A 111,852-nucleotide genomic window follows, 5' to 3' on the forward strand; every position below is an offset into this window, starting at 1 on the left:
CCGAGAGAGTGTGGGAGAGTAGGACACCGCCGGACAACACTTAGCAACACAAAAAAGGGAAGGCCCCACACCACCAGGTGCGGGGCCTTCCCCCCATTTAACCCACACCACGAAAGCCACACCCACCCGTCCAACAGCACCCACCCAACAGCACCGAGCCGGCAGCCCGGAACCAGGCCAACCCCGACCCGCCCCCCCCGGCCCCGATTGCTGAGGCAGTCGAGCCGGCACGCGGGAGGCGGCGGCCGTGTGTGATCCCGCAACGACTCGCTCGCTCGTGCGGTAGCTCTTCGTGCTGACGGTAGGGTCGGACCATGAGTGGATTGTTCTCGCACCCTCCCGAAGCAGCCGGTGATTCGAGCCCGCGCCCCGAACTGCGGGTTACCGTGGTCGTCCCGGCCCCTGCCGGTCACGCCTGGGCGGGCCTGACCGAGCACCTGCACCTCTGGTGGCCGGCGGATGAGCTGAGCCGCTGGGGGGAGGGCAGCTTCTTCGACCTCGAAGACAAGGCGCTGGTGGAGACGTCCGCCCAGGATGACGAGAACGTGTGGGGCGAGGTGACGGACGGCCGGCCAGGGCAGTGGTTGGAGTTGCGTTGGACGCACGCCGGTTCGAGTGACACGACGCAGGTACGGCTGGAGCTGGCGGAAGGCCCTCGGGCATCAGACGTGCAGCCCCTGGCCGGGCCATCGGGGGAGCTCCCGCCGGGATCGGAGGGCCGCACCACCCTGACGCTTACCCATGGCGGCTGGACCACTGCTGATCCTCAGGACGTGTACGAGTTCTACCAAGCGTTCTGGCCCGGCGCCCTCGCCCGTTATCGGCGCTTCATGGGCGGTGCCTGATGGCGCGCGAAATCCTCGAGGAGTTGGCCGTCGCCCTGCCCGGATGCGTGTCCACGGCTGCTGAGGACCTCAGGCTGTACTCCCGGGACCAGGGCCCTGTCGTCCACCCGACCCTGCCGACCGCCGTCGTCCGCGTACGGACCGTCCCGGACGTGCAGACGCTCCTTCGCTGGGCCACACGCTATGGCGTTCCTGTTGTCAGCCGGGGTGCCGGATCCGGTGTTTCCGGAGGCGCCCACGCGACCGTCGGCAGTGTCATCCTGTCGCTCGAACTCATGAACACGATCCTCGCCATCAACGCCGATGACGAGACGGCCGTCGTCGAGCCCGGCGTCATCAATGCCGACCTGAACGCTGCTGTCGCCGAACACGGCCTGATGTACGCCCCGGATCCCGCGAGCTACCGTTGGTCGACGATCGGCGGGAACGTCGCCACCAACGCCGGCGGGCTACGCTGCGCGAAGTACGGTGTGACGCGCGATTCGGTGCTTGCCCTCGACGTCGTGCTCGCCGATGGCACCCTGGTCTCGACGGGCCATCGGACCTTCAAGGGCGTGGCCGGCTACGACCTGACGGCCCTGATGACCGGCTCGGAGGGGACGCTCGGTGTCATCGTGGGCATCACGGTTCGCCTCCGGTACCTCCCGCGCGCGGTGCACACCCTTGCGGCCTTCTTCGACGATTTCCCGCAGGCCGCCGCAGGCGTACTGGCCATCGGGCGTGCTCGTGTGCAGCCTGCGATCCTCGAACTGCTCGACGGTCAGACGCTCGAAGCGCTCGACGGCGCCCATGGTTCGGATCTGCGCCGCCGAGGCGGCTCGCTCCTGCTGGCACGGACCGACGGATACGGAGCCGCTGCGGAGGCGGACGCGATCCGGGCAGCGCTGGTGGAGCTCGGTGCGAGTGTCAGCGACGAGGGTTCGGAGGAGGCGGACCTGCTGGTGGACCTGAGGCGGCACAGCCGGGGCGACGAGGTGGATGATCTCTACCGGGTGGGTGAGGACGTTGCCGTACCGAAGTCGCAACTGGTGCACTACGTCGCCGCGCTCGAGTCGATGGCCGCCCGCCACCACGTCCGGTTGAAGGTCGTGGCCCACGCGGGTGACGGCAACCTCCACCCGACCTTCTGGGTCGAGCGTAGCGAGGGTATCGAGGCCCAGACGCGGCTGGAGGAGGCGCTGGACGAATCAGTGCGATGCGCCCTCGACCTGGGTGGCACGATCACGGGCGAGCACGGCGTGGGTCAGTACAAGCGCCGGTGGCTTGCCTGGGAGCAATCGCCGCAGATCCTGGAGCTGCAGGCGCGCATCAAGCAGGTCTTCGACCCGTTGGGCATACTCAATCCTGGCAAGGCGATCGTCTCCTGATCGTTGCGCCTCCGCTCCTGATACACGCAGGCGCCCAGTGATAATGTTCAGGAAATTGCCGGTATTCACCGTCACTTTCCATCACGTCCTTTGGGGGCAGCATGTCTGACAACAATCCGGGATCGCAGGGCAATTCGCCCTCCGGCGAGCAGAACCAGCCGCAGTACGGGCAGAACCTGCCCCAGTACGGGCAGAACCAGCCGCAGTACGGGCAGAACCTGCCCCAGTACGGGCAGAACCCGCCCCAGTACGGGCAGCAGAGCGCCTCGCCCTACGGTCAGCAGAGCGCCTCGCCCTACGGTCAGCAGGGCCAATACGGTTCGGGCGCCGGCAACTACCCGGGGCAGCAGGGCTACCAGGGCCAGCCGGCCGAGAACCCTGGCCGGACCCTCGGGATCGTCGGATTCATTCTTGCGATCGTGCTTCCCCCGGTCGGACTGATCATCAGTATCATCGCTTTCGTCAAATCCCGGAGAGCGAAGATGGGCAACGGATTTGCCCTCGCCGGCATCATCATCGGCGTTCTCTTCACGATCGGGCTGGCAATCCTCATCATCGGATTCATCGCCTTGATTCCCGCGTTCACCGAGTTGGCCGAACTCTGCCAAGGTGTGCCGAGTGGTACCGAGGTCGAATTCCAGGGCACGACGACGACCTGCCCTTGATCGAATTCCTGGAAAAAGGACCGGCAGCCCCCTGAACTGCTCCCCGGAAGTTGGACTGAGAAATTCAGTTTCGACTCCCGGGGAGCATTTTTATGCATGCACGTAGTTCGTTGTCGGTGGAGCAGCGTGAAGCGGCTGTAGCGTTGTTCGAGAAGGGCATCGCGGACACAGGCGCTGCGACCTTGCTGGGAGTGTCTCGTGGACCGGTGAGGCGTCTGCATCGGCGGTGGACGATCCGTGGTCGAGGAGCGCTGGTGGCTAAGCCGAAACAGGTGTATTCGTTCGAGGTCAAGCTCGCCTTGGTGGAGCGGTTCATCGCGGGTGAGACGTCACTGAACCTCGCGACGGAAGCCGGCCTGTCCTCGCCTCTGCTCCTTGAGAAGTGGGTGCGGGAGTATCGCCGCGACGGCGCCGACGGGTTACGGCCCAAGCCCAAGGGCAGACCCAGAAGCCCCAAGTCCTTACCGCCTGCGGAGGTGTCCGAGTTGGAGCGGTTGCGGCGGGAGAACGAACGGTTACGGGCGGAGGTCGCGTACCTGGGAAAATTACGGGCCTTGAGCGCGCAGGAACCACGACGGTGAAGGTTCAGGCCGTCATCGCCCTCAAGGCCGACTTCCCGCTCCCGGTGCTGCTCGAGGTCACCGGCCTGGCCCGGTCCACGTTCTTCTACCACCAGGCCCGGCTCCAGGCGCCGGATCCGCGTCAGGAGCTCAAGGACGCGATCGCGGAGATCTTCACGGCGAACCACGGACGGTACGGGCACCGCCGCATCCACACCGTCCTGGTCCGGCAGGGGTGGACGGTCGCGAGGAAGACCGTGCTGAAGCTGATGCGATCACTGCGCCTGGCCTGTCAGGTCCGCAGGAAAAAGCGCTTTACCTCTTACCGGGGTGAGCAGGGCAGGATCGCTGCGAATGTGCTGGACCGGGACTTCGCAGCGGACGCGCCGAACCAGAAGTGGGTCACGGATGTGACCGAGTTCAGTGTCGGCGACCGGAAGCTCTATCTCTCACCGGTCATGGATCTCTTCGACCGGCAAATCATCTCCTACTCGATCAGCTCATCACCGAATCTGGAGCTGACCAACACATCCCTCCGAGAAGCCCTGGCAACGCTCAAGGGCGGAGAAGAGCCGTTGGTCCACTCGGACCAGGGTTTCCAATACCAGCACGCCTCCTGGCGGCGTCTGCTCCAGGACGCCGGCGCACACCAGTCGATGTCCCGCAAGGGCAACTGCTACGACAACGCCGTCATGGAGAACTTCTTCGGTCACCTCAAGGAAGAACTGTTCCACCGGGTCCGCTTCATCAGCACCGACGCCTTCACTGAAGCCCTACACGAGTACATCCGCTGGTACAACACCGAGCGGATCTCCACAAAGCTCAAGGGCCTGAGTCCGGTGCGATACCGTGCTCAGACCCTCGCGGCCTAACCTACTTACTTAGCCAGTCCAACATCCGGGGACCAGTTCACCCTGGCTGCCGGTCCTTTTTCACGGGTTCCCCTAGTTGTCCCCGTACTCCGAGTCCTCGTCGAGGCCGATCGTCCGGGAATCTGCCGTGAGCATGATCTCCGCCTCGTCACGGCGGTGCCGGAGCTCGTCGTCGAGGTAGGACTGCACGGCTTCCGCCAGCGGGACGTTCCTGTCCTCGCGCTCTGACATGTACCACCGGTGCTCCAGCACCTCGTGGACCACCTCCGCGGGCTCGAGCTTGCCGCCGAGTTCACGTGGCACGGCGCGGACGATGGGCTCGAAGACCTCGTTGACCCAGAGGTGGGCGCTGAACTCCTCGTCGAGCGTCGGATTGTTGTCGGCGCGGTAGGCATCCATGTCGTTCAGGAGCCTCCGAGCCTGGTTCTCCTGGGCGTCGAGGCCGGTGAGACGGAGGAGGCGGCGGCTGTGGTGCCCCGCATCCACCACCTTGGGCTGCAGCTGGATCTGCGTGCCATTGGCGGCCGTCTTGATGGCGTACTCCTCGACGTCGAAGCCGAGTTCGTTGAGGCGGCGGATCCGTGCTCCCACCCGCCACCGTTCGCCGAGTTCGAAGGACTCCTTCTCGGTGAGCTCGCTCCAGAGACGGCGGTAGCTGTCCATGATCAGTTCACTTGTTGCGAGGGGGTCCACCTTCTCCTCGATGAGGCCGCCCTCTGCGAGGTCCATCAGCTCACCGGCGATGTTCACGCGGGCGATCTCGAGGTCGTACTCCCGCTGGCCCGTCGACAGCTCCGGGTACAGCTCGCCCGTCTCCGCGTCGACGAGGTACGCGGCGAAGGAACCCGCATCACGGCGGAACAGGGTGTTCGACAGCGAGACGTCACCCCAGTAGAAGCCGATGAGGTGGAGCCGCACGAGGAGGAGCGCCTGCGCGTCGATGAGGCGCGTCAGCGTGTCGCGGCGAAGGGTCTGGGAGAACAGGGCGCGGTACGGGAGCGAGAACTTGAGATGACGCGTGACGAGGACGGGGTCCAGTTCCTCGCCCTCCGGCGTGGTGCGGCCGGAGATGACGGCGACGGGCTCGACGCACGGCACGTCCAGCCGCTGGAGCTTCCGGAGCATGTGGTACTCGTGGCGGGCGATGTGCTCGCTCGTCTCCTTGACGGCGATGACGGACCCGCCGAGGTGCGCGAAGCGCACGATGTGCCGCGAGATGCCACGGGGGAGGGCGGCGAGGGCGCTGGCCGGCCACTGCTCGAGGGCGATGTGCCAGGGCAGGTCGAGCAGCTCCGGGTCCGTTGCGGCCGCGGTGATATTGAGCGATCCCAGCGTCTCCGGGCCCACGGCTGACGCCGGCCGCACTCGCGGCAGCTTGCCGGTCTGGTCGTAGTCCGTCGGCTCGTCATGCCACTGGGCGTTCGAGGTCTCTGTCATGGTGATGCCTTCGTGTCAGGGCGGGAGATTGGGCCTGCATCAAGCGTAGTGGCCGTTAAACGAAGCGGTGGCGTCCGCCGGGCACCCAGTGGGATGCCCGGCGGAGCCACCGCCGTCGTCGTACGTGGTGCGCAGCCTGTGAAGGTGCTAGACCGTCTCCGCCAGGCGGAGACCGCTCGTGGTGTCGAACAGGTGCACGTGGCCCTGCTCCGGCCGCACGTACACGCTGTCGCCCTTCATCGGCGGGCGGCGGCCGTCGACGCGGACCACCATGTCGTGGTTCTTGCCGTCGAGGGTGGTGTGGCCGTAGATGTAGGCGTCGGCGCCGAGCTCCTCGACGACGTCGACCTCCACCTGGAGGCCTTCACCGGTGGCCGAGAGGACCAGGTCCTCGGGCCGCACGCCCAGCGTGACCGTGTTGCCGGCGGCCGCGTCCAGGACGTTCCTCGGGACCGGGTAGACGATGCCGCCGAAGAGGACACCGCCGTCGGCGACGGGCAGCTCGAGGAGGTTCATCGCAGGGGAGCCGATGAAGCCCGCCACGAAGACGTTCTTGGGGCGCTCGTAGAGGTTACGCGGCGTGTCGACCTGCTGGAGGATGCCGTCCTTGAGGACCGCGACGCGGTCACCCATGGTCATGGCCTCGACCTGGTCGTGCGTGACGTAGACCGTGGTGACGCCGAGGCGGCGGGTCAGCGAAGCGATCTGCGTACGCGTCTGCACACGGAGCTTGGCATCGAGGTTCGAGAGGGGCTCGTCCATGAGGAAGACCTGGGGGTTACGCACGATGGCGCGTCCCATCGCGACGCGCTGGCGCTGGCCGCCGGAGAGTGCCTTCGGCTTGCGGTCCAGGTAGTCCTCGAGGTCGAGGAGCTTCGCTGCTTCTCGGACGCGCTCCGCCCGCTCTTCCTTGGACACGCCGGCGATCTTGAGCGCGAAGCCCATGTTGTCGGCGACCGACATGTGCGGGTAGAGGGCGTAGTTCTGGAAGACCATCGCGATGTCGCGATCCTTCGGGGGTACATCGGTGACGTCGCGGTCGCCGATGAGGATGCGTCCGGAGTTGACGTCTTCGAGGCCTGCGAGCATGCGCAGGGAGGTGGACTTTCCGCAACCGGAGGGTCCTACGAGGACGAGGAATTCGCCGTCGGCGATGTCGATGTTCAGCTTGTCGACGGCGGGCTTCTCGGTGCCCGGGTACAGGCGCGTGGCCTGGTCAAACGTTACCGTTGCCATGGTTTTGGTTCCTTTTCACGGGCAGGTACGTGCCCGACGATCCGTAGTGAATGGAAGAGATATTCAGTTGTGGGTGCGTGACCCGCCAGCAGTACCGGTGACGTTGGTCACGCTCCCGTAGTATGACACGTTCCTCGGCTGTGCGCACTTGCCGTGCGCAAGGCCACGAGTTCGTGCAGGACGGCCGCGAAATCCTCGGGCGTGGCGACGGTGAAGGGGGCGGCGGTCTCACCAGGGCCGATCCGGATCCCGACGTCGTCCGGTCCGAGGGTGCGCTGGGCGTCCTCGTCCGTGACGTCGTCGCCTGCGAACAGGACCGCCGTCGCTCCCGTCGCCTCCCTCAGCAACGCCAGTCCCTGCCCCTTGTCGGCCTTGACCACCGAGATCTCCAGCACGCGCTTGCCGTCGGTGACGCTCAGGTCCTCGAGGTGGGCCAGCTCCGCTCGCACGGCCGCCACGGCGGCGTCCGCGACGGAGTCGGCCGCCGACCTCGTGTGGAGCACGACGCCGGCGGGCTTGAATTCGGTCCACGTCCCCTCGTGCGCGTCGACGGTCCGCTCGACGACCTCGACGGCCCGTGCCAACAGGTCCGCCTGCCCGGGGGTCAGGGCGAGGGGGGCGCCGTCGGGCCCGGTCCAGGTCTCCGCGCCGTGGCTGCCGATGAGCATGGTGTCCGGGGCGGGGTCCGCGACGACGCGCAGGCTGGCGAGGGCGCGTCCCGAGATCAGCGCCGTCGTCGTGGCCGGTAGCGCGGCCAGCGCCCGGACCGCTCCGGCCGACGAGGGAAGGGCCCGCGCGTCCTCTGCCCGTTCGACGAGCGGCGCCAGCGTGCCGTCGAAGTCGAGCGCCACCAGCAGACGGGGCGTCGAGGCGAGGGCGGCCAGCGCGGCGTGGAGGTCCGGCTCAAGCACCATCGTCGGGGCTCCCGGTGTGCAGGGCGTTGAGGAAGGCCTGCGACCAGCGCTCGACGTCGTTGTGGACCACCTGCCGGCGCATGAGCCTCATGCGCCGCATGGCTTCCGTCCGGGGCATCGTGATGGCCGAGACGATGGCGCTCTTCAGGCCGTCGATGTCATGCGGGTTGACGAGGATTGCCTGGCGAAGCGTGTCCGCCGCTCCCGCGAACTCGCTGAGGACGAGCATTCCGGTGTTGGCCGTGCGGGCCGCGACGTACTCCTTGGCAACGAGGTTCATGCCGTCCCGGAGCGCCGTGACGAGCATGACGTCGGCGGCCAGGTAGAGCGCCACCATCTCCTCGACCGGGTAGCTGTGGTGGAGGTAGCGGATGGCCGTGTTCTTCATGGTGTCGTGCGTGCCGTTGATGCGGCCCACGGCGCCTTCGATGTCCTCGCGGAGCAAGCGGTACTGCTCCACGCGCTCGCGGCTCGGGCTGGCCACCTGGATGAGGGCGGCGTCCTCGACCGTGATGGCGCCGTCCTCGAGCAGTTCACCGTAGGCCTTGAGCCGGTGCCCGATGCCCTTGGTGTAGTCGAGCCGGTCCACGCCGAGGAGGATGTGCTGGGGGTCGCCGAGCTCGCGGCGGATCTCCCTCGACCGCTCGATGACGTCGGGCCGCTGTGCCAGCTCCGTGATCGACGCGGTGTCGATGGAGATGGGGAACGCCTCGGCGCGCGAGACGTAGGCCGGCGTTCCGTCGTCGCCCGCCGGGATCTGCACCTGCTGGGCCTTGATCGTGTAGCCCTTGAAGCGGCGCACGCAGCGCAGGAAGTTGCTGGCGTCACTCGGTCGCTGGAAGCCGATGAGGTCTGCGCCGAGCAGCCCCTCGATGACCTGCCGGCGCCAGGGGAGCTGCGCGTAGATCTCGAGCGGGGGGAAGGGGATGTGGTTGAAGAAGCCGATCTTCAGGTCGGGCCGTGCCTGCCGCAGCAGCTTCGGGACGAGCTGCAGCTGATAGTCCTGCACCCATACCGTGGCACCCTCGGCGGCCACCGACGCCGTCGCCTCCGCGAAGCGCTCGTTCACCCTGCGGTAGGAGTCCCACCAGGTGCGGTGGAACTCGGGGGAGGCGATGACGTCGTGATAGAGCGGCCAGAGGGTCGCATTGGAGAAGCCCTCGTAGTAGAGCTCCACCTCCTCCTCGCTGAGCGGCACGGGGACGAGGCGCATGTTCGCCTCGTCGAAGGGCTCGAGCGTCTCGTCCGGGGCGCCGTGCCAGCCGACCCAGGCGCCGTCGGCCTTGGCCATCACCGGCGCGAGCGCGGTGACGAGTCCGCCCGGGGAGCGTCGCCACGAGCTCTCACCGTGCTCGTCGACGACGCGGTCCACCGCCAACCGGTTGGAGACGACGATGAAATCGAAGTCACCGAACCTGCCGTCCGTGGAGTACGAGGCTGTGACGCCTGGCGTGGTCGAAGGTTGTGCTGCGCTCAAAACTGGCTCCATCGCAGTAGTTTGGTCTCGTCGACGACTCTATCGTCATGGACGTCCGCGGTTCGGCACCCGGTGCCACGGGGAGGCTCCGAGGAACGGTCGCTAAACTGGCCCCCGACCACCGACGAAGAGGACTGATGGCGCCCGCACCCGCACGCAAGCCGACCAAAGCCGAACGCACCGCCGCAGCCCGGGAGCGGGAGCGCCTGGCGCGCGAGGAGCAGCAGCGGAGGGAGCGCCGGAACGGCCTCCTGGCGAAGTGGGGCGTGGTGGTGGGCGCGCTCGTCATCGTCGTGATCATCGCCGTGGTCGTGGTCGGCACTGTGCGCAGCCGGATTCCCGATGCAGGACCGGCGCCCCGGGCGGGGAACGCGCAGGGCGGCATCACGCTCGTGTCCGCGACCGAGGTGGAACCGACGCAGACGCAGGACGTGGACGCCTCGACCCTGCCGTCCGAGCCCGAGGCGGAAGGCTCCGTCCCCGAAGGCATCGAGGCCTCCGCCGAGGGGCCGCTCCAGGTCGTCGCCTATGTGGACATCAACTGCGTCCACTGCGCGGACTTCGAGGCGCGGCACTCCGAGCAGATCCGATCCTGGCTCGACGGCGGGGACATCACCCTCGAATACCGCACCGTGGCCTACCTCGACCGGAACAGCAGGACGGACTACTCGTCACGGGGGGCGAATGCCGCGGCATGCGTCGCCGACGCCGCTCCGGCCGCCTACCTCGACTTCACCCGGCGCATCTTCAGCCGGTTCGAGGAGGGAGAGCTCGACGACGACGGCCTCGTGGCGCTCGCGGAGGAAGCCGGGGCCGGCGACATCTCGACCTGCGTCGAGGACGGCACGTTCAGGCCCTGGGTGAAGTACACGACCGAGGCGGCACAGGCAGCCGCCGTCGGCGGGACACCCACGGTGTACGTGAACGGCGATGTCGTTGCCAATGCGGTGTCCGATTTCGGGACGGCTGTTCAGGAGCAGCTGGACGGCAGGGGCTGATTTCCCGCGGTGCCGGGGCTGGGCTACCCTTATTGAGCGCTCGGCGTCTCCTTCCAGGAGGACGACGACGGCGCCGGCTGGCCTGGCCAGCACGCCTCCTTAGCTCAGTTGGCCAGAGCACCGCTCTTGTAAAGCGGGGGTCGTCGGTTCGAATCCGACAGGGGGCTCGCCTCCCGCCTCGACGCCAGGTGGACCGAGGCGAAGTAGGTCGGCTGCTGGTTCCCGCGCCGACGGGCAGCGGATGCACTCACTCCTCCATGAACCTGTTCCGGTAGTCCTTCGCCGTCGCGGCGCCACGGGCAGCCTGACGGAAAGATCTCGCGTGGCGCCGCTGGTCGGCGGCGCTCTGGCGGCGGTGGAGGCTCGCGAGTTCGCGCTCCATCTTGAGGTAGCTCAGCCAGCGGCGTTCGGCGAGAGCCCCCGATTCGATGGCCGCCTGTACCGCACAGCCCGGCTCGCTGTCGTGGGCACAATCGCGGAACCGGCAATCACCGAAGAGTTCCTCCACATCCGCGAAGACCTGCGACAGTCCGTCCTCGGCGTTCCACAGGGCGAAGCCCCGCAATCCCGGCGTGTCCATCACGACGGCACCGTCACCCAGCGGGACCAGTTCCCGGGCCGTCGTCGTGTGCCGGCCCCTTCCGTCCCCCGCACGCACCTGGCCCGTATCCTGCCGGTGCCTACCCACGAGGGCGTTGATCAGGCTCGATTTGCCGGCACCGGAGGGCCCGAGCAGGGCGAGCGTCCGGCCCGTCCCGATCCTTCCGCGCAGGGCCTCGAGTCCGTCCTGATCCTGTGCCGACGTCGTGAAGACCTCCACCCCGCGGGAGCGTTCGACCGTCTCGGCGACCACGTCGTCGAACCGCGTGCTGAGGTCGGCCTTCGTCAGGATGACGATCGGAAGGGCGCCGGAGTCCCGGGCGGCCACCAGGGTGCGTTCGAGCCGGTTGGCCGACAGCGGGCGGTCCAGGGGGACGACGACACCTACCAGGTCCATGTTGGCGCCCAGGACCTGTGCCTCGGACAGGGGATCGTGGGCCCGCTTGCGCTGCAGGAGGGATGAGCGGGGCAGGGATCCGACGACGGTGCGGTCGTCGTGGCCCTGCAGGGCGACCCAGTCACCGGTGACGAACCCGCCGCCGTCGTCGACGTGCAGCAGTCCGTGCCGTGAGGCGAGCAGGGCGCGGCCGCGGTCGGCGCGGACGACCCGCGCGGGTTCCGCGCCGATCGGGAAATGGAACGAGAAGAGACCGCTGATGCGGTCGGTGAAGCCGTACTGCGTCAGAGTGTTCAACGGGTTTCCTCCGTGGGAGGCCTCCCGAGGGGCGCAGTTAGTGCACCACAGCAGGGGAGGCGGGGTTCATGGGGTCGGCGGCGCGTTGCGCGGCGACAGGGACCTTCTTCATGACTCCACCTCCTCCTTCTTCCTACGGCTCGCTCACGGCTCGGACGACCCGCGGTCATACATGATAGGCACGACGATGCCGGTACGGACAGACCTGGTGGCGGTCCGTCATGCGACTCCATCCGTACTGCGGCAACCAGGGCAGCAGGATGCTGCGAACAGGCCACCGCGGACCGGTGGCCGCCGTCGGATCGTCGGTGGACCGGTCGTGCCGGGATCAGCTCCGCTGGTCCGGGCCCTGCGCTTCCACCTGCTCCGCCTCGCGCTCCTCCGTCTCGACGGCGGTCGACGTCGGGCCTGGTTCCATGCCGTCGCGTTCACGCCAGCCGCCCTTGCGATAGGCGGGTGTCGCGGTGGCGAGGACGAGCAGGGTGAGCGACACCGCGGCGAGCATCACGCACACCATGGCGACCGAGCCGCCCCCGAGGAAACCGACGAACGGGCTGACGAGCCCCGCGACACCGGACTGGAGGGAGCCGATGACCGCAGCCGCGGTGCCGGCCATGTGCCCGTAGTTGTGCAGCGCCAGCACCGAGGCGTTGGCGGGGATCATGCCCTGCGTCCCGAGCACGAGCCACAGGCCGGCGACGAGTCCGACGATCCCGCCGAAACCCGTGAGCACGATGGCGAGGAGGATGAGCGCGCAGCCCATCTGGACGATCACCGCGATCCGGAGCACGCGGATCGGCGCTGCGCGGCGCACGAGTGCCGCGTTGAGCTGCGCCGAACCGACGATCGCCGCGCCGTTCAGTGCGAACACCGCGGCGAACTGTCCCTGGCTGAGGCCGTACTCGTCCTGGAAGACGAACGGGGAGCCGACGACGTAGCTCATGATCACCGCGAGCCCGAGGCCGGGGATCACTGCGAGGGCCATGAAGTGCCGGTCGCGGAGCAAGGCGGCATAGCCGCCGGCAACCTGCCGCGGATTGCCCGGGCGCCGCTGTTCCTTGGGCAGCGATTCCGGCATGAAGCGCCACACGATGAGCACGAGGAAGAGCCCGATGAGCGCGAGGGCGTAGAACACGGCCCGCCACTGCCAGGCACCCGCGATGGCCTGGCCGACGGTCGGTGCGAAGAGCGGTGCAACCCCGATGACGAGCATCAGCCGCGACAGGAGCCTCGCAGCGTCCGAGCCGACGAAGCGGTCCCTGATGACGGCGATGGACACCACCGACGCGGCCGCGTTGAAGAAGCCCTGGCAGACGCGGAGCCCGATCAGCGTCTCGATGTCCGGTGTGATCGAGCAGAGGATCGAGGTCACGACATGGAGTGAGATGCCGATGAGCAGCGGTAGCCGCCTGCCGAACCGGTCCGAGAACGGTCCGATGACGAGCTGGCCCACTCCGGCGCCGATGAGCATGCCGGACATGGTGAACTGCGCTGCCGCCTGCGTCGTCTCGAGATCCTCCGCCACCACGGGGAGGGAGGGCAGGTACATGTCGGTGGTGATGGCCGGCAGCGCCGCGAGGGCACCGAGCATCAGGATCCACTTGATGCTCGAACGTCGGCTGGACGAGGCGGTGACGGCGGTCTTCGCGGTACTCACCCTGAAACCCTAGCCAGATCGTTGACCGACCGAACAGGTGCGGTGGGAAGAGGCGCCATCCACCGGTACTTGTGGACAGTCGGCAGATCCGGGGCTAGCTGTACTGGGCCGTCAGGTTGGTGACACTCGGGTGATGGGTGTGGTTCCGATGCCGGTGTGGATGCGTTCAGTGTTGTAGTGCTGGAGCCAGGGGGCAAGGGCGGCTTGGCGTTGTGCGCTGCTGGTGAAGACCTGGCGGTAGGCCCATTCTGTTTGGAGTGTGCGGTTGAAGCGTTCGGCTTTGCCGTTGGTCCAGGGGCAGTGGGGTTTGATGAAGCGTTGAACGGCTCCGAGGTCCGCCACTGCCCGGGCGAATGCGGCGGAGTTGCGGTAGGCGAGGGCGTTGTCGGTGATGACGCGTTCGATATGGTCGATGCCTTGTTCGGCGAAGTAGATGCCGGCGCGGACGAGGAACCCGGCGGCGGTTGCGCCTTTTTCATCGGGAAGGACTTCGGCGTACCCGACCCGGGTGTGATCATCGATGGCGACATGGACGTAGTCGTAGCCGATGCCGCGGCCCCTGACCTGCTCGGAACGCCCGTGCGCCCGCCAGCCACCACCGGCCGGTATCCGTCCGAGTTTCTTGACGTCCAGGTGGACCAGCTCTCCGGCGGTGGTGCGCTCGTACCGGTTCGAGCTCGCCCGCGACGCGCGAATTAGGCTCCCGGTGAGCGGATCGCAGTCCGCGAGCCGTGGAACCTGATGGCGGTGCAGGATCCGGGTCACGGTCCGTGCCGGGACACCCGTGGCTGCCGCGATCCGCACCGGCCCGAAGCGCAATGCCTGCCGGGCCTGCAGGACGGCCTCCTCCCGATCGGCGCTGGTACGCCTGGGCGATGATCGTGGTCGGCTCGAGCGGTCCCGCAGCCCCGCGGTTCCTTCGTCCCGGTACCGGCCGACCCACCGGTACGCGGTCTGCCGGGACACGCCCAACTCGGCAGCGATATGGGCGACCGGGCGACCTGCAGCCACCCGATCAACAATCAACTGTCTTCCATGCACCGTCAGACGAGCATTAGCGTGGGACACGAGGACCTCCGGTCGCGAAGTGTGGGAACTAGACAGCTCCACTAAGCCCGGAGGTCCTCCTCTTATGAAGCCCCAAGCGTCAACAACGTCCCAGCCCAGTACAGCTAGCGCGGTGGGAGCCGGTGCAGTTCGGCGGTGACCACGCCCGCGTCGATGATCGCCGTCATGTAGGTGCAGTGCGGCTGCCGGCGGCGGTCGGTGGGGGATCCCGGGTTGAGGAGCCGCAGCCCGGACCCGGCGCGAGTGTCCCACGGGATGTGGCTGTGCCCGAACACCAGGACGTCGGTGTCGGGGTAGAGCGCGGCCAGGCGCGCCTCCCTGCCCTGCTTCTGGCCTGTCTCATGAACGACGGCGAGGCGCACGCCGTCGAGCTCCGCCCTGCCCACCAGAGGCAGGCGGGCCCGGAGGTCTGCGCCGTCGTTGTTCCCGTAGCAGGCGACCAGCCGGGCGGCGCGGGCCTCCAACTCATCGAGCAGGAACGACTCGGTCCAGTCCCCGGCGTGCACGACGACGTCCGAGGATTCGACGGCGGCCCACACCTCGCCGGGCAGGTGCCTGGCGCGCTTCGGCAGGTGCGTGTCGGCCAGGAGCGTCAGGGTGAGGGGCATGGAGCAATTGTCCGCGAAACACCGGGGCCCGTGACAAGCGGGAGGCCCTGTGCCATGCTTTCCTAAGCTCACTTACTAATAGCGGATCGACATCAGAGGAGACAGCCATGCGGATCGACAAGTCGCAGATCATCGACCTGCTGAAGAGCCAGGGCAAGAACGATCACGCCGAGCAGGCCCAGTCCGAGCTTCCCGACCAGGTGGACCCGGAGCAGCACTCGGACCTGCTGGCCAAGTTCGGCATCAATCCCAAGGACCTGCTGGGCAAGATCCCCGGCCTGGGTGGCTTCGGAGGCTAGTCGGTTCCGGCAGGTCGTCGTCAGCACGTCGCCATCAACGAGTGAGGGAGTCAGCAATGGATACAAGTCAAGTGGTGTGGATCATCGTAGGGATTGTCGTCCTCCTGGCCATCATCGCGGTGGTGGCGCTCCTGGCCCGCAAGCGCGGTGCCGCGCACCGCAGGCGCCAGCAGGAACAGGACAGGCACCGTGCTGCCGAGATGCGCGAGAAGGCGCAGGTCACGGAACTCGAGGCGCGCGAGCGTGAAGCCAAGGCGTCGATGGCGGAGGCCGAGGCGCAGCGTGCGGAGGTCGAGGCCGAACGCCTCCGGCGGCAGGCACAGGAGCGGCAGGACGACGCCCACGGGTTGCGTGAGAAAGTGACGCACCACATCCAGGAGGCCGACAAGGTCGACCCGGACGTCACGCAGGACAAGGACGGGCGCCGGGGCACCTGACCGGCCCGGGCTCGGACTGCAGGAAGGGAGCCCTCCCCGGCGGGAGGGTTCCCTTCCTGCATGGGTTCCGGACGCGGCGGCCGCCCCGGCGGAGGCTCGGCACCAGGCAGGTTCAACGCCTCGACCGGCGGGGGTACGGGCCGCACGAGGAAGTGCGTGACAATGCCCGGGCGGCCCCGAAGACTCGGAGGGAAGCCTGCGCGGGCCCGTGCGGGACGTCGATCGGAGGGCAGGCGCATGGGTGAGGCGAGGACCGTGGTCATCACGGGAGCATCGAGCGGGATCGGGCGGGCGACGGCGCGCCTGTTCGCCGAGGACGGCGCACGGCTCGTCCTCGCAGGGCGGGACGCCGGAACACTCGAGGCCGTCGCCGCGGAATGCCGCGAGAGGGGAGCGGCGGTGATCACCGTGCCCACGGACGTCTCCTCCGAGGCGGAGGTCGGCCACCTCGCCGATGCCGCGGTGCAGCGCTTCGGCGGCATCGACGTGTGGGTGGGCAATGCCTCCCTGTACAGCTTCGGTACCTTCGAACAGACTCCGTCCGAAGTCTTCGACCAGCTGATCAAGGTGAACCTGCTCGGTCAGGTCTACCAGGCACGTGCTGCGCTTCGCGTCTTCCGCGGCCAGGGCCACGGCGTCCTGGTGCCCGTGGCCTCGGTCTACTCGCGGATCACCTCACCCCTCGTGGGCCCCTACGTGACCAGCAAGTTCGGCCTGCTCGGCTTCCTCGAGGTGCTGCGGATGGAGTTGCGCGAGGCACCCGGGATCCACGTCTGTGCTGTCCTCCCGGCGACCATCGACACTCCCATCCATCAGCACGCGGCCAATTACACCGGCAGGCCGGTCCGCCCGCTGCCACCGGTCACGGACCCCCTCCGGGTGGCGCGGGCCATCGTCCGCGTCTCCCGGAAGCCCGGCAGGCTGACGCAGGTCGGCAGGGTCCAGTCCCTGTTCGTCCACGCCCGGGCCTTTGCTCCGGCCGTGTACGAGCCGGTCGTGGCGCGCGCATACACGGCGCTGGCGCTCAAGGCAGGATCAGTGCCAGCGGCACCCGGCAATGTCTTCGAGGCGGACCGGGAGGTCACGGGCGTCACCGGGGGATGGCGGGTCCTGCCACGGCTGCGGCGGATGCCCTGGCGCCGAGCAGGGTGACGTGTCCCACCCAGCATCAGCCCGGGGCACTGTCAATGTGACGGACACGATAGCCGACGCCGGCAGCGCCCCTGGGGCGCCCGGCCATAGTTGAGGTATGGATCAATGGCAGGGCCTCCTCGCGCAGTGCGCCCGGAGTATGGGGTTCGATCGCGGGCGGAAGCGGGCCGCCTGTGCGCTCGCAGGTGTAGGGATCTTCTGGGCCGTGGGGCTGCTCGGCGGGCTGCGGATCCTGCACAGCGCCTCCTCGCCGATGACCACCCTGGTGCTGCTCTACGTGATGCTGGCCGTCGTCGCGCTCTCCCTCGTGATCGCAGCGGCCGCCGTGGCGGAGCTCGGACGGCAGGCGGCAGAGAGGCGCCGGCGCTAGGCGCCGACGCCCCCATCAGCGCTCCGCGTCCTACCGGGTGACGACGACGTGCTCGTTGGGCACGCAGTGCGTCATGGTCAGGCCCTGGACATCACGCGGCCCGTTGTTGCCCAGGTTCTTCAGGCGGGTCAGCTCCTCCTCCGAGAGGGTCTGGCTCGCGAGCGGCGGCAGGTCCTTCACGTCGGCGAGGCCGATGCCGAGCCCGTCGCCCACGCGTGCGCCCAGCTCGTCGTCGACCAGGTAGAAGTGCCACACCATGCGTTCCTGCACAGCGCGCGCGGCCTGCCCGATCAGCGTGACGAAGTTGCCCACGAGGTCGTCCTTCTCCCACTGCTCGAGCAACTGGTACCGCTGGCCCGCCTGCAGGTAGTCCTGGGTGAGCGGGATGCGCTTGCGGGTCAGGCGTCCCTGGATCTCCGGGCCCTGCTCGTCATGCGTGGGGTACTGGCCCTCGCGGAGCCCGCCCGTGATGGAGGGCTCGTAGTTGACGTGGGGGTTCTGCCCTGGCGCGAGGTCCGTCCCGAAGGACATCTGCCCGCCACGCTGGTTGGTGTGCACCGGGGCGTTCTTCGCGGAGTTCACGGGCAGCTGCAGGTAGTTCGGGCCCACGCGGTAGCGCTGCGCGTCGCTGTAGCTGAAGGTGCGGCCCACGAGCATCTTGTCGTCGGAGAAGTCGAGGCCGTCGACCAGGACGCCCGTGCCGAAGGAGATCTGCTCGTTCTCGTTGTGGTGGTCCGAGACATTCCGGTTGAGCGTCATGGTCCCGACGAGCTTCGGCTCGAAGTCCTGCTCGGGCCACGTCTTCGTATCATCGAGCGGGTCGAAGTCGAGTTCCGGGTGGTCGCCGTCGTCCATCAGCTGCACGTACAGGTCCCACTGCGGGAAGTCGCCGCGCTCGATGGCCTCGAACAGGTCCTTCGAGGCATGGCCGAGGTCGGTCGCCTGGATGTTCGCGGCGTCCTCCTCGGTCAGGCTCTTCACGCCCTGCCGCGGCTGCCACGTGTACTTGACCAGTTTCGTGTCACCGTCCGCATTGACCCACTTGTAGGTGTTGACGCCGAAGCCCTGCATGTGGCGGTAGTCGGCCGGGATGCCCCGTGGGCTGAAGAGGTTCACGAGCATGTGCATGGACTCGGGCGTCTGGGACATGAAGTCGAAGATGCGCGCCGGTTCCTGCCGGAAGGTGATGGGATCGGGCTTGAGGGAGTGGATGACGTCGGGGAACTTGATGGCGTCGCGGATGAAGAACACCGCGAGGTTGTTGCCCACGAGGTCCCAGTTGCCGTCCTCGGTGTAGAACTTCACCGCGAAGCCCCGGGGATCCCTGGCCGCTTCGGAGGAGTCCCGGCCACCGATGACGGACGAGAAGCGGATGGCCACGTCGGTCTTCTTGCCGGGCTCGGAGAACAGCTTCGCGCGGGTATAGGCCGCGATCGGTTCGTCGCCCCACTTGCCGGTCGCCTCGAAGTCGCCATAGGCGACGAAGCCGCGAGCATGCACGACGCGTTCCGGGATGCGCTCGCGGTCGAAGTGGCTGATCTTCTCGAGGAACTGGTAGTTCTCCAGGGTCGCCGGCCCGCGGGCACCGACGGTCCGCGAATTCTGGTTGTCGTAGACCTGGTGGCCCTGGCGGTTCGTCAGGACGGCGCGGTCGTCCCCTTCGGCGGGTGGCTGGCTGGCGACATCGGTCATGGAGTTCTCCTCACAGCGGGCTCTGGTGGTCGGGAGCAGCGGGGCAGAGCTCCCGCGTCCGCAATCGACGCTACCCAAGGCCGATGTGGACAGCAACCTTAGTATCGAGTGGACCGTACCGTTGCTCGCCGGCGGGTACTAGGACCGGGAGTCCGTCCCGTCCTCGATCTCCGCGTACCGCTCCAGCAGGCCGGAGGCACTGCTGCCGGGCTCCTCATCGAGGGCGGCGCGCATGGGCTCCAGCTTCGCCGCACCTGCCGGGAAGGGAGGCAGCAGCGGCACGTTCGGGTCCGTCACCACGTCGAGGACGAACGGCCGGTCAGCAGCGAACGCCCGCCGCCAGGCGTCGGCGAGGTCGTCCGGATCCTCCACCCGCACGCCGTCGAGCCCGAGCAGGCGGGCGTGGGCCGCGCAGTCGACGTCGGGCAGCGACTGGCTGTCCTCGAAGCGGGGCTCCCCCTCCATCTCGCGCTGTTCCCAGGACACTTCCGCGAGGTCGCGGTTCGAGAGGACGCACACCACGAAGCGGGGGTCCGCCCAGCTCCGCCACAGCTTGGCGACGGTGACGAGCTCGGCGAGCCCCGCCATCTGCATCGCTCCGTCACCTGCGAGGACGACGACGGGGCGGCCGGGGTGGGCGAGCTTGGCGGCGATGCCGTAGGGCACCCCCGCGCCCATGCAGCCCAGCGTGCTCGAGAGGTGGGCGGGCACTCCCCGTGGCAGGCGGAGCTGGCGGGCGTACCAGTAGACGCAACTCCCGACGTCGACGGCGACCTGCGCGTCGCGCGGCAGGACGGCATTGAGCTCATGCACCACCCGCTCCGGGTTGACGGGGTCCGCCGGGGTCATGGCCCGTTCGGCGGCGACGCGGTGCCACTGCCGCACCTGCGCCTCGACGTCCCGGCGCCATGACCGGTCCTGCTGCCCGTGCAGGAGGACCAGCAGTGCCGCGAGGGTCTCCGCGGCGTCCCCGTGCAGGGGCACCTCCACGGGGTACCGGTTCCCGATGGCCTTCGGGTCGATGTCGATCTGCACGGCGCGCGCCTGCCCCGGCGCCGGGTAGTACTCGCTCCAGGGGTCATTGGACCCGATGATGAGCAGGGTGTCGCACGTGTCCATCAGGTACGCGCTCGCCGTGGTGCCGAGGTGTCCCATGGTGCCGGTGGCATGGGGGAGCGATTCGTCGACGAAGGGCTTGCCCAGCAGGCTCGTGGTGATTCCCGCACCCAGTCGGTCCGCGATGGCGAGGACCTCCTGTTGCGCGTGCGCCGCGCCCTGCCCGACCAGCAGTGCGACCTTCCGGCCGGCGTTGAGGACGGCGGCGGCGTCGTGCAGGTCCGTCTCGCGCGGCGAGACGCACCCGAGGGACCACACGGGCGACGACGGCACCACGCCGTGCTCGTGGGGGGACTGCGGGGCCGGGGCCTGCTGCACGTCGTGCGGGAGGATCACGACGGCGGGTGACCTCGTGGCGAGCGCGGCCTTGAAGGCGCGGTCGAGGACCATCGGCAACTGCTCGGGGCTCGACACCTGCTGGCGGAACTCCGATGCCACGTCCTTGAACAGGCTGAGGAGGTCGATCTCCTGCTGGTAGGCCGAGCCGAGCACCGTCTGGCTCTGCTGGCCGATGACGGCGACCACGGGCACGCTGTCCATCCGCGCGTCGTACAGGCCGTTGAGCAGGTGGACGGCCCCGGGCCCCTGGGTCGCGGTGACCACGCCCACCCCGCCGGTGTACTTCGCGTGTGCCACGGCCATGAAGGCGGCGGCTTCCTCGTGGCGCGCCTGCACGAACGAAGGGGTCCCCGCCCGGCGCAGCGCGCCGAGCAGGGGGTTGATGCCGTCTCCGCTGTAGCCGAAGATCCGATCCACCCGCCACGCGGCGAGGTGCCGGACCACGAAGTCCGCGACGGTGTCCGCGTCCGCGTCCTCCGCCACGGGTCAGACCGCTGCCGGAACGTCAGGACCGGTGGGCCAGCGCAGCAGCGCCGCGATGGGCTTCTTCTCGAGCGCCCCCGACGGGTACATGGAGACCTGCGCGTCCGTGAGGGCCGCGGCGCGGAGCAGTGCCGCGACGGCAGGTACCTCGCCGAGCACGCCGGCACCGGCGGTGTCCGCGTCCGACGTCGCCACCCACGGTGCCGCATCGAGTGCGAGCAGCGTCTCGTCGTCCCATGCCGTGGTCTCGAGGAGGAGGGACTCGACCTGGGCCTGCTGCAGTGCGGTGATGACCGCGCCGCGACCGATCGCGGACGTGCGGGTGCCCTGGCCCTCCTTCTCGGCCAGGCGTTCCAGGAGTGCGTGCTGACGATCCGCCATGGTGCGCGCCACGAGTTGCTGGACCTCCTCGGCGAAGGTCTCCTCGTCGGCGCCGTCAGCGCGCGTGTTCGACTCGATGATGGCGAGCTTGCCACGCGATTCCTGGGACACCTCGTCATGGACCATCTGGCGGGCGCGGATGTCGCCGGCGACGACGATCAGCTGGGCCTCGTTCTCCGCCGAGAGACGGTCGATCTCGGATGCCACCTCCCGGGAGTTCATCTTCCAGACCTTCTCGGCGTGCTGTTGCATACGCTTGTGGGCCCAGCCACCGCTGCCGAGCTTGCGGGTGTGGTCGGTGTCTCCTTCGATCACGGAGTCGGCATCGCCCGACGTCACGTGCGCCTCGTCACCGTCGGCGAAGCGCAGGTAGACCTCCCCGCCGTGGTGTCCCACTTCCGCCACGAGGTAGGCGAAGTCCTCGGGGGTGTGCCGGACGAGGGGTGTGAGGTCCGGGATGGGGCCGGTCGCCGTCACCGCGAGGCCGACCAGGTTGCCGGGCAGGAACTCGTTCACGACGGCCTGCCCGTTGTTCACGAGCAGGTAGCGGGTCACGGGATCGGGCAGGCCCTTCGCCGTGGTGCCGAGCGCCGCGACCGCGGCTTCGATGTCCTGCTCAGGGGCTCCGGCCTCCTTCATCTCCTGCGCGACGCTGCGGGGAAGGATCTCGTCGTTCGCCAGGCCGTCCACCGTGCCGGTACTGCCCTCGACGTAGATGGTGGTCCATGGGCCGGGCAGCTCGAACAGATGGGCATGCTCTTTGAGTACGTGCGTCACGAAGATCCCCTGTCAGGTCAGTGGTGGTGATTCCCGGCAGGGAGGTCCCCGCCGGAAATACTAAGGACACTTATGGTCTATCACTCCGGGCAGGTGGGTGAGAAGGGCCGAATGGTCCGTCGTCGGGCTTGAAAAACGCTCGGCAGGGGTGGGCGGAGGCCGGTAGCGTGGGGGGGCATGCTCACAGTTCCCGAGAATTTCCCGCCCGCATACATCAGCTTCCTCAAGGCCCAGGACGAAGGCTTCGCCGAGACGGTGCTGATGGTCATGAAGCAGTCCGTCGCCGAGGGGAAGTACGGCGTGCTCGTCAGCAGCCACGCCCTGGATCGGCAGGCGGAGCTCTCGCAGGAGGTTCCGTTCGGCGAGGTCGTCGAAGGTACCCGCTGAGTCATGGCGGGTGGGCGGGGCCGCCAGGACGAACAGAAGCGCCGGCCCGTCGGGCCGGCGCTTCTTCGATCTCCGGGAGGCGCGTTCCGCCGTCCGCCGTCCGGTGCGCTACGAGCCGTCGCTGTACTGGTCCGCGGAGTCCGCGCCCTCGGCGGGATCCTCCGTATGCACCCTGATGTCCTCGGTGTCGGCGTCCGTGTCGCCCTCGGCGGGCGCCTCGTTGTGGATGCGGTCGTCGTCGCTCGGATTCTCTGACATGCACTCGTCCTTTCGGTTCGAGGGAAAGTAAGCTCCCTTATCGTCAGTCTACGGATCCGGCGTCGCGAACATAACCCGCAGGGCGCAAGGTGACGCGGACTCGTCAGCGTGCTTACCATCAGGTCATGGAAGACCGAGGGAAGTCAGCATCCGGGCCCGTCGATCGCCCGTGGGCGATCCTCCGGTCGGCCCTGGTGGGACTGGCGTCGCTCGCCCTCGGACTGGTCGCTCATGCCCTTTCCGGCGGCGATGTGCCGAGCGCGCCGGTACTCTGTGGCCTCGCGGCGCTCGCCGTCCTCGGCGCTACCCTCCTGGCGCAGGTCCGGCTGCCGGGCTGGGCCGTGATGCTGCTGCTCGGCGCCGCCCAGCAAGTGCTCCACTGGCTCCTCGGCGGGCTGGGAGGAGCGGCGTCGGCCACCGTGTCCGAAACGGGAGCGCATCACGGCGGCGAGGTGCCCGTGGGCGCGGGTGCGGCGCAGGGGCACTCCCCGGAAGTGATGCTGATGCTTCACTCGCACCTGGCCGTGGCGCTCCTGATCGGCTGGGCCGTGAGTCGGTATTCCAGCGTGGAACGATGGCTGTCCCGTCCTGACCGGCGCCGGCAACAGCCCGTGCGGACCGAAGAAGGCGCCCCCGTCGTGTGACGGGAGCGCCTTCCGGCCGTACTGCTGGTGTCGATGTCCTGGCTGGCGTCCTAGTTGGCGCTGGCCGAGCCGTCGTAGAACGGGTAGTCGGTGTAGCCTTCCGGACCCGTCGAGTAGAACGTCGAGGGGTTCGGTTCGTTCTCCGGCAGGTTCTCGCGCCACCGACGGGCGAGGTCGGGGTTCGCGATGGCCGGGCGGCCGACGACGACCGCATCGCCCACGCCGTCCTCGAGGATGGCGATGGCTTCCTCGCGGTTCGTGATGACGCCGAATCCGCTGTTGATGAGGAAGGGTCCGCCGAAGCGTTTCCGGAGGTCCTGGACGAGGTCCCCGGTCGGCTCGGCGTGCAGGACGCTGAGGTACGCGAGGTGCAGGGGTGCGATGCCGTCCACGAGTGTGGAGTAGGTGGCGTGGACGTCCGCGGCGTCCGTCTCCAGGGCGTCCTGGATGTTGTGCGCGGGAGAGATGCGGAGGCCCACCTTCTCGGCTCCGACTTCTGCGGCGACGGCGGTGACGAGCTCGATCACGAACTGCGCGCGCTTCTCGGCCGATCCGCCGTAGGCATCCTCGCGCTGGTTGGACTCGGGGGAGAGGAACTCGTGCAGCAGGTATCCGTTGGCGCCGTGGAGTTCGACGCCGTCGAAGCCCCCGATGTCGATCGCCTTCCGTGAGGCGGTGACGAATTCCTCGATGATGCCCGGAAGCTCGTCGGTGGTCAGGGCGTGGGGCACGGGGTAGGGCTGCTTCCCGGTGCTGGTCCTCGTGGTGCCGTCGATCGCGATGGCGCTCGGCGCCACGACCTCGTAGCCTCCGTTGGTGTCCGGGTGGGTCACGCGTCCCGCGTGCATCACCTGCGCGACGATCCGACCGCCGTCCGCGTGCACCGCGTCGGTGACGCGCCTCCAGCCGGCGAGCTGCTCGTCCTCCACCAGGCCGGGCTGGCCCGGGAAGCCCTGGCCGGCATGGCTGGGGTACGTCCCCTCGCTGACGATCAGCCCGAGGGAGGCGCGCTGGCGGTAGTGCTCGACGACGATGTCGCCCGGAATACCCGCGTTACCCGAGCGGACTCGCGTGAGGGGTGCCATCACCACACGGTTGGGGAGTTCGAGCGTGCCGAGGGTGAGGGGGGAGAACAGCTTCATGTGTTCCTACTTTCCGGGTCGGTGTCCTACCCGTCGGCAACAGGGGGGAACCGGGCGCTATTCCGGATGTGGCGGGCGTCACGCGGACCATTCCGGGCGCTGCCTTGCAGTACTTACGGGGCGGCGTCCTCGCCCGCCCAGGCCTTCTCGTAGAACGCCGGGGAGAGCGCGTCCAGCAGCTCGGCGTAGGAGTCCGGCTCCATCGCCTGCGCCGAATCGGCAGGGACCTGCGGCGCGAAGGCGGACACGCCGAGTCCGGCCTCGCGGTCCTGCAGGGCCAGGCCGGCGGCCTCCAGGATCGTGGGATACATGTTCAGCTGGTCCACGCCGGGGCGCAGCAGCGTGCTGTTGCCGCTCCCGCCCGGGATCCAGATCCGGTTGAAGATGGTGCGGTTGGCGTGATCGTCCAGCTGCTCGTGGAACGCATCGCCGGCGCTCATGTGCTTGAGGTGATCGCCCATGATCACCACGGAGGTGTCGTCGAGGTAGCCCCTCTCCTTCAGGTGGTCGACGAATCCTGCCACCAGGGCCATGGAGCAGGAATACACCGACGTGACCTCGCTCTGCGTGTCCACGGCGCAGTAGTCGAACACGTGCACCGGCTCGTGGGTGTCGAGCGTCAGCAGGGTGAGGTTGAACGGCCGGCCGGTCCTCTCCGCCTCGGCATGCAGCTCATCGATCTCGTCCCTGGCATGGGACATGAGCCGTTCGTCGCTCAGTCCCCAGTCGCTCCGGAAGTTCTCCTCCGGCTCGCCGGCGGCGCGCCAGTCGGCGAGGCCCTTCACCTCGGAGTAGCCGTGGCTGCCGAGGAAGGTGTCCTTCGCGGCGAAGGAGGAGTTGGCGCCGCCGAGGAAGACGTTGGTGTAGCCGTGCTCGCCCAGGACGTCGCCGAGGCAGGTGATCCCTCCGAGGTAGGTGTCGACGTCGTCGCTGGGCTCGCTCGAGCCGCTGCTGCCGGCGGTGGAGCCCGTGCCCTTGAGGGGGATGCCGCACTGCGTCGAGGTGAGGCCGGCCATGGTCCAGCCTCCGCCCCTGTACTGCTGGAGGTCGTCCACGCTCTGCCAGCCGTCCGAGGCGCTGGTCGCTTCCTTGAGGGGGACGAACGCGTCCTTCTCGAAGAGCTGGTCGTCCGCCAGGGTGGCCTCACCGGACTCGAGGTAGATCAGCACCAGGTTGCGCTTGTGCTCGTCCCCGGTGACGGTCGGCTCCACGTAGCGGGCGCCGAGGTCGTACTCGGATCGCGCCGATTCGATGTAGTCCCTCATGCCCACCGAACTGGCGAAGGCCGTGGTGCCGCCGACGACCACGGCCGCGACCAGGACGGTGGAGACGGTACGGAGGATCCACTGCGGGCGACGAGGATGCGGGCCGGCGCCGGTGCTGTGGCGCTTACGGCGCCGGAAGAACTGCCACGCGGCGATTCCGACGGTCACGAGCAGGGGAACGACGCCGATACCCAGAACGCCGACCCAGACGAGGCCGCCGCCGCCGTCGGTCTCCACGGAGACCAGGTTCAGGAGCATCTGACCCACCGAGATCTCGCCCCAGTAGTAGCGGATGCCGGCAGCGGCGATCAGCAGCGTGAGCCCCGCCCAGAGCAGGACGTAGACCAGGATGCGGCCCACGACGGAGCCGACCCGTCGGGTCACGTGCAGAATCCGGCCGTACATGGCAACACCTCGCGTTAGACGATGCCCGCGTGCTCGCCGAACACCCTTGACATCCAGCCCGGTCCCGGGCCACTAGAGCCTAGTACCGTTGCGCCACCTGTTCAACCGGGGTTCATCCGCCGTCCACGACGCGTCCACGGGAGCGGACGCCCGCGCGCACGACGAAGCCCCGGGCAGGAACCCGGGGCTTCGATTGCATCTCGTCAGGGCAGGACGCTATGTGACGTCCTGCTCGTCCATCGCGCTCAGGGGCGATCCGCCGCGGTTCGCGGGGTCGTCGCTCGCGTCGACCTCGTCGTCCTCCATCATGCCGAAGTCCACGTCCGCCGCGGCTTCGCCGAGCATGGGCTCCTCGGGCGGATACTGCTCGTCGCCGTGCTCGTAGCGGGCCTCGGCCGTCTCCTCACGGAGGGTCTGGTCGCTGAGGTAGCCCTCCTCCCCGATCGCGGAGACGCCGTTCTCGTCGTCCCCGCTCTCGGTCACGCCGGGCTCGTCCTGCAGGAGCGGATCCTCCTGCCAGCGGTCCGGGTTGTTCTCCGCCGCGCCCTCGTAGGCGTCGGGCTGGCCCTCGAGGACCGGGTCGAAGGCTTCGGGAGCAAGCGAGTCGTTCGGCACGTCGGGCTCCTCGCCCACGATGGTCAGTTCCTCGTCGGGAAGGTTCTCGGTCATCTTCTCTGCCTTTCGTCGGTGCTGTGCATCCTTCGATCATCAGCCTACTGATGAATCGGCCCGGGCGACAGTTTCCACTGCCGTCCGCGCCGGGACCGTCCCTGTCAGGCGGAGTCGCGCCAGCTGTGCCGGGGTTCGTAGCCCAGCACGCGGCGGGCCTTGTCGATCGAGAGTAGGGTCTCGTGCTTGCCCACCTCCCGCGTGATCTCGACGCCGGGGAACACCTCTGCGGCGAGGTCCGCACTCGCACGGCTCATGACGGTGTCCGCCGCCGCGATGATGAAGCGATCGAAACCCGGGGCCGCGTTCTCCAGGGCCTTCGCCACCGCCTGCGCTCCGTCGCGGCCGTCGATATACCCCCACAGGTTCCACTTGCGTGCCGTGGCATCCGCGTCGAAGGACGGGAACTCGGCGTAGTCCTCCGGATCCATGACGTTCGAGAACCGCAGCGCCGTGATGCTCAGTTGCGGATCCCAGCGCGTCAGCTCGATGGCCAGCTGCTCCTCGAGGTGCTTGACCAGGGAGTAGGTGCTCTCGGGGCGCGCCGGGTACTCCTCGTCCACCGGGATGTACGGGGGCGGGGTGTCGAAGGGCAGCCCGAGGACGGTCTCGCTGGACGCGTAGACGACGCGCCTGATCCCGGCCCTCCTGCACGCCTGGAAGACGTTGTAGGTGGCTGCCATGTTGTTGTGGAAGGTCGCCACGTCCGCCTGCAGCCCCGGGGCCGGAATGGCTCCGAGGTGCACGACGGCGTCGATCCCGCTGTGGCGGTCATCCACTCCCAGGAGGGCGTCGAGCACCTGCCCGTAGTCCCGCAGATCGACGCGGAGGAACGTGGGCGACCGCTCGCCGTGCTGGTCGAGTTCGAGGACGGTGTGGCCGGCCTCGCGCAGCCCCCGGACGACGCTGCGCCCCAGCTTGCCGCTCGATCCCGTGACCGCGACGTTCAGCGGTGTCGGCTCCGGCATCAGACCGGCCGCGTCTCGGGGGAGACGGTCCGCGCGACGTCGGTCTCGGCGAGGCCGCCGATCGCGTCGTCGATCGCCTTCAGGACGTCGTCCTCGAGCTTCACGCCGGCTGCTGCGGCGTTGGACTCCACCTGCTCGGGACGCGAGGCGCCGATGATCGCGGAGGCGACGTTCGGATTCTGCAGCACCCAGGCGATGGCCAGTTGCGCCATCGTGAGCCCCACGCCGTCGGCGATGGGTGCGAGCTTCTGGACGCCCGTGAGGACGTCGTCGTCCATCCAGCGCTTGATCATGTCCGCGCCGCCCTTGCTGTCCGAGGCGCGCGTGCCCTGCTCGGGCTGCTGGCCGGGCTTGTACTTACCGGTCAGCACGCCCTGGGCCACCGGGGACCAGACGATCTGGGACAGCCCGAGCTCCTCGGACGTGGGGACGACGTCGCCCTCGATGACGCGCCACAGCATCGAGTACTGGGGCTGGTTGGAGATCAGCTGGAAGCCGAGTTCCTTCGCGAGGGCGGAGCCGTCGCGGATCTGCTGTGCGGTCCACTCGCTGACTCCGATGTAGAGGGCCTTGCCCTGGCGCACGATGTCGGCGAACGCCTGCATCGTCTCCTCGAGGGGCGTCTCGTGGTCGTACCGGTGCGCCTGGTAGAGGTCGACGTAGTCCGTCTGCAACCGCTGGAGCGAGCCATCGATCGACTCCATGATGTGCTTCCGTGAGAGCCCGACGTCGTTGTGGCCCTTGGGACCGGTGGGCCAGTAGACCTTCGTGAAGATCTCGAGCGACTGGCGGCGCTCACTCTTCAGCGCCTCGCCCAGAACGGTCTCCGCCGCCGTGTTCGCGTAGGCGTCCGCCGTGTCGAAGGTGGTGATGCCGACGTCGAGCGCCGCACGCACACACTGCGTCGCGACGTCGTTCTCGACCTGGGAGCCGTGGGTCAGCCAGTTGCCGTAGGTGATTTCCGAAATCTTGAAGCCGCTGTTTCCGAGGTATCTGAAGTCCATATCGCGATGCTAGCCGTGACCGGTGCCGCAGCGACAGGTCCCCCAGGCAACTACCGGGGGGCTGGCGCTGCTGCTTTGGAGGGGATTCCTGGCCTGCCGTAGACTCGATCATCATGACTACCCGCTTCGCAACGCCCGACGAGATCGCCCGTTGGAACAGCATCATCAGCGAGAATCCGGACGGCGGGAACGTGATGCAGGGGCGGGAATTCGCCGAGCAGAAGCGGGCCACGGGGTGGACCCCGGTGTACCTCGTGGTCGACGGCGTCGCGCTCACGGTGCTGCAGAAGACCGTGCTCCCGCTGGGCCGCTACTGGTACGTCCCCAAGGGCCCGGGCGTGAAGGATGCCGCGGACCTCGTCGCGCTGGTGCCAGGATTGAAGGCCTTCGCCGCCGGACGGGGCGTCTTCGGCGTCAAGATCGATCCCGAGCTCCCCTCCGACCCGGCCGTGGCCGCGGCGCTCGAGGCGGCGGGGCTGGTCCGGGTGGCCAACGTCCAGCCCAACGTGTCGACGGTGATCCTCGACATCTCGGCCGAGCTGGAGGCCATCGAGGCGTCGTTCGGTTCGAAGACCCGCTACAACATCCGCGCGGCGCGCAAGGCCGGCGTCGAGACGCGGGTGGTGGCGGTCGACGACGAGAACTGCGCGATCTTCTACCGCCTCCTCGCCGAGACGGCGGAGGGCAGTTTCTCCATCCGCAGCGAGGAGTACTACACCGGCTTCTGGAAGCGGCATGCACGCGCCCAGGCCGGTGCCTTCCTGTTCGCGTACGTCGACGGCGACGTGGTGTCGGCGGACTTCATCATGGTCCTGGGCGCCAAGGCCAGCCGCAAGGACGCCGCGAGCACCCGCAAGCGCACGGTGCGCGGCGCCAGCGCACTGCTGGAGGTGGCCGCCATCGAATGGCTCAAGGCCCGGGGCGTCACGGAGTACGACCTCTGCGGAGCGCCGCCGTCCAGCGAGGCGAAGAACAAGGACCACGAGCACTACGGCATCGGCATGTTCAAGACGGGGTTCAACCCGACGATCACGGACTTCGTGGGCACGTTCGACCTCCCCGTCAGGCCGGTGCAGCACAGGGCATGGCTCCGGATCGGGGAGCGCGCCGTCCTGAAGGTCCACCGCATGCGTTCCCACGAGAGCTGGTACTGAGAATGGCGCCCTTCACGGCACGCGCGGCCACCGCCGACGAGGTGGGCCGTTGGGACGAGCTCGTCCCGGCCAATCCGCTCGGCGGCAACGTGCTCCAGTCCGGTCCCTTCAGCCGCGTGAAGCAGCGCCAGGGGTGGACGCCGATCCACCTCGCGGTCGAATCGGCCGAGTACACGAGCTACGTGATCGCCTACCAGCGCACCATCCCGGCGCTCGGCGCGCTGTGGTACCTGATCAAGGGACCCGACACCGCGACCCCCGAGGACGTGCCGCCCTTCGTCGAGGCCGTCGTCGCCTACGCCCGGCGCCGACCGGGCCGCGTCTTCGCCGTGAAGATCGAGCCGGACTTCCCCGATACCGAGGACCTGCGAGCCCTCTTCACCGGGGCGGGCCTCGTGAAGACCTTCAACATCCAGGCCAATGACAGCACGGCGATCCTCGATCTCACGCCGGACGAGGGCCAGCTCCTGAGGAACCTCTCCTCCCGTGGGCGCAACGCCGTACGGCGTGCCCTCCGCGACGGCGTCCAGGCGCAGCGTGTCGAGCCCGGCGAGGAGACCTACCGCACCATGTACGCCCTGATCGGTCAGGCGCAGCAGGGCCGGCTCTCCGCCGTACCCCGACCGTACGAGTACTACCGCGGGTTCTGGCAGGAGTTCGTCGACGCCGGGATGGGCCGCTTCTACTTCGTGTACGAGGACGGCAAGCCGTCCGTGGGCGCCTTCGTGATCCTGTACGGCCAGAAGGCGACGTACAAGGACGGCGGTTCCCTCCCGAAGCGCAACCAGTACGGCGATTCGCACCTGGTCCAGTGGGAGGCGATCCTGGACATGAAGCGCCTGGGCGCCCGCGAGTACGACTTCTGCGGCACGCCGCCGGCGGACCGCCTGAAGGACAAGGAGCACCCGCAGTACGGGCTCGGGATGTTCAAGACGAGCTTCACCAGGACTGTGACGGACTTCGCGGGCTGCTACGACGCCGTCGTCCGGCCGCGCACGTATCGTGTCTGGCATGCGCTGGGTGAGCGCGTGGCGCGCCAGATCCACTGGCGCCGTCACCGGCAGCCTTTCTACTAGGCCTTCTCCAGGCCGCCGGAACTTTCGAAGGGACGATTGCGAGGTGCTCGCATGACAGACGGCAACCGGGACGACGCCGTGGACGGCCGCTCGCCCACCACCAATCCATCGCCCGTCGCCGAAGCGCTCCCCGTCATCCAGAGGCCCTTCGATCCGAGTGACGACGAGAAGAGCAGGCTCGCTACCGGCAAGGGCGGCCGGAAGCCGCCGAGGGGTGGGGTGATGCCCGCCCGGCGACCCACGTCCGAGCCGAAGTCCCTGCGCCAGGGCCGCCAGCGGCAGTCCGCCACGAGACCGGGCACGAAGCCCGCCGACGCTCTGCCCACGACGCCGCAGAGCCTGCCGTCGTCGAGCCGTCCCAACGCAGCGGCACGGACCATGCTCCGTCGCCTCGTGCAGGGCGAGGCCCCGCCCACCCAGGCCATGAGCATCGTGGAGCGGCTCGCGGGCAGCCCCTACGCCAATCCGATGATCCAGGTCGGAGGACCTGATGCCAGCGCCCGGAAGGCCCTGGACTTCGCACTCAACCTTGCCGAGACCATGTTCCGGTACGGCGCGGGTGCCCTCGAGGTGGAGACCAGCATCATCGCGGTCACCGCGGCCTTCGGCCTCGACTCCATCGAGGTGGACATCACCAACCAGTCGGTGGTCATCAACTACTCCGCCAAGGACCAGACCCCGACGACGGTCCTGCGCGTGGTCCGGTCCTGGACGAACAACTACGCGGGACTCACGGCCATCCACCGCCTCGTGTCCGATATCGCGGACGGGGGCGTCTCGCGGACCGAGGCGGCCCACCGCCTGGACGAGATCACCCACCGGCCCAAGCCCTTCCCGCGCTGGATGGTCACGGCAGCCTTCGGCATCTTCTCGGCGGCCATCGTGGCCTTCGTCGGAGGCACCGCGCTGGGATCGCTCATCGGGTTCGTCAGCTGCATCCTGGTGGACCTGGTGGGCCGCAAGCTGGGCGAATGGCGTGTGCCCGAGTTCTTCTCCGTCGCCACGTCCTCGGCGCTCGTCACGCTGATCGCGATGCTGCTCTGGTGGCTCCAGGTCCCGATCGCCCCGGCACTCGTGGTGGTGGGAGGGATCCTCCTGCTCCTACCGACGGGGCGGCTCGTCTCCGCGACCCAGGACGCGATCAACGGCTTCCCGGTCACGGCGGCGGGACGGTTCCTCTCCGCGGTGCTCGTCTTCGCGGCCCTCGTCGCAGGAATCGCCGTCGCGCTCGTCGCCGGGACGGCCCTCGGGATTCCCGAGCTCCAGGTCCTCGAATCGGCGGGGAGCCAGTACCCGTGGCCGGCGGTCGCGGTGCTGGTGTTCATCGCCGTCGCCATGATCTGCATCGCAGAACAGACGGACGTGAAACTGGTGATCCCGACGTCACTCGTCGCCGTCGCCGGATACCTGCTGCTCATCAGCGCGATGGCGGCGGGCGTCGGCTACCGGCTCGCCCCGGCCCTGGCAGCCATCCTGATCGGAGCCCTCTCGCGCGTCGTCGCCCTCCGGCTCGGCGCCCCGCAGCTCGTCGTCGCGGTACCCGCCGTGCTGTTCCTCTATCCCGGACTCACCATCTTCCGGTCGATGTACATGCTCACCATCGACTCCGAGGTGGTGTCCGGCGGCGCGCTCGGCCTCTTCAACGCCCTGACCGTCGTGCTGGCGATCGCCGCGGGCGTCGTGCTCGGAGACAACCTGGCCAGGCCGTTCACGAGGAAGCTCAGCTCCAACGAGCGGCAACGGAACCGCCGGCGGTAGGCGCCTCAGCCGGCCCTGCCGCCGGTGTGCGACCAGTCGATCGGTTCGGCGCCCTGCTGCACCAGGAGTCCGTTCGCACGGCTGAAGGGCCGCGACCCGAAGAATCCGCGGGAGGCCGAGAGCGGACTGGGGTGGACGGATTCGACGGTGGGCGTCCGGCCGAGCAGCGGTTTGAGCCGGAGGGCGTCCTTGCCCCAGAGGATGGCTACGAGCGGACCGCCCCGTGCCACCAGCGCCCGGATGGCCGCGTCGGTGACCTGCTCCCACCCGAGCCCGCGGTGCGAGGCGGCTTCGCCGGCGCGGACCGTCAGGACCCGGTTGAGCAGGAGGACGCCCTGCTCGGCCCAGCCGGAGAGGTCTCCCGTCACGGGCGGCGCGACGCCGGTATCGGAGGCCAGCTCGCGGTAGATGTTCGCGAGGCTGCGCGGGATGGGCCGCGTGGAAGGATCGACGGCGAAGCTCAGGCCGACGGCGTGTCCGATCGTCGGGTACGGGTCCTGGCCCACGATGACCACCCGCACGCGCTCCAGCGGTGTGGTGAACGCCCGGAGGATGTGCGGCGCATCGGGCAGCACCCGCAGCCCCTGGTCGAGGTCCGCCGCAAGCGACGCGGCGAGCTGGTGGAGGACCGGCTGCACCGGCTTGAGCGCTGCTGCCCAGTCAGGGGGAACCAGGTCCTCGATGCCGGCAGGAGCTGCGAAGGGGAACACGGACTCGTTCGGGGACTGCCGCCCCGCCGGACGCGGTACCGCGGCGCCCGTCCTGCCCGTCCCGCCACTGCTGCTCGTGCTGTCGGGTAGGTCGAAGAGCGTGCCGTCGTCGTGCCTCATGCTTCCATTCTCGCGTGCGTCTCCACGGCGGTCGCCCGAATGACAGCGGTGTAATTCCCCACTACCATAGGGTGACAGTTGTGCCAGCTGAAGGAAGGCGGTAGCGGACATGGCCGAGCTCCAACGGCATGCGCAGGACGCTCCCTCCGGACAGGACGAGAAGCTGAGCCTGGGCGACCGCGAGCAGCGCATGCTCGCCCTCGAACGCGAGTGGTGGAAGTATTCCGGCGCGAAGGAGCAGGCGATCCGCGACCTGTTCAACATGTCCGCCACGCATTACTACCAGCTGCTCAACGCGCTCATCGACACGGAAGCCGCCCTGGCGCATGACCCCATGCTCGTCAAACGGCTGCGGCGCCTGAGGTCCACCCGCCAGAAGGCACGCTCCGCCCGCCGGCTCGGCGCGGATATCTAGCACTGCCCGCCAGACCCGACGAGCGAAGGACCATCCTCACCCATGACTGACTACGCGCGGGACGAATTCGACAAGGTCCCGGAGTCTTCCGCGCGCCAGGGAACCCACCGTGAGCGGCTCATCCCCGCACGGTCCAGTGGCCTCGGGCTCAAGATCACGGTGGGCGCACTCGCCCTCCTGATCGGCCTCGGCGCCTACTTCATCCTTCCCCGCCTGGGCATTGCCGGGGGAGGGGGCGAATCCGCTGCGGCGCCGTCGGACATCGCGTCGAGCGCCGGTCCGTCCCAGGACGAGGCGGAGTCACCGGCTCCGACGGCCACGTCCGAAGCAACAGGTGAGGCGGGCGACGACGAATCGGCGGACGCGGAGGCGACGTCGTCGACCGACCGGGCGGACGATCTCGACCGGACACAGACCGTCAACGTACTCAATGGCACCGGCGCCCCGGGCCTCGCGTCCGTGGCGGCAGGACGCCTGGCCTCGGCCGGATGGTCGTCCGCGCTTCCGGGCAACTGGGCCGGGACCCCACTGGACGCCTCCGTGGTCTTCTACAACGGCGAGGCACAGCGCGCCGCTGCCGAAGCCGTGGCCGAGGACCTCGGCATCACGAACCTCATCGACAGCCCCGACGTCTCACAGGACATCTCGGTGGTCCTCGGGCCGGAGTTCCAGTAACCGAGGCGGTGCGGCCCGAGGTGCGAAGCCTCCGCGTCCGGTCCGGGCGCCCTGCGGGCCTGCAGCACCATCGCGAGTGCTGTCCTCCCATCACGGGCACGGTCCGCGGGGCGGTGTGTGACGCCGTCGTTCGGCATCGCCCGCAGCGGGCGATGCCCAACGGCTCCACCCGCTGTGGACCTCAATCCTTGAGCGGGATGCCCTGCGCGTCCTTCCGGAACGGCTCGGAGCCCACCAGGATCATGATGCCCTCGATGAGGCCCCAGATCCCGGCCGCGACGGCGCTCAGCCCGAAGGTGAAAGCAGCTCCCACGGTGGACATCAGGATCTGGATGATTCCGATGGTGGTGAACCCGAGGTAGAACCTGTGGATCCCCAGGGAGCCGAGCAGGATTCCGAGGACGCCGGCGATCACCCGGGACTTCTGCGGTCCGTAGGGCCGTCTGAAAGGACCCTGGTTGTAGCCGGCCTGCTGGTACCCGGTCTGCTGGTACCCACCCTGCTGGTACCCGGCCTGCTGGTAGCCGGACTGCGGGTACCCGCCCTGCTGGTACCCGCCCTGCTGGTACCCGGCCTGCTGGTACCCGCCCTGCTGGTACCCGCCCTGCTGGTACCCGCCCTGCGGGGCGGGGGCCGATCCGGCAGGATCCTGGCCATACCCGCCCTGCATTCGCCCGGTGTGGGGATCCTGTCCCGGCACGTACGGGTCCTGGCCCGCCGGCGGCCGCTGCTCGTGCTGATCCGGCGCGTTCGGCAGGTCCGCGGCCGGACCCGCCGGAGCGGGTTCTCCGCCGAGACCCCGGGTGCCGGGAGTTCCTGGCCGGCCGCCGTCGGGGCCGTGATGCCCTGATGCGGAATCGCGCTCATGGAACGCGCCGCCGGAGGCACCCTCCCCGCCGCCCTGCTCGTCGTAGTCCCCGTTGCCAGGACCGGTTGCTGACGTCGACACTGTGCCTCCCTCGGCTCGTTGTCCGCCCAACCTATGCCCTCCGCGGAATCTGCGCTACGCGGGCCGGTGGCTCCCGCACGACCACGCGATGTACGAGCCCGGGGGAGCCCGAGCAGGTTGCACTCGCGGGGTGTGAGTGCTAATTATTGAGTTAGCACTCGCGCGCGCAGACTGCTAAAGCTGCGCGCGGTGGGTGAAGCAGGCAAACCTCTGTGGTGGGGGTGGAGCTCGGGACGTGAAAGAGATCGTCCAGGCCCTGCCCGGCCGTCGCGGGCACCACACGCAGGCAAGCATTAATGTGCTGAAATGCAACCGTCCCGAAAGGACCTAAGCCGTTATGGCCAAGATCATTTCTTTTGATGAAGAGGCCCGCCGCGGCCTCGAGCGGGGTCTCAATATCCTCGCTGACGCCGTCAAGGTAACGCTCGGCCCCCGTGGCCGCAACGTCGTGCTCGAGAAGAAGTGGGGCGCACCCACCATCACGAACGACGGCGTGTCCATCGCCAAGGAGATCGAACTCGACGACCCGTTCGAGAAGATCGGCGCCGAGCTCGTCAAGGAAGTTGCCAAGAAGACGGACGACGTCGCAGGCGACGGAACCACCACCGCCACCGTGCTCGCCCAGGCCCTCGTCAAGGAAGGCCTGCGCAACGTCGCGGCCGGTGCTGACCCCCTGAGCCTCAAGCGCGGCATCGAGAAGGCCGTCAAGGCCGTCACCGATGAACTGCTCGCATCGGCCAAGGAGATCGAGACCAAGGAGCAGATCGCTGCCACGGCTTCCATCTCCGCTGGTGACAAGCAGATCGGTGACCTGATCGCCGAGGCCCTCGACAAGGTGGGCAAGGAAGGCGTCATCACCGTCGAGGAGTCCAACACCTTCGGCCTCGAACTCGAGCTCACCGAGGGTATGCGCTTCGACAAGGGCTACATCTCGGGCTACTTCGTCACCGACGCCGAGCGCCAGGAGACGGTCCTCGAGGATCCCTACATCCTGATCGTCAACTCGAAGATCAGCAACGTGAAGGACCTCGTCGCCGTCCTCGAGAAGGTCATGCAGTCCGGCAAGCCGCTGCTGATCATCGCCGAAGACATCGAAGGCGAAGCCCTCGCGACCCTCGTGGTCAACAAGATCCGTGGCACCTTCAAGTCCGTCGCCGTCAAGGCTCCGGGCTTCGGTGACCGCCGCAAGGCCCAGCTCGCCGACATCGCCATCCTCACGGGTGGCCAGGTCATCGCCGAGGAAGTCGGCCTCAAGCTCGAGACCGCTACCCTCGACCTGCTCGGTACCGCGCGCAAGGTCGTCGTGACCAAGGACGAGACCACCATCGTCGAAGGAGCCGGCGACGCCGACGCCATCGCCGGTCGCGTGGCCCAGATCCGCGCCGAGATCGAGAACTCCGATTCGGACTACGACCGCGAGAAGCTGCAGGAGCGCCTGGCCAAGCTGGCCGGCGGTGTTGCAGTCATCAAGGCCGGTGCCGCCACGGAGGTCGAGCTCAAGGAGCGCAAGCACCGCATCGAGGACGCCGTCCGCAACGCGAAGGCTGCCGTCGAAGAGGGAATCGTCGCCGGTGGTGGCGTGGCCCTCATCCAGGCCGGCGCCAAGGCCTTCGCCAACCTCGAGCTCACGGGTGACGAGGCAACGGGCGCGAACATCGTCCGCGTCGCCATCGACGCACCGCTCAAGCAGATCGCGTTCAACGCCGGCCTCGAGCCCGGCGTCGTCGTCGACAAGGTCCGCGGCCTGCCCGCCGGCCACGGCCTGAACGCTGCTACCGGCGTGTACGAGGACCTCCTCGCCGCAGGCGTCAACGACCCCGTGAAGGTCACCCGTTCGGCTCTCCAGAACGCAGCGTCGATCGCCGGACTGTTCCTCACCACGGAGGCCGTCGTGGCCGACAAGCCGGAGAAGGCAGCTCCTGCCGGCGGCGGCGGCGACGACATGGGCGGCATGGGCGGCATGGGCGGCTTCTAGTCCCTCCACCGCTGACGCTCCACTGATCAGCCGGCACGAACTGCTCGGCCAGCATGAACTGATCGGCCGGCACGAGAAGGGCGGCACTCCCGAGGGGAGTGCCGCCCTTTCGTCGTCTACGGCACGGACGGATGCCGCGGACGGCTCTGGTGGCCCGGCGCCGGCCCGCTCGGCGCCGCTGCGTCAGCTCATGAACATGCGGGCGTTGCTCAGCTCGGCGTCTGCGTACTGCTGCGTGGCCACGTTGAGGGCCTCGTTGATGCCGGTGAGGGACTCCTCGACCTGCTGCTGCGTGGCGCGCCACTGCAGGATCAGCTGCTGGAAGTTGGTGGCGGCCTGACCGGTCCACAGGCCCTCGAGTTCACGCAGGCCGGCCTGCATGGAGTTCACCTCCGCCTGGAGCCTGCCGATGGTGCCCTGCACCTGGCTGCTCTTGGCGGCCAGGCTGTCGGTGTCTACGTGAAAGAATGCCATGCTGTGCTCCCGTGTGCTCGCGCTTTCTTGACGTTCCCGACGCTAGGGCAGGGCGGAGCGATGTCAGCGGTCGTCACGGCCTTTGTGGATAACCGGCTTCGACGAGGGGGCCTGTGGAGGAGTGATGCCGTTCGAGAAGGCGTGCTCCTGGTCCGGTCCGGGCTGTGGCGACGCAGCGCCGTCGCCGGCACCGTCGTCGTCAGCATGGTCGTCGTCAGCGCCGTCGTCCGAGACGTGCGGCAGCCGGATCGACAGGGTGGCCCCGCCGCCCGGGGTCTCCTCCAGCCGTACCGTGCCGTCGTGCTGGGCGACCAGCGCGGCCACGATGGCAAGGCCGAGACCCGTGCCGCCGGTCTCCCGATGCCGCGAGGTGTCCGCACGGTAGAAGCGCTCGAACACCTTTGCGGCGTCGTCCTCCGAGATTCCCGGACCGTGGTCGCGCACCTCGAGGACGGAATCGCTGTGGCCGTGCAGCACCGGTGCGACTCCGACGGCGATCTCGATCGGTGAGCCCTCGGGCGTGTAGCGCAGCGCGTTGGTGATGAGGTTGGCGACCACCTGGCGGAGGCGCGCCTCGTCGCCCCTCGTGGGGGCGGCACGCGGCGTGCCGCCGTCGAGGCCCATGACGGTGATGGGCCGGTCAGGGGCGGTCGCGCGGGCGTCGAAGGCGGCGTCGTGACCGAGCACCATGAGGTCCACGGGCTTCATCTCGAGGGGCCGTTGCTCGTCGATCCTCGCGAGGGTCAGCAGGTCCTCGACCAACTGGCCCATGCGGATGGCCTCGCTCTCGATCCTGCCCATCGCCGCGGCGACGTCCTCGTCCTTCTGGAGCGCTCCGTGCCGGTACAGCTCGGAGTACCCGCGGATGGTGACGAGGGGAGTCCTCAGCTCGTGGGAGGCGTCGGCCACGAAACGCCGCATCTTCGTCTCGGATGCCGTCCGCGCTGCGAACGCCCGCTCGATGTGCGCGAGCATGGCGTTGAGGGACCGCGACAGCCTGCCGATCTCCGTGGCGGGACGCTCGACGGCGACGCGGCGGGAGAGGTCACCGGCGGCGATGGCGGCCGCGGTCCGCTCGACCCGCGCCAGCGGCGCGAACTGGCGGGTCACCGTGACGAAGGCGATGAGCGAGGCGAGGGCCGTGGTCACGAGGCCCGAGGTGAAGATGACCTCGGAGGCTTCCTGCAGCGATTCGTTCACGGTGTCGAGCCGGGTGGCTATGACCAGGTAGCCGTCACCGCTCGCGAAGGTCAGCGTCTTCGCCCGCCAGTCCTCCGTGCTCGAATGCTCACCCGGGAGGTTGAAGCCGGCGCCGTCGAGCTCGTCGATCCGCTCGACCGTCAACCCCGAGAGATCCGGGACGTCGGTCGTGTCGGTGGCCTGGTTGGCGGCGTAGGGCCTGCCGCTCGTGTCGAGGACCGCGGCGTAGTAGCGCAGGGCGACACCCTCCGCTGCGGGCTCCTCCAGGAAGAGGGTCTTCGCCACGGCCTGTGCGTTGTTCTGGAGATCGGCGTCGACCCGGTCGATCAGCCCGTCGCGCAGGAGGGACACGGTGGCCAGCCCGGTGATGCCCACCGTGACGATCATGAGCAGCATGATGATCGCGACGAGCTGCGAGCGGAGCGACGCCGCGTTCCAACGCGTGACCAAGGGAGCGCGCTACCGCTTGTCGGCGGTCCGGAGCAGGTAACCGACGCCGCGTTTGGTCTGGATCAGGGCGACGGCGTCCGGGTTCCTGTCGATCTTCCGCCGCAGGTACGAGATGTAGGACTCCACGATGGACGCGTCCCCGTTGAAGTCGTATTCCCAGACGTGGTCGAGGATCTGCGCCTTCGAGAGGACACGGTTCGGGTTCATCATGAGGTAGCGCAGCAGCTTGAACTCCGTGGGGGAGAGGTCGATGACCTCTCCGCCGCGCCGGACCTCGTGCGCGTCGTCGTCGAGTTCGAGGTCGTCGACGCGGATCACGGCATCGTCGTCGTCCCCGAGGGGGTGGGTGCGGCGCAGGACAGCGCGGATGCGGGCCACCACCTCGTCCAGGCTGAACGGCTTCGTGACGTAGTCGTCGCCACCGACGGTCAGGCCGGTGACCTTGTCATCGGTGTCGTCGCGGGCGGTCAGGAAGACCACGGGGAAGTGCCGCCCGGCAGCACGCAGCCGGCGCGTGACGGTGAATCCGTCCATGTCCGGCAGCATGACGTCGAGCACGGCGAGATCGGGATTGTGCGTCTCGGCGGCCGCGAGGGCGTCGCGGCCGTTCCCGGCGGAGACGACGTCGAAGCCGGCGAACCGCAGCGAGGTCGAGAGGAGCTCGCGGATGTTCGGTTCGTCGTCGACGACCAGCAGTTTCGCTTCAGGGCCAGTTTTCTTCACTGCACCAGTATCCGCAGATTGTCTGTGAGCATGCTGAATGCTGGCTGTAGGATCGCTCGCTAGTCCCTGGGCTCCCTGTCCCCGATCCCCGAGGCGTCGAGGATGCGGTAGGCGTAGCCCTGCTCCGCGAGGAAGCGCTGGCGCTTGGCGGCGAAATCCTGATCCAGCGTGTCCCGGGCGACGACGGTGTAGAAGCGGGCAGCACGGCCGTCGGTCTTGGGGCGGAGCAGGCGGCCGAGGCGCTGGGCTTCCTCCTGGCGGGACCCGAACGAGCCGGAGACCTGGATCGCCACCGAGGCCTCCGGCAGGTCGATCGAGAAGTTCGCCACCTTGGAGACCACGAGCACCTGGATGTCACCGGCGCGGAAGGCGTCGAAGAGGCGCTGGCGTTCCTTCACCGACGTCTCGCCCTTGATCACGGGGGCGTCGAGCCGTGCCGCGAGGTCGTCGAGCTGATCGATGTACTGGCCGATCACCAGCAGCTGCTCGCCCTTGTGCTCGGCGACGAGCTTCTCCACCACGTCCGACTTCGTGTCCGACGTCGCGCACAGGCGGTACTTGTCGGCGTCGTCGGCCATCGCATACGCGACGCGCTCGTCGCGCGGCAGGTCCACCCGGACCTCCACGCAGTCGGCGGGAGCGATGTAGCCCTGCGCCTCGATGTCCTTCCACGGGGCGTCGTACCGTTTCGGGCCGATCAGCGAGAAGACCTCGCCCTCGCGGCCGTCCTCGCGCACGAGGGTCGCCGTGAGTCCGAGCCGGCGGCGCGCCTGGAGATCCGCGGTCATCTTGAAGATCGGCGCCGGGAGGAGGTGGACCTCGTCGTACACGATCAGGCCCCAGTCGTTGGCGTCGAGCAGTTCGAGGTGCGGGTACAGCCCGCCGCGCCTGGTGGTGAGGACCTGGTACGTCGCGATGGTCACGGGCCGCACCTCCTTCACGGCACCGGAGTACTCCCCGATCTCCTCCTCCGTCAGCGACGTGCGCTTGAGCAGCTCGTCCTTCCATTGCCGCGCCGAGACGGTGTTGGTGACGAGGATCAGCGTGGTGGTCTGGCTCGTGGCCATCGCCGCGGCCCCCACCAGGGTCTTCCCCGCTCCGCACGGGAGCACGACGACGCCCGACCCGCCGGACCAGAAGTTCTCGACCGCGAGCTGCTGGTAGGGCCGCAGCGTCCAGCCGTCCTCCTCGAGCGCGATCGGATGCGGCGTGCCGTCGACGTAGCCCGCGAAGTCCTCGGCCGGCCAGCCGAGCTTGAGCAGCAGCTGCTTGAGCTGCCCGCGCTGGGAGGAGTGGACGACGACGGTCTCGCCGTCGATCCTCGGCCCGAGCAGGGGCTGGATCTTCTTGGCGTGCAGGACTTCCTCGAGCACGGGGTAGTCGGTGGTGCGGAGCACGAGGCCGTGCTGGGGATCCTTCTCGAGGCGGAGGCGCCCGTACCGGGACATGGTGTCCTCGATGTCGATGAGCAGGGCGTGCGGCACCGGGAAGCGCGAGTACTTCAGGAGCGTGTCCAGGACGCGCTCGGCGTCCAGCCCCGCAGCCCTGGCGTTCCACAGCCCCAGCGGCGTGAGCCGGTAGCTGTGCACGTGCTCGGGAGCCCGCTCCAGCTCGGCGAAGGCGGCGATCGCATGGCGCGCCTCCGTGGCCTGCTCGTGGTCCACCTCGAGCAGGATGGTCTTGTCGCTCTGGACGATCAGTGGCCCGTCAACCATCTGCGGGGCTCCCTTCGAGGATCTCAACGTCCATGACACGGTGTACGGACACGACTTTCTCCACCTGCTGTTCGGGATCGAACACCCTCAGGCGGCCTCCCGACACCGAGAGTGGAACAAGCACCTGGCGCACGTGATTCCCCTCGCTGTCGGCGGTGCCGAGGCGGATCCGGCTGCGCGTCCGGATGGCGGCCCTCAGCGTCTCCAGACCGAGGAGCGTCTCGCTGTCCGAGCCCGTCGCGAGGTCCGCGGGACCCGGCCCCGCGGAACGGAGGGCGGCGAGCTGCGCGCTGATCTCCTCCTCGGCCACGGACCAGGGATTGAGGCGGGACCTGAGCTGCCCGGGCGGGACCCGGGCGGGTCCGGCCGGCTCCGGGCCGTCCGCGGCAGCGGTTCCGGTGGCACCGAGGGCGCCGACGGCATCCGACGCGGGGGAGAAGCCGAGGTCGCGCAGGAGCGCGGTCAGTTCCTGCGCCGAGGCCGGTGAGACCAGGACGGTCGGAGCCACCTGCACGATCCCGAGCGCCGGCGCCCGCGGGTCCGCGAGGACCGCGGCGGCGACGGCGTCGTCCTCCGTGCGCACATAACTGCCGGCCCGGCCCACCCGCAGCCTCCCATGGCGGGTTGCGGTGTCCTCGACGAGGTATTCCAGTGCCTGTGGGACCTCGGTCGCCGAGTGGGCCCGCAGGAAGGCGAGGATCGACGGGGCGTCCTCGCCGGCGTCGAGGGCGGCGCGGATCGAGTCCGCCGAGAACCGGTAGGTGGTGGCGGGGCCCTGTCCCTCGGGCGTGGACATGCGCAGGAGCCCGCGGGCCACCTCGGGTTGGAGGTACCCGGGCGCGACGGCGGTGAGGTCTGCCTGCAGGACGACGTGGGACACCGGATCCGGCAGGGCCCGCCGGACGGCGAGGGCAGCATCCTCGAAGCGCCCCTCCGCGACGAGGCGTCCGGCCTCCGTGAGCGCTCCGCCGCCCGTCAGCCCGAGGGATGCGGCCTCCGCCAGCATGCCCGGCAGGAGACGCGTGAAACGCCGGTTCAGGCGGGGCTGGTGCCAGGTCGCGAGCGCGAGGACCGACTGCTCGGTGAGGACCGGTACGGCAGCGGATCCGACGACGTCGCCGTCGGGCGAGCTGTCGCCAGCCGAGCCCGGGCCGGCGAGGTCCAGGGCGACGGCCAGCAGCCGCTGGCGCACCATCGGCGCATCAGGCCGCGACGCCTCCGCGGCAAGGGCGTTGATCGCGGTGCCGTCCGGGAGCCGGGAGCCGATCAGCGCCGGAGCGCGGTCCACCGCGAGCCACCCCTCGACGAGGAGGAGCCATTGGGCGTCCCGGTCCAGGGCCTCCCAGGCGTCGAGGCGCGAGACCTTCCAGCGGGAGTCGTCGGGATCGAGGGTCAGGAGCCCCACTGCGGCCGCGAGTTCCAGGAGCCAGGCGGTCTCGCCGTCGTTGCTGAGCAGCGACTCCCGGACACGCCTCAGTTCCCGCACGCCGACTCCGCCGGAGCGGAGGGTGGCGACAGGAGTGGTGGCGACGGACCCGAGCAGGGCGGTCATCAGCCGGAGGGTCTCCGCGATCGCGCCGAAGGCTGCGTTGTCCCGCAGTGCTGCGCGCGTGGTCCGGGCGGTCGCTGCGGGTGGATCCAGTTCGAGGGACGCGTACACGGCATGTCCACGGACGGCCAGCCCGACGCCGCGCGGCAGTTCGACGTGCAGGGCGTCCAGCGGTGCGAGCAGGCACCGGTCGAGCAGCCAGCGTACGGCGGGTGAGGCACCGCCGTCGTCACCCGTCGCCGTCGAACCGACCGGGGCGTCGCGCAGCCGCGAGAGCAGTGTCACCGCGTCCTCGGGCGCCCCGGCGATGAGCCGGTTCCAGGCCGACGGGTCCGCTGCCACGCCGTCCAGGACCTGCGCGGCGGATGCGGACGTCAGGGCGTTGACGTCGACCTCCGGGGCCACGAGGGGCACGGCGTGGATCAGGAACGGCCCGTAGCGGGGGATGGAGCGCGCCAGCGTGCGGAAGGGCCTTCCGAGGCCGGCGGGGTAGGGGCCGAGCGCCTCGGCCAGTGCACCGACCGGCAGGAGACCCTCCGCCGCGGTGCCGACGACGAGCGCCCGCTCGACGAGTCCCGCGACGATCAGGTCGAGTGCCTCGCCCTGCGTGGTCGAGACGGCAGCCGCCAGGCTCTCGGGTGGAACCGCGCCGCCGTGGTCCTCGGTGAGGACCACGATCGCCTCGAGGACCTGCAGCTGGGGGCGGGTGACATTGTCGAGGGCACGCTGCAGGCTGGCGCGCGTGGAGGCGCGTGCCGCGAGCGCGGCGAAGTCCGGCACCGGGGGAAGGATGAGGTCGGGCCGGACGGCGAGGAGGCGGCGCAGGTCGTCATCGCTCCGGAGTGCCAGCTGCTCGGCCAGTGCTCGGATTGCGGACATCGCTCCAAGGCTACCCGGCACCTCCGACACGGCGCCGGAGATGGACCCGTCGATCACGGGACGGCGCCGGGACGCTCAGGAGCGGCGGCGGGAGATGGCCGACCAGATGATGAGCGCGGCCATCAGCAAAAAGGCGATCGGCAGGCAGAAGTAGGTGGCGAGCACGAAGCCCGGCCAGACGGTTCCCTGGAGGAAAGCCGTGGCGAGGATGGCGGCCAGGGAGAGCAGCCCGACGGCCGCGAACGCCACGGCGAGCACCATCACGGCGGATCGGCCGGGGGAGGACCGCTCGGCTCCGGAGCCGGGCTCGGGCTGGTCGGTCGAGGGGCTCGCTGCCGGTTCGTCTGGGATCATAGCCGTCCCAGACTACAAGAACCACGGCGGGGCGGCCGCCCGAAAAGCGATATCCTAGGAGGCACAGACTTCCCCCTGCGGTGGCAGTGCGCCCAGGCACCCGGCGGTGCCGCGCGGCCGGGATCCAGACCGCAGGCGCCCGCCGCCCGGTACAGCTAAGAAGAGGTAGACGACGTGCCCATCGGCAAAGTTAAGTGGTTCGACACGGACAAGGGCTTCGGCTTCCTGACGACGGACGACGGCAAGGAAGTGTTCCTGCATGCCTCGGCACTTCCCGCCGGGGTGAGCGAGGTCAAGGTCGGGACCAAGCTCGAGTTCGGCGTGGCGGACGGGCGCCGCGGACTCCAGGCGCTGTCCGCCCGCATCCTCGAGCAGGCTCCCTCCGTGGTCAAGGCCACGCGCAAGAGCGCGGATGACATGGCCGTCATCACCGAGGACCTCATCAAGCTCCTCGACGCGGTGTCGAACGGCCTCCGCAAGGGGCGCTACCCGGAGAAGGCACACGCTACGAAGGTCGCGGCCGTCCTGAGGGCAGTTGCCGACGACCTCGACGCGTAGGCTTTCCGCTATGACCTCGAGCAACCTGGAGACAGCAGAAGGCACTGCCCCGACCGACGGAGACGCGCGTGCCGCGGACGACGCAGCCGTCCGCGCCGAGGCGCCGCGCAGACCACGCGCAGCGCGCCGCATCCCCAAGACGGACGCCGTGCTCGAAGCCGCCGTGGACCGCGCCCGCCTCGGCGTCCTCGAGATAGCACCCGAGGCGCAGGTCGGCCGGCACGTCTCCGCGGTCGTCGAGGGCGAGCGCCTCGTCACGCACCGGTTCGAAGCCTTCGTTCCCGGGTACGGAGGCTGGCAGTGGTATGCGAGCGTGGCCCGCGTGGCGCGCAGCAAGGACGTCACGGTCTGCGAGGTGGGACTGCTGCCGTCCGCGGCATCACTGCTGGCGCCCGAATGGCTCCCCTGGTCGGAGCGGGTGCGTCCCGAGGACTCGCAGACCGACGATGCTGCTCCCGCCGAGGATGCTGCTCCCATCGAGGATGCTGCTCCCGCCGAGGATGCTGCTCCCATCGAGGACGCTGCTCCCGCCGAGGATGCGCAGGCACAGCCGGCCGGAACCGAGGCGCCGTCGGGTGACGACGCAGCCGGGTCGATCGACGACGCGCTGGACCAGCCCGACGCCGAGTGAGGAACCAGTGGCGCCGGAACGGGAGGGGAGGGGCTTGACCACCTTCCGATCGCTCGGGATCCACAACTACAGGCTCTGGTTCATCGGGGCACTGATCTCCAACGTCGGCACCTGGATGCAGCGCACCGCGCAGGACTGGCTGGTGTACGACATCCTCACGCCGCAGAATGCCTCCGCCCTCGGTATCGTCATGGCCCTCCAGCTCGGCCCGCAGCTCGTGATCGCCCCGTGGGCCGGTCTCATCGCGGACACGGTGGACCGGCGGCGGCTCCTCGCCACCACGCAGGTCGCGATGGCGCTCCTGGGCGTGGGCCTCGGCCTGATGGTCCTCCTCGACATCGCCGTGCTGTGGCACGTCTACGCCTTCGCCCTCGCGCTCGGCGTCGTCTCGGCCTTCGACGCCCCCGCGCGGCAGGCCTTCGTGTCCGAGCTGGTCCGTGACGAGTACCTGCCGAACGCCGTGGCGCTCAACAGCGCATCCTTCAACGGCGCCCGCCTGATCGGCCCCGCGATCGCCGGACTGCTCACGGCGGGAGTCGGCCCGGGCTGGGTGTTCATGATCAACGCCCTCACCTTCGGCGCCATGGTGTACGTGCTGCTCGCGATGCGCAGCTCCGAACTCAACAGGCAGCCACGGCAGGCCCCGGGCAAGGGCCGGATCCGCGCCGGCTTCCGCTACGTGCGGCACCGGCCGGACCTCCTGGTGGTCATGCTCGCGATCTTCATCGTCGGCACCTTCGGGCTGAACTTCGCCGTCTTCATCGCCGCCATGGCCCGTACGGAGTTCGGCCAGGACGCCGGTGTGTTCGGGGTCCTGTCCTCGGTGATGGCCGTGGGGTCGGTGGCGGGCGCCCTGCTGTCCGCCCGACGGGACCGGCCGCGCCTGCGGTTCATCTTCGGGGCATCGGCCGCGTTCGGGCTCGCCTGCATCCTGGCCGCCCTGGCGCCGAACCTCTGGCTGTTCGGGCTGGCCCTCGTGCCGGTGGGGCTCTTCGCGCTGACGCTGATGACCAGCGCCAACGCCTACGTCCAGACGACGACCGATCCGGCGATGCGAGGACGCGTCATGGCCCTGTACTTCGCCATCTTCCTTGGGGGGACACCGCTGGGTGCGCCGGTCGTGGGCTGGGTCTCGGACATGTTCGGCCCGAGGTGGAGCCTCGGCGTCGCCGCCGCTTCAGGGCTGATCGCTGCCGCTGTCGGCATCTTCTGGGCCTGGCGGTACCACGAGGTGCGGCTGCGCTACGACCGCACGGCGCCCCGCCGCCTGCGGCTCGACCACGAAGCAGGCGCGGCCGAGGGGACGCCGTAGCGTCACGGGTGTCCCCTCGACGGCGGGTCCCGTTCCCTACAGGAGGTTCTCGACCACGTGGTCGATGCAGGCGATGAGGGCCGAGACGTCGTCGGGCTCGATCGCCACGAAGGTCGCGATGCGCAGCTGGTTGCGGCCGAGCTTGCGGTAGGGCTCGACGTCGACGATCCCGTTGGAGCGCAGGATGGCGGCGATGCGCGCGGCGTCGATGTCCTCATCGAAGTCCACCGTGACGATCACGTTCGAGCGGTCCTCGGGACGTGCCACGTACGGCCGTGCGATGGGCGAGGCCTCCGCCCACGAGTACAGCCGCCCGGCGGAGTCGGCCGTGCGGGCCGCGGCGAAGGGAAGCCCGCCCTGGGCGTTGAGCCACTGCACCTGCGCGTCGAGCGTCACGAGGGTGGACAGCGACGGCGTGTTGTACGTCTGGTTCAGGCGTGAGTTGTCGATCGCCGTCTGCAGGTCGAGGAAATCGGGGATCCAGCGCTCGCCCGCGGCGATCCGTCCCGCGCGTTCGAGCGCGGCGGGGGAGAAGAGACCGAGCCACAGCCCGCCGTCGGAGGCGAAGTTCTTCTGCGGCGCGAAATAGTAGACGTCGGCCTGCGACACGTCGACATCGAGGCCGCCCGCCGCGGACGTCGCATCCACGAGGACCAGCGCGCCGTCGTCCGCACCGTCGATCCTGCGGACGGGAGCCGCGACACCGGTCGAGGTCTCGTTCTGCGGCCAGGCGTACGTATCCACCCCGGCCTCCGCAACCGCCGAGGGGCGCGAGCCGGGCTCCGACGTGATGATGCTGGAGGCCTCGAGGAACGGCGCCCTGTCGGTGGCGGAGGCGAACTTGGAGCCGAATTCGCCGAACGAGAGGTGCTGCGCCTTCCGTTCCACGAGTCCGAACGTCGCGACGTCCCAGAATGCCGTGGAGCCGCCTACGCCGAGCACCACCTCATATCCCTCGGGTGCTCCGAAGAAGGTGCCGAGCCCTTCCCGCACGCGCCCCACCAGGCTGCGCACGGGTGCCTGGCGGTGGGATGTCCCAAGCAGGGACCGGCCGGCCGACACGAGGGCGTCGATCTGTGCGCTCCGGACCTTGGAGGGGCCCGCGCCGAACCGGCCGTCCGCGGGCAGCAGGTGTTCGGGGATGCGGGGCGTTTCGGTCATGGCTGCTCCAGCTGTTTCGGCGGCGGGTATCGCCCTCATTCTGCCCCAGCGGGAGCGGTGCCTCCATTTGTGAACGCTGCCGCGGACGGCGCCGTGGACCGCCGCCGCCGTGCTCCTCCCGGGATTGCCGGGCCTGTTGCACCATGCGTTAACCTTGGGAAGCGTGGGGCGGAACAGGCCGTGGCGGCTGTGGCCCCCCTCGCCGGCGTGAGGCATTCCAGCCGGGCACCCGCACCGCACCAAGGAGCTGAACCGCATGACGGACCTCATCGACACCACCGAGATGTACCTGCGGACCATCCTTGAGCTCGAGGAAGAGAACATCGTCGCGCTACGCGCGCGCATCGCCGAGAGGCTGCGCCACTCCGGGCCCACCGTGTCCCAGACCATCGGCCGCATGGAGCGCGACGGGCTCGTGGTGGTCTCCGGCGACAGGCACCTGGAACTGACCGAAGTGGGCCGCCGGCGCGCTACCGAGGTCATGAGGAAGCACCGCCTCGCCGAGCGCCTGCTGAGCGACGTCATCGGGCTCGACTGGGCGTACGTGCACGACGAGGCCTGCCGCTGGGAGCACGTCATGAGCGAGCGCGTCGAGCGCAGGCTCTACGAACTGCTCGGGAAGCCCTCGGAATCCCCCTACGGCAACCCCATCCCCGGCCTCGAGGCCATCGGCGGCGTCCAGTCGGAGCTGGTCACCGACGGCGTGGTGACCCTGCTCTCCGCGATGGGCACCTACTCGCCCGAGAAGCAGGTCACGCTGGTCCGCCTGGCCGAGCCGATCCAGGTGGATCCGGAACTCCTCACGCAGCTCGACGAGGGCGGCCTGCGCCCGGGTGCGCACCTCAACCTGGAGTCCGTGGGCGGTTACGTCTCCGTGCGCGTCCCCGGCGTCGAGGGTGCACTCGAACTGCCGCCCGAAGTCGCGTCGCACGTGTTCGTCTCCGTCGCGGCCTGAACGGCCACACACGGTGCACGGAGTGCCGTCGTCATCAAGAACACACCGTTTCGTGACCGGAATGTGACATAACGCGGATTCTGCTGTAGCCTTCATCTCGTGCCAAATTCGCTCTAGATCCGGCACCCTCCTGCAAATCGCCTAGCTCTGCCATTGCCGGAGGTCCGTCCGCACCATCGCATGGCAGAGGCGGGGGAACCAATTTTCGGGTTTCGTAACTGAAATCCTTGGGGTTAAGTCGCTGCTCACGCAGCGGCCGGGTGACTCCCATCCGAATCCGACAGCTCACCTCGCAGGCGTTGGGAGAGGCAATCCAACGTGTCCAATAACTTTTCGGGCCGCCACCGCGCGCCCCAGACCGTGAGCCCGCTGACGGCTCTTTCCGCCGCAGTCGCGTCCAACGCCGGATCTGTCGGCCGCCAGGCAGCCGTCATCGTCGCCGCTTCGGGCCTGGTGCTCACCGCAGGCCTGCCGGCCCAGGGAGCCACCACCGCCGAGCGCGAGGTCCAGTCCTCCGCGGCACTGGCCGTGAGCCGGGTCGTCTCGGCCGAGGTCACGGTTCCCGCCACCGCCGAGGTCTCCTTCGACCGCGTGGCCGTCGAGGTCACTCCCGCTCCGGAGCCCGTCGTCGAGGCGCCGGCACCCGTCGTCGAGGCCGCCCCCGTCGTCGAGGCCGCCCCCGCTCCAGCTGCCGTCGTGCAGGTCGCGGCTCCTGTCGCTCCCGCAGCGCCGGTTGCACCTGTCGCTCCCGCAGTGGCTGTCGCTCCCGCAGCGGCCGCCGTGCCTGCAGCGCCGGTTGCCAGGCCCGCCGCGCCCGTCGCTGCCGCGCCGGCTCCTGCCGCCGCGCCCGTGGTGCAGCAGGCTCCTGCTCCCGCCCCCGTCCAGTCCTCCGGCGTCGCTGCCGGCCTGGTCGGCTCGGCCTACGCCCAGATCGGCGTCGCCCAGGACTGCACCGCCATGGTCGAGAAGGCCTTGCGCTCGGTCGGCAAGTCCGTCGGAGACCTCGCTCCCGGCCAGTTCTACCAGTTCGGTGATGTCGTCGGCAGCCCCGCCCCGGGCGACCTCGTGATCACCGGCGGCCACGTCGCGATCTACGTCGGCAACGGCCAGGTCATCAGTGGCGGCCTGAACGGCATGAACACCGGCCTCCACAGCCTGTCAGACCTCCCCGGCGCCGGCTTCGTCCGCGTCCGCTAGAAACCACACACGGAGAAACCCCCCATGTCTTCACGCGCCACCATTGCACGCCACCGGGGAGAAGCGCAGAACGCTGCCAGCTTCTCGGCCCTCGCCAAAGCCGTCACCACCAACGCCGGCGGGATGGGCCGCCAGGCTGCCGTCATCGCCGCAGCGTCGGGCCTCGTCCTGACCAGCGGTGTCGCGGCCAATGCCGCGGACCTGCAGCCCCAGCGCGAGGTCGCCGCCTCCAACGTCACCGTGACCTCGGCCCGTGCGGTCGTCGTCGCGTCCACCGGCACCGCAGTGTCCTTCAACATGACGCCGGTGAAGGTCAACGCCAAGCCCGTCGTCGCCGAGAAGGCCCCGGTCGTGGAGGCCCCGGTCGTCGAGGCTCCCGCCCCCGTCGCTCCCGCTCCCGCTCCTGTTGCTGCGCCTGTCGCAGCGCCCGTCGTTGCTGCCCCCGTCGTTGCTGCCCCCGTCGCAGCTGCCCCTGCGCCTGTCGCAGCGCCCGTCGTTGCTGCCGCCGTCGCGGCCGCTCCGGCACCTGCCCGGGCTGTGGCTCCGGCACCGGCGCCTGCCCCGGCTCCCGCACCGGCTGCCGCTCCCGTGGTGTCCTCCGGTGTCGCCGCCACCATCGCGGCAGCGGCCCAGGGCCAGCTCGGCGTCATGCAGGACTGCACGCGCCTCGTCAGCAACTCGCTCGCGGCGGCAGGCATCAACTTCCACGGCTGGCCGGCAGGCTACCTCTCCCTCGGCCGCACGGTGAGCGCCGGTCAGGCCATCCCGGGCGACCTCATCTACTACGCCAACGGCGGCATGGGCATGGCCCACATCGCGGTCTACATCGGCGGCGGCAAGGCCGTCCACGGCGGATTCAACGGCAACACCACGGTGATCGCACCGGCCGAGCTCGGCTCGGGCGGCGTGTACATCCGCGTCGGCGGCTGATCCAGCACCGACGTCACTGCAGGAGGACCGGCACCCCGTGCCGGTCCTCCTGCAGTTAACCCGCACCGGAACCGGAAGCGGGCGGCACGTCAACCCGCTGTCGCACGGATTAGCGGCGGACGGGCCTCCGGCTTACCCTTGCAGTGTCCAATCCGAAGCACTTCTCCCGTACCCCGGGATGGCAACCGGTTGCGGGGAACAGGTCAGCAATGAGGCTTGCTCCATGCGCACTCTTGTTCTGAATGCAGGGTATGAACCACTGGCGGTCATCACGTTCCGCCGGGCACTGGTGCTTGTGCTCACGGGGAAGGCGAGTGTCGTCGCGGAGGACGACGAACCGATCGTCGGTCCCACGGAGATCCTCGGCAGACCGTCCGTGATCCTCCTCAACCGGTACGTGAAGGTCCCGTACCGGCACGACGTCACCGCCACGCGCCGGGGCGTGCTGCGGCGCGACAACCATCTGTGCGCCTACTGCGGGAAGACGGTCTCGACCATCGACCACGTTCTGCCTCGGTCGAGGGGAGGCGCGGACACCTGGGAGAATCTCGTCGCCTGCTGCCTGAAGTGCAACAACGCGAAGGGCGACAAGACGCTGAGCAGCCTCGGCTGGAAGCTGCGGATCGTGCCGCTTCCTCCCCGCGGCCGCCAGTGGCAGATCAGGGAACTCGAGAGGCCTGCCCCGCAGTGGAGCGCCTTCCTCGAGGAGAACGCCGCGTGATCCCGGACGTCCCCGCGTTCGACGCCGTCATCCTGGCCGGTGGCCGGTCCTCCCGCCTGGGCGGGGTGCCGAAGGCCGGCCTCGTGCTGGAGGGCCGGACGCTGCTGCAGCGCACGTGCGCGGCCCTGGCGCGCGCCGGGCAGCTGACGGTCGTGGGGCCGCAGCCCGACGACGGTCGGTCCTCCGCGCCCGCAGGAGCACGCTTCGTCCGGGAGGAACCCGCCTTCGCGGGACCGGCGGCCGCCGTCGTCGCCGGCTTCACCGCGCAGCCGGGACGCAGGGCGCCCTGGTGCGCGGTCCTGGCCTGCGACATGCCCCGCGTGGACGAACTCGTGACGGCACTGCTCGCCGAAGCGGCACGGGACGGGCAGGTCTCGCTGGTCGCTGTCGACGGCGGCCGGGACCAGCCGCTGGCGGCGCTCTACCGCAGCGCCGACCTCGCTGCTGCCATCGACGCCGTGCTGGCGCTCGGGCCGGCGGACAACCTGTCGATGCGCAGCCTCCTTGCTACTGTGAAGACCAGACCAGTCCCGGTTCCGCCGGGCACGACGCACGACGTCGACACCTGGGATGATGCGCGAACGCTCGGAGTCGTCGTCCCCTAGAACCGCCCGGAGGGCCCATGGACGATCGCCAGAAGCTGCTGCACGACTGGACCGAGAAGCTGCTCGCCGCCTTCGAGATCGACGGGACGGAGGTGGACATCGACGCCGTCCTCGGGCTCGCGGGCAAGGCCGCCCACGGCGTCGTCCGCCCGGCCGCGCCCCTCACGACCTTCGTCGTCGGGTACGCCGCGGGGCTCGCCGTCGGCAGCGGCCAGGCCGAGGAGCAGCTGGCCATGCGCTCCGCGATGGCGGTGGCCGATGCCCTCTGCGCAGGGGCCGCAGCGGAAGGTGCCTCCGAATGAGCGAGGCCACGGGAGCCCGCGACATCGACTGGGCGACCGCCCGCACGCTGGCGCATGACGCGGGACGCCCCCTCCCGTTCCAGACCGTCACCCTGGCGGACGCCCTCGGCCAGACCCTCGCGGAGCCGGTGCACGCCCTGCAGTCGATTCCGCACTACGCGTCCTCGGCGATGGACGGCTGGGCGGTCAACGGCGAGCCGCCGTGGACCCTGGTGAGCCATGCCGCGCCGGAGGAGCATCCCAGGGGGCGGCCGTCGCCGCACGCGGATTCCGGCGAGGTCTCCCTCGCTCCCGGGCAGGCGACCTTCATCCTGACCGGCGGAGTCGTCCCGCGGAACGCCGTCGGGATCCTTCGGACGGAGCACGGCGCCGTCCGCGGGGACGTCCTGGACCGCAACGAGTCTGCCCGGCCGGACGAACCGGCACCGCACGAGCACGTGAGGCCTGCGGGGGAGGAGGCGGAGGAGGGCTCGGAGGCGATCCCGGCCGGCGTCGTCCTGAACCCCGCGCAGATAGCCCTTGCCGCGGTGTGCGGACACGACACGCTCGCCGTCCTCAGGGCCCCCCGCGTGTCGCTGCTCATGACCGGCGACGAGGTGATCGACCACGGCCTGCCGCACCCTGGGCAGGTCCGCGACACCTTCGGCCCGCAGCTGCCCGGATTCGTCGCCATGCTGGGCGGGCATGTAGATGGTGCGGCCCGCGCGAAGGACGATCTCGACGACGTCGTGGCGGCGATCAGCGCGGAGCCGACCGACGAGTTCTCCCTCGCACGGGCGTCCGGCGACGTCCTCATCACCACGGGGGGAACGGGCAGCTCCTCCGCGGATCACATCCGGCGCGCGCTCACGGTGCTCGGCGCCGAGCTGATCATCGACGGGATCGCCATGCGCCCCGGGCATCCGACACTGCTGGCGCGGCTTCCCGACGGGCGGTTCCTGGTGGGGCTTCCCGGGAATCCGCTCGCGGCCATGATGGCCATGCTGACGGTGGCCGCCCCCCTGCTCGCAGGCTTGCGTGGATCGCCCCTCGAGGAGCCCGCCATGGTCGCAAGCGCTGATGCCTTCGAGCCACTGCGCGGCAGGAGCCGCCTGGTGCCCTACCGCACCGACTCCGGACGCGCCGTGCCGAGCACCCACCAGCGCTCCGGGATGCTGCGCGGGCTCGCTTCCGCCGATGGCGTTCTGGTCGTTCCGGCCGAAGGGTGTGCTGCCGGCGAGGACGTCCCGGCGCTGTCCCTGCCCTGGGTGACCGGCTGACAGGACAGCTCCTGCCCCGCACGCCGATGGGACGGGAGCGCCCGCTTAGAGCCGGCGCTCCCGCGTGTCAGAGGGCTTTCTCGAGGCGCACGATGACCGACTTGGACGTCGGGGTCCCGCTGATGTCCGCCGTCGAATCCAGCGGCACCAGCACGTTCGTCTCCGGGTAGTAGGCTGCCGCACACCCCTTCGGCGTGGAGTAGGCGACCACGCGGAAGTCCTCTGCGCGGCGTTCGACGCCGTCGGCCCATTCCGAGACAAGGTGCACCATGTCGCCGTCGTCGAGGCCCGCCTCCGCGATGTCCTGTGGGCTCAGGAAGACGACGCGGCGGCCGTCGGAGATGCCGCGGTAGCGGTCGTCCTTGCCGTAGATCGTGGTGTTGTACTGGTCGTGGGACCGCAGGGTCTGGAGGATCAGCCTGCCCGCCGGCACGTGCGGGTACTCGAGGGTGTTGGCGGTGAAGTTCGCCTTGCCCGTCGCGGTGGTGAAGGTCCGGCTGTCCCTCGGGCCGTTGGGCAGCACGAACCCGCCGGGCTTGTCGAGGCGGTCCTCGAAGTCGTCGAAGCCCGGCACCACGGCGCTGATGTGCTCGCGGACCACCCGGTAGTCCGCCTGCGCGGCCGTCCAGTCCAGCTGCGGGGCGTTCTCGCGGAAGGGGCTCCCGGAACGGGCGAAGAGCCGGTCGCCGAGCTCGCACACGATCGCGATCTCCGAGCGCATCTCGGTGCTCGAGGGCTGCAGCCGGCCGGTCGAGGCGTGCACGGCGCTCATCGAGTCCTCGACGGTGACGCGTTGGTCGCCGCCGGCCTGGGTGTCCCGGTCCGTCCGACCGAGCGCCGGGAGGATCAGCGCACGCGTGCCGGTCACGAGGTGCGAGCGGTTCAGCTTGGTGGAGACCTGCACGGTCAGGCGAGTGTTGCGCAGGGCCTGCTCGGTGACGTTGGTGTCCGGCGTCGCGCGGACGAAGTTGCCTCCCATGCCCATGAAGACCCGGGCCTTGCCGTCACGCATGGCGCGGATGGCCGCCACCGTGTCGAAGCCGTGCCTGCGCGGGGACTCGAAGCGGAAGCGCTCGTCGAGGGCGTCGTGGAACGCCGCCGGCATCCGCTCGAAGATGCCCATCGTGCGGTCGCCCTGGACGTTCGAGTGCCCGCGGACGGGGCAGACCCCAGCGCCGGGCTTGCCGACGTTGCCCTGCAGCAGGAGGACGTTGACGACGTCGCGCAGCGTGGCGACGGAGTGCTTGTGCTGCGTCAGCCCCATGGCCCAGCAGACGATCGTGCCGGGGGAGGCGATCATGCGGTCGCCCACCTTCGTGATCTCGGCCTTGGGGATGCCGCTCGCCGCCGTGATCTCCTCCCAGCTGGTCTCCCGGAGGCTAGCGAGGTAGTCCTCGAGTCCGAGGGTGTGCTCGGCGATGAACGCGTGGTCGAACACGGTGCCCGTGGCCTCCTCGCGCTCGAGCAGGTGCTTGCCGAGGCCGCGGAACAGGGCCTGATCCCCGCCGATGCGGATCTGCAGGAAGTCGTCGGCCAGGGCGGTGCCGCCGCCGAACCGGGTGCCGAGCAGTCCCATCGGGTTCTGCGGGTTCTCGAACCGCATCAGGCCCGCCTCGGGCAGCGGATTGATGGCCACGATCGCCCCGCCGTTCTTCTTCGCCTTCTCCAGCGAGGTCAGCATGCGGGGGTGGTTGGTGCCCGGGTTCTGCCCGGCGATGATGATCAGCGGCGCGGTATCGAGATCGAGCAGCGACACCGTGCCCTTGCCGACGCCGAGGGTCTCGTTGAGCGCGGATCCGGAGGATTCATGGCACATGTTGGAGCAGTCGGGCAGGTTGTTCGTCCCGATGCCGCGCACCATGAGCTGGTACAGGAAGGCGGCCTCGTTGGAGGTGCGTCCGGAGGTGTAGAAGACGGCCTCGTCCGGACTGTCGAGCGCGGCGAGTTCGTCGACGATCACCTGGTACGCCTCCTCCCAGGACACGGGCCGGTAGTGGGTACCGCCGTCGTCGAGCAGCATCGGGTGGGTGAGGCGTCCCTGCTGGCCGAGCCAGTAGTCGTCGCGGGTCAGGAGGTCCTCGACCGGGTGGTCGGCGAAGAACGACGGCGGGACGGTGCGGCGGGTGGCTTCCTCGGCGACGGCCTTCGCGCCGTTCTCGCAGAACTCGGCGGTGTGGCGCTTGTCGCCCTCCGGCCAGGCGCAGCCCATGCAGTCGAAGCCCTTGACCTGGTTGACGGCGAGGAGGGTCTGCGCGCTCCGGACGGGTCCCATCTGGTCGAGCGAGATCTTGAGCGAGTTCAGGACGGCCGGCAGGCCTACGGCCTTCGTCTTGCGGGCGCCTACCCTCAGCCGGGACTCGTCGATGTTGTCTTTCGGCGCCTTCGTTGCCACGCTATCCACATCCTCGTGTCGAAGTCGACACACCAAGTGGTGTCTGGGGTCAACTAACCTCATCATAGGGCCGAGGTAAGGAGTGCCGAATGAACAGGGTCACGCAGCGCCGCCGCATCACCAAATTCCGCATCGGAGCGCAGACAGGACGCCGTGAGGACGTCCTCGCGGGGGAGGAGCCGCTGGAGATCCGGCTCGGCGGCAGCGCGTTCACGGTGACCATGCGCACCCCGGGCGACGACTTCGACCTCGTGGCAGGCTTCCTCGTCTCGGAGGGTGTGGTCTGGGAACCCGGCCAGCTGCCGAGCCTGCGTTACTGCGCGGGCGTGGACGATAATGGCCAGCAGACCTTCAACGTGGTCGAGGCGCAACTCCGGCCGGGAGTCGAACTGCCGGACACCGCGATGGAGCGCCACGTGTACACCTCGAGTTCGTGCGGCATCTGCGGCACCGCCTCGATCGACGCGGTGCGGAAGTCCTCCCGTTTCGACCTGCACACCGATACGTCGCCGGTCGACCTCGGGGTCCTCGCGTCCCTGCCCGACCGCCTGCGCGAGAGCCAGAAGCTGTTCGACCGCACCGGCGGCGTCCATGCCGCAGGCCTCTTCACGGCCGAGGGGGAGCTCCTGTGCCTCCGGGAGGACGTCGGACGCCACAACGCCGTGGACAAGGTGGTCGGCTGGGCGCTGCGCGAGGGGATGCTGCCCCTCCGGGGAACCATCCTGCAGGTCTCCGGCAGGGCGTCCTTCGAACTGGTGCAGAAGGCGCAGCTCGCGGGCATCCCCGTCCTCGCCGCCGTCAGCGCGCCGTCCTCGCTGGCGGCGGACCTTGCGGACGACGCCGGGCTCACCCTCGTGGGCTTCAGCCGCGGGTCCTCCCTGAACTGCTACTCGCACCCCGACCGCATCGTGGCCTGAGCAGGCTCCCGCCCTGGCCGGCGTGCCGGCCCGGGCTGCCGGGATCGGAGCCGGTGGCGCGGACCGGCGCGGCTTCGTGCACGTGTCTCGGCGCGGACCGGCGCGGCTTCGTGCACGTGCTTCGGCGCGAAAGGGCGTGTCGTCGTGCAACACGCCGCCGTTCCGGGAGGTGTCGCCGCGAAAGCCGTGCACGAAGCCGCAGTGCCGGCGGCGCGAGGCCGGTCAGAAGGGAAGGCGGATCAGAAGGGAAGGCCGGTCAGAAGGGAAGGCCTGTCAGAAGGGAAGGCGGATCAGAAGAGAAGGCCGGACAGAAGAGAAGGCGGATCAGAAGGGGTTGAGTAGGCGCTGCACGAACCGGCGCGTGCGCTCCTCGCGGGGATTGCGCAGCACCTGGTCGGGGTGGCCGTGTTCGACGACGACCCCGCCGTCCATGAAGACCACCTCGTCCGCGACCTCGCGGGCGAAGGCCAGTTCGTGCGTCACGATCACCATGGTCCACTTCTCCTCGGCGAGCTCCTTGATGACGGTGAGCACCTCGCCCACCAGTTCGGGGTCGAGGGCCGACGTCGGCTCGTCGAAGAGGAGCAGGTCCGGCTGCAGGGCGAGGGCGCGGACGATCCCGACGCGTTGCTGCTGCCCGCCGGACAGGTTGAACGGGTAGTCGTCCCGCTTCTCCGCGAGCCCGACGCGCGCGAGGAGCCGCTCCGCGTCCGCGACCGCCTCCTTCCGGGGCCGCTTCTGGACCTGGACAGGACCCTCGATGATGTTCTCGAGCACCGTCATATGCGGGAACAGGTTGTAGTTCTGGAAGACCATGGCGCTGCGGTCGCGGAGCGACAGGGCTTCCTTCTTCGTCACCTTCGCGCCGAAGTCCACCGAGGGGCCACCGCGGAAGGCGACGGTGCCGGCGTCGGGCGTCTCCAGGCCGTTGAGGCAGCGCAGCACGGTGGTCTTGCCGGAGCCCGAAGGGCCCACGAGCGCGATCACCTGGCCGCTGTCGACGTGCAGGTCGATCGAGGAGAGCACCCGGTTGGTCCCGAAGGACTTCTGCAGGCCGGTGACCTCCAGCAGGGGGCCCTCGGTGGTGTGCGGTCGCAGGGGATCAACGGGCGACATAACGGTCCAACCTCTTCTCGAGCGCGGACTGGCCGCTGGACAACACCAGGCAGAACACCCAGTAGATCGCGGCGGCCTCGAGGTACAGCAGCATGAACTGCTGGGAGAAAGCCGCGATCTGCTGCGCCTCGCGGAACAGCTCCGTCACGAGGATCAGCGAGGCCAGGGACGTGTCCTTGACGAGGCTGATGAACGTGTTGGACAGCGGCGGCACGGAGACGCGCGCGGCCTGGGGGAGGATGACGCGGCGCAGGGTCAGGGTGCGGGACATCCCGATGGTGTGTCCCGCCTCCCACTGGCCCTTCGGGACGGACAGGATGGCGGCGCGCAGGATCTCGGCCGCGTAGCCTGCCACGTTGAGCGAGAAGGCGATGATCGCACTCGGCCAGGGATCGATGGTCAGCCCGACGGACGGCAGGCCGTAGAAGATGACGAACAGCTGGACCAGCAGCGGGGTGCCGCGGATGACCGACACATAGGCGCGCGCGATGGCCGCGAGCACCGGTTGCCCGCTGATGCGCATCAGGGCGACGACGAGGGCCAGTGCGAGGCCGAGCACGAAGGACGCGAGCGACAGCGGGATGGTGCCCGTCAGGCCGCCGGAGAGCATCGGCCAGAAGGAGGTGCGCAGCAACTCCCAGTCCATCAGTCAGCTCCTCCATCCATACGCGGCTGCTTCACCGCGTGCCGGCCCCGCACTGGTGCCGGCATCACTCGCTGACGTCGGAGCCGAAGTACTTCTCGGAGATCTCGGCGAGCGTGCCGTCGGCGCGCAGTTCCCCGAGGGCCGTGTTGATGGCGTCCACGAGTTCGGTGCTGCCCTTGCGGACGGCGACGGCGCTCTCGGAGGTCTCGTCGGTCGTCGCGGCGATCTTGATGCCGGCGTTGTTGTTCGTCTTCTGGTAGTCGAGGTACGTCAGCTCGTCGTTGATCGTGGCATCCACGCGGCCCTGCTCGAGGAGCGTGACGGACTGCGCCCAGCCCTCGACGGGCTCGACGTTCGCACCGGCCTCCGTGGCGAGCTCGTACCAGTTGCTGGTCAGCGACTGCGCGGTCGTCTTGCCGGACAGGTCCTCGAAGGAGGAGATGTCGTTGTTGTCCGCGGACGTCACGATCACGCCCGAGCTGACGGTGTAGGGATCGGAGAAGTCGTACGTCTCCTTGCGCTCGTCCGTGATGGAGACCTGGTTGGCGATGACGTCGAACCGGCCTGCTTCCAGTCCGGCGAAGATCGCGTCCCACTGCGTCTCCTGGAACTCGGCCTCGACGCCCATCTTCTCCGCCACGGCGGTGATGACCTCGACGTCGTACCCGGTGAGCTCGCCGCTGCCTTCCTCGTGATAGCTGAAGGGCTTGTACGTGCCTTCCGTGCCCACGGCCAGGACGCCGGCGTCCTGGATCTCCTGCAGGCCCGTCGGTGCCGCGGACTCGGAGCCGCCGCCCTCGGTGGCCGGGGTCGACGTCGCGCAGCCCGCGAGGGCGAGGGTGAGGGCTGCGGCTGCACCAAGGATGGACAAGCGGTGGGTCATGGAATTTCCTTCGGTCTCGGATGGGCGGGCACGGCGGGTGGGGGAAATAGAAGGAGCCGCGGACGGCTTGAATCCTAGGTACGTCCGCTCCACCCGATCGGGGCCGGAGTTGAACACTACTGAGGTGAACACCGGAGCATCCACTTATTGTTCCGAAGTGTTGCGGCGGGGGCCCAGGAACCGGGGACCTAAGCTGGATCCGGCGTCCATGGAAGGAAATCGCTATGAGCATGGAAGGCGCGGCCTGGAGCTCGCTCTACAAGATTTCGACGGCGAAGGACGGCAAGCACGGCTTCTCGAGGGAATCGGTCCGCCGCATCCTCACCTTCGCCGTGCCGTACCGGTCCAAGCTGGTGCTGTTCATCATCCTGTCGGTGGCGGGCGCTTTCCTCGCGGTGGCCACTCCGGTCCTCGCCGGGCAGGTGGTCGACGTGATCGTCGCCCGCGGGGAGGTGCGCACCGTCGTGTGGCTCGCCGTCGTGATCGCCCTGGTCGCCGTGGCGGATGCCGCCGTGTCCCTCGTGACGCGCTGGTACTCGGCCCGCATCGGGGAGGGCGTCATCCTCGATCTCCGCACCGCCGTCTTCAACCACGTGCAGAAGATGCCCATCGCCTTCTTCACGAGGACACGCACGGGGGCGCTGGTGAGCCGGCTGAACAACGACGTCATCGGTGCGCAGCAGGCGTTCAGCGGCACCCTCTCCGGGGTGGTCACGAACCTCGTGGCCCTGGTCCTCACGCTCGCTGTCATGCTGAGCACCTCCTGGCTGGTCACGGTGCTCGCCGTCGTCATGCTGCCGATCTTCCTGGTCCCTGCGCGCCGCATGGGCAGCCGCCTCGCTGCGCTCCGCCGGGAGGCAGCCGACCACAACTCGGCCATGAGCACGCAGATGACGGAGCGCTTCTCGGCCCCCGGCGCCACGCTGGTCAAGCTCTTCGGGCGGCCGGACGAGGAGGCCGAGGAGTTCCGTGTCCGTGCAGCGCGCGTGCGGGACATCGGCGTGCGGACGGCGATGCTGCAGTTCGTCTTCTTCACCGCGCTGATGCTCGTCTCAGCGCTGGCGCTGGCCCTGGTCTACGGGGTCGGCGGCTTCCTCGCGCTCGCCGGGCAGCTCGACACCGGCGAGGTGGTCACCCTCGCCCTCCTGCTCACGCGCCTCTACGCACCCCTGACGAGCCTCGCCAACGCCCGGGTGGAGATCATGAGCGCGATCGTCAGCTTCGAGCGCGTCTTCGAGGTGCTCGACCTGGAACCGCTCATCCAGGAGAAGCCCGACGCCGTCGCGATCCCCGCGGGTCCGGTCGCGGTCGAGTTCGACGACGTCCGCTTCGCGTACCCTTCGGCGGACAAGGTCTCGCTCGCATCGCTCGAGGAGGTCTCCACGCTGGACACCCGCGGAGGCGAGGAGGTGCTGCACGGGGTGTCCTTCCGGATCGAGCCCGGCCAGACGGTCGCCCTGGTGGGCACCTCGGGCGCCGGCAAGTCGACCATCGCCCAGCTCCTCGCGCGCCTGTACGACGTCGACAGCGGAGCCGTGCGCCTCGCCGGGACCGACGTCCGGGACGTCACCTTCGCCTCGATGCGGCACACCCTGGGCATGGTCACGCAGGACGGCCACCTGTTCCACGAGACGATCCTCTCCAATCTCCGGCTCGCGAGGCCGGCTGCCACGGAGGACGAGGTGTGGGACGCCGTCCGGCGCGCCCGGCTGGAGCCCCTCGTCCGGTCGCTGCCGGACCAGCTGGACACCATGGTCGGCGAGCGCGGCTACCGGCTCTCCGGCGGCGAGCGCCAGCGCATGACCATCGCGAGGCTCCTGCTCGCCCAGCCGCGCGTCGTCATCCTCGACGAGGCGACGGCGGCGCTCGACTCGACGTCGGAGGCGGCCGTGCAGGCCGCACTGAGTGAGGCGCTGGAGGGCCGGACGGCGATGGTCATCGCCCACCGCCTGTCCACGATCCGCAGCGCCGACATGATCCTCGTGGTCGAGGACGGCGCGATCGTGGAGCGGGGCACGCATGACGAACTGCTGTCCGTCGGCGGCCGCTACGAGGAACTGCACCGCACGCAGTTCGCGGTGCAGAAGAACGTGGCGGTGGACGAGGAGCCCGAGGCGCTCACGGGCGTCTAGCGTTCAGCCGCGCAGCGACAGCAGTGCGGGGACCACGTAGTCGGTCAGCAGCGGGGCGAGGTCCGAGCGGTGCCGCGCCCGGTCGAGGTCGAGCCAGTCGAACTCCTCGATCTCGGCCGCGGGGGATGGCTCGGCGGTCAGCGGGCACAGGAAGACGGTGGCCACCAGCTGCGTGTCGGCCTCGTTGGCGGCCGGCCCTTCCCAGACGCCGAGCAGGGTGAGGTCCTGCGCCCCGACCGCGAGGCCCAGTTCCTCGGACAGCTCCCGCACGCCGGTCTCGGCGGGCGTCTCGCCCGGGTCCGGTTTGCCGCCGGGCTGCATGAAGAGCGCCGTCCCGCGCTTGCGCACCAGGAGCAGGCGGCCGGTGCCGTCCAGCAGGCACAGGGCGGTGACCGTGATGGTCGCAGGGTCAGCCATCGGCCTCGGCGACGTCGTCGCGCAGGAACGTGATGGGGCTGCTGTCCCACCCGATGCCCTCCGGGTGGAGTGCGCGTGTGCCGTCCGCGGTCCGCACCGAGTAGTCGAGGGCGAAGGTGTCCATGTCGGCCGTCACATCGACGAAGACCGCGACGGACTCCCGGAGAATCTGCTCCAGCTCGGCAGAGTCGTTCGTGGCGGTCCTGACAGTGACGTCCGCCTGGTTCCCCGGACCGTACCTGCCGAACTCCACGTCCGCGGACGTCACCCCGGGGACGTCCTCGAGAGCCGTCGCCCACGCCTCAGGGTCCGCCGTCGCTGTGTCGGAGCACGCGGGGAGCACCAGCAGTACCGCTGCGACGACCCCTGCTGTCCGAACGTGCTTGATGCTCTGCTTGATCACTGCCTCCTACTGACGGGAACGACGACGCCCGTGACGGCGGCCGGGTCCGAGGAGAGGAACCGCCCGAAGGACGAGTCCTCACCATAGGCGTCGGCGGGGCCACCGGCCGGCTCTGCCGCTGCGATGGAAACGACATATCCGTTGTAGTCGTGGTTGCCCAGCGGATCGTACCAGGGCGACCCGTCCGGGTCGGGCAGGGTGATGACGTCCGCTCCGTTCGGCCTCTCGGGCAGGCTCCGGTCGACGCGCAGGCCACCGAGGTCGACGCGGGGCACGAGATCGGAGGAGTGCTGGAAGGCTACGACGTCGATGTGGTCGGGCACGGCGGCGATGTCGACGGGCGAGCCGAAGGTCATCACATTGGTGACCTCGAACCGGTCGCGGAACGCCGCATCCCCGGCCAACTCCATGGCGATCATCCCGCCCTGCGAGTGACCGGACAGCAGGACAGGCGCATCGGACGGGACACCGGCCCCGATCATGGCGAGCCTCACCGCTTCGGAGGCCGTCGACGACTGGCCCGAGGCGACCTCGAGGTTGCCGGTCAGGTCGGCGGGTGTATCGCCGCTCGGCGTCCACGCCTGCGTGCCCGGGATCGAGACGATATAGGCGGGGCCGCCAGGGCCGTCCACCGTCGTGATCCGCACGGCTCCATCCTCTGCGCCGGCCACCGCCGCGTCGCCGTACGCTGCAGCGGTGCCCTCGGCGATGGCTGACAGGGAACTCGGCATCACGACCGGCGAGAAGCCCCCGTCGTCCTCGTCGACGGCCATCTCCCGCGTGCCGTCCCGAAGTGGGATCGCGTCGCCGATCGTCGCCGCGCCGTCGTCGAGGAAGTGCGGATCCTCCGTGCCGACGGTGCCGATCCGGTAGGCGAGGTTCCCGGCACTTCCCGCGAGGAGCGCGCCCCCGGCCACGACCTCCGTGACCGAGGGTGGCTCGCTGCCCAGGAAGAGCCCGCCGAAGTGCAGCAGGTCCTCGGTGACGTCGGGTGTCGAGCCGGCCACCTCGCCGGGGAGCTCCCCCACGCCGGCGGCGATGAAGCCGCCCGCGTCCGACAGCAGGCCGATGCCCCAGTCGAGGCCGTCCTCCGCCCAGTCCCCGCCCCGGGTGACGCCATCGCCGATCGTGTCGATCACGCCGTCCACGCCGTCGACTGCGTCATCCCACAGATCCGTGAAGGGGTTGCCCGAGCCCTCGTCACCTCCGCGACGCGCCGATCCGCTGCCGGCACCGTCGGATCCGCCGCCTCCGGCCGTCGTCACGGAGCTCGCGTCCTCCTGCTGGTCCGCGTCGGCCAGGGCCGTGCGGGACGTCTCGTGCAGCGCGGCCCCGACCTGGCGCAGGACGGGCGCATGCCGGCTGAACCAGGCATGCCGGAACTGCTCGGCGTCGCCCCCGCCCCAGGACGTCCCCCGGACCGCGGTTCCGACGAGGGACGCCATGTCCTCGAGCGAGCGCGAGGACACCTCGAGCAGGCGGGCGAGGTCCCGGACCTGGCCCGGATTCATACCGACCAGGCCCGTCATGCCGCACCGCCCCGCACCCCGGCAGCAGCCAGCGCCCCGGTGAGCGCGAAACCGATCTCCCGCGCGATATGCCCGGCCTGCACGGGCACGACGACGGCGGCCGGTCGGTCGTCCACGCGCCGCGTCCTGATGGAGTAGAGCTGGTCGTCGCGCAGCGCCCACATGCCCGCCCACCCTCTCGGCGTCCCTCCGACGTTCCAGGCCAGTTCGGCCGTGACCTGGGAGGTGCACTTCCGGGCGACGTCGAGCGCCTCCGGGGCGTCGACCCCGGAATCCGCGTCCAGGACGGAGGTGGCCTCCGCTGCGCCGGCGCGGAGCTGGGGGAGGGGCGGGAGGATGCGCCGTACGCCATGCCAGAAGTCGTCCGTGGAGAAGAGACTGACCTCGACCGCCGGCTCGGTGCCCGTGATGCGGACGCCGCCGTCGGCCGTCGACTCGAATGCACGGCGTCGGTGCACGCAGACGACGCGCGCTCCGGCAAGGCTGAGGGTGCTCTGCCCCGAGATGCCGTTGTAGGTGGCGGTGAGGCGGACGACGATCTGCGGCTCGGCGACGACGGTCAGGGCCTGCTTCCAGGTGTCGGTCAGCCCGTCCTCGGAGGCGATGCCCGCGAAACCCAGTTCCTGCCGCGCAGCGCTGCCGGCATCGGGGTGGCCACCGCCTGCCCCGTGCCCGTCGTCCCCGGGCTGTCCTGCCATGGCCTGCGCCGACTGCCAGGCGGCAACCGATATCCTGACGAGCCGCGCCGGCCCCTCCATGTAGTCCCCCATGGGGTCCAACCTACCGGGCACCCACGAAAAGGAGGATGGGCAGACGTGCCCATCCTCCTGCTCCGCCACCCTTCGGTGACACTGTGTGCCCCTGGCCGGAATCGAACCGACGACCTTCCCTTTAGGAGAGGGACGCTCTATCCTACTGAGCTACAGAGGCTCGGACCCGGTGTTGCTCCCGATCCGGCGGTCCTAGCTTACCCGTTCTTCGTCCCGGTTCCCGCGCTCGCCCGCAGGTCCACGCACGCGCCGTGGTAGGAAGACGGACGCCGCTCCGGCGACCAGGCTCACCGCCAGCAGCACCCAGCGCAGGACGGTCAGCGTCGAGGCCAGTGCCACGGCCCCGGCCTCGGGTGCGGACTGGGCCAGCAGTGTGTCGATGGCGATGTTCTCCCACAGGTCGACGACGACGAACAGGATCACGGGCGACCACAGCAGCCAGCGCAGCGGGCGCCGTGCGACGTTGAGCTGCACCAGGAGGAGCCAGGCGAAGGAGAAGATCAGCGGGAACAGCGTGCCGGCGGTCCTGTGCAGGTAGCTCAACTGGCCGCGTGCGTCGTCGTCCATGGCCTCGCGCAGGCGCTGCGCGTACCCGGCGTCGTATCCTCCCACCATCATGTCCGGCATGGTGAGCCCGTCGGACAACTGCGTCATCTGGCCCAGCGTGAGCAGATGGAAGTACCAGAAGAGGAACAGGGAGGCGACGGCGGCTGCGATCAGGATGAGGCCCGCGTTGGTCTTCTGGCTCTTTCCGGGCACAGCGGAGGGTGGAGCCGCCGCCGTGCCGGGTCGGTGCTTGCGTGCGATCTGCGCCCTCGTCTTTGCCACCGTCCCAGTATGGGCGACCCGCCGGACGCCCGCACAGGACGCTGCCGACGCTGCGCGGACCGGAGAGCGATGAGGTGCCATCACCCGGTCTGCGCGAGGTTGTGATTGCCTTCACAGTCGAAGCAGGGTTTTCTGGTGGGATGGCAATTCACTCCGCACTACCCATGGCACCTGTGGCAGAGGACGTCGGATGGCTCGCGGCCGTCGATGAGGCGATCAACAACGCCTTCGCGAAACCCACCGAGATCTTCTCGAGCATCGTCTTCTTCCCCATCACCATCGGGGACGTCAGTTTCCCCGCCGTCGTCGCCTGGCTCATCCTTGCCGGCATCATCTGCACGATCTACTTCGGGGTTCCCCAGTTCCGTGGCCTCAAGGTCGGCTACGAAGTGGTCCGGGGGCGCTACTCCTCCAAGGACGATCCGGGCGAGGTCCCCCACTTCCAGGCCCTCACGTCCGCACTCTCGGGCACCGTCGGCCTGGGGAACATCGCCGGTGTCGGCGCCGCCATGGCCCTCGGCGGGCCCGGAGCGACGTTCTGGATGATCTGCGCGGGACTGATCGGCATGGCCACGAAGTTCGCCGAATGCACCCTCGGCGTGAAGTACCGCGAGGTCCACGAGGACGGGACCATCAGCGGCGGGCCGTTCAAGTACCTGCCGATCGCCTTCCGGAAGCTCGGCCGCATCCCTGCGAAGATCCTGACCGGCATCTTCGCGGTCGCCATCCTGATCTTCGGCGTGGCGGGCGGCAACATGTTCCAGGCGAACCAGACCTTCGCCCAGGTGCAGAACGTGACCGGTGGCGAGGACGGCTTCCTCGGCAGCGCCGGAGCCGCCCTCATCTTCGGCGTCGTCCTCGCCTTCCTGGTCGCCGTCGTCATCCTCGGTGGCATCAAGTCGATCGGCGCCACGACGTCCCGCCTGGTCCCGGCCATGGGCGGCGTCTACGTCCTGGCGTGCCTGTTCGTCATCATCGTGAACATCGGGCAGGTGCCCGCTGCCTTCGGTGCGATCATCAGTGGCGCCTTCAACCCTCAGGGCATCGCGGGCGGCATCCTCGGCGTGCTGATCGTCGGCTTCCAGCGGGCGTCCTTTTCCAACGAGGCCGGCGTCGGCTCCGCGGCCATCGCCCACTCTGCCGTCCGCACCCGCCGACCGGTCAGCGAGGGCTTCGTGGCCCTCTACGAGCCGCTCGTGGACACCGTGCTGATCTGCACCATGACTGCCCTCGCGATCGTGATCGCCGGGGCCCCGAGCCTGCAGGCGGGCATCAACCAGGTTCAGGGCGGAGGGGATACGCCCGACGGCGTGATCCTGACCTCGGATGCCTTCGCGACGGTCCTGCCGTGGTTCCCGATCGTCCTGGCCATCGCCGTCGTCCTGTTCGCGTACTCCACGCTGATCACCTGGTCCTACTACGGACTCAAGGCCTGGGAGTTCCTGTTCGGCCGCGGCAAGGTGGCGGAGGTGACCTACAAGGTCATCTTCCTGTTCTTCACCGTCGCCGGGTGCGTGCTGACCTTCAGCCAGGTCATCAGCTTCGCCGACGCCGCGCTGTTCGTCTGCGCGTTCATCAACCTGCTCGGCGTGTACTTCCTGCTCCCCGTGATCAAGCGGGAGATGCGCGAGTACCTCGCGGACCGCAAGAGCGGGAAGCTCCTCATCCTCGGCATCGAAAAGGACGAACTCCAGACCGGGGCATAGGCACACCTGCCCCGGCCACAGCTGCCCCCGCCGGCGTGCCGGCGGGGGCAGCACCGTGTCCGGGGCCGGCCCGGGGTGAGTGTCGGGGGCACGGCCTAGAATTGAAGGATCATGGACATGCTCTTCGATCCCTACGTCTCCCCGCCCACGCCTGCCGAGAAGAAGCGTGCACGGGAGGCGGCGATGGCGGCGGCCGCCGAGCCCACGGATCCCGCGGCCGGCCACGTGCCCTCGCGGGTCGGCGTGGACGAGCACCGCGCCCAGGAACTCCTGATGGGCCTGAACCCCCAGCAGGAAGAAGCCGTGAAGCACGGCGGCTCCCCGCTGCTGATCGTCGCCGGTGCGGGCTCCGGCAAGACCCGCGTGCTGAGCCACCGGATCGCGTACCTGCTGGCCACCGGCCGCTCCCACCCCGGCCAGATCCTGGCCATCACGTTCACGAACAAGGCCGCAGCCGAGATGCGGGAGCGCATCGAGGCCCTGATCGGCGACGTCGCGAAGCGCATGTGGATCTCGACGTTCCACTCCTCCTGCGTGCGGATCCTCCGGCGTGAAGCCGCGTCCGTCGGCCTCAACTCGAACTTCTCCATCTACGACTCCGCGGACACGCTGCGCCTCATCACGCTCGTCGCCAAGGGGCTCGACCTCGACCCGAAGAAGTTCGCGCCCAAGGCAATCCAGCACAAGATCAGCGCGCTCAAGAACGAGCTGATCGACGAGGAGACGTTCGCCTCGGGCGTCAACCTCTCCGATCCCTTCGAGCAGGCGGTGGCCGAGGTCTACACCGGGTACGCCCAGCGCATGCGCCAGGCCAACGCCATGGACTTCGACGACCTGATCGCGCAGACGGTCTACATGTTCCGGGCCTTCCCAGGGGTGGCCGACTACTACCGGCGTCGCTTCCGCCACGTCCTCGTCGACGAGTACCAGGACACCAACCACGCCCAGTACGCCCTGGTCCGGGAGATCGTCGGCGTGCCGGGCGAGTCCACCGAGGACCCGGCCGAGCTCACGGTCGTCGGCGACTCCGACCAGTCCATCTACGCCTTCCGCGGCGCGGACGTGCGCAACATCGTCGAGTTCGAGAACGACTACCCGAGCGCCCGGACCATCCTGCTAGAGCAGAACTACCGCTCCACCCAGAACATCCTCAGCGCAGCGAACGCCGTCATCTCACGCAACCCGAACCGGCCGGAGAAGCGGCTGTGGACCGCCGAGGGCAGCGGCGAGAAGATCGTCGGCTACGTGGGCGAGAACGAGCACGAGGAAGCCCGCTTCATCGCGGAGGAGATCGACCGGCTCCAGGACGAGGAGAACCTCCGCCCCGGGGACGTCGCGATCTTCTACCGCACCAACGCGCAGTCGCGGTCCATCGAGGAGATCCTGCTGCGCGTCGGGCTGCCCTACAAGGTGGTCGGGGGCACGCGCTTCTACGAGCGCAAGGAGATCAAGGACGCGCTCGCCTACCTGCGCGTCCTGGTCAATTCCGACGACGTCGTCAACCTGCGCCGTGTCCTGAACGAACCCAAGCGCGGCATCGGTGACCGCGCCGAGTATGCCATCGCGGCCCTGAGCGAACGCGAGCGGGTCAGCTTCATGGAGGCGCTGCGACGGGCTGACCAGGCGCCCGGCATGGCCACGCGCTCGGTCAATGCCGTGGCCGGCTTCGTGAAGCTGATCGACGACCTCGCGGAAGTGGCGAGCGGCTCGGGCGCCTCCGCTGCCCTCGAGGCCGTGCTGGAGCAGACCGGCTACCTCGAACAGCTCCGCACCAGCAACGATCCGCAGGACGAGTCCCGCGTGGAGAACCTCGCCGAACTCGTCGCCGTCGTGCGTGAATTCGAACGGGACAACCCCGAGGGGACGCTCGGGGACTTCCTCGAACAGGTGTCCCTCGTGGCGGACGCGGACCAGATCCCGGATGCACCGGACGGCTCCGCGGCCGAGGTGCAGCGCGCCGTCGAGGAGGCGCACCGGCAGGGCGTAGTCACGCTGATGACGCTGCATACCGCCAAGGGCCTGGAATTCCCCGTGGTCTTCCTGACCGGCATGGAACAGGGGATCTTTCCGCACCAGCGCTCCGCCACCGATCCGAAGGAGCTCGCGGAGGAGCGGCGCCTGGCCTACGTGGGCCTGACCCGCGCGCGGCAGCGGCTCTACATCAGCCGGTCCGAGGTGCGCAGCATGTGGGGCCAGAGCCAGTACAACCCGGCGAGCCAGTTCGTCAGCGAGATCCCCGAGGACCTGATCTCCTGGAAGCGCGAGGGCGCGGCCAAGTCCGCCTGGACCTCCAGCGGCAGCATCAGCGGCCCGCGCTTCAGCGGGTCCTACTGGGGTGCCAGCGGTGGCGGCTTCAACGGCAGCGCGCCGGCGGCCTCGAAGAGCGTGGGACGCGTGCAGCCCCAGAAGGAAGTCGTCTCGGTGGTGGTCGGGGACCACGTCAACCACGCGAGTTTCGGGAACGGCACGGTACTCTCCGTCGAGGGAGCAGGCGACAAGACCGTGGCCAAGGTCCGGTTCGATGTCGGGGAGAAGCGGCTGCTGTTGCGCTACGCGCCGCTGACCAAGGTGGCCTGACCGGTTCGACGCAGTGGGGGAGACGACGATGGGGAAGACCCCGATGGGGGAGACCTCCACGAGGCTGCGGCCGGACAGGCGGAGGGCAGCCGCCGCCGGCGCCGTCCTCGCGGGATTGCTCCTGGCCGGCTGCGTGCAGTTGCCGGCGTCCGCCCCGGTGGTGGACCCCACGCCCGCCGCCCCCGGGCCCCTCGAGGAACTCACCGCCATGGACGCCCTGTCGCCCGAGGATCTCGGACTCCCGCCCGACGCCGCCTCCGTCGCGGTGCTCGGCGCGGACCGGAGCGCCTACTGCGCCATCAGCACCAAGCAGGGGGGCGTGTTCGCAAACCCGGTGGACCCGCGGATGGCAGGCGGCGAGAAGGACGACACGGAACTCGAGGTGGACGCTGCCTACTGTGAGCTCGCCGCGTATCCCGCACCGGCGGAGGCCGCGGACGACTGCAACGGGACGAACCTCGGTTTCAAGGGCGGCACCCTCATGCTCACCGCCGATACCTTCGCGTACGGGAGCTGCCGCATCGGGATGACGCCCATGGAGGCGGAGTTCGCGGCGGGCGTCCAGGACAGGGGCGGTCCGATCTCACGGCTTCCCGTCCTCGAACGGGGCCAAGCCGTCGAACTGCGTGGCTTCCGCTGCGGACCCGGACGGGACGGCATGATCTGCGGCAACCTCGGGAGTGGAAAAGGCTTCACCGCGAACCGCGAATCGGTCACCGAATTCGGGTGAAAAAGCCCAACGAACGAGGGCCGATTTTCTACGCAGGATAGAAGTGTGGCCTTACTCACTAAACCGGTAGTCTGGAAAAGGCCTCAGGCCCGAGGGGCTAAAGTTCCCTCTTGTAAACCTACTTCGACGTAGAAGGACTCTAGCCCGTGGACCTGTTTGAATATCAGGCGCGCGATCTCTTTGAGGCACACGGAGTTCCCGTGCTCGCCGGCATCGTGGCGCACACCCCAGAAGAAGCAAAGGCAGCAGCCGAGAAGATCGGCGGCGTCGTCGTCGTCAAGGCTCAGGTCAAGGTGGGCGGTCGCGGCAAGGCCGGCGGCGTGAAGGTCGCGAAGACCCCCGACGAGGCCTACTCCTACGCTTCGGACATCCTCGGGATGGACATCAAGGGGCACACGGTCCACACGGTGATGATCGCGCAGGGCGCCGACATCGCCGAGGAGTACTACTTCTCCGTCCTGCTCGACCGCTCCAACCGCAACTACCTCGCCATGTGCTCGGTGGAGGGCGGCATGGAGATCGAGCAGCTCGCCGTCGAACGTCCCGAGGCGCTGGCGCGCATCGCGGTCGACGCCGGCACCGGGATCGACCAGGCCAAGGCCGAGGAGATCGTCGACGCCGCAGGTTTCGCCCCCGAGCTCCGTGAGGGCGTGGCCAACACCATCCTCAAGCTGTGGGACGTCTTCGTGAAGGAGGACGCCACGCTCGTGGAGGTCAACCCGCTCGTGAAGACCGGCGCCGGTGACATCGTCGCCCTCGACGGCAAGGTCACCATCGACGAGAACGCCGGCTTCCGCCACGCGGACCACGCCGCCCTCGAGGACAAGGACGCCGCGGACCCCCTGGAGGCCAAGGCCAAGGAGAACGACCTCAACTACGTCAAGCTCGACGGCGAGGTCGGCATCATCGGCAACGGCGCGGGGCTGGTCATGTCGACCCTCGACGTCGTGGCCTACGCCGGCGAGGCGCACGGCAACGTGAAGCCCGCCAACTTCCTGGACATCGGAGGCGGAGCGTCCGCCGAGGTCATGGCCGCCGGCCTCGACGTCATCCTCAACGACAGCCAGGTCAAGAGCGTCTTCGTGAACGTCTTCGGTGGCATCACCGCATGCGACGCCGTCGCCAACGGCATCGTCAAGGCCCTCGAGATCCTCGGCGACGAGGCCAACAAGCCCCTCGTGGTGCGACTGGACGGCAACAACGTCGAAGAGGGCCGCCGCATCCTCGCCGAGGCCAACCACCCGCTGGTGACCATCGCCGACACCATGGACGAAGGCGCCGACAAGGCTGCCGCGCTGGCCTACGGAAAGTAAAGGGAACACCCCCATGTCTATCTACCTCAACAAGGACTCGAAGGTCATCGTCCAGGGCATCACGGGCGGCGAGGGCACCAAGCACACCGCCCTCATGCTGAAGGCCGGAACCCAGGTGGTCGGCGGCGTCAACGCGCGCAAGGCCGGTACCACCGTCACCCACGGTGACGTCACCCTCCCCGTGTACGGCACCGTCGAGGAAGCCATCAAGGAGACCGGCGCGGACGTATCGATCGTCTTCGTTCCGCCGGCCTTCACCAAGGACGCCGTCATCGAAGCCATCGAGGCCGGGATCGGGCTCGTCGTCGTCATCACCGAAGGCGTCCCCGTGCAGGACTCGGCCCAGTTCTGGGCCCTCGCGCAGTCGAAGGTCGACGCCGACGGCAAGCAGGTCACCCGGATCATCGGCCCGAACTGCCCCGGCATCATCACGCCCGGGGAGTCGCTCGTGGGCATCACCCCGGCGAACATCACCGGCAAGGGCGGTGTGGGCCTCGTCTCGAAGTCCGGCACGCTGACCTACCAGATGATGTACGAACTGCGTGACCTCGGCTTCTCCACGGCCATCGGTATCGGCGGTGACCCGGTCATCGGCACCACGCACATCGACGCCCTGGCGGCGTTCGAAGCAGACCCCGAGACCAAGGCGATCGTCATGATCGGCGAGATCGGCGGCGACGCCGAAGAGCGCGCCGCGGAGTTCATCAAGGCTCACGTCACGAAGCCCGTGGTCGGCTACGTCGCAGGCTTCACGGCCCCCGAGGGCAAGACCATGGGCCACGCGGGCGCCATCGTGTCCGGTTCCGCCGGAACCGCCCAGGCCAAGAAGGAGGCCCTCGAGGCCGCTGGCGTCAAGGTCGGCAAGACGCCCTCCGAGACCGCGAAGCTGCTCCGCGAGGTCTACGCGACGCTCTGACATCGCTCCTCCCGCGACAGCCTCCCCCGCACTCCTGCGAGGGAGGCTGTTCGTCTTTGCGGGCCCGGCACGAACAGGGGATGCGGTCGTGTCAACGCGGACCCGGCATCCGGAGCCCCTGCGGGAGCGATGGCCGGGCACGTAGCGTGAACAGGGACGTTTTTCGGCCCGCGGCCCTGACCCGGGCTCGCGGATCACAGTGAGCAGCAGGAGATCGGCGGGCGATGAGCAGCGTGACGCGGAGTGGCACGGTGGACGCGGCGGGTACCGACGGCGACCAGCAGCGGAGGTACCTCAGGCGGGTCACATGGGTGGCGACCCTGGGCGGGCTGCTGTTCGGCTTCGACACCGGGGTCATCAACGGGGCCCTGCCCTTCATGGTGGACGACCTGGAGCTCACCGCCTTCACCGAGGGACTCGTCGCGAGCTCGCTGGTCTTCGGCGCGGCGTTCGGTGCCCTTGTCGGTGGCCGGCTGGCGGACGCCCACGGCCGCAGGAGGATGATTCTCGTGCTCGCCGTGGTGTTCCTGCTCGGCACCCTCGGGACCGCCCTCGCGCCGGACGTCACGGTCATGGCCGCCTCGCGGCTGGTCCTCGGGCTGGCGGTGGGCGGTGCCTCAGTGATGGTGCCCATCTTCCTCGCGGAACTCTCACCGGCGGCGCACCGTGGGCAGACGGTCACCCGCAACGAGCTGATGATCGTGACGGGTCAGCTGATCGCCTTCACCACCAGCGCCTTTCTGGGCAACGTCTTCGGCGACAGCTCCGGCATCTGGCGCTGGATGCTCGTCCTGGCGACGCTTCCGGCGGTCGGCCTGTGGATCGGGATGCACTTCGTGCCGGAGAGCCCCCGGTGGCTCGCGGCCCACGGTGCCTTCGGGGTCGCCCTGCGCGTGCTGCAGCTGCTGCGCCCGCCGGCGGTCGCACGGCAGGAGTACGAGGAGGTCAGGTCGCTGGCCATCGAGGACCGCGAGCGGGAGCACGCGAGCCTCCGTGACCTGCGCGAGCCCTGGCTCCGCCGGATCGTCGTGGTCGGCCTCGGCCTGGCCGTGATCCAGCAGATCACGGGCGTCAACTCGATCATGTACTACGGCACGCAGATCCTCATGGTGGCAGGCTTCGGGACGCAGGCGGCACTCACGGCGAACATCGCCAACGGCGTCATCTCCGTCGCCGCGACCTTCGTCGGCATCTGGCTGCTCGGCAAGGCAGGCCGCCGTCCCATGCTGCTGGCGGGCCAGATCGGCACCACCTCCGCCCTGCTCGCCATCGGCGTCGTCTCCCTGCTGGTGCCCGAAGGCACGGCGAGGGGCTTCCTCATCCTGGCGCTCACCGTGACCTTCCTCGCCTTCCAGCAGGGCGCCATCTCACCCGTCACCTGGCTGATGCTGTCCGAGATCTTCCCGATGCGCCTGCGCGGCCTCGGCATGGGTGCGGCCGTCTTCGTCCTCTGGATGGTCAACTTCGCCGTCAGCCTCGGCTTCCCGATCCTCATGGACGCCATCGGCATCTCGACCACGTTCTTCGTGTTCGTGGTCCTCGGCGTCGCGGCCATCCTCTTCGCCCGCCGGTACATCCCCGAGACCCGGGGGAAGACGCTGGAGGAACTGGAGCAGCAGTTCAGGCAGGCCGCAGGCAGGACCCGGCGGTAGGGTGGCCAGGGGGGATTATCGATTGCTTCCGGCAAGCTTCTAGGAGACACCATGCGCGCCACCATCATCCACGGACCCGGCGATATCCGCGTCGAGGACCGTGAGTACCCGAGTATCGTCCGGCCCACGGATGCCGTGGTGAAGGTCACCGCGTCCTGCGTCTGCGGATCCGACCTGTGGCCCTACCGCGGCGTGCGGCCCACGAAGGAGCCCAAGGCCATCGGGCACGAGTTCGTGGGTGTCGTGGAGTCGGTGGGCGACGACGTCCGCGACCTGGCGGTCGGCGACTTCGTGATCGCGCCGTTCGTGGACAGCTGCGGTACGTGCCCGCAGTGCCTGAACGGCGTCACCGTGGCGTGCGACCACCTCACCGGCTGGGGCAGCACGGACGAGCACGGTGACTACGTGCAGGGCGGACAGGGCGAGGCCGTCCGCGTCCCGCAGGCGGACGGCACGCTGCGCAGGGTCGACGGCGTGACCGAGCCCGACGCCGCCCTGACGGCCAGCCTGCTGACCCTCTCCGATGTCATGTCCACCGGCCACCACGCCGCCGTCTCGGCGAACGTCGGCCCGGGAAGCACCGTCGTCGTCGTGGGTGACGGCGCCGTAGGCCTGTGCGGTGTCCTCGCCGCCAAGCGCCTCGGAGCGGAGCGCATCATCGCGATGTCCCGCCACGAGGACCGGCAGGCCCTCGCCCGCGAATTCGGGGCCACCGACATCGTCGCCGAGCGGGGTGACGAGGGCGTGGAGAAGGTGCGCGAACTGCTCGGGGGAGTCCTGGCCGATTCCGTCCTGGAGTGCGTGGGCACCAAGGAGTCCATGGACCAGGCGCTGCGCAGCACGCGCCCCGGCGGGCACCTCGGCTTCGTCGGGGTCCCCGCGGGCGGGCCGGAACTGCCCATCAGCCACCTCTTCGCCAAGAACATCACGGTGGGCGGCGGCATGGCACCCGCCCACACCTACATCCCGGAACTGCTGAAGGACGTCCTCGACGGGACCATCAACCCGGGCCGGGTGTTCGACGTCGAGATGCCGCTCGAAGAGGTCGCCGAGGCCTACAGGGCCATGGACGAACGCCGGGCCATCAAGGTGCTGCTCAAGCCCTGACCATGGGTGCACGGCCGAAGGGTCCCTCCTGCCGGAGGGGCCCTTTGTGCGCGGGCCTGCGGAAACCGGGCAGAATCAGGGCATGACGACAACGCCCGGTACGGACTCCGCCTACCTCATCTCCCGCGAACGGCTCATCCCCGCGCCGGCCGACCGCATCTTCGAGATCCTTGCGACCCCCGCCCTCCACAGTGTGATCGACGGCTCGGGCACCGTGCGCGGCGAGCAACCCAACGGGCCCGGGCGACTGTCGCTGGGCGCGCGGTTCGGCATGGACATGAGGATCGGGGCGCCCTACAAGATCCTCAACCGGGTCGTCGAGTTCGAGGAGGGACGGCGCATCGCGTGGCGCCATTTCTCGGCCCACGTCTGGCGGTACACGCTCGAGCCCCGCGGAGATGCGACGCTCGTCCGTGAGGAGTGGGACGGCCGCGCGGTGCCCTGGCGGGTCGTCTTCAGGCTCCTGGGCTTCACCCGCCGCCACCCGGCCAGCATCGAGGCGACGCTCCGCAAGCTCGAGGACCACGTCCTGCAGGGGCGCGGCGGTTCCTAGGCGACCGACGTGCCGAAGAGCAGGCCGAGGAGGTAGGTCACCGCGGCCGCACCGAGTCCGATGGCGAGCTGCCGCAGCGCCAGCCGCAGCGGCGAGGCTCCGGAGAGCAGGGCGACGACGGCGCCGGTGGCCAGCAGCGCCAGGCCCACCAGTACGCAGGCGACGACGACGGCGGTCGCCCCGCCCAGCCCCATCAGGTACGGGAGCACGGGGATGATGGCGCCGGAGGCGAAGAAGCAGAAGCTCGAGGCCGCGGCTCCCAGGCCGGTGCCGACCGCCTCGTGCTGGTCGACGGCGTCGTCCTCCTCCGGCTCGAGGGAGAAGCTCGGATCGCAGTCGCAGCTGTACAGCCCGAGCCGCTCGGCCGCCCGGTGCTCCGCCGCCGCCGGGGTCATGCCCCGTGCCCTGTAGACGAGCACCAGCTCGTTGGCCGCGATGTCGAGCTCCTTCGCCGCGGTGAGGGTGATCTGCGTGGGGCGTGTCGCGGACAGGAGCTCACGCTGGGACCGCACGGACACGTATTCGCCGGCGCCCATGGACAGGGCGCCCGCCAGGAGGCCGGCCAGTCCGCTGAACAGGATGAAGGATGTGGAGACTCCGGTGGCCCCGATACCCATGACCAGTGCGAGGTTGCTGACGAGGCCGTCGTTCGCGCCGAACACCGCGGCCCTGAAGTTGCCGGACAGCCTGTTGCGACCGCGGGTCGCGAGGCCGCGCACCACTTCCTCGTGGATCTGTTCATCCGCCACCATCGCGCTGGTGGCGGAGGGATCGGACGCGTAGGGGGAGCGTCCTTCGGCACGCTGCGCGAGCGCGAGGACGAAGACCGAGCCGAAGCGCCGGGCGAGTACCCCGAGGATCCGGTTCCGCACGGAGGGCCGGAGCGGTCGCCCGACGTCGTTGCCGAGCAGCGCGAGCCAGTGTGCCTCGTGGCGGCCCTCGGCCTCGGCGAGGCCGAGCAGGATCTCACGCTCCTCGCCGGTCCTCCGGCGGGCCAGGTCGCGGTAGGTCGCGGCCTCACCGCGCTCGTCGGCGAGGTACTGGCGCCAGCGCTTGATGTCGTTCCGGGAAGGGGACTGTTCAGGGGGTGTCACAGGGATGCTCCGGGTTGCTCGGGTGCAGGTGCGCGCCCCGGACCGAAGCAGGGAGCTCCGGCCGGGGAACGCAGCTACGTCGTTTCGGCCGAAGGTCTCGCTCGCCGGATCAACCGGTGGATTGCCGGGCACCTTCGGTGCCAGTATGTCGACAGGCCGCACATCCCGTGGATGCGGAGCTACTCCCCTTCGACCCACCATCCTACCGGACGGCGGACGGACCGGGTCCGCCACCAGCGGCGTCGGGCGGGACCCGGGTACCGTGACCGGCCGACCCGCGATACAGTCGAACGGATAACAGAAAGCAGGCTTATGGATTTGGCAGCCCGACCATGGGTGGAGAGCTACGCGCCCGGAGTGCCCCGGTCCTTCGAGGTGCCCGAGGGGACGCTGTCCGACCTGCTCGAGGCGTCGGTGCGGACGTACGCGAAGGGAACAGCCCTCGAGTTCTTCGGCGCCCCGACCACCTACCGGGAGTTGGGGGACGCGGTCGCGCGGGCGGCTGCCGGCCTCCGGGACCTCGGTGTGGGCGCAGGGGACCGCGTGGCCCTCGTGCTGCCCAACTGCCCCCAGCACATCATCGCCTTCTACGCCGTCCTCCGCCTCGGCGCGATCGTCGTCGAGCACAACCCGCTCTACACCGACCGCGAGCTGCGGCACCAGTTCGAGGACCACGGCGCCAAGGTGGCGATCGTGTGGGACCGGGTGGCACCCCGCGTCCAGCGGCTGCCCGCTGACATCCCCGTCACCTCCGTGGTGACCGTCGACCTCGTCGCCGCGATGCCTGCAACCCGGCGACTGGCCCTGAAGCTCCCCGTCCGGCGTGCCCGCGAGGCGAGGGCGGCGCTCACGACGACGGAGAAGCTCACGGGCCCGCGGGAGGTCGTTGCGTGGCGGGACCTGCTCCGCCACCGGCCGCTGCCGTCCCGGCACCCGCGTCCGGCCGCCGGGGACACCGCGGTCCTGCAGTACACGAGCGGCACCACCGGCATCCCCAAGGGAGCCATCCTCACGCACCGGAACCTGCTGGCGAACGCAGCCCAGGGCCGGGCGTGGGTACCTGGCCTGGAGGCGGGGCGGGAGACCGTCTACGCCGTCCTGCCCATGTTCCACGCCTACGGGCTGACCCTGTGCCTCACCTTCGCGATGAGCATCGGTGCCCGGCTCGTCCTGTTCCCGCGCTTCGACGTCGGGCTGGTGCTCGACGCCGTGAAGAAGAGCCCGCCCACCTTCCTGCCCGCCGTGCCGCCCATCTACGAGCGGCTCGCTGCCGGGGCGGCCGAGCGCGGCGTGGACCTCCGCAGCATCAGGTTCGCGATCTCCGGCGCCATGAACCTCCCGCAGTCCACGGTCGAGACCTGGGAAGCGGTGACGGGCGGCTACCTCATCGAGGGCTACGGCCTGACGGAGACCTCGCCCGTCGCGGCCGGCAACCCCATCGGCCCGACGCGGCGCCCCGGCACCGTGGGCGTGCCGTTCCCCGGCACCGACGTCCGCATCGTCGACCCCGCCGACCCCGCGGAGGACCGCGCACCGGGCGAGCCGGGTGAGCTGCTCATCCGTGGACCCCAGGTGTTCCAGGGCTACTGGCGGAAGCCGGACGAGACCCATGCCACGCTGCTCGACGGCGGCTGGTTCCGCACCGGGGATATCGTCCGCATGGACGGCGACGGCTTCCTGACGATCGTGGACCGCATCAAGGAACTGATCATCACCGGCGGGTTCAACGTGGCGCCCAGCGAGGTCGAGGACGCCCTGCGGGTGCATCCGAGCATCACGGACGCCGCCGTCGTCGGGCTTCCGCGGGCCGGTGGCGGCGAGGACGTCGTCGCCGTCGTCGTCCTCGCCGAGGGGGCGGGCCTCGACGTCGAGGCCCTGCGCTCCTCCTGCCGCGACCTGCTCGCCGCCTACAAGGTCCCGCGCACCATCGTGCAGGCGGAGGAGCTCCCGCGATCCCTGATCGGCAAGGTCCTCCGGCGCGAGGTTCGCACGCAATTGCTCAACGATGGCCTCAGTGCCGAAGGAAAAGGTGACAATCGATGACCTCCACGCAAGCGCGGGCGGAAACGCCCGATTCGAGGGGCCCCTGGCGGGACAGCCTCGGCAACGCCAGCACCCGCGCCGCGCAGGTGCTTCTGCTCCTGGTGCTGGCCGTGGTGGCCGTGTACGCGCTGATCCAGGTGCGGCTCGTGGTGATCCCGATGCTGCTGGCGCTGATCCTGGCGGCGGCGATCGTCCCCTTCGTCAACTGGCTGCGCCGGAAGGGCTGGGGTGCGTCGACGGCCACCACGGTCTCCTTCCTGCTGCTCCTGCTCGTCTTCGGCGGACTGATCACGGGCATCGTCTTCGCCGTCATGGGGCAGGCCGGCGAACTCGTGTCCTCGGCGACGGAGGGGTTCGACAAGCTCTACGAATTCGCGCAGAACGGACCCATCCCGATCGATGACGGGCAGATCCAGCAGGCCCGCGACTGGGCCGTCGACTTCGCCACGAGCAGCACGGTCGGCGCGGGCGCCATCTCCGGCCTCAGCGCGGCGGGCAACTTCTTCGCCGGTGCGCTGCTCATGGTGGTCATCCTGTTCTTCTTCCTCAAGGACGGCGAGAAGATCTGGGCGTTCGTGCTGCGGGCCTTCAAGGGCAAGCGCCTCGTGAAGGCCCGCCGCGTCGGCTACAGCAGCATGGCCGTCCTCGGCGGCTACGTGCGCGGCACGGCGATCGTGGCCCTCGTGGACTCCGTGTTCATCGGCCTCGCGCTGCTGTTCCTCGGAGTGCCGCTCGCGCTGCCGCTGGCCGCGATCGTGTTCATCGGCGCATTCATCCCGCTCGTCGGCGCGACGCTGGCCGGAGTGCTCGCCGCGCTGATCGCCCTCGTCGCCAACGGCCCGTTCGTGGCGCTCATGGTCGTCGTCGCGGTCATCGTGGTCAACCAGCTCGAGGGCAACTTCCTGCAGCCGGTGGTCATGGGCCGCACGCTGCAGGTGCACGCCCTCGTGATCCTGCTGGCCCTGACGGCGGGCACCATCCTCGCCGGCATCATCGGGGCCATCCTGTCCGTCCCCGTGGCCGCGGTGGGCTGGGCTGCGATCAAGGCGTGGAACCAGGAGAGGGATGAGGAGATCACCGACGCCGAAGTGGACGCGGCCGAGAAGCAGACGGCCCTCGACGAGACCGGCCACGGCCTGAGCTCGACGCCCCAGGAGGAGCAGGGCACGAAGGTCGCCGCCGCCGCGGTGGCCGCCGAGGAAGCCGACGACCGGCCGGGCACGCAGGAGCGCAGGGTCGAACAGCCGGATGCCAACCGCTCCGCCGGCGATTCCGCAGGCGATACCGACGGTGGCCGGGGCGGATCCTCGGCCGCGGGTCGCTGAGGGACGCCCCGGGGCGTCCACTCCCGGATGCAGCACGAAGGAGGGCTATCGGCAACCGCCGGTAGCCCTCCTTCGTGCTGGCCTCCTGGCCCGGAGCTGCGCCGCCGGGTCAGTGCCGCCGGGTCAGTGCCGCCGGGTCTGTGCCGCCGGGTCAGTGCATCGCGTCGATGGGGACGTCGTCGGGAACCTCACCGGCAACCCGGCGGTCCCAGGCCTCCATCACCTCGGGCGCGGTGGGGCGGGTGATGAGGGAGACGACGACATATGTGACGGCGGAGACCGCGAGCCCGTAGTAAATCGGCTCATTGGCGTAGATGCCGTCGTACCGGTTCTCGGCCGTGAACTCGAGGTAGGCCATGACGCCGAGGGTCACGAGGCTCCCCGCGGCCATGGAGGCCCCAGCCCCGATCCCGTTGCCGCGGCGCCACACGAGGCCGCCGAGGATCGCGACGAGGAGCCCGCCCACGAGGATGTCGTACGCGATGGTCAGGGCGGCCACCACGTCCTGCACGATCACGGCGAGGGCGATCGTGACCAGGCCGAGGCCGAGCACCCACCAGCGGCTCGAGCGGACGTCGTGGTCCGACGTCGTCCGCTCCCCACCGCCTGCGAACCTGCCGCCTCCGAACCGGCCGGCCACGAACGGGACGACGTCGGTGCGCGCCACGGTGGCGGCCGCGATGAGCGCCCCGGACGCCGTCGACATCATGGCCGCGACGGCCGCGGCGAGGACGAGGCCGCCGATGCCGATGGGCAGGACGTTGAGGGCGATATCCGCGTAGACGTCGTCCCGGGACTCGATGGCGGGCAGGATGACACTGGCGCTCATGCCGATCACGGCGCCGGCGACGCCGTAGAGGATGCAGTAGATCCCGGCGGCCGAGCCGCCCCAGCGGGCGATCTCGGGCGTGCGGGAGGTGAAGACGCGCTGCCAGATGTCCTGGCCGATCAGCAGGCCGAGCGTGTAGACCACGAAGTACGTGATGATGCTCTGCGCGCCGATGCCCGTGATGCTGAAGAACTCGGCGTCCGCGCGCTCCGCGATGCCGGAGAAGCCGCCGGCCGCGGCCAGCGAGAAGGGCAGCATCAGGGCGAAGACGCCGATGGTCTTGATGACGAACTGCGCCATGTCCGCCAGCGTGATGGACCACATGCCGCCGATCGTCGAGTACACGAGGACGATGGCCCCGCCGACGGCGATGGACAGTGCGCGGTCCCACCCGAAGAGCACCACGAAGATGGTGGCATAGGCGCCCGTGGACGTGGCGCACAGCATGAGCGTGTAGGCGAGCATCACGATGCCCGAGACCCTGGTTGCACGGTGCCCGTACCGCAGCGTGAGCATCTGGGAGACCGTGTAGATCTTCAGCCTCTGGATGGTGGGGGCGAAGAGCAGGCTCAGCAGCAGCACGCCGGTGCCGATGGCCACCACCAGCCACATCCCCGAGATGCCGTACTGGTAGCCGAGGCCCACCCCGCCGACGGTCGACGCGCCACCGAGCACGACGGCGGCCATGGTCCCGGTATAGAGGAAGGGGCCGAGGCGCCTGCCCGCCACGAGGTAGTCGCTGGCGTTCCGCGTGCGGGACTTGCCCCACCAGCCGAAGGCGAGCATGGCGACGAGGTATGCCACCACGATGGCGATGTTGAGTGCTTGCATGGACGAGCCCTTCGATCGTGTTCCCACTCGGATGCCCGCGAGGCAACTATTGTTGACCAGTAAGCTACGCGTGACGCCGCTCACGCGTCAATCATGGCAAGCTCGTGTAACGCCCTCGTCATCACCGGATGACGGGTACGCTTCCTGATCTGCCGTAGGAGAGGACACGCATGAAGGCCCTGCCTGTTGAGCCCACCAATGCTCCGGTCGCCATCGGGTCGCGCATCCGAGCCGCGCGGCAGGCCCAGCGCATGACGATCGAGCAGGTCGCCGACTCCACGGGGCTGACCAAGGGCTTCCTCAGCAGGATCGAGCGGGACCTCACGTCGCCGTCCGTCGCGTCGCTCGTGACGCTCTGCCAGGTGCTGTCCATCTCCATCGGGGACCTGTTCCTCGTGCCGGAGACGCACCTGACGAGGCTGGCGGACGCGCCCCGGATCAGCCTGGGTGGGCAGGGCATCAACGAGCGCCTCGTCACGGCGCGGTCCGAGCGCAGGCTCCAGATGATCCGCGCCGTCGTCGAACCCCATGGGAGGGGCGAGGACGAGCTCTACTCGGTGGACTGCGAGGTGGAGACCCTGCATGTGGTCGAGGGGCGCTTCGTGCTGATCTTCTCCAACGATCGCTACGAGCTGGAGACCGGGGACACCGTGACCTTCCCGGGCAGGGAGCCGCACACGTGGCTCAACCCGGACGATCGCGAAGCCGTCGTGCTGTGGACGCTCGTTCCCGCGGCCTCGGGGAAGTAGCCCGCCTCAGCCCACGTGCACCCAGGGGCGCCTGGTCACGTCCGGTTCCGCGGCCCGCAGCACCTCACGCGTGACCGGGGCTATCTCACCCTCGCCCGTGAAGAGGAACTTGAAGAGGTTCGCCACCGGATCGCCCTCGGTCCAGCGGAAGTAGACGTGCGGCATGAGCCCCGTGATGTCGCGGATGTGCAGCATGACGGCGGCGATGGTGTTGGGCACGTTGGAACTGTGGACCTCGAGGATGCGGAAGCCGTGGCGCACCACGCCGCGCACGCGCAGTTCCGTCTCGAAGTCGGAGGAATCATCCACGGTCACCTCGATGAAGAGGGGCCTCGCGGTGTCCGGGAAGTGCGAGACGGCGCAGGCATGCTGGAGCTTGTGCCGGTAGGCCGAGCCGCTCAGCCGCTTCGGCTCGTGGGCGATCAGCAGGATGTCGCCATCGTCCTGCGCGCTGACGAAGGAGAGCGCCGCCTCGTCCATGCGGATGCTCGTGGCCCGCAGTTCGAACGCGCGCCGGGAACGGGAGATGAAGGAGATCACGATAATGCCGAGGATGAAGCAGGTGGCGATCTTCAGCCCGTCCGGCCGCTCGACCATGTTCACCGCCGTGGTCAGCACGAAGACGATCGTCGCGATGCCGAAGCCGATGGTCCTGCCGCGCTGGTGCCTGCGGTGGGCCGAGAGGGTCACCGCGACGGAGGCGGAGGTGATGAGGGCGAGGACGCCGGTGGCGTACGCGCCGCCCTGCGCCTCGACGTCGGCCTTGAAGAAGAAGGTGACCAGGATGGCGATGAGCGTGATGACCAGCACGAGCGGCCGCACGGCCTTGGCCCAGGCCGGAGCCATGCCGTAGCGCGGCAGGTACCTCGGTACGAGGTTGAGCAGGCCGGTCATGGCGGAAGCGCCGGCGAACCAGAGGATGCTGATCGTCGAGATGTCGTAGACGGTGCCGAAGCCGTCGCCGAGATAGAGGTGCGCGAGGTAGGCCAGCGCGCGGCCGTTGGCGGGTCCGCCCTCCTCGAAGGCCTCGGCGGGGATGAGCAGCGTCGTCACGAAGCTCGAGGCGATGAGGAACCCGCTCATGATCAGCGCGGCCGAGGTGAGGAGCTTGTGTGCGCCGGCGATGCGGCCGGCCGGGTTCTCCTCGGTGTCGCCGGGCTTGCCGTCGATCTGCGGCATGACGACGACGCCGGTCTCGAAGCCCGAGAGGCCGAGGGCCAGGCGCGGGAAGATGAGGACGGCGAGGCCGACCATGATCAGCGGGTTGCCGTGCTGCGTGGTGAGCGCCGTCCACCAGTCGGTCACGATGCCGTCCTGCGCCACGATCTGCCCGACGGCGACGGCGACGACCACCAGGTTGAGCACGAGGAACACCGCCACGATGGCGACGGCGATCCCGATGGCCTCGCGGAAGCCGCGGAGGAACACCACGGAGAGGAGCGCGAGGAAGATGACGGTGATGAGGATCTCCTGGCCGTGCAGCCAGGTGGGGGCGAACGGGTTCTCGACCAGGTGGGCGCTGGCGTCGGCCGCGGAGAGCGTCATGGTGATCAGGAAGCTGGTCGCCGCGAAGCCGAGCAGTACGAGCACGAAGATCTTGCCGCGCCACTTCGGCAGCAGCTTCTCGAGCATCGCGATGGACCCTTCACCCCGGGGACTCTCCGAGGCGACGCGCTTGTACACCGGGAGCGCGCCGAAGAGGGTCACGGCCACCAGGATCAGCGTGGCGAGGGGGGAGAGGACGCCGGCCGCCGCTGCTGCGATGGCGGGCTGGTAGCCAAGGGTCGAGAAGTAGTCGACGCCGGTCAGGCACATGACCTTCCACCACGACTGCGTCCGCTCCGTGGCGGGCTGGTGGGCGGTGGGCTGGCTGGAGTCGTTGAGCAGCCAGCGCTCGAGGCGCTTCCTGCTCTGGACCTGGGCCGGGGTTCGGGTGCGTACTGATGAGCTCACCCGATCACAGTAGGTCTGCCGCGAGCCCCGTTCGCCGGTCTTAACACTTCCTTGATGGGCGTCGCCCTCGGGGGCGTCCACAGCCCATCCTTGACCATGCCGACGGGCAGCAATAGCCTTGTGCAAAACCTTTGATGCATATTGGGCAACTTCGCGACGAAGCGTACCCGGATGGGATGGAAGCTGTGGAAGAACTGCGCGTCACGGGAGGGGGCCACCTCGGGCCCATCGATTCCTCCCGCATCCCCCGCTACGCCGGGGCGGCCACCTTCGCGCGCCTGCCGCGCCTGGACCAGGTGGAGCGTGCGGACATCGCCGTCGTCGGCGTCCCCTTCGATTCGGGCGTGTCCTACCGCCCGGGGGCGCGTTTCGGCGGCAACCACATCCGCGAGGCCTCGCGCCTCCTGCGCCCGTACAACCCCGCCCTCGACGTCTCGCCGTTCGAGCGCGTCCAGGTGGCGGACGCCGGAGACATGGCCGTCAACCCGTTCAACATCCACGAGGCCATCGAGACCGTGCAGCAGAATGCGCTCGACCTCACGGCCGACGGCGCACGGCTCGTTACCCTCGGCGGCGACCACACCATCGCCCTGCCCCTCCTGCGGGCCGCTGCCCAACGCGCGGGAAGCCCGGTCGCCATGCTGCACTTCGATGCGCACCTGGACACGTGGGACACCTATTTCGGCGCCGAGTACACCCACGGCACCCCCTTCCGGCGGGCCGTGGAGGAGGGCATCCTCGACACCGAGGCCATCTCGCACGTCGGTACGCGCGGGCCGCTGTACGGAGTGCGGGACCTCGAGGACGACCGCCGCTTCGGCTTCGGCATCGTCACCTCCTCCGACGTCTACCGCCAGGGCGTGGACGAGATCGTGGACAAGCTGCGCACCCGCATCGGAAACCGTCCCCTCTACGTCTCCGTGGACATCGACGTGCTCGACCCGGCGCACGCTCCCGGCACGGGCACCCCCGAGGCCGGCGGCATCACGAGCCGCGAACTGCTCGAGATCCTCCGCGGCCTCCGCGGGCTGGACCTCGTGGGCGCCGACGTCGTCGAGGTGGCCCCGGCCTACGACCACGCCGAGCTCACCGGCGTCGCGGCCTCCCACGTCGCCTACGACCTCGTGACGCTGATGGCCGACACCCTCACACCCGCCGGCACAACGACTCCCGAGGACAAGTAGATGGACATCACCGACGGCGCCGCATCCGCGCCCCCCACGCCCGTCACCGGCCAGCGCAACGGCGGTGACCTCGTCGTCGAGACGCTGTCCGCCCTCGGTGCGACGACGGTGTTCGGCATTCCCGGGCAGCACGCGCTCGGCCTCTTCGACGCCCTCTCCCGCTCCGACCTGCGCTTCGTCTCGTCCCGGGTGGAGAACAACTCGGCGTTCGCCGCCGACGGCTTCTCCCGGGCCACCGGCGACGTCGGCGTCCTGTTCCTCTCCACCGGGCCCGGTGCGCTGACCTCGCTCGCGGGACTTCAGGAGGCGTACGCGACCGGCGTCCCGATGGTGGTGGTCGCGAGTCAGATCCCGCTCGAGGGGCTCGGTGCGCGGCGCAAGGGCATGCTGCACCAGCTCGATGACCAGAAGGCGTCGGCGGCGAACGTCACGAAGAGCCAGCGCCTCATCCAGCACGCCTCCGGCATCCCCTCCGCCATCCAGGACGCGTGGACGGAAGCCGTCTCCTCGCCGCAGGGGCCCGTATGGGTCGAGGTGCCGCAGAACGTTCTGCTGGACCCCGTTCTGGTCCCGAAGGTGGAGGACGCGCTCGCCGAGCCCTTCGACAATCCGCCGCGGATCGAGCTGGTACGGGAGGCCGTGGCCTGGCTGAAGGATTCGAAGCGGCCTGCGATCGTCGCCGGCGGCGGCACGCGGCGCGGCAGGGCGGAGAAGTGGCTGCTCTCGATCGCGGAGAAGCTCGGGGCCCCCGTGGTCTGCTCGCCGGGCGGCAACGGAGCCTTTCCCTGGACGCACGAACTCTCTTTGCAGTCGTGGGTGGAGGACCGGCACGTGACCGAGGTGCTCGAGGACGCCGACGTCCTCCTCGTCGTCGGCTCCTCGCTGGGTGAGGTCACCTCCAACTACTTCAGCATGGAGCCGCGCGGGCGCATCATCCAGATCGACGCGGAACCGCGGGTGCTCGAGTCGAACCGGCCCGCGCTCGGCATCCGCGCCGACGCAGGGCAGGCCCTCGCGGCCCTCGACGAGGCGCTGGAGCCCCTCGATCGGGACCGCCAGCCCGGATACGACGCCGCAGCCCTCGTCGCCGGGACGCTCGCCAAGGTCGGGGCAAGGCTCGACGCCCAGGACCTCGGCAGGGAGCGCACCTTCCTGCAGGACATCCGCGACGCCGTCCCGGCCGGGATGCAGACGTTCTGGGACATGACCATCTCGGCGTACTGGGCCTGGAGCTGCTGGGACGCGCGCGAAGGCCAGTTCCACTCGGCCCAGGGTGCCGGCGGCCTCGGCTTCGGATTCCCGGGTGCCATCGGCGGTGCCGTGGGACTCGAATCGAAGGGGCTGCCCGCACGGGTCCTCGCCGTGTCCGGCGACGGCTCCGCGATGTACTCCATCGCGGAGCTCGCGACGGCCCGGCAGCACGACATCCCCGTCACCTGGCTGATCGTCGACGACGGCGGCTACGGGATCCTCCGCGAGTACATGGAGGGCGCCTTCGGCAAGGCGACGGCGACCGAACTCGCCCGGCCCGACTTCGTGGCGCTGGCCGAGTCGTTCGGCGTGCCCGCCCGGCGCGTCGCACCCGAGGACGTCGGCCAGGCGCTCCGGGAGAGCCTCGCGGCGGACGGCCCGAACGTCGTCGTGGTGCAGGCGCTCATCCGGCTGTTCGCACCCACCCACCTCGATCAGTAGCCTTCCTTTCTCCTCGCGGGGGTGAGAGTGTCGGAAGCACCACCGCTTCGAGGAAGGAACGCAATGTCATTCAGCAAGGGCGACGAGGTCACCTGGAACACGTCGCAGGGCACCACCGAGGGCAAGGTCGTGGAGAAGCACGACAAGGAGTTCACCTTCGACGACCAGAAGTTCAACGCGTCGAAGGACGAGCCCTACTACACCGTCGAGAGTGCGAAGTCGGGCAAGAAGGCCGCGCACAAGGAGAGCGCGCTCTCGAAGAAGTAGGCAGGACGTAGGCGAAGGGCGCCCCGTGGACGGGGCGCCCTTCGCCTTCCCTGGTCCGGCCGCTACCTGAGGGGGTCGTGGCCCCAGTTCATGAGCGAGTAGCGCCACTTCGAGGACTCGATGTCCTCCTTGGACGGTTCCTGGGCGAGGTGGCGGTGCACATAGCCGACCACCTTGTGCATGTGCTCGAGGTCGTCGTCCTTCAGGTCGTCGCGCTTCGTGCCCAGGATCTCGATGATCCGCCTGCCCGACCTGTGGCCGACGGACTCACCGGAGCCGGACTCCTTCTGGCCGACGGACTGCGATTCCTCCGTGTCGAGCCATTCCTCGAGCTGGGAGGCGCTCATGTTGACGGCTTCCTTCCACTGGGGCCACACCTCGTCGAGATCGTTCGGGTTCTGCGCCATGCGTTGCCGGCCTTCCATAGCAGTTCCATCCGCAGGATCACACCTGCCCGGATTCCGAGACTTGCAATAGCTTAATCCTAAGCACACTGATAAACGTAGAGGGTAGGTCGAACCAACGTCTAAGGAGCTCTACATCATGGCAGGAAACCTTTTGGCACGATCAGCCCACGATCTCGGCGCCGCAGCATGGTTCGGCGGCACCTTGATGGGCGCTGTTGGACTCAATGGTGCAACCGGCAAGGCGAAGGACCCCAAGGAGCGCACGCGCCTCTCCGCCCTCGGCTGGGCGAAGTGGACCCCGGTCCAGATCGCGGCGTTCGCGGTCCACGCCGTCGGCGGCATCGGCCTGATCCTCGGGAACAAGGGCCGTGTCGCGGCCCAGGACACCGTGGGTTCGAACACCGTCTGGAAGTCCGTCGTCACCGTTGCGGGCATGGCACTCTCGCTGTATTCCGGAATGCTCGGCAAGAAGGTCGGCGAGCTCGCGGAGCAGGGTGGCGAGGGTGCGACCGAGCCCCGTCCGGGCGCCAGCGACGAGCTGGCCAAGGCCCAGTCGCAGCTCAAGACCACGCAGTGGCTGCTGCCGGTCATCAGCGGCATCGTCGTGGTGATGGGAGCGAAGCAGGGCGAGATGCAGCGTCCCGAGAACGTCAAGAAGGGCCTGCTCAAGAAGTAGTCCTTTCAGCCCCCGGGTCGGGAGAACCCCCGCAGTGCCCCCGTCGACGCCATCCGGTGTCGACGGCGGTCGCTGCGGGGGTTCTTCCGTTGACGCGTTCACTGCATCGTGAAGGCGCGTGCTACGCCCCGGTGGACGGCGTCGTTCCGGATGAGAGCCGCGAGCACCGCGTTGCGCGGGCGCAGGAGAGGTGCCGGCAGCGGTCGCCCCAGCGCCATGTTGATGGAGGCCTTGCGCCGGGCGAGCGCTGCCTGCGAGCGGCGTTCCTTCTCGTACAGATCGAGCCGCGCTGCGACGTCCTGCCCGTCCCGGATCGAGGCCGCGATGATCGGGACCAGCCGCTCGGCGTCCAGCCAGCCCAGGTTCATGCCCTGCCCGCCGATGGGGGAGACCTCGTGCGCGGCGTCGCCGACCAGCACGGTGCGGCCCGAGACGAAGCGTTCCGCGAGCCTGGACTGGACCTCGAAGGCGCTCAGCATCGAACTGGTGCGGGGATCCACGTCGACCCCGGTGCGTTCGCGGATGAGCCGGGTGAGGCCCTCCGCCGTCGGTCGTTCCTGCGGGCACCCGACGCGGACCACCCAGCGGCGGATACCCCCCGGAAGGGGGAAGGACTCGACGATGCCGCCGGCCTCGAGGTAGAGGACGGCGTCGTCGCCGTCGTCGGTGGTGTCGCGGAAATCGCCCATCACGTAGCAGTCCGGATAGCGGTGTGAGGGGGCGCGGATGCCGGCGTCGTCCCGCACCGAACTCCTGGCACCGTCGGCCGCGACCACGAGCCTCGCCTCGACGACGGCGTCCCCGTCCCGGGTCCTTGTTCCGACCAGGACGCGGTCGCCGGAATCGCGCGTCGTGGTGACGGCGACACCGCGCCGCAGGGTACCGGGGAATCCCTCCCCGAGGCGGCGCTCGAGGACCTCCTCGGTGGTGGCCTGCGGTACGGCGAGGACGTACTTCTCGGCGCCGGGAAGCTTCGAGAAGGACACCGTGCCCACGTGCCGCCCGGCACTCCGCGCTCTGCCTTCCCGGATGAGCACTCCGCGGGCGCGCAGTTCGGACGCGATGCCACCGGCCTCCAGCGCGCGCAGCGCCGGCGGGTGGATGCCGATCGCCCGCGAGTGGCTACTGCGTTCCGGGCGGCGTTCCAGCACGACGGCGTCGAGCCCGGCCTCCCGCAGGAGCAGTGCCGTGTAGAGGCCTACCGGCCCGCCCCCGACGACGACCACGTCATGCACCTCCGTCCTCCTCCCGGGGGATCCGGCGGTCCAGCACGAGCTGATTGATGAAGGGCACCGCCGTGCGCACCCGCCAGCCCTGCCGATCGGAGACCGCTCCGCGCAGCTCGTCCGGCGTGTAGCTGCGGCGGATGGAGGTCAGCCCGTCCTGGCGGATGTAGGAGCCGGGAAGCGGCAGCGTGCCGGCCGAGAACAGGGCGAAGGCGAGCGGGTGCCGGGCGATATCGCTGTGCACCGCGACGCACCGGGTCAGCCGCTCGGAGTCGTCGAGGAGGCCGGCGAACTCGTCACGGCCCAGGTGGTGCAGGACATGGTTGGAGACGACGGCGTCGAACACCGCACCTTCGGCGACGAGTTCCGAGCTCAGGGCGCGGCGGAAGGACAGCCCCGGGAGGGGCGGTCGCGACGTCGCGAAGGCGTGCGCCCGCTCGTCGGGGTCGATGGCCGTCACCTCCAGCGGGAAGCCGTCCAGACGTGCCCAGCGTGCGAGCACGCGGGGCACGTCGCCTCCGCCCGACCCGATATCGAGGAGGGTGTTGGTGCGGTCCGGCGAGAAAGCCGGACGGAGCAGGGAGGTGTAGGTGCGGCGCCAGCCCGAGACGACGGCGTTGACGACGCCGAACTGGGCGTAGGTGCGCTCGAGCTTCCCGGGGTCGCAATCGGGCCGGTCCATCTCCTCGATGGCGTCCGGGTCCCGCTGCGCGAGGAACCCTCGTCGGCTCATGCGCCCGCTTTGGTGAGGATGGGCTCCAGGTCCGCTGGGACGGCGCCGCCGTCGACGTTCTCGAGGAGCGCTTCCGTGTCCGACGCCGAGGAAGCGCCGGGCGCCGCCGAGGCGCCGATCCTGGTCAGGAGTGCGGTCTCGACCGTGAGCCCGGGACCGAAGGCCATGGAGCAGATGCGGTTGTTCCCCTCGGATGCCGGCTGGTCCAGGATGTTCTTGAGCACGAACAGGACGGTGGCGCTGCTCATGTTGCCGTAGTCGCGCAGGGTCTCACGGGCCGGCACGAGCTGTTCCGGCGTCAGCCCGAGCTTGGCCTCCACCTTGTCCAGGATGCTCCGGCCGCCCGGGTGGATGGCCCAGTGCTCGATCCCGGCGTAGTCCAGTCCCTTCAGCGACGCGTCACGCGCGAGCAGTGGTTCGAGCGCGCCGACGATGTGGTCGTCGATGATGTGGGGCACGTACGTGCCGAGGACCATCTCGAAGCCCTCGTCGCCGATGTTCCAGGCCATGGCTTCCTCGCCCACCGGTGTGAGGACCGTCTCGAAGTGGTCGAGGCTGAGGGCGGGACCGGCCAGGGGGATGTCCCGGGCGGAGACGATGGCGGCCGCGGCGCCGTCGGCGAACAGCGACGACCCCACGATGGTGTCGGGGTTGTTCGAGGAGCGCACGTGGAGCGAGCACAGTTCGGCGGCGATGACCAGGACCACTGCGTCCGGATCCGCGTCGCAGAACGCCTTGGCCGACCGGAGGGCCGGGAAGGCCGCGTAGCAGCCCATGAAACCGAGGTGGTAGCGCTGCACCGAGGGAGCGAGGTCCAGGGCGCGCACCACCTTGTAGTCGGGGCCCGGCGCGAAGAACCCGGTGCACGAGGCCGTGACGACGTGCGTGATGTCCGACGGCTCGATGCCAGCCGCCGCGTCCAGCGCCTTGCGCGCGGCCTCCACGAAGAGCTTGGTCCCTTCCTCCGCGTACACCTCGTTGCGGACCTTCGTGCTCGGGGACAGGATCCTCAGGTCCTTCTGGTCGAAGAAGAGGGGATCGTCGAAGGAGCGGTCCAGCGTGAGTTCCTCGAGGACCGTGTAGCGGGTCTCGATCCCGGAGGAATCGAAGGCCGCCCCGACCAGCCGCTGTCCGAGCCGCGTGAGGCCCGGCTGGGCTGCGAAGACGTCGCGGACCTGGGGCTGCACCATGATCGTGCTGGGTACGGCTGTTTCGAGGGACCTCAGGATCACTGTCATATGTCCATTACTAGAGGACTAACGCGACAAACACAATGACAGTAGGCTTAGTGTTCACCCCGGCCACCATCGTCAGGAGCACCATGGGCAACGATCCGTCAGGCACCCTCGACCAGGAGGACCCGCGGGGTCCCGCAGTGGATGCGTCCACTGAACTGCAGGAGTATCCGGGCTTCACCGAGCGCATGGATCCGCGCCCGGACCACGGCGAGGACAGCTACACCGGGCACGGGCGCCTGGCGGGCCGGCGCGCCTTCATCACCGGCGGCGACTCCGGGATCGGCCGCGCCGTGGCCCTGGCATTCGCCCGCGAGGGTGCCGATGTCGCCATCGGCTACCTGCCGGCGGAGGAGGAGGATGGCGCCAGCTGCCTCGAGCTGATAAGGGCCGAGGGGCGCACGGCGCTGGCGGTACCCGGCGACCTCCGGGACGAGGCCTATGCATCCGCGGCGATCCAGCAGGTGGTGGACGGCCTCGGCGGCATCGACATCCTCGTGAACAACGCCGGATTCCACATCGCGCAGCCCAACGGGCTACCGGACATCGACGCGGACCAGCTGCGGCGCACCTTCGAGACGAACGTGTACGGCACCATCTGGCTCACGCAGGCAGCCCTGCCGCACCTCTCCGGCGGGTCCTCGATCATCAACACCACCTCCGTGCAGGGCTACCACCCGTCGACGAGCCTCATGGACTACGCAGCCACGAAGGCGGCGCTGAACAACCTCACGTTCAGCCTCGCCCAGCTGCTGGGGGAACGCGGCATTCGCGTGAACGCCGTGGCTCCCGGGCCCATCTGGACGCCACTGCAGCCCGCGACGACGACGCGCGAGAAGCTGGAATCCTTCGGGGAAGGCACCCCGCTGGGGCGGATGGGGCAGCCGGCCGAGCTGGCGGGGGCGTACGTCTTCCTCGCCTCCAACGACGCACGGTACGTCTCGGGTGAGATCCTGGGCGTGACCGGCGGCAAGCCCCTGGCCTGACCCCGGTCCGGCCCGGGGTGTGGCACTCTCCGGGCCGGGACCAAGCCGAGTGCGTTCCTGCGACGAATCCCAGCTACCAGCGCCGGAGGTTCGCAGTCCGGCGGCCGGCTCATACGGACGGGTTGATCGTGGAACTTCGAACTGCACTGTTACCGGGGCATCGACGTGCCCTGCTCACCCTCGCCGTCACCGCCGCCCTGGCGCTCGCGGGGTGTGGCACGGCCGAGGAGAATCCGCTGGGTGTGAACACCGAGGCCGGGGCAGGGGTACAGGCTGCCGGTCCGGGCACGGCCGACGACGGCGGCGACGCCGCGCCCGTGGGGAACGAGCTCGGCGACGACCCCCTCAACGTGGGCACCGACGGTGCCGAGCTCTGCGGCGTGCAGCCCGACGACAGCCGCCTGCGGTACACCGTGATGCTCCATAACCCCACCCTCGAGACGTTCACCTTCGGCGAGATGGCCCTGGGCGATCCCCAGGGCCTGGACATCCTCTCGTCCATGGTGCAGACGGCCAACCGCGAGGGGCACCACCACCCGGGAGCCGAGACTGGCGCCCACGAGGCGCACACCCCCACACCTGCTCCGACGGCCACGCAGGAGCCCATCGGCCCCCCTGTCCCGGCGGCCGGGTACCAGTTCGAGCCTGATGCCCACGTCAACATCATCGTCACCGTCGAACTCGCGGAGGGCGCCACGCACGGCAGCGCGGACAACATCCTCGTGGCCTTCTCCTCCAAGGAGCGGGACTACTCGGTGGCACACAACCTGAAGATCGACGTCGACGCCACCTCCTGCAGCTGATGCTCCGTCCCGCAGACGAAGAAGCCCCCGGCTCCTGAGGAGACGGGGGCTTCTTCGTGCGACCTGTGCCGGGCACCGACCGCGGTGCGGACGTGCCCGGCGGCGGCCTGCTGGACTAGGCCGGGAGCTGCAGGACGTGACCGGTGAAGATCAGGTCGGCGTGGATGACGGTGTCGGCATTGGCGGCGAAGAGTGCCTGCCATCCGCCGTTGACGCCGAGCTTGTCAGCGATGGAGCTGAGGGTGTCGCCCGACTGGATGGTGTAGGTCTCGCCGCTCAGGGCCACCGGAGCAACGACCGGTGCCTGGACCTGCACGGGAGCCTGGACCTGCACGGGAGCCTGGACCTGGACGGGTGCCTGGACCTGCACGGGAGCCTGCACCTGGACGGGAGCCTGGACCTGGACGGGAGCCTGGACCGGAGCCTGCTGGAACTGGACCGGAGCCGGAGCAGCTGCACTGCCGAGGCCGAGCTTGGCGGAGCAGGCGGGCCATGCGCCCCAGCCCTGACCGGCGAGGACGTTCTCGGCGACGGCGATCTGCTGCTCGCGCGAGGCGTTCTGGGGAGCTCCCTGGCCTCCGAAGGCTGCCCAGGTCGAGGGGGTGAACTGCAGGCCACCGGAGAAGCCGTTGCCGGTGCTGATGCCCCAGTTTCCGCCGCTCTCGCACTGTGCCAGTGCGTCCCAGTCGCTGGCCGGGGCGGCGTTCGCTGCGCCGGCTGCTGCGCCCAGGCCGAGGCCGGTGAGTGCTACTGCTGCAAGTCCGCGACGCGCGCTGGTGCTGAATTTGTGTGTATTCATGGGGTTACGATGCTCCGAAAGGCCACCCGCACTAGGTCCGTCCCCGGACTTCTTCGCGCCGCTGCTCACCTTGACGGTATAGAGGTCATGGTTCGGCAGCCGCCTGTTGAGCAACGAGCGGTGGAGGGCGGTGCCGGGCATACATCGCTGCTCGATTTTCGGCAGCTTTTTCGCTTCCCCGGACGGGGAACTACCCCCCACCGTAGGCCATTTCTCATTCGTTGCCAAACCGGTACGGCGCGGTGCTTGACTTTGGTAAAAATTGAGGGAAGAAAAAGTGGCTGTCGTGAGGATCCTCTGGCACACTAGTGCCCCGCAGTCCGAGCGGGCGCAGGAAAGGCCCGGACACCTCGTGCCCGGGCCCCTCACCGCTCCGTCGCTACGGCGTCACCACCGCCTCGACGGCCGCGTCACCGCGGCGTTCCTGCCGCGGCGTTCCTGCCGCGCCGTCATTCCGCTCCGACATCCCGCTCCTGCCGCGCGACTTCTGCCGCGCGACGCGCCGGTCAGGCCGCCACGTAGCCGTGCGGATCGAGCACGTACTTCGTTGCGGCTCCGGCGTCGAATTCCTCGTAGCCGCGTGGCGCCTCCTCGAGCCCGATCGCTTTTGCGTTCACGGCCTTGGCGATCGACACCTTGTCGTGCAGGATCGCCATCATCAGCCCCCGGTTGTACTTCATGACCGGGCACTGGCCCGTGGTGAAGGACAGCGACTTCGCCCACCCCGTGCCGAGGCTGATGGACAGGGAACCCACCTTTGCCGCATCGTCCACGGCGCCCGGGTCACCCGTGACGTAGAGCCCGGGGATGCCCAGGGCGCCACCGGCCGCGGTGACCTCCATGAGCGAGTTCAGGACCGTGGCGGGGGCTTCGCTGGACGAGCCCTTCCCGTGCCCGCGTGCCTCGAATCCGACCGCGTCCACGCCGCAGTCGACCTCGGGAACACCGAGCAGTTGCTCGATCTGGTCGCGGGGATCGCCCTTGGACACGTCCACCGTCTCGCACCCGAAGCTCCGTGCCTGCGCCAGCCGGCCCTCGTTGAGGTCGCCCACGATCACGACGGCGGCGCCCAGCAGTTGTGCCGACACGGCTGCGGCAAGGCCGACCGGCCCGGCCCCGGCGATGTAGACCGTCGAACCGACCCCTACCCCGGACGTCACGGCGCCATGGAAGCCGGTGGGGAAGATGTCCGAGAGCATTGTCAGGTCGAGGATCTTCTCGAGGGCCTGATCCCGGTCCGGGAACTTCAGGAGGTTCCAGTCCGCGTAGGGGACCAGGACGTACTCCGCCTGCCCCCCGACCCAGCCACCCATGTCGACGTAGCCGTAGGCGGCCCCGGGGCGGGCGGGATTCACGTTGAGGCAGATGCCGGTCTTGCGTTCCTTGCAGTTGCGGCATCGTCCACACGAGATATTGAAGGGGACCGAACAGATGTCGCCCACCTTGATGAACTCGACGTCCGGCCCCACCTCCACGACCTCGCCGGTGATCTCGTGGCCCAGTACGAGGTCGGACGGCGCCGTGGTGCGGCCCCGGACCATGTGCTGGTCCGAGCCGCAGATGTTGGTGGTCACCGTCTTCAGGATCACGCCGTGATTGAGTTTCCGGCCGATATTGGCCGGGTTCACCCCCGGTCCGTCCTTGAGTTCGAAGGTGGGATAGTCGATGTCGATGACCTCGACCTTCCCTGGTCCCTTGTACGCAACAGCTCTGTTACCGCTCATGGAACTTCCTCTCGTGCCTGCACTTGGTGCGTCCGGTGTGCCCGGCCGCTGCATCCGGCGTGCGACGGGCATGAATGCCCGGGTGCCGGTAGCGCCGACCGTACAACCTCGGGGGTCGCATCGACGTTGCATCGTCGGAGGACCGCCCTGCGCAGGGCTTCTTGCCCGGGTCGTCTTGCCCGGGTCGTCTTGCCCGGGTCGTCCTGCCCGGGTCGTCCTGCCCGGGTCGTCTTGCGCAGGCGGCCGGCGCGGGGGACAGTGGCCGCATGACTCAGACTGTGCTCATCACGGGGGCCACCTCCGGCATCGGCGCCGAGTTCGCGCGGCAGTTCGCCGCCCGCGGCTGCGACCTGGTGCTGGTGGCCCGGAACGGCGATGCGCTCGAGGGGACGGCGGCCGCCCTGCGCGGGCAGTGGGGCGTGGGGGTCGAGACGATCGCTGCGGACCTGCTCGACGACGACGGCCTGGAGCGCGTCCTCACGCGACTGCGGGCGGAAGCCCCTCCGACGGGACCCGAGGCGGGACCCGAGCCGGGACCCGGGCCAGGACCCGAGGCGGGGGAGCGGACAGCACCGAGGGCGGTGACGGTGCTCGTGAACAACGCCGGCTACGGCCTGGTGAAACCGTTCGCCGACAATCCCCTCGAGGACGAGATCCGCCACCTGCGGATCCACGTCGAGGTGCCCCTGTCCCTGGCGCATGCCGCCCTCCAGTCGATGCGGCCCCGCCGGACCGGAACGATCATCAACGTCGCGAGTGTCGCAGGCTTCACGCCGAGGGGGACGTACGGCGCGGCCAAGGCGGCCGTGATCAGCTTCAGCCGCTGGGCGAACATCACCTACGGACCGGAAGGAATCCGGGTGACGGCGGTCTGTCCGGGCTTCGTCCACACCGAGTTCCACCAGCGGATGGGTGCCCGCAAGGCGGACGTGCCCGGGCCCATGTGGCTCGACGCCGGGCTGGTGGTCCGGGAAGCGCTGCGGGACACCGCAGCGGGCAAGGCCGTCTCCATCCCCAGCCTGCGCTACAAGGCCCTGACGGCGCTCGCGCGGGTTGCTCCGCCATCCGTGGTGGCACGGTTGGCGCAGCGGGGCCGCTGACTGCGCGGCCACGTGACCGCGCCGCCGTGCGCCGCAGCACGATCCGCAGCACGATCCGCAGCACGATCCGCAGCACGATCCGCAGCACGATCCGCAGCACGATCCGCAGCACGATCCGCAGCACGATCCGCAGCACGGTGGTGCATGGCTGCTGGTGTCAGTCCTTCGCCCCGCCGCTGTCCCACCTGTCGGGCTCGGCCAGGGCGTCCTCGGGGTGTCGGTCCTCGTGCGGGTCCGCCGGCGAGCCGTCACCGTTGAAGGCGGCGGGCACCGTACCCGCCGTATGGGTCCCCTGCTCGTCCCGGATGCTCGCCGCCTCGTGGGTGGCCGATCCCGCCGAGGGATCGAGCACGGCCTCGCGCCGGTCCCCGTCGGGGCGGCCGTTCCTGCCCTCGCCGGATCCGGTGGCGGTCTCCCGGGGCGTCGGCCCTGCGTCGCCGTCGTTCCCGGTGCCCTGGCCGCTTCTCCCGGCTTCCTTCTCCAGGGGCGGGATGGGTACGGCCGGGCCGAGGGGATGCTCGGCGGGAAGGCCTGCGCCGCCGGGATTGCCCGCGCTGCTCGAGTCGGTCATGGTGCTCCTTCTGGTCGGCGCCGGGGTCCCGGCGTCGGTCGGTCGAAACGGCGGTGGCACCGGGAACACTACGCGACGGGCCACTCATCTGCCGCGGTGTGTCCCTGCTGTCCAGTGCGCCTTCATCCGGGATCCGGGGAGATGCAAAACAGGTCGGTAAGTATGCTTATGATAAGGCACCACAGATCGATGAAGATGCCCCTTACAAGGAGGTAGGACGATGGCAGGTTACTTCAAGCTCGTGGACGCCCATGACGACGGTTTCCGCGTGAAACTCACCGCTCCGGATGGAACGCTCGTCGCGGTCTCCACCTTCTACGCCTCGAAGGAAGAGGCCATTGCGGGGATCGAACTCATCCGTGAGATCGCCGGCACCGGCCCCGTGGTGGACCACAGCCGGATCGAATCCCCGGATCAGGACGAGCTCTTCTTCGGATTGCAGGGCGCCCCCGGGTCGGAAGGCGCCGTGCGCCACGACGCCTGACGCCACCCCGATCCATCGGGAGTGACAAGCCGAGGGCGACACGGTGTACGACTGTATACAGTGCTGGAGGATGTGGAATAGGATGGGGCTATTCCACAATCTCTCTGAAGGGAGCCAACGTCATGTCGACCGCGGACTCATTCGGCGCGAAGGGCGTACTCGATGTCGCCGGCGCTGAATACGAAATTTTCAGGCTAAGCGCGGTCGAGGGCGCCGAGAACCTCCCGTTCAGCCTCAAGGTCCTGCTCGAGAACCTGCTGCGCACCGAAGACGGCGCGAACATCACGGCGGACCACGTCCGTGCCCTCGCGCAGTGGGACGCAGCAGCCGAGCCCAGCACCGAGATCCAGTTCACCCCTGCACGCGTCATCATGCAGGACTTCACGGGCGTTCCCTGCGTCGTCGACCTCGCAACGATGCGTGAGGCTGTCGCGGACCTCGGCGGAGACCCCAAGCGCGTCAACCCGCTCGCACCCGCCGAGATGGTCATCGACCACTCGGTGCAGATCGACGCCTTCGGCAACGCCGGGGCCCTCGAGCGCAACATGGAGATCGAGTACCAGCGCAACGGGGAGCGCTACCAGTTCCTCCGCTGGGGCCAGACCGCGTTCGACGACTTCAAGGTCGTCCCGCCGGGCATGGGCATCGTGCACCAGGTCAACCTCGAGTACCTGGCCCGCACGGTCATGACCCGCGAGGTCGATGGCGTCCTCCGCGCCTACCCCGACACCTGCGTCGGCACCGACTCGCACACCACGATGGTCAACGGCCTGGGCGTCCTCGGCTGGGGCGTCGGCGGCATCGAGGCCGAGGCCGCGATGCTCGGCCAGCCCGTCTCGATGCTCATCCCGCGCGTCGTCGGCTTCAAGCTGACCGGCGACATCCCCGCCGGCGCCACGGCGACCGACGTCGTCCTGACCATCACGCAGATCCTGCGCAAGCACGGCGTCGTCGGCAAGTTCGTCGAGTTCTACGGCGAGGGCGTCGCCTCCGTGCCGCTGGCCAACCGAGCGACCATCGGCAACATGAGCCCCGAGTTCGGCTCCACCGCCGCGATGTTCCCCATCGACGACGTCACGCTCGACTACCTGCGCCTCACGGGCCGGCCCGCCGAGAACGTGGCCCTCGTGGAGGCCTACGCCAAGGAGCAGGGGCTGTGGCACGATCCGTCGCGCGAGATCCGCTTCTCCGAGTACCTCGAACTGGACCTCTCGACCGTCGTCCCGTCGATCGCCGGGCCGAAGCGCCCGCAGGACCGCGTGGAGCTCAGCAAGTCGAAGGGCCAGTTCCGGGAGGACCTGCGCAACTACTCCAACGACCCGGAACTCTCCTTCGCGCCGGGCGGCACCGTGGACGAGTCCTCGCAGGAGAGCTTCCCCGCGTCCGATTCGCCGAGCTTCACGCCCGGCACCACCTCGTCGGTCACGGACGAGAACTCCGAGCCCCGCGAGACCGTTCCCGCCGGAGCCGGCGAGTCCACGCGTCCGTCCAAGAAGGTCAGCGTGACCATGAAGGACGGCCGCGAGTTCGAGCTGGACCACGGCGCCGTCAGCATCGCGTCGATCACCTCCTGCACCAACACGTCCAACCCGTCCGTCATGCTCGCCGCCGCCGTGCTGGCGCGCAACGCGGTCGAGAAGGGCCTCGTGTCCAAGCCGTGGGTCAAGACCTCCGTGGCCCCGGGCTCCAAGGTCGTCACGGACTACTACGAGAAGTCGGGCCTGATCCCGTACCTGGAGAAGCTCGGCTTCTTCACGGTCGGCTACGGCTGCGCCACGTGCATCGGCAACTCCGGTCCGCTGGAGGACGAGATCTCGCAGGCCATCCAGGACAACGACCTCGCCGTCACCGCCGTCCTGTCCGGTAACCGCAACTTCGAAGGCCGTATCAACCCGGACGTGAAGATGAACTACCTGGCCTCGCCGCCGCTGGTGGTCGCCTACGCCCTCGCCGGGACCATGGACTTCGACTTCGACAACGAGGCCCTCGGCCAGGACGAAGCCGGCAACGACGTCTTCCTGAAGGACATCTGGCCCAACCCGGTCGAGGTCCAGCAGGTCATCGACAGCTCCATCGACGAGGACATGTTCACGTCGAGCTACCGGACGATCTTCGAGGGCGACGAGCGCTGGCAGTCCCTGCCCACGCCCGACGGCGCCACGTTCGCGTGGGATCCCGAGTCCACGTACGTGCGGAAGCCACCGTACTTCGAGGGGATGCAGCGCGAAGCGAGCCCGGTCGAGGACATCGACGGCGCCCGCGTGCTGCTGAAGCTCGGCGACTCGGTCACCACGGACCACATCTCGCCCGCGGGATCGTTCAAGTCGGACACCCCGGCCGGCCGCTACCTCACCGAGAAGGGCGTGCAGCGCAAGGACTTCAACTCGTACGGCTCGCGCCGTGGCAACCACGAGGTCATGATCCGCGGAACGTTCGCGAACATCCGGATCAAGAACCAGCTGCTCGACGGCGTCGAGGGCGGGTTCACGAAGGACTTCTCCCAGCCGGATGCGCCCCAGGCCGCCGTGTACGACGCGGCCGAGAACTACCGTGCGGCGGGTACGCCGCTGGTGGTCCTCGCCGGCAAGGAGTACGGCTCCGGCTCGTCGCGTGACTGGGCCGCCAAGGGCACCGCACTGCTGGGCGTCAAGGCCGTCATCGCCGAGAGCTACGAGCGTATCCACCGCTCGAACCTGATCGGCATGGGCGTCCTGCCGCTGCAGTACCCCGAAGGCCGGAACGCCGAGTCGCTGGGCCTCACCGGCACGGAGACCTTCGCGGTCAGCGGGGTCACCGAGCTCAACGAGGGGCGCACGCCGCGCACCGTGCACGTCACCGCGACCCCGGCGGACGGCGGTGCGGCGATCGAGTTCGACGCCGTCCTGCGCATCGATACGCCGGGTGAAGCGGACTACTACCGCAACGGCGGCATCCTGCAGTACGTGCTGCGCCAGCTCGCCAGCTAGCGCACCCGCGGTCCGGGCCGGGAGTTCCACCTCCCGGCCCGGACCGTACGCAGGGCACCCGTCCTGCGACCGATCCGCGAGACCACCGAGGGGGTGCCATGGCCGAGTCCACAGAACTGTCGGCACGCGTGGACGGCGACGCCATCTTCCGCGTGCTCCGCAGCGAGATCCTCGCCGGCGTGCATCCGCCCGGAACGGCACTGCGGGAAGTCGTCATCTCGGAACGCTTCGGCGTATCGCGGACCCCCGTCCGCGAAGCGCTCAGCAGGCTGCAGCACGAGCGCCTCCTCGAACGGGCTGCCCGCGGACTCCAGGTCCCGCAGATCGATCCCCAGGAGGTCATCCAGATCTACGACCTCCGCGTCATGCTCGAGGAGGAAGCCGCCGGGCAGGCGGCACTCAACCGGGGAGCGGCCGACATCATGCGGCTCGAGGCGCTCCTGGAACGCGACCGCGCCGTCGTCGACCCCGATGACACCACCAAGGTCACCAACAACCTCGAATTCCACACCTCGCTGTGGTCCGCCGCCCGCAACCCCATCCTCATGGACCTGCTGCAGCGGCTCTCGACCCACCTCATCCACACCCCGCGCTCCACCCTCTCGGTGGGGAACCGGTGGCAGGAAGTGCTCCAGGAGCACGAGGCGCTCATCAGTGCCATCACGGAGCGGCGCAGCGACGACGCGCGCTCGATCGCCCGCACCCACATGGAGACCGCCCGAACGCTGCGCCTGCAGCTGCTCCGCACCACCGCGGCGGACTGACCGTGGCCGATCCCCGCCGGCGCCTCCTGCTCGACGTCGACACCGGCATCGACGACGCCGTCGCCCTCCTGTACCTGCTCGCGACGCCGGGCGCCTCCGTGGAAGCCATCACCTGTACCGCCGGGAACGTCGGTGCCCGGCAGGTCGCCGTCAACAACCTCGCCCTGCTCGAGCTGTGCGGCCACGCCGGCGTGGAGGTGGCCATCGGCAGCGAGGTACCGCTCGAGATCCCCCTGGTCACGACGGAGGAGACCCACGGGGACCAGGGCATCGGGTACGCCGTGCTGCCGCCTCCACGCGGGCACATCTCGGGCCGCCACGCCGTCGACGTCTGGCTCGAGGCGGTCCGGGACCACCCCGGTCAGATCACCGCGGTGGTCACGGGCCCGCTGACCAACCTCGCCCTGGCGCTCCGCGCCGAGCCGGACCTGCCGATGCTCCTGAAGGGCCTCGTCATCATGGGTGGGGCGTTCAACCACCCGGGGAACACGACGCCGGTGGCCGAGTGGAACACCCACGTCGACCCGCACGCCGCCAAGGAGGTCTATGCCGCCTACGAGGGGCTGCCGGTGGAGAAGCTGCCCATCGTGTGCGCGCTCGAGACCACGGAGCGGATCGAGTGCACGCCGGCGCACGTCAACGCCGTCTCCCGCGCCGCCGGCGCCGGGCCGGAGCGGCTGGACCCGGACGAGGCGGAGGGAACGCGCAGCACGAGCGGCAACGCCGTCGTCGCCTGCCTGTCGGACGCCCTGCGCTTCTACATGGAGTTCCACCGCCTCTACGACCAGGGCTACATCGCGCACCTCCACGACCTGTTCGCCGCGATGGTCGCGACCGGCGAGGCAGGCTTCGAGGAGCGGTTTGCGACCGTCGACGTCGAGACGGAATCCCCCCTGACCTTCGGGCAGACGGTCGCGGACTTCTCCGGGATGTGGAAGCGGGCGCCGAACGCGCGGATCGTCACGGCCAATGACCCGGCGGCGGTCTTCGACCTGATGGTCCGCAGGCTGTCGGACCTCGCGAGGATGCACGGCTGAGACCTGCTCGCCGTGGTGTCCGCCCCGGTACACTGGTAGCTGCCCGCGTCGACGCGCGGCCGGCGCCGAGGTGACATGAGGTGCGTCCTCCCCAGTCCATCGCGCCCAAGGAACATCGTGAGTTCATCCCTGACCCTCGCCACCACGTCCACCGTGGAGCGTCCGCGGCGGCTGCTCCTGGCCCTCGGCGGAGCTTTGATCGTCGCCACCTACCTGTTCCTCGTGATCGTCCAGCCCGCCGAGATCGCCGGCGGGATGGGCAGCGTGGCGTCGCTCGTCTCGTTGTTCGGGTTCCTCGGTGGCGGAGCGCTGCTCGTCGGCGGGATACTGCCGATGCTCAGCACGAGCTCCCTCGTGGTCATGCCGATCGGCATCGCCCTGAACATCGCGATCGGGCAGATCGCCGGCTCGCTCGGCATGCAGATCTACCTCGATGCGATCGGGACCGTCCTCGTCGCCGTGCTGGCCGGTCCCGCTGCCGGGGCCGCCACGGGAGCCATCAGCAACGCGATCTGGGGTCTCTTCAACCCGTTCGCCCTGCCCTTCGCGGCCGGCGCCGCGCTGATCGGGCTGCTCGCGGGCATGGCGGCGAAGTACGGTGCGTTCCGTCGCGTCTACCTCGCGCCCGTCGCGGGCCTCGTGGTCGGCGCGATCGGCGGGCTCGTCGCGGCGCCGGTGGCGGTCTTCATGTTCGGTGCGGCCGGGACGTTCGGCACCAATGCGATCATCGCCGTGTTCCGGTCCATGGGGGACAAGCTGCTCGTCGCCGCCACCAAGCAGGGCCTGCTGTCGGATTCGCTGGACAAGATCGTGGTCTTCGTCGTCGTCGCCCTGATCGTGTACGCGCTGCCGCAGCGTGCCGTGCGCCAGTTCCCGTTCGCGCGGAACCACCGCGTGCTCGGCACGCGGACCGGGGAGCGTGCCGCCGAGCCCGCGCACGGACAGGGCGCCGGCGCCGCCTGAGCCATGCGCCGCCGCAGGATCTACAATCCCTTCACGGAGCTGCTGGCCGCCGTCCTGGCGGTGGTGCTCGTCCTCGTGGTGAACCGCTGGGAGTTCTCCCTCGCGGTCCTGGTCCTGCTGGTGGTCCCGGCGGTGCTGGTGTCCGGCAGGCCCCGGCAGATCGGCCTCGCGATCGCGCTGGTCGCGGGACCGCTCCTTCTCTCCTCACTCCTGCTCCACGGGCTGTTCTTCCCCGAGGGCAGCACCGTCCTGGTCGATCTCGGTGTTGCCCGGGTGACGGCCGAGGGGCTCTCCTTCGCCGCGCTCATGGGCCTGCGCATGACCGTGTTCACCGGGGTGCTGCTGACCGCCGCCATGACCCTGGACATCCCGGAACTGCTCGCCACCATGACGCACCGCGGGTGGAACCGGAAGCTCGTCTTCATCGTGGGCTCCGCCGTCGGCCTCCTTCCCCATGTCGCGCTGCGCGCCCGGCAGATCACACGCGCCCAGCAGGCGCGCGGGCTCGTCGTCGGCCGCGGTCCGCTCTCACGCTTCCGTGCCCTGCTCACGGTGGTGACGCCCCTGGTCATCGGCCTGCTCGTGGATGCGTCGGAGCGGAACTCGATGCTCGAGGCCCGCGGCTTCTCGTCGTCCGCCGTGCGCACGAGCTACCTCCCCGACACGGACTCCGCCGGGCAGCGGCTGGTGCGCCGCGGCATGGTCGCCGCCGTCGGTGTCTTCTCGGTCGCCTGGCTCGCGGCGGGGATCGCATGATGCGGCTCGAGAGCCGTTCCTTCACCTACGACGACGGCGCGCCGCTCCTGGCCGGCGTCAGCCTCACGGTGGAGCCGGGGGAGTACGTGGTCATCGCGGGGGCGTCCGGATCCGGGAAGACCACCCTGGCCCGGCTGCTGGCCGGGCTGACCGGGGCCGACGCCGGGTCCTCGTTCCAGGGCACGATCGCGCTCGACGGCGAGACCCTGCGCTTCGACGGCGCACCGGGGGACCCGCGCATCGATCCGGCCGCCTGGAGTGCGAAGGTGGCGTACGTCGCACAGGGAGCGTGGGGCCAGCTGTCCATGATGTCGGCCACCGTCGCGGAGGAGATCGCCTTCGGTCCGTCCAACCGCGGCGTACCCACGGCGGAGCTGCGGAGGCTCGTCGGCGATGTCGCCGCGGCGCTGAAGCTGTCGGCCCTCCTCGGGCGCGATCCGCGGCGACTGTCCGGCGGCCAGCTGCAGCGCACCATCATCGCCTCGGCCGTGGTCCAGCGGCCCCGCATCCTGGTCCTCGACGAGCCGTTCCAGGGGCTCGACGAGGTCGCGGCGCAGGACGTCGCCGCAGCCCTGGACGCACTCCGGCGGGACGGCACCGGCGTCGTCGTGTGCGAACCGATGCTGCCGCGCACCGCACCGCCGGGCACCCGGGTCCTGGCGCTCGCCGACGGTCGGCCCGTGTTCGCCGGTCCGCTCGACGAGGCGCGGGAGGCAGGGCTCCGACCGTACGGCATCGGCACCGCGGGCGAGCCTCCCCGTCTCGCCGCCCCCGGCAGGGCACCGGTGGACCCGGCGGCCGCCGAGCTCATCACGCTGCAGGGGGTCGGCTTCAGCTTCCCCCGGACCGTCGGCGCGACGGGAGTCCCGGCCGCACTTACGGGTGTCGACCTGTCCGTCCGCGCCGGCGAGATCGTCGCGCTGCGCGGAGCGAACGGATCGGGCAAGTCCACCCTGCTGCAGCACCTCAACGGGCTGTACCGTGCGGACAGCGGTCACGTCACCGTTGCCGGCGAGCCGATCCTGCGCCGGCCGACGGGTTCCCTCGCCGCGACCGTCGGGTACCTGTTCCAGGACACGGACCAGCAGCTCTTCGAACGCACGGTCCTCCGCGAGGTGTCCTACGGTCCGCTCGCCGCCGGACTGCGCAGGGGCGACGCCGCGCGGCGGGCCTCCGACACGCTCGGAAGCGTGGGACTCGGCGAGCTGGAGCAGATGCATCCGTACGAGGTGGGCTTCGTGCAGCGGCGCCTGGTCGCGCTCGCTTCGATCCTCGCCACGGGATCCCGGATCTGGGCGCTCGACGAACCGACGGCCGGCCTCGACGAGTCCGCACGCACGGCGCTCGCCCGGCTGGTCACAGGACACGCACGGGCAGGGGGAGTGGTGGTTCTGGCGACGCACGACGCCGCCTTCGCCGACACCGTGGCCCACAGGACCGTGTGGCTGGAGGCCGGCACGGTCCACGCCGACGGCCCGGCATCGGGCGACTGATCCGGCCCCGCGGGCAGGCCCCAGCACCTAGGGTGGTGGGCATGGACGTGTTGCGGGAGAGGCATCGGACAATCCGCTCGGAGGGCGCTGAGCTCGCCGTGTTCGAGTACGGGCTCGAGCCCCGGCCCGATGCGCCGACGATGGTGTTCCTGCACGGCTACCCGGACGACCACCGGGTGTTCCACCCGGTCCTCCGTGAGCTCGCGCCGACGCACCATCTCGTCGCGTTCGATTCCCGGAACGCCGGCCGCTCGCGGCCCCTCGATGGCGCCGGGTTCACGCTCGCGGAGCTCGTCGACGACGTCTTCGCGGTCCTCTCGGCCATCGATGCTCCGGGCGGCGTGATCCTCGTGGGCCATGACTGGGGCTCCATCCAGGGCTGGGCGGTCGTGCAGGACGAACGGGCCGACGGGCTGGTCCTCGCGTACACCAGCATCTCCGGACCGGACCTGCGCCACTTCTCGCGGTGGCTGCGGACCCGGTTCCGGAGTGCACGGCTGCTGCCCCAGGGCGTCGGCCAGCTCCTGCGCAGCTGGTACGTCGGGGCCTTCCAGCTGCCGGGCCTGCCCGAGCTGCTGTGGAAGTACGTGCTCACCCGCCGCTACGAGTTCGCCGCCCGGCGCAATGTGGGCTCCGATCCCATCCGCGGCCTGGCCCTCTACCGCACCAACATGTCGAGGGACGTGGCGCCGCCGCGTCGCCGGCCCGTCACGATCCCCGTGCACGTGATCGTGCCGCTGAAGGATCCGTTCCTCTCGCCGCACCTCGTCGACGGACTGGAGGAGTGGGTGGCGGACCTGACCGTGACGAGCGTGCCCGGCGGCCACTGGTGGATCGCCGCGCGGCCCCGCGCGTTCGCCGGACTGCTCGACCCTGCGCTGCGCGACGACGACTGACGGTGGAGGATCTCCGGGGCCTATCGAGGGCTATGCCTCCAGCAGGCCCCGGATGTCCTCCGCCGTGAGCGCGGAGCTGAAGACGGCGTCGTCGTCCATGACGGACGTGAACAGCTTGGCCTTCTGCTCCTTGAGCTTCATGACCTTCTCCTCGATGGTCCCCTTGGACACCATGCGGTAGACCATCACGTTCTTGGTCTGCCCGATCCGGTGCGTGCGGTCCACGGCCTGGGCCTCGGAGGCGGGGTTCCACCACGGGTCGAGCAGGAAGCAGTAGTCCGCCTCCGTCAGGTTGAGGCCGAACCCACCGGCTTTCAGGCTGATGAGGAACACGGGCGCCTTGCCGTCCTTGAAGGAATCGATGACCTCCCCGCGGCTGCGCGTGGAGCCGTCGAGATACGCGTACTCGATGCCGCGGGCGTCCAGCTGCTCGGCCGCCTTCTTGAGGTAGGAGGTGAACTGGCTGAAGACGAGCGCGCGGTGGCCCTCCGCGAGGATGCCCTCGAGGTTCTCGAACAGCACCTCGAGCTTGGCGGACGGGACGCCCTCGTGCTCGGGATCCACGAGCGAGGCATCGAGGCTGAGCATGCGCAGCAGGGTCAGGGACCTGAACACGATCATCCGGTTCCGGTTCATGTCCTCGATCAGTCCGAGGAGCTTCTGCCGCTCGCGCTGGAGGTACGTCTCGTAGATGTGCCGGTGCTCGGGGTGGAGTTCCACCTCGAGGATCTGCTCCTGCTTCGGCGGGAGATCGGAGGCGACGGCCTCCTTGGTGCGGCGCATCATCAGCGGACGGATGCGCTTGCGCAGCCGCACCAGCGGCCTGTTGTCGCCGATCTTCTCGATCGGCGTCCGGTAGTCCTCCGTGAACTTCCGTGCCGACGGGAACAGCCCCGGTGCCACGATGTTGAACAGGGACCACAGCTCCATGAGGTTGTTCTCCATGGGCGTTCCGGTGATCGCGAGCTTGAAGGGGGCGTCGAAGTCCTTCGCGGCCTGGTGCACCTTGGACGCCCGGTTCTTCACGAACTGCGCCTCGTCGAGCACGAGCCCCGACCAGGCGAGGTCCTGGTAGACGGAGAAGTCGAGGCGGAAAAGGGTGTACGAGGTAATGACGATATCGGCGTCGCCCACCTGCTCCCGGATGGGCACCCCGGAGGCGCCCTGGGTGTCGCTGATCGTGACGACCTTGAGCCCGGGCGCGAAGCGGTGGGACTCGTTGGACCAGTTCGGCACCACCGAGGTGGGGGCGACGACGAGGAAGGGGGCCCCCGGACCTGAACTCTCCTTCGCGTAGGTCATCAGGGCCAGGGCCTGCAGGGTCTTGCCGAGGCCCATGTCATCGGCCAGCACTCCGCCGAGCTGGTGGCGCCACAGGAACGCGAGCCAGCTGAAGCCCTCCGCCTGGTACGGGCGCATCTCGGCGACGAGGCCGGCGGGGGCGGGGGTCGCCTCGACGTCCTTGAGTTCGAGGAGCCCGCTGACCGCGTCCCGCCAGGACTGCGCCTGCTCGGTCTCCTCCGCGAGGTCCTCGAGGTCCGCCCAGAGTCCCGCCTGGTAGCGGCTGATCTGCAGGCCGGATTCGGGGTCCCACTCGCTCAGCGCCCGGGCTTCCTCGATCAGGTCACGCAGCTGGTCGAACACCGGCTGCTCGAGGGACAGGTAGCTGTTGTCGACGAGCTTCAGCTTCTTCCGGCCCTGCGCGAGGGCACGGAAGATCGAATCGAAGGGGATGGTGCGGCCGCTCACCGTGACCATGACGCCGAGGTCGAACCAGTCGCGGTTGTCCGTCTCGACGGTGCTGATGCGCAGCGTGGGAGTCTCGGTGAGTTCGCGGTAGTCGGGCTTCTCCCCGACGACGTCGACGGTCACGCCGTCGAGCTCCAGGAGCCGGGGCAGCACGTCCTCGGCGAACTCCACGGCCTGCATGTCCTCGAGCTTCTGGGACTTGAGCGGCAGGGAGCCGAGGACCTGGCGGGCCGACGCCGCGAGTGCGTCCTCGGCGTCCGCGTCGCGGTAGCCGTCGTCGCTGCCCGGACCGCCCCTGCGGAAGGGCCGGCGCTGCAGCGTGTCGCCCAGCGGGTAGTCGAAGTGCCAGTCGAGCGACACCGAACCGTCGGCCCCGTAGGCCGTGGTCAGCACGAGTACCGGCGGCTGGATCTCGGGGAGCTCCACGCTGCCGTCGCTGCTGTCCACCTCGATGGTCTGCCGCAGCTTCGGGTAGTACTCCTGCAGGAAGAGGGACTTCTCCTCCTCCGGGACCACGACGGCGCGGCCGCGCTGCAGCAGTTCGATGTCCTTCGGCGAGAGCCTCCGCGAGGTCGGAGCGAGCGTGATCGTGTCATCGGGCGCCACGGTGTAGATGCCGTGGGTACTGACGACGTGGGCTGTGTCCGACGGGTGCGGCCGGCCGTCGACGTCGAGGGCGGGGCACAGCTGGAGGGAGCCGTCCTCCGTCTCGGTGGCGTCGAGCTTCAGGGTCGCGCGGGAGGCGAGTTCGATCGTGACGGACTTCTTCGATCCCACGAAGGCGATGCCGAGGCGCTGCGCCTCGTCCAGCAGCTGCCAGAGGAGGGGGTTGCTGAAGTCGTCGAGGTACAGCCAGGAGTCGTTGTTGCCGAAGTAGTTGACACCCGTGCCCCGGTGCAGGGCGGGGAACTGGGAGAACCAGCGGTGCTGGTCCGGGTCCAGCTTCAACCCGTAGGTCTGGTAGCTGATACTGCCCCAGGACAGGTTGTTCTTGATCCACTTGCCCTTGCCGTTCTGGCTCACGGGCCGGACGCCGAGGCGGGTGTTGAGCGTGCGCTGGCCCTGGCGCTCGGCGGCGGAGCCCCACCGCTGCACCGCGACCTCGGGCGTCCGCAGTTCGAACTGCAGGCCGAGGGCCGTGAGCGGTGCGGCCGGGGAATCCAGCGGGGCGTCGGCCTCGAGGAGGTCCGTCAGGGACGCCTGCCAGCCTTCCGGCGGGGACGGGCGCTGCGCCGGACGCGCGCCGAGCTCGCGTTCGTGCTGCGCCAGGAGGCTCTCGGTGTTGCTCTGCAGCGCGGTGGCCACGACATGCTTGCAGTCCGCGCCCACGGGACAGC

At 69.4% G+C, this 111,852-nt stretch carries 102 protein-coding genes, 2 tRNA genes and 1 riboswitch (1 of these 105 only partly in view); of the genes, 57 read left to right on the forward strand and 47 right to left on the reverse strand.

The window, feature by feature from the left end:
• The first annotated feature begins 314 nt into the window (after window positions 1-314).
• From ACIQCY_RS05045 to ACIQCY_RS05065, 5 genes are all read left to right on the forward strand, one after another.
• On the forward strand, window positions 315-845 hold the full coding sequence (locus tag ACIQCY_RS05045; protein ID WP_400482796.1) for a hypothetical protein: 531 nt from the start codon (window positions 315-317) through the stop codon (window positions 843-845).
• Window positions 845-2,212: an FAD-binding oxidoreductase gene (locus ACIQCY_RS05050; RefSeq protein ID WP_400482797.1), complete on the forward strand. Its 1,368-nt coding sequence runs from the start codon at window positions 845-847 to the stop codon at window positions 2,210-2,212. The genes ACIQCY_RS05045 and ACIQCY_RS05050 overlap by 1 nt, the downstream gene beginning before the upstream one ends.
• Window positions 2,213-2,313: 101 nt before the next feature.
• On the forward strand, window positions 2,314-2,877 hold the full coding sequence (locus tag ACIQCY_RS05055) for a hypothetical protein (protein ID WP_400482798.1): 564 nt from the start codon (window positions 2,314-2,316) through the stop codon (window positions 2,875-2,877).
• Window positions 2,878-3,131: 254 nt separating this feature from the next.
• Window positions 3,132-3,458 carry a helix-turn-helix domain-containing protein gene (locus ACIQCY_RS05060; protein ID WP_400482799.1) on the forward strand — a complete coding sequence of 109 codons (327 nt, stop codon included), beginning with the start codon at window positions 3,132-3,134 and terminating at the stop codon, window positions 3,456-3,458.
• Window positions 3,455-4,309: an IS3 family transposase gene (locus ACIQCY_RS05065; protein WP_400482800.1), complete on the forward strand. Its 855-nt coding sequence runs from the start codon at window positions 3,455-3,457 to the stop codon at window positions 4,307-4,309. Before ACIQCY_RS05060 ends, ACIQCY_RS05065 begins: the two co-directional genes overlap by 4 nt.
• A 72-nt stretch (window positions 4,310-4,381) precedes the next feature.
• On the opposite strand, the gene ACIQCY_RS05070 is transcribed toward ACIQCY_RS05065, so the two are convergent.
• From ACIQCY_RS05070 to ACIQCY_RS05085, 4 genes are all read right to left on the reverse strand, one after another.
• Complete coding sequence (locus ACIQCY_RS05070) at window positions 4,382-5,746, reverse strand: DUF4032 domain-containing protein (RefSeq protein ID WP_400482801.1); 1,365 nt, start codon at window positions 5,744-5,746, stop codon at window positions 4,382-4,384.
• A gap of 147 nt (window positions 5,747-5,893) precedes the next feature.
• Window positions 5,894-6,982, reverse strand: a complete 1,089-nt coding sequence (locus ACIQCY_RS05075; RefSeq protein ID WP_400482802.1) for an ABC transporter ATP-binding protein — start codon at window positions 6,980-6,982, stop codon at window positions 5,894-5,896.
• 107 nt (window positions 6,983-7,089) lie between these two features.
• The gene (otsB, locus tag ACIQCY_RS05080) at window positions 7,090-7,896 is read right to left on the reverse strand and encodes a trehalose-phosphatase (protein ID WP_400482803.1); all 807 of its coding nucleotides are present in this window, start codon (window positions 7,894-7,896) and stop codon (window positions 7,090-7,092) included.
• Window positions 7,886-9,385: a trehalose-6-phosphate synthase gene (locus ACIQCY_RS05085; protein ID WP_400482804.1), complete on the reverse strand. Its 1,500-nt coding sequence runs from the start codon at window positions 9,383-9,385 to the stop codon at window positions 7,886-7,888. Before ACIQCY_RS05085 ends, otsB begins: the two co-directional genes overlap by 11 nt.
• Window positions 9,386-9,510: 125 nt before the next feature.
• Between ACIQCY_RS05085 and ACIQCY_RS05090 the strand changes: the two genes are divergently transcribed.
• The gene (locus tag ACIQCY_RS05090) at window positions 9,511-10,371 is read left to right on the forward strand and encodes a DsbA family protein (protein ID WP_400482805.1); all 861 of its coding nucleotides are present in this window, start codon (window positions 9,511-9,513) and stop codon (window positions 10,369-10,371) included.
• Between the two features lie 93 nt (window positions 10,372-10,464).
• Window positions 10,465-10,538, forward strand: a tRNA-Thr gene (locus ACIQCY_RS05095).
• 80 nt (window positions 10,539-10,618) lie between these two features.
• On the opposite strand, the gene rsgA is transcribed toward ACIQCY_RS05095, so the two are convergent.
• From rsgA to ACIQCY_RS05115, 4 genes are all read right to left on the reverse strand, one after another.
• A complete protein-coding gene (rsgA, locus tag ACIQCY_RS05100) occupies window positions 10,619-11,665 on the reverse strand; it encodes a ribosome small subunit-dependent GTPase A (RefSeq protein WP_400482806.1) in 1,047 nt (348 codons plus the stop codon).
• A gap of 328 nt (window positions 11,666-11,993) precedes the next feature.
• Window positions 11,994-13,322 carry a multidrug effflux MFS transporter gene (locus tag ACIQCY_RS05105; RefSeq protein ID WP_400482807.1) on the reverse strand — a complete coding sequence of 443 codons (1,329 nt, stop codon included), beginning with the start codon at window positions 13,320-13,322 and terminating at the stop codon, window positions 11,994-11,996.
• Window positions 13,323-13,433: 111 nt separating this feature from the next.
• Window positions 13,434-14,390 (reverse strand): IS481 family transposase, encoded by a 957-nt coding sequence (locus ACIQCY_RS05110; protein ID WP_400482808.1) that lies wholly within the window; start codon window positions 14,388-14,390, stop codon window positions 13,434-13,436.
• Window positions 14,391-14,494: 104 nt separating this feature from the next.
• Window positions 14,495-14,998: a metallophosphoesterase family protein gene (locus ACIQCY_RS05115; RefSeq protein WP_400482809.1), complete on the reverse strand. Its 504-nt coding sequence runs from the start codon at window positions 14,996-14,998 to the stop codon at window positions 14,495-14,497.
• Between the two features lie 107 nt (window positions 14,999-15,105).
• Here ACIQCY_RS05115 and ACIQCY_RS05120 point away from each other — a divergent pair, with 107 nt between their 5' ends.
• The 4 genes from ACIQCY_RS05120 (at window position 15,106) to ACIQCY_RS05135 (ending at window position 17,256) form a co-directional block, all read left to right on the forward strand.
• Window positions 15,106-15,297 carry a hypothetical protein gene (locus ACIQCY_RS05120; RefSeq protein ID WP_400482810.1) on the forward strand — a complete coding sequence of 64 codons (192 nt, stop codon included), beginning with the start codon at window positions 15,106-15,108 and terminating at the stop codon, window positions 15,295-15,297.
• A gap of 56 nt (window positions 15,298-15,353) precedes the next feature.
• Window positions 15,354-15,734: a hypothetical protein gene (locus ACIQCY_RS05125; RefSeq protein WP_400482811.1), complete on the forward strand. Its 381-nt coding sequence runs from the start codon at window positions 15,354-15,356 to the stop codon at window positions 15,732-15,734.
• A 237-nt stretch (window positions 15,735-15,971) separates the two neighbouring features.
• Complete coding sequence (locus ACIQCY_RS05130; protein ID WP_400482812.1) at window positions 15,972-16,886, forward strand: SDR family NAD(P)-dependent oxidoreductase; 915 nt, start codon at window positions 15,972-15,974, stop codon at window positions 16,884-16,886.
• A 97-nt stretch (window positions 16,887-16,983) separates the two neighbouring features.
• A complete protein-coding gene (locus tag ACIQCY_RS05135; RefSeq protein ID WP_400482813.1) occupies window positions 16,984-17,256 on the forward strand; it encodes a hypothetical protein in 273 nt (90 codons plus the stop codon).
• A 30-nt stretch (window positions 17,257-17,286) separates the two neighbouring features.
• Here ACIQCY_RS05135 and ACIQCY_RS05140 read toward each other — a convergent pair whose 3' ends face one another.
• The 3 genes from ACIQCY_RS05140 to ACIQCY_RS05150 form a co-directional block, all read right to left on the reverse strand.
• Window positions 17,287-18,948, reverse strand: a complete 1,662-nt coding sequence (locus ACIQCY_RS05140) for a catalase (protein WP_400482814.1) — start codon at window positions 18,946-18,948, stop codon at window positions 17,287-17,289.
• 138 nt (window positions 18,949-19,086) lie between these two features.
• The gene (locus ACIQCY_RS05145) at window positions 19,087-20,886 is read right to left on the reverse strand and encodes a thiamine pyrophosphate-requiring protein (protein WP_400482815.1); all 1,800 of its coding nucleotides are present in this window, start codon (window positions 20,884-20,886) and stop codon (window positions 19,087-19,089) included.
• 3 nt (window positions 20,887-20,889) lie between these two features.
• A complete protein-coding gene (locus ACIQCY_RS05150; RefSeq protein WP_400482816.1) occupies window positions 20,890-22,044 on the reverse strand; it encodes a Vms1/Ankzf1 family peptidyl-tRNA hydrolase in 1,155 nt (384 codons plus the stop codon).
• A 177-nt stretch (window positions 22,045-22,221) separates the two neighbouring features.
• Between ACIQCY_RS05150 and ACIQCY_RS05155 the strand changes: the two genes are divergently transcribed.
• Window positions 22,222-22,431 carry a hypothetical protein gene (locus ACIQCY_RS05155; RefSeq protein ID WP_400482817.1) on the forward strand — a complete coding sequence of 70 codons (210 nt, stop codon included), beginning with the start codon at window positions 22,222-22,224 and terminating at the stop codon, window positions 22,429-22,431.
• Window positions 22,432-22,539: 108 nt separating this feature from the next.
• Here ACIQCY_RS05155 and ACIQCY_RS05160 read toward each other — a convergent pair whose 3' ends face one another.
• On the reverse strand, window positions 22,540-22,689 hold the full coding sequence (locus ACIQCY_RS05160) for a hypothetical protein (protein WP_400482818.1): 150 nt from the start codon (window positions 22,687-22,689) through the stop codon (window positions 22,540-22,542).
• A 125-nt stretch (window positions 22,690-22,814) separates the two neighbouring features.
• Here ACIQCY_RS05160 and ACIQCY_RS05165 point away from each other — a divergent pair, with 125 nt between their 5' ends.
• Window positions 22,815-23,333, forward strand: a complete 519-nt coding sequence (locus ACIQCY_RS05165; protein WP_400482819.1) for a hypothetical protein — start codon at window positions 22,815-22,817, stop codon at window positions 23,331-23,333.
• Window positions 23,334-23,383: 50 nt separating this feature from the next.
• Here the strand turns inward: ACIQCY_RS05165 and ACIQCY_RS05170 are convergent, their stop codons facing one another.
• From ACIQCY_RS05170 to ACIQCY_RS05190, 5 genes are all read right to left on the reverse strand, one after another.
• Complete coding sequence (locus ACIQCY_RS05170; protein ID WP_400482820.1) at window positions 23,384-24,475, reverse strand: alkene reductase; 1,092 nt, start codon at window positions 24,473-24,475, stop codon at window positions 23,384-23,386.
• A 113-nt stretch (window positions 24,476-24,588) separates the two neighbouring features.
• Window positions 24,589-26,145, reverse strand: coding sequence for an LTA synthase family protein (locus tag ACIQCY_RS05175; protein ID WP_400482821.1), 1,557 nt, complete (start codon window positions 26,143-26,145; stop codon window positions 24,589-24,591).
• A gap of 216 nt (window positions 26,146-26,361) precedes the next feature.
• The gene (locus ACIQCY_RS05180; RefSeq protein WP_400482822.1) at window positions 26,362-26,814 is read right to left on the reverse strand and encodes a hypothetical protein; all 453 of its coding nucleotides are present in this window, start codon (window positions 26,812-26,814) and stop codon (window positions 26,362-26,364) included.
• A gap of 104 nt (window positions 26,815-26,918) precedes the next feature.
• Window positions 26,919-27,764 (reverse strand): NAD-dependent epimerase/dehydratase family protein, encoded by an 846-nt coding sequence (locus ACIQCY_RS05185; RefSeq protein ID WP_400483061.1) that lies wholly within the window; start codon window positions 27,762-27,764, stop codon window positions 26,919-26,921.
• A gap of 17 nt (window positions 27,765-27,781) precedes the next feature.
• A complete protein-coding gene (locus ACIQCY_RS05190; RefSeq protein ID WP_400482823.1) occupies window positions 27,782-28,786 on the reverse strand; it encodes an aldo/keto reductase family protein in 1,005 nt (334 codons plus the stop codon).
• A 113-nt stretch (window positions 28,787-28,899) separates the two neighbouring features.
• Between ACIQCY_RS05190 and ACIQCY_RS05195 the strand changes: the two genes are divergently transcribed.
• The 3 genes from ACIQCY_RS05195 to ACIQCY_RS05205 are packed head-to-tail and all read left to right on the forward strand — an operon-like array spanning window position 28,900 to window position 32,774.
• Entirely contained in the window at window positions 28,900-29,940 is a 1,041-nt protein-coding gene (locus ACIQCY_RS05195; RefSeq protein WP_400482824.1) for a lipid II:glycine glycyltransferase FemX, read from the forward strand.
• Between the two features lie 2 nt (window positions 29,941-29,942).
• Complete coding sequence (locus tag ACIQCY_RS05200) at window positions 29,943-31,016, forward strand: lipid II:glycine glycyltransferase FemX (RefSeq protein ID WP_400482825.1); 1,074 nt, start codon at window positions 29,943-29,945, stop codon at window positions 31,014-31,016.
• Between the two features lie 51 nt (window positions 31,017-31,067).
• Window positions 31,068-32,774 (forward strand): threonine/serine exporter ThrE family protein, encoded by a 1,707-nt coding sequence (locus ACIQCY_RS05205; protein WP_400482826.1) that lies wholly within the window; start codon window positions 31,068-31,070, stop codon window positions 32,772-32,774.
• A 5-nt stretch (window positions 32,775-32,779) separates the two neighbouring features.
• Here the strand turns inward: ACIQCY_RS05205 and ACIQCY_RS05210 are convergent, their stop codons facing one another.
• The gene (locus ACIQCY_RS05210; RefSeq protein WP_400482827.1) at window positions 32,780-33,604 is read right to left on the reverse strand and encodes a uracil-DNA glycosylase; all 825 of its coding nucleotides are present in this window, start codon (window positions 33,602-33,604) and stop codon (window positions 32,780-32,782) included.
• Window positions 33,605-33,713: 109 nt separating this feature from the next.
• Here ACIQCY_RS05210 and ACIQCY_RS05215 point away from each other — a divergent pair, with 109 nt between their 5' ends.
• Together ACIQCY_RS05215 and ACIQCY_RS05220 are read left to right on the forward strand one after the other, a co-directional pair.
• Complete coding sequence (locus tag ACIQCY_RS05215) at window positions 33,714-34,019, forward strand: DUF3263 domain-containing protein (protein ID WP_400482828.1); 306 nt, start codon at window positions 33,714-33,716, stop codon at window positions 34,017-34,019.
• Between the two features lie 42 nt (window positions 34,020-34,061).
• Complete coding sequence (locus tag ACIQCY_RS05220) at window positions 34,062-34,694, forward strand: LytR C-terminal domain-containing protein (protein WP_400482829.1); 633 nt, start codon at window positions 34,062-34,064, stop codon at window positions 34,692-34,694.
• Window positions 34,695-34,875: 181 nt separating this feature from the next.
• On the opposite strand, the gene ACIQCY_RS05225 is transcribed toward ACIQCY_RS05220, so the two are convergent.
• Window positions 34,876-35,643 (reverse strand): TM2 domain-containing protein, encoded by a 768-nt coding sequence (locus tag ACIQCY_RS05225; RefSeq protein WP_400482830.1) that lies wholly within the window; start codon window positions 35,641-35,643, stop codon window positions 34,876-34,878.
• 337 nt (window positions 35,644-35,980) lie between these two features.
• Between ACIQCY_RS05225 and groL the strand changes: the two genes are divergently transcribed.
• The gene (gene groL, locus ACIQCY_RS05230; RefSeq protein ID WP_400482831.1) at window positions 35,981-37,618 is read left to right on the forward strand and encodes a chaperonin GroEL; all 1,638 of its coding nucleotides are present in this window, start codon (window positions 35,981-35,983) and stop codon (window positions 37,616-37,618) included.
• 183 nt (window positions 37,619-37,801) lie between these two features.
• Here groL and ACIQCY_RS05235 read toward each other — a convergent pair whose 3' ends face one another.
• From ACIQCY_RS05235 to ACIQCY_RS05260, 6 genes are all read right to left on the reverse strand, one after another.
• Window positions 37,802-38,092 (reverse strand): WXG100 family type VII secretion target, encoded by a 291-nt coding sequence (locus tag ACIQCY_RS05235; RefSeq protein ID WP_400482832.1) that lies wholly within the window; start codon window positions 38,090-38,092, stop codon window positions 37,802-37,804.
• Between the two features lie 63 nt (window positions 38,093-38,155).
• Entirely contained in the window at window positions 38,156-39,742 is a 1,587-nt protein-coding gene (locus tag ACIQCY_RS05240; protein ID WP_400482833.1) for an ATP-binding protein, read from the reverse strand.
• A 9-nt stretch (window positions 39,743-39,751) separates the two neighbouring features.
• A complete protein-coding gene (locus ACIQCY_RS05245) occupies window positions 39,752-40,465 on the reverse strand; it encodes a response regulator transcription factor (protein WP_400482834.1) in 714 nt (237 codons plus the stop codon).
• Window positions 40,466-40,524: 59 nt separating this feature from the next.
• Window positions 40,525-42,180, reverse strand: coding sequence for a DNA repair helicase XPB (locus ACIQCY_RS05250; protein WP_400482835.1), 1,656 nt, complete (start codon window positions 42,178-42,180; stop codon window positions 40,525-40,527).
• Window positions 42,173-44,608 carry a helicase-associated domain-containing protein gene (locus tag ACIQCY_RS05255; RefSeq protein ID WP_400482836.1) on the reverse strand — a complete coding sequence of 812 codons (2,436 nt, stop codon included), beginning with the start codon at window positions 44,606-44,608 and terminating at the stop codon, window positions 42,173-42,175. Before ACIQCY_RS05255 ends, ACIQCY_RS05250 begins: the two co-directional genes overlap by 8 nt.
• Window positions 44,609-44,683: 75 nt before the next feature.
• Window positions 44,684-44,962: a hypothetical protein gene (locus ACIQCY_RS05260; protein ID WP_400482837.1), complete on the reverse strand. Its 279-nt coding sequence runs from the start codon at window positions 44,960-44,962 to the stop codon at window positions 44,684-44,686.
• Between the two features lie 174 nt (window positions 44,963-45,136).
• On the opposite strand from ACIQCY_RS05260, the gene ACIQCY_RS05265 reads away from it, so the two are divergent.
• Genes ACIQCY_RS05265 through ACIQCY_RS05275 form a run of 3 tightly spaced genes read left to right on the forward strand, consistent with a single transcriptional unit; the run spans window position 45,137 to window position 47,463 of the window.
• Window positions 45,137-45,520, forward strand: a complete 384-nt coding sequence (locus ACIQCY_RS05265) for a cold-shock protein (RefSeq protein WP_400482838.1) — start codon at window positions 45,137-45,139, stop codon at window positions 45,518-45,520.
• Between the two features lie 10 nt (window positions 45,521-45,530).
• The gene (locus ACIQCY_RS05270) at window positions 45,531-46,151 is read left to right on the forward strand and encodes a DUF3027 domain-containing protein (protein WP_400482839.1); all 621 of its coding nucleotides are present in this window, start codon (window positions 45,531-45,533) and stop codon (window positions 46,149-46,151) included.
• A 34-nt stretch (window positions 46,152-46,185) separates the two neighbouring features.
• On the forward strand, window positions 46,186-47,463 hold the full coding sequence (locus ACIQCY_RS05275; RefSeq protein WP_400482840.1) for an MFS transporter: 1,278 nt from the start codon (window positions 46,186-46,188) through the stop codon (window positions 47,461-47,463).
• Window positions 47,464-47,499: 36 nt separating this feature from the next.
• Here the strand turns inward: ACIQCY_RS05275 and serC are convergent, their stop codons facing one another.
• Window positions 47,500-48,624, reverse strand: a complete 1,125-nt coding sequence (gene serC, locus ACIQCY_RS05280; protein WP_400482841.1) for a phosphoserine transaminase — start codon at window positions 48,622-48,624, stop codon at window positions 47,500-47,502.
• Between the two features lie 256 nt (window positions 48,625-48,880).
• Between serC and ACIQCY_RS05285 the strand changes: the two genes are divergently transcribed.
• From ACIQCY_RS05285 to ACIQCY_RS05315, 7 genes are all read left to right on the forward strand, one after another.
• Window positions 48,881-49,579: a metal-dependent transcriptional regulator gene (locus ACIQCY_RS05285; protein ID WP_400482842.1), complete on the forward strand. Its 699-nt coding sequence runs from the start codon at window positions 48,881-48,883 to the stop codon at window positions 49,577-49,579.
• Between the two features lie 128 nt (window positions 49,580-49,707).
• Window positions 49,708-49,892: riboswitch (cyclic di-AMP (ydaO/yuaA leader) on the forward strand.
• A 5-nt stretch (window positions 49,893-49,897) separates the two neighbouring features.
• Window positions 49,898-50,776: an NlpC/P60 family protein gene (locus tag ACIQCY_RS05290; protein WP_400482843.1), complete on the forward strand. Its 879-nt coding sequence runs from the start codon at window positions 49,898-49,900 to the stop codon at window positions 50,774-50,776.
• A 24-nt stretch (window positions 50,777-50,800) separates the two neighbouring features.
• Window positions 50,801-51,706 carry an NlpC/P60 family protein gene (locus ACIQCY_RS05295; RefSeq protein ID WP_400482844.1) on the forward strand — a complete coding sequence of 302 codons (906 nt, stop codon included), beginning with the start codon at window positions 50,801-50,803 and terminating at the stop codon, window positions 51,704-51,706.
• 223 nt (window positions 51,707-51,929) lie between these two features.
• A complete protein-coding gene (locus tag ACIQCY_RS05300) occupies window positions 51,930-52,427 on the forward strand; it encodes an HNH endonuclease (protein WP_400482845.1) in 498 nt (165 codons plus the stop codon).
• Window positions 52,424-53,032, forward strand: coding sequence for a molybdenum cofactor guanylyltransferase (locus ACIQCY_RS05305; protein ID WP_400482846.1), 609 nt, complete (start codon window positions 52,424-52,426; stop codon window positions 53,030-53,032). The genes ACIQCY_RS05300 and ACIQCY_RS05305 overlap by 4 nt, the downstream gene beginning before the upstream one ends.
• A 17-nt stretch (window positions 53,033-53,049) precedes the next feature.
• Complete coding sequence (locus ACIQCY_RS05310) at window positions 53,050-53,334, forward strand: DUF6457 domain-containing protein (RefSeq protein ID WP_400482847.1); 285 nt, start codon at window positions 53,050-53,052, stop codon at window positions 53,332-53,334.
• Window positions 53,331-54,593, forward strand: coding sequence for a molybdopterin molybdotransferase MoeA (locus ACIQCY_RS05315; RefSeq protein ID WP_400482848.1), 1,263 nt, complete (start codon window positions 53,331-53,333; stop codon window positions 54,591-54,593). The genes ACIQCY_RS05310 and ACIQCY_RS05315 overlap by 4 nt, the downstream gene beginning before the upstream one ends.
• A gap of 67 nt (window positions 54,594-54,660) precedes the next feature.
• On the opposite strand, the gene ACIQCY_RS05320 is transcribed toward ACIQCY_RS05315, so the two are convergent.
• The gene (locus tag ACIQCY_RS05320) at window positions 54,661-56,985 is read right to left on the reverse strand and encodes an FdhF/YdeP family oxidoreductase (RefSeq protein WP_400482849.1); all 2,325 of its coding nucleotides are present in this window, start codon (window positions 56,983-56,985) and stop codon (window positions 54,661-54,663) included.
• 89 nt (window positions 56,986-57,074) lie between these two features.
• On the opposite strand from ACIQCY_RS05320, the gene fdhD reads away from it, so the two are divergent.
• On the forward strand, window positions 57,075-57,902 hold the full coding sequence (gene fdhD / locus ACIQCY_RS05325) for a formate dehydrogenase accessory sulfurtransferase FdhD (protein ID WP_400482850.1): 828 nt from the start codon (window positions 57,075-57,077) through the stop codon (window positions 57,900-57,902).
• 324 nt (window positions 57,903-58,226) lie between these two features.
• Here the strand turns inward: fdhD and ACIQCY_RS05330 are convergent, their stop codons facing one another.
• The 3 genes from ACIQCY_RS05330 to ACIQCY_RS05340 form a co-directional block, all read right to left on the reverse strand.
• Window positions 58,227-59,018: an amino acid ABC transporter ATP-binding protein gene (locus tag ACIQCY_RS05330; protein ID WP_400482851.1), complete on the reverse strand. Its 792-nt coding sequence runs from the start codon at window positions 59,016-59,018 to the stop codon at window positions 58,227-58,229.
• Window positions 59,005-59,664: an amino acid ABC transporter permease gene (locus tag ACIQCY_RS05335; RefSeq protein ID WP_400482852.1), complete on the reverse strand. Its 660-nt coding sequence runs from the start codon at window positions 59,662-59,664 to the stop codon at window positions 59,005-59,007. The genes ACIQCY_RS05330 and ACIQCY_RS05335 overlap by 14 nt, the downstream gene beginning before the upstream one ends.
• Window positions 59,665-59,728: 64 nt before the next feature.
• The gene (locus ACIQCY_RS05340; protein WP_400482853.1) at window positions 59,729-60,547 is read right to left on the reverse strand and encodes an amino acid ABC transporter substrate-binding protein; all 819 of its coding nucleotides are present in this window, start codon (window positions 60,545-60,547) and stop codon (window positions 59,729-59,731) included.
• Window positions 60,548-60,771: 224 nt separating this feature from the next.
• Between ACIQCY_RS05340 and ACIQCY_RS05345 the strand changes: the two genes are divergently transcribed.
• A complete protein-coding gene (locus ACIQCY_RS05345; RefSeq protein WP_400482854.1) occupies window positions 60,772-62,679 on the forward strand; it encodes an ABC transporter ATP-binding protein in 1,908 nt (635 codons plus the stop codon).
• Between the two features lie 3 nt (window positions 62,680-62,682).
• Here the strand turns inward: ACIQCY_RS05345 and ACIQCY_RS05350 are convergent, their stop codons facing one another.
• From ACIQCY_RS05350 to ACIQCY_RS05375, 6 genes are all read right to left on the reverse strand, one after another.
• Complete coding sequence (locus ACIQCY_RS05350; protein WP_400482855.1) at window positions 62,683-63,096, reverse strand: NUDIX domain-containing protein; 414 nt, start codon at window positions 63,094-63,096, stop codon at window positions 62,683-62,685.
• Entirely contained in the window at window positions 63,089-63,499 is a 411-nt protein-coding gene (locus ACIQCY_RS05355; protein ID WP_400482856.1) for a hypothetical protein, read from the reverse strand. Before ACIQCY_RS05355 ends, ACIQCY_RS05350 begins: the two co-directional genes overlap by 8 nt.
• Window positions 63,496-65,028 (reverse strand): hypothetical protein, encoded by a 1,533-nt coding sequence (locus ACIQCY_RS05360; protein WP_400482857.1) that lies wholly within the window; start codon window positions 65,026-65,028, stop codon window positions 63,496-63,498. Before ACIQCY_RS05360 ends, ACIQCY_RS05355 begins: the two co-directional genes overlap by 4 nt.
• A complete protein-coding gene (locus ACIQCY_RS05365; RefSeq protein WP_400482858.1) occupies window positions 65,025-65,798 on the reverse strand; it encodes a hypothetical protein in 774 nt (257 codons plus the stop codon). Before ACIQCY_RS05365 ends, ACIQCY_RS05360 begins: the two co-directional genes overlap by 4 nt.
• Window positions 65,799-65,884: 86 nt before the next feature.
• Window positions 65,885-65,958, reverse strand: a tRNA-Arg gene (locus ACIQCY_RS05370).
• A gap of 32 nt (window positions 65,959-65,990) precedes the next feature.
• Window positions 65,991-66,626, reverse strand: a complete 636-nt coding sequence (locus ACIQCY_RS05375; protein WP_400482859.1) for a hypothetical protein — start codon at window positions 66,624-66,626, stop codon at window positions 65,991-65,993.
• Between the two features lie 164 nt (window positions 66,627-66,790).
• Here ACIQCY_RS05375 and ACIQCY_RS05380 point away from each other — a divergent pair, with 164 nt between their 5' ends.
• From ACIQCY_RS05380 to ACIQCY_RS05415, 8 genes are all read left to right on the forward strand, one after another.
• Window positions 66,791-68,332, forward strand: coding sequence for an alanine/glycine:cation symporter family protein (locus ACIQCY_RS05380; RefSeq protein ID WP_400482860.1), 1,542 nt, complete (start codon window positions 66,791-66,793; stop codon window positions 68,330-68,332).
• A 111-nt stretch (window positions 68,333-68,443) separates the two neighbouring features.
• Window positions 68,444-70,909 (forward strand): DNA helicase PcrA, encoded by a 2,466-nt coding sequence (gene pcrA, locus ACIQCY_RS05385; protein WP_400482861.1) that lies wholly within the window; start codon window positions 68,444-68,446, stop codon window positions 70,907-70,909.
• 28 nt (window positions 70,910-70,937) lie between these two features.
• A complete protein-coding gene (locus tag ACIQCY_RS05390; RefSeq protein ID WP_400482862.1) occupies window positions 70,938-71,639 on the forward strand; it encodes a hypothetical protein in 702 nt (233 codons plus the stop codon).
• 146 nt (window positions 71,640-71,785) lie between these two features.
• Window positions 71,786-72,952 carry an ADP-forming succinate--CoA ligase subunit beta gene (gene sucC, locus ACIQCY_RS05395; protein WP_400482863.1) on the forward strand — a complete coding sequence of 389 codons (1,167 nt, stop codon included), beginning with the start codon at window positions 71,786-71,788 and terminating at the stop codon, window positions 72,950-72,952.
• A 13-nt stretch (window positions 72,953-72,965) separates the two neighbouring features.
• Window positions 72,966-73,868, forward strand: a complete 903-nt coding sequence (gene sucD, locus ACIQCY_RS05400; RefSeq protein ID WP_400482864.1) for a succinate--CoA ligase subunit alpha — start codon at window positions 72,966-72,968, stop codon at window positions 73,866-73,868.
• Between the two features lie 224 nt (window positions 73,869-74,092).
• The gene (locus ACIQCY_RS05405; protein WP_400482865.1) at window positions 74,093-75,520 is read left to right on the forward strand and encodes a sugar porter family MFS transporter; all 1,428 of its coding nucleotides are present in this window, start codon (window positions 74,093-74,095) and stop codon (window positions 75,518-75,520) included.
• A gap of 51 nt (window positions 75,521-75,571) precedes the next feature.
• On the forward strand, window positions 75,572-76,627 hold the full coding sequence (locus ACIQCY_RS05410) for a zinc-dependent alcohol dehydrogenase family protein (protein ID WP_400482866.1): 1,056 nt from the start codon (window positions 75,572-75,574) through the stop codon (window positions 76,625-76,627).
• Between the two features lie 82 nt (window positions 76,628-76,709).
• Complete coding sequence (locus ACIQCY_RS05415) at window positions 76,710-77,180, forward strand: SRPBCC family protein (RefSeq protein ID WP_400482867.1); 471 nt, start codon at window positions 76,710-76,712, stop codon at window positions 77,178-77,180.
• On the opposite strand, the gene ACIQCY_RS05420 is transcribed toward ACIQCY_RS05415, so the two are convergent.
• Window positions 77,177-78,274 (reverse strand): VIT1/CCC1 family protein, encoded by a 1,098-nt coding sequence (locus ACIQCY_RS05420; RefSeq protein ID WP_400482868.1) that lies wholly within the window; start codon window positions 78,272-78,274, stop codon window positions 77,177-77,179. The two genes, ACIQCY_RS05415 and ACIQCY_RS05420, sit on opposite strands and share 4 nt — an antisense overlap.
• Before the next feature lie 312 nt (window positions 78,275-78,586).
• On the opposite strand from ACIQCY_RS05420, the gene ACIQCY_RS05425 reads away from it, so the two are divergent.
• Both ACIQCY_RS05425 and ACIQCY_RS05430 read left to right on the forward strand, forming a co-directional pair.
• The gene (locus tag ACIQCY_RS05425; RefSeq protein ID WP_400482869.1) at window positions 78,587-80,317 is read left to right on the forward strand and encodes a long-chain-fatty-acid--CoA ligase; all 1,731 of its coding nucleotides are present in this window, start codon (window positions 78,587-78,589) and stop codon (window positions 80,315-80,317) included.
• Window positions 80,314-81,642 (forward strand): AI-2E family transporter, encoded by a 1,329-nt coding sequence (locus tag ACIQCY_RS05430; RefSeq protein WP_400482870.1) that lies wholly within the window; start codon window positions 80,314-80,316, stop codon window positions 81,640-81,642. Before ACIQCY_RS05425 ends, ACIQCY_RS05430 begins: the two co-directional genes overlap by 4 nt.
• A gap of 151 nt (window positions 81,643-81,793) precedes the next feature.
• On the opposite strand, the gene ACIQCY_RS05435 is transcribed toward ACIQCY_RS05430, so the two are convergent.
• Window positions 81,794-83,302 carry a sodium:solute symporter gene (locus tag ACIQCY_RS05435; RefSeq protein WP_400482871.1) on the reverse strand — a complete coding sequence of 503 codons (1,509 nt, stop codon included), beginning with the start codon at window positions 83,300-83,302 and terminating at the stop codon, window positions 81,794-81,796.
• Window positions 83,303-83,472: 170 nt separating this feature from the next.
• On the opposite strand from ACIQCY_RS05435, the gene ACIQCY_RS05440 reads away from it, so the two are divergent.
• Window positions 83,473-84,051 carry a helix-turn-helix domain-containing protein gene (locus ACIQCY_RS05440; protein WP_400482872.1) on the forward strand — a complete coding sequence of 193 codons (579 nt, stop codon included), beginning with the start codon at window positions 83,473-83,475 and terminating at the stop codon, window positions 84,049-84,051.
• Between the two features lie 6 nt (window positions 84,052-84,057).
• Here the strand turns inward: ACIQCY_RS05440 and ACIQCY_RS05445 are convergent, their stop codons facing one another.
• Complete coding sequence (locus tag ACIQCY_RS05445; protein WP_400482873.1) at window positions 84,058-86,004, reverse strand: amino acid permease; 1,947 nt, start codon at window positions 86,002-86,004, stop codon at window positions 84,058-84,060.
• A 185-nt stretch (window positions 86,005-86,189) separates the two neighbouring features.
• Here ACIQCY_RS05445 and speB point away from each other — a divergent pair, with 185 nt between their 5' ends.
• The 3 genes from speB (at window position 86,190) to ACIQCY_RS05460 (ending at window position 89,147) form a co-directional block, all read left to right on the forward strand.
• Window positions 86,190-87,188, forward strand: coding sequence for an agmatinase (gene speB / locus ACIQCY_RS05450; RefSeq protein WP_400483062.1), 999 nt, complete (start codon window positions 86,190-86,192; stop codon window positions 87,186-87,188).
• Window positions 87,189-88,880 carry a thiamine pyrophosphate-binding protein gene (locus ACIQCY_RS05455; RefSeq protein WP_400482874.1) on the forward strand — a complete coding sequence of 564 codons (1,692 nt, stop codon included), beginning with the start codon at window positions 87,189-87,191 and terminating at the stop codon, window positions 88,878-88,880.
• Between the two features lie 63 nt (window positions 88,881-88,943).
• Window positions 88,944-89,147, forward strand: a complete 204-nt coding sequence (locus tag ACIQCY_RS05460; protein ID WP_400482875.1) for a DUF2945 domain-containing protein — start codon at window positions 88,944-88,946, stop codon at window positions 89,145-89,147.
• Between the two features lie 62 nt (window positions 89,148-89,209).
• On the opposite strand, the gene ACIQCY_RS05465 is transcribed toward ACIQCY_RS05460, so the two are convergent.
• Complete coding sequence (locus ACIQCY_RS05465) at window positions 89,210-89,554, reverse strand: DUF3140 domain-containing protein (protein ID WP_400482876.1); 345 nt, start codon at window positions 89,552-89,554, stop codon at window positions 89,210-89,212.
• A 136-nt stretch (window positions 89,555-89,690) separates the two neighbouring features.
• Between ACIQCY_RS05465 and ACIQCY_RS05470 the strand changes: the two genes are divergently transcribed.
• Window positions 89,691-90,230: a hypothetical protein gene (locus ACIQCY_RS05470; protein ID WP_400482877.1), complete on the forward strand. Its 540-nt coding sequence runs from the start codon at window positions 89,691-89,693 to the stop codon at window positions 90,228-90,230.
• Between the two features lie 98 nt (window positions 90,231-90,328).
• Here ACIQCY_RS05470 and ACIQCY_RS05475 read toward each other — a convergent pair whose 3' ends face one another.
• Genes ACIQCY_RS05475 through ACIQCY_RS05485 form a run of 3 tightly spaced genes read right to left on the reverse strand, consistent with a single transcriptional unit; the run spans window position 90,329 to window position 93,427 of the window.
• On the reverse strand, window positions 90,329-91,465 hold the full coding sequence (locus ACIQCY_RS05475; RefSeq protein ID WP_400482878.1) for an FAD-dependent oxidoreductase: 1,137 nt from the start codon (window positions 91,463-91,465) through the stop codon (window positions 90,329-90,331).
• On the reverse strand, window positions 91,458-92,189 hold the full coding sequence (locus tag ACIQCY_RS05480) for a class I SAM-dependent methyltransferase (RefSeq protein WP_400482879.1): 732 nt from the start codon (window positions 92,187-92,189) through the stop codon (window positions 91,458-91,460). Before ACIQCY_RS05480 ends, ACIQCY_RS05475 begins: the two co-directional genes overlap by 8 nt.
• Window positions 92,186-93,427: a type III polyketide synthase gene (locus tag ACIQCY_RS05485; RefSeq protein ID WP_400482880.1), complete on the reverse strand. Its 1,242-nt coding sequence runs from the start codon at window positions 93,425-93,427 to the stop codon at window positions 92,186-92,188. Before ACIQCY_RS05485 ends, ACIQCY_RS05480 begins: the two co-directional genes overlap by 4 nt.
• A 35-nt stretch (window positions 93,428-93,462) precedes the next feature.
• On the opposite strand from ACIQCY_RS05485, the gene ACIQCY_RS05490 reads away from it, so the two are divergent.
• Both ACIQCY_RS05490 and ACIQCY_RS05495 read left to right on the forward strand, forming a co-directional pair.
• Entirely contained in the window at window positions 93,463-94,410 is a 948-nt protein-coding gene (locus tag ACIQCY_RS05490; RefSeq protein WP_400482881.1) for an SDR family oxidoreductase, read from the forward strand.
• 128 nt (window positions 94,411-94,538) lie between these two features.
• The gene (locus ACIQCY_RS05495) at window positions 94,539-95,213 is read left to right on the forward strand and encodes a hypothetical protein (RefSeq protein ID WP_400482882.1); all 675 of its coding nucleotides are present in this window, start codon (window positions 94,539-94,541) and stop codon (window positions 95,211-95,213) included.
• Between the two features lie 115 nt (window positions 95,214-95,328).
• Here ACIQCY_RS05495 and ACIQCY_RS05500 read toward each other — a convergent pair whose 3' ends face one another.
• A complete protein-coding gene (locus ACIQCY_RS05500) occupies window positions 95,329-96,012 on the reverse strand; it encodes a transglycosylase family protein (RefSeq protein WP_400482883.1) in 684 nt (227 codons plus the stop codon).
• Between the two features lie 506 nt (window positions 96,013-96,518).
• Window positions 96,519-97,736: a formaldehyde dehydrogenase, glutathione-independent gene (fdhA, locus tag ACIQCY_RS05505; protein WP_400482884.1), complete on the reverse strand. Its 1,218-nt coding sequence runs from the start codon at window positions 97,734-97,736 to the stop codon at window positions 96,519-96,521.
• 266 nt (window positions 97,737-98,002) lie between these two features.
• Here fdhA and ACIQCY_RS05510 point away from each other — a divergent pair, with 266 nt between their 5' ends.
• A complete protein-coding gene (locus ACIQCY_RS05510) occupies window positions 98,003-98,836 on the forward strand; it encodes an SDR family NAD(P)-dependent oxidoreductase (protein WP_400482885.1) in 834 nt (277 codons plus the stop codon).
• Between the two features lie 157 nt (window positions 98,837-98,993).
• Here the strand turns inward: ACIQCY_RS05510 and ACIQCY_RS05515 are convergent, their stop codons facing one another.
• A complete protein-coding gene (locus tag ACIQCY_RS05515; protein ID WP_400482886.1) occupies window positions 98,994-99,407 on the reverse strand; it encodes a hypothetical protein in 414 nt (137 codons plus the stop codon).
• 220 nt (window positions 99,408-99,627) lie between these two features.
• Here ACIQCY_RS05515 and ACIQCY_RS05520 point away from each other — a divergent pair, with 220 nt between their 5' ends.
• The 8 genes from ACIQCY_RS05520 (at window position 99,628) to ACIQCY_RS05555 (ending at window position 108,766) form a co-directional block, all read left to right on the forward strand.
• Complete coding sequence (locus tag ACIQCY_RS05520) at window positions 99,628-99,891, forward strand: YegP family protein (protein WP_400482887.1); 264 nt, start codon at window positions 99,628-99,630, stop codon at window positions 99,889-99,891.
• 122 nt (window positions 99,892-100,013) lie between these two features.
• Entirely contained in the window at window positions 100,014-102,857 is a 2,844-nt protein-coding gene (locus tag ACIQCY_RS05525) for an aconitate hydratase (RefSeq protein ID WP_400482888.1), read from the forward strand.
• A 98-nt stretch (window positions 102,858-102,955) separates the two neighbouring features.
• The gene (locus tag ACIQCY_RS05530) at window positions 102,956-103,621 is read left to right on the forward strand and encodes a GntR family transcriptional regulator (RefSeq protein WP_400482889.1); all 666 of its coding nucleotides are present in this window, start codon (window positions 102,956-102,958) and stop codon (window positions 103,619-103,621) included.
• A gap of 2 nt (window positions 103,622-103,623) precedes the next feature.
• Window positions 103,624-104,658: a nucleoside hydrolase gene (locus ACIQCY_RS05535; protein WP_400482890.1), complete on the forward strand. Its 1,035-nt coding sequence runs from the start codon at window positions 103,624-103,626 to the stop codon at window positions 104,656-104,658.
• A gap of 117 nt (window positions 104,659-104,775) precedes the next feature.
• The gene (locus ACIQCY_RS05540; protein WP_400482891.1) at window positions 104,776-105,621 is read left to right on the forward strand and encodes an ECF transporter S component; all 846 of its coding nucleotides are present in this window, start codon (window positions 104,776-104,778) and stop codon (window positions 105,619-105,621) included.
• A gap of 3 nt (window positions 105,622-105,624) precedes the next feature.
• Window positions 105,625-106,377, forward strand: a complete 753-nt coding sequence (locus ACIQCY_RS05545; protein WP_400482892.1) for an energy-coupling factor transporter transmembrane component T — start codon at window positions 105,625-105,627, stop codon at window positions 106,375-106,377.
• A complete protein-coding gene (locus ACIQCY_RS05550) occupies window positions 106,374-107,870 on the forward strand; it encodes an ABC transporter ATP-binding protein (protein ID WP_400482893.1) in 1,497 nt (498 codons plus the stop codon). The genes ACIQCY_RS05545 and ACIQCY_RS05550 overlap by 4 nt, the downstream gene beginning before the upstream one ends.
• Before the next feature lie 41 nt (window positions 107,871-107,911).
• On the forward strand, window positions 107,912-108,766 hold the full coding sequence (locus ACIQCY_RS05555) for an alpha/beta fold hydrolase (protein ID WP_400482894.1): 855 nt from the start codon (window positions 107,912-107,914) through the stop codon (window positions 108,764-108,766).
• Window positions 108,767-108,796: 30 nt separating this feature from the next.
• Here ACIQCY_RS05555 and ACIQCY_RS05560 read toward each other — a convergent pair whose 3' ends face one another.
• Window positions 108,797-111,852, reverse strand: the 3' portion of a protein-coding gene (locus tag ACIQCY_RS05560; RefSeq protein WP_400482895.1) for an SNF2-related protein. The gene runs 241 nt beyond the window's last position; 3,056 of the gene's 3,297 nt are visible here — the last part of the coding sequence; its start codon lies beyond the right edge, outside the window; its stop codon occupies window positions 108,797-108,799.

It is taken from the genome of Arthrobacter sp. NPDC092385 (genome assembly GCF_044755105.1).
Taxonomy (GTDB): Bacteria; Actinomycetota; Actinomycetes; order Actinomycetales; family Micrococcaceae; genus Arthrobacter_D.

What these genes read in the sequence shown, in the direction of transcription:
- ACIQCY_RS05415 (WP_400482867.1), top strand. Translation starts at nt 76,710, where the DNA reads ATGACGACAACGCCCGGTACGGACTCCGCCTACCTCATCTCCCGCGAA.
- ACIQCY_RS05140 (WP_400482814.1), bottom strand. Translation starts at nt 18,948, where the DNA reads ATGACCGATGTCGCCAGCCAGCCACCCGCCGAAGGGGACGACCGCGCC.
- ACIQCY_RS05270 (WP_400482839.1), top strand. Translation starts at nt 45,531, where the DNA reads ATGACCTCGAGCAACCTGGAGACAGCAGAAGGCACTGCCCCGACCGAC.
- ACIQCY_RS05430 (WP_400482870.1), top strand. Translation starts at nt 80,314, where the DNA reads ATGACCTCCACGCAAGCGCGGGCGGAAACGCCCGATTCGAGGGGCCCC.
- ACIQCY_RS05200 (WP_400482825.1), top strand. Translation starts at nt 29,943, where the DNA reads ATGGCGCCCTTCACGGCACGCGCGGCCACCGCCGACGAGGTGGGCCGT.
- ACIQCY_RS05340 (WP_400482853.1), bottom strand. Translation starts at nt 60,547, where the DNA reads ATGACCCACCGCTTGTCCATCCTTGGTGCAGCCGCAGCCCTCACCCTC.
- ACIQCY_RS05235 (WP_400482832.1), bottom strand. Translation starts at nt 38,092, where the DNA reads ATGGCATTCTTTCACGTAGACACCGACAGCCTGGCCGCCAAGAGCAGC.
- ACIQCY_RS05390 (WP_400482862.1), top strand. Translation starts at nt 70,938, where the DNA reads ATGGGGAAGACCCCGATGGGGGAGACCTCCACGAGGCTGCGGCCGGAC.
- ACIQCY_RS05170 (WP_400482820.1), bottom strand. Translation starts at nt 24,475, where the DNA reads ATGAAGCTGTTCTCCCCCCTCACCCTCGGCACGCTCGAACTCCCCAAC.
- ACIQCY_RS05530 (WP_400482889.1), top strand. Translation starts at nt 102,956, where the DNA reads ATGGCCGAGTCCACAGAACTGTCGGCACGCGTGGACGGCGACGCCATC.
- ACIQCY_RS05300 (WP_400482845.1), top strand. Translation starts at nt 51,930, where the DNA reads ATGCGCACTCTTGTTCTGAATGCAGGGTATGAACCACTGGCGGTCATC.
- ACIQCY_RS05250 (WP_400482835.1), bottom strand. Translation starts at nt 42,180, where the DNA reads ATGGTTGACGGGCCACTGATCGTCCAGAGCGACAAGACCATCCTGCTC.
- ACIQCY_RS05175 (WP_400482821.1), bottom strand. Translation starts at nt 26,145, where the DNA reads ATGTACGGCCGGATTCTGCACGTGACCCGACGGGTCGGCTCCGTCGTG.
- ACIQCY_RS05215 (WP_400482828.1), top strand. Translation starts at nt 33,714, where the DNA reads ATGGCCGAGCTCCAACGGCATGCGCAGGACGCTCCCTCCGGACAGGAC.
- ACIQCY_RS05550 (WP_400482893.1), top strand. Translation starts at nt 106,374, where the DNA reads ATGATGCGGCTCGAGAGCCGTTCCTTCACCTACGACGACGGCGCGCCG.
- ACIQCY_RS05440 (WP_400482872.1), top strand. Translation starts at nt 83,473, where the DNA reads ATGAAGGCCCTGCCTGTTGAGCCCACCAATGCTCCGGTCGCCATCGGG.
- ACIQCY_RS05380 (WP_400482860.1), top strand. Translation starts at nt 66,791, where the DNA reads ATGGCACCTGTGGCAGAGGACGTCGGATGGCTCGCGGCCGTCGATGAG.
- ACIQCY_RS05350 (WP_400482855.1), bottom strand. Translation starts at nt 63,096, where the DNA reads ATGGCTGACCCTGCGACCATCACGGTCACCGCCCTGTGCCTGCTGGAC.
- ACIQCY_RS05075 (WP_400482802.1), bottom strand. Translation starts at nt 6,982, where the DNA reads ATGGCAACGGTAACGTTTGACCAGGCCACGCGCCTGTACCCGGGCACC.
- ACIQCY_RS05510 (WP_400482885.1), top strand. Translation starts at nt 98,003, where the DNA reads ATGACTCAGACTGTGCTCATCACGGGGGCCACCTCCGGCATCGGCGCC.
- ACIQCY_RS05490 (WP_400482881.1), top strand. Translation starts at nt 93,463, where the DNA reads ATGACAGTAGGCTTAGTGTTCACCCCGGCCACCATCGTCAGGAGCACC.
- ACIQCY_RS05480 (WP_400482879.1), bottom strand. Translation starts at nt 92,189, where the DNA reads ATGAGCCGACGAGGGTTCCTCGCGCAGCGGGACCCGGACGCCATCGAG.
- ACIQCY_RS05070 (WP_400482801.1), bottom strand. Translation starts at nt 5,746, where the DNA reads ATGACAGAGACCTCGAACGCCCAGTGGCATGACGAGCCGACGGACTAC.
- ACIQCY_RS05470 (WP_400482877.1), top strand. Translation starts at nt 89,691, where the DNA reads ATGGCAGGAAACCTTTTGGCACGATCAGCCCACGATCTCGGCGCCGCA.
- ACIQCY_RS05310 (WP_400482847.1), top strand. Translation starts at nt 53,050, where the DNA reads ATGGACGATCGCCAGAAGCTGCTGCACGACTGGACCGAGAAGCTGCTC.
- ACIQCY_RS05485 (WP_400482880.1), bottom strand. Translation starts at nt 93,427, where the DNA reads ATGACAGTGATCCTGAGGTCCCTCGAAACAGCCGTACCCAGCACGATC.
- ACIQCY_RS05360 (WP_400482857.1), bottom strand. Translation starts at nt 65,028, where the DNA reads ATGACGGGCCTGGTCGGTATGAATCCGGGCCAGGTCCGGGACCTCGCC.
- ACIQCY_RS05120 (WP_400482810.1), top strand. Translation starts at nt 15,106, where the DNA reads ATGCGGATCGACAAGTCGCAGATCATCGACCTGCTGAAGAGCCAGGGC.
- ACIQCY_RS05260 (WP_400482837.1), bottom strand. Translation starts at nt 44,962, where the DNA reads ATGATCCCAGACGAACCGGCAGCGAGCCCCTCGACCGACCAGCCCGAG.
- ACIQCY_RS05330 (WP_400482851.1), bottom strand. Translation starts at nt 59,018, where the DNA reads ATGTCGCCCGTTGATCCCCTGCGACCGCACACCACCGAGGGCCCCCTG.
- ACIQCY_RS05425 (WP_400482869.1), top strand. Translation starts at nt 78,587, where the DNA reads ATGGATTTGGCAGCCCGACCATGGGTGGAGAGCTACGCGCCCGGAGTG.
- ACIQCY_RS05315 (WP_400482848.1), top strand. Translation starts at nt 53,331, where the DNA reads ATGAGCGAGGCCACGGGAGCCCGCGACATCGACTGGGCGACCGCCCGC.
- ACIQCY_RS05160 (WP_400482818.1), bottom strand. Translation starts at nt 22,689, where the DNA reads ATGTCAGAGAATCCGAGCGACGACGACCGCATCCACAACGAGGCGCCC.
- ACIQCY_RS05460 (WP_400482875.1), top strand. Translation starts at nt 88,944, where the DNA reads ATGTCATTCAGCAAGGGCGACGAGGTCACCTGGAACACGTCGCAGGGC.
- ACIQCY_RS05405 (WP_400482865.1), top strand. Translation starts at nt 74,093, where the DNA reads ATGAGCAGCGTGACGCGGAGTGGCACGGTGGACGCGGCGGGTACCGAC.
- ACIQCY_RS05125 (WP_400482811.1), top strand. Translation starts at nt 15,354, where the DNA reads ATGGATACAAGTCAAGTGGTGTGGATCATCGTAGGGATTGTCGTCCTC.
- ACIQCY_RS05285 (WP_400482842.1), top strand. Translation starts at nt 48,881, where the DNA reads ATGACGGACCTCATCGACACCACCGAGATGTACCTGCGGACCATCCTT.
- ACIQCY_RS05255 (WP_400482836.1), bottom strand. Translation starts at nt 44,608, where the DNA reads ATGTCCGCAATCCGAGCACTGGCCGAGCAGCTGGCACTCCGGAGCGAT.
- ACIQCY_RS05435 (WP_400482871.1), bottom strand. Translation starts at nt 83,302, where the DNA reads ATGCAAGCACTCAACATCGCCATCGTGGTGGCATACCTCGTCGCCATG.
- ACIQCY_RS05195 (WP_400482824.1), top strand. Translation starts at nt 28,900, where the DNA reads ATGACTACCCGCTTCGCAACGCCCGACGAGATCGCCCGTTGGAACAGC.
- ACIQCY_RS05045 (WP_400482796.1), top strand. Translation starts at nt 315, where the DNA reads ATGAGTGGATTGTTCTCGCACCCTCCCGAAGCAGCCGGTGATTCGAGC.
- ACIQCY_RS05085 (WP_400482804.1), bottom strand. Translation starts at nt 9,385, where the DNA reads ATGGAGCCAGTTTTGAGCGCAGCACAACCTTCGACCACGCCAGGCGTC.
- ACIQCY_RS05365 (WP_400482858.1), bottom strand. Translation starts at nt 65,798, where the DNA reads ATGGGGGACTACATGGAGGGGCCGGCGCGGCTCGTCAGGATATCGGTT.
- ACIQCY_RS05410 (WP_400482866.1), top strand. Translation starts at nt 75,572, where the DNA reads ATGCGCGCCACCATCATCCACGGACCCGGCGATATCCGCGTCGAGGAC.
- ACIQCY_RS05135 (WP_400482813.1), top strand. Translation starts at nt 16,984, where the DNA reads ATGGATCAATGGCAGGGCCTCCTCGCGCAGTGCGCCCGGAGTATGGGG.
- ACIQCY_RS05545 (WP_400482892.1), top strand. Translation starts at nt 105,625, where the DNA reads ATGCGCCGCCGCAGGATCTACAATCCCTTCACGGAGCTGCTGGCCGCC.
- ACIQCY_RS05345 (WP_400482854.1), top strand. Translation starts at nt 60,772, where the DNA reads ATGAGCATGGAAGGCGCGGCCTGGAGCTCGCTCTACAAGATTTCGACG.
- pcrA (WP_400482861.1), top strand. Translation starts at nt 68,444, where the DNA reads ATGGACATGCTCTTCGATCCCTACGTCTCCCCGCCCACGCCTGCCGAG.
- ACIQCY_RS05555 (WP_400482894.1), top strand. Translation starts at nt 107,912, where the DNA reads ATGGACGTGTTGCGGGAGAGGCATCGGACAATCCGCTCGGAGGGCGCT.
- ACIQCY_RS05210 (WP_400482827.1), bottom strand. Translation starts at nt 33,604, where the DNA reads ATGAGGCACGACGACGGCACGCTCTTCGACCTACCCGACAGCACGAGC.
- ACIQCY_RS05520 (WP_400482887.1), top strand. Translation starts at nt 99,628, where the DNA reads ATGGCAGGTTACTTCAAGCTCGTGGACGCCCATGACGACGGTTTCCGC.
- ACIQCY_RS05515 (WP_400482886.1), bottom strand. Translation starts at nt 99,407, where the DNA reads ATGACCGACTCGAGCAGCGCGGGCAATCCCGGCGGCGCAGGCCTTCCC.
- ACIQCY_RS05205 (WP_400482826.1), top strand. Translation starts at nt 31,068, where the DNA reads ATGACAGACGGCAACCGGGACGACGCCGTGGACGGCCGCTCGCCCACC.
- ACIQCY_RS05115 (WP_400482809.1), bottom strand. Translation starts at nt 14,998, where the DNA reads ATGCCCCTCACCCTGACGCTCCTGGCCGACACGCACCTGCCGAAGCGC.
- serC (WP_400482841.1), bottom strand. Translation starts at nt 48,624, where the DNA reads ATGACCGAAACGCCCCGCATCCCCGAACACCTGCTGCCCGCGGACGGC.
- ACIQCY_RS05500 (WP_400482883.1), bottom strand. Translation starts at nt 96,012, where the DNA reads ATGAATACACACAAATTCAGCACCAGCGCGCGTCGCGGACTTGCAGCA.
- ACIQCY_RS05335 (WP_400482852.1), bottom strand. Translation starts at nt 59,664, where the DNA reads ATGGACTGGGAGTTGCTGCGCACCTCCTTCTGGCCGATGCTCTCCGGC.
- ACIQCY_RS05090 (WP_400482805.1), top strand. Translation starts at nt 9,511, where the DNA reads ATGGCGCCCGCACCCGCACGCAAGCCGACCAAAGCCGAACGCACCGCC.
- ACIQCY_RS05165 (WP_400482819.1), top strand. Translation starts at nt 22,815, where the DNA reads ATGGAAGACCGAGGGAAGTCAGCATCCGGGCCCGTCGATCGCCCGTGG.
- ACIQCY_RS05220 (WP_400482829.1), top strand. Translation starts at nt 34,062, where the DNA reads ATGACTGACTACGCGCGGGACGAATTCGACAAGGTCCCGGAGTCTTCC.
- ACIQCY_RS05295 (WP_400482844.1), top strand. Translation starts at nt 50,801, where the DNA reads ATGTCTTCACGCGCCACCATTGCACGCCACCGGGGAGAAGCGCAGAAC.
- ACIQCY_RS05055 (WP_400482798.1), top strand. Translation starts at nt 2,314, where the DNA reads ATGTCTGACAACAATCCGGGATCGCAGGGCAATTCGCCCTCCGGCGAG.
- ACIQCY_RS05525 (WP_400482888.1), top strand. Translation starts at nt 100,014, where the DNA reads ATGTCGACCGCGGACTCATTCGGCGCGAAGGGCGTACTCGATGTCGCC.
- ACIQCY_RS05455 (WP_400482874.1), top strand. Translation starts at nt 87,189, where the DNA reads ATGGACATCACCGACGGCGCCGCATCCGCGCCCCCCACGCCCGTCACC.
- fdhD (WP_400482850.1), top strand. Translation starts at nt 57,075, where the DNA reads ATGAACAGGGTCACGCAGCGCCGCCGCATCACCAAATTCCGCATCGGA.
- ACIQCY_RS05190 (WP_400482823.1), bottom strand. Translation starts at nt 28,786, where the DNA reads ATGGACTTCAGATACCTCGGAAACAGCGGCTTCAAGATTTCGGAAATC.
- sucD (WP_400482864.1), top strand. Translation starts at nt 72,966, where the DNA reads ATGTCTATCTACCTCAACAAGGACTCGAAGGTCATCGTCCAGGGCATC.
- ACIQCY_RS05465 (WP_400482876.1), bottom strand. Translation starts at nt 89,554, where the DNA reads ATGGCGCAGAACCCGAACGATCTCGACGAGGTGTGGCCCCAGTGGAAG.
- ACIQCY_RS05155 (WP_400482817.1), top strand. Translation starts at nt 22,222, where the DNA reads ATGCTCACAGTTCCCGAGAATTTCCCGCCCGCATACATCAGCTTCCTC.
- groL (WP_400482831.1), top strand. Translation starts at nt 35,981, where the DNA reads ATGGCCAAGATCATTTCTTTTGATGAAGAGGCCCGCCGCGGCCTCGAG.
- ACIQCY_RS05130 (WP_400482812.1), top strand. Translation starts at nt 15,972, where the DNA reads ATGGGTGAGGCGAGGACCGTGGTCATCACGGGAGCATCGAGCGGGATC.
- ACIQCY_RS05050 (WP_400482797.1), top strand. Translation starts at nt 845, where the DNA reads ATGGCGCGCGAAATCCTCGAGGAGTTGGCCGTCGCCCTGCCCGGATGC.
- ACIQCY_RS05180 (WP_400482822.1), bottom strand. Translation starts at nt 26,814, where the DNA reads ATGACCGAGAACCTTCCCGACGAGGAACTGACCATCGTGGGCGAGGAG.
- fdhA (WP_400482884.1), bottom strand. Translation starts at nt 97,736, where the DNA reads ATGAGCGGTAACAGAGCTGTTGCGTACAAGGGACCAGGGAAGGTCGAG.
- otsB (WP_400482803.1), bottom strand. Translation starts at nt 7,896, where the DNA reads ATGGTGCTTGAGCCGGACCTCCACGCCGCGCTGGCCGCCCTCGCCTCG.